Source organism: Nonomuraea helvata (assembly GCF_039535785.1).
GTDB classification, from domain to species: domain Bacteria; phylum Actinomycetota; class Actinomycetes; order Streptosporangiales; family Streptosporangiaceae; genus Nonomuraea; species Nonomuraea helvata.
Genome location: NZ_BAAAXV010000009.1, coordinates 1959718 through 2070456, shown reverse-complemented (window position 1 = coordinate 2070456; position 110739 = coordinate 1959718). Strand labels below are relative to the sequence as shown.

Below are 110739 nucleotides of genomic sequence, written 5' to 3'. Positions count from 1 at the left end.
AACGAGGCCACCCATCGCTACCCGACGACCGTGCTCGGCGCCAAGGCGGCCGACCGGCTCGGCGTCGTCCAGGCCGGCCCGGACCAGCGCGTGTGGCTGGGCGGGCGGTGGTTCACCGTCGTGGGCGTGCTCGCACCCGCGCCACTCGCCCCCGAACTGGACACGGCCGCCCTGGTCGGCTGGCCGGTCGCCGAGGAGCGGCTCGGCTTCGACGGCTACCCGACCACGATCTACACCAGGGCACAGGAGGCGTCCGTCGTCGCCGTGCGCGACGTGCTCGCCGCGACCGCGAACCCCGAGAAGCCCAACGAGGTCGAGGTCTCCAGACCGTCGGACGTGCTGGCCGCCAAGCAGGCCACCGACGCCACGCTGAACGCGCTCCTGCTCGGCCTCGGCGGCGTCGCGCTGCTGGTGGGCGGCGTGGGCGTGGCCAACACGATGGTCATCTCGGTGCTCGAGCGGCGAGCGGAGATCGGCCTGCGCCGCTCGCTGGGGGCCACGCGCGGCCAGGTCAGGGTGCAGTTCCTGGCCGAGTCGCTGCTGCTGTCGGCCATCGGCGGCGTGGGCGGCGTGCTGCTCGGCATCGGCGTCACGGCGGCCTACGCGGGCTTGCAGGGCTGGCCCGCGACCGTGCCGCTCTGGGCGATGCTCGGCGGCGTCTTCGCCACGCTGATCATCGGCGGCGTCGCGGGCTTCTATCCGGCCGTACGCGCCGCGCGGATGTCACCGACGGAGGCGCTCGCTACTCCGTGACGACGATGACCCGGACGAGGTGCCCGTGCGACTTGAAGATCACCGGAGGGTCGTCGGGCAGCATTCGGCAGCGGCAGGCCGGGCGGCGATCCAGGCGCCGCCCGGCTGAGAGGCGGGCGCTGCGGGAATAGCATGGCTTGGTGGGGTCGTTGAGACCGGTGTGCTCGACCGGCGGCGAGCACCGTTCCCGGCGATCGTCTGTTCGGCTGCGACCGTGCGCCACTACGACACGCCCCGCCACCATCCCTTGATCCACCGCTGTGCCAGGAGTGTGCATGACCGACCGCCTCACCGCCAGGCTGATCAGCCAGGCGGCCGAACGGCTGCGGCCGGTGATACGCCACACCGCACTCGAGCCGAACCAGCGGCTGTCCGACCTACTTGGCGGTCAAGTGCTGCTCAAACGCGAGGACGCGCAGGTCTGCCGCTCCTACAAGGTACGCGGGGCGTTCAACCTGATCGCCTCGCTCACGGATGAGGAACGGCGGCGCGGCGTGGTCTGCGCGAGCGCGGGCAACCACGGGCAGGGCGTCGCGTTCGCCTGCGCCCGTCTGGGGATCAGTGGGCGGGTGTACGTCCCGTCCACCACGCCACGGCAGAAGCGCGAGCGCATCGCGGCGCTCGGCGGCGACCGGGTGGAGGTCGTGGTCGGCGGCGGCTCCTACGACGAGGCGAGCAGCGCCGCGCACGCCGACAGCGAACGCACCGGTGCCGTCTACGTGCATCCGTTCGACGACGTCAGGACGATGGCCGGGCAAGGGACGGTCGGCCTGGAGATCCTGGCGCAGTGCGGGGAGGCGCCGCACACCGTGGTCGTCCCGGTCGGTGGAGGCGGCCTGATCAGCGGGATCGCCGTCTGGCTGCGCGAGCACTCACCTGCCACCCGCATCGTGGGCGCCGAACCCGCAGGAGCGGCCAGCATGCGCGCGGCCCTCGATCACGGCGGGCCTCTCGCCCTGCCCGAGTTGGACACCTTCGTGGACGGCGCCGCCGTCGGAAGAGTGGGAGACGCCACGTTCCCCCTGGTCAAGGATCTGGTCGACGAGGTCATCGCGGTCGATGAGGGTGCTGTGTGCACCGAGATGCTGGATCTCTACCAGACCGACGGCATCATCGCAGAACCCGCCGGAGCTCTCGCGGGTGCCGCGGCCCGCGAGCTCTTGCCGTACGCCTCCGGCGGGCCGGTGGTGTGCGTGGTGTCGGGCGGCAACAACGACGTCAGCCGGTACAACGAGGTGCTGGAGCGCTCGCTTGTGCACATCGGGCTGCGGCACTACTTCCTGGTGACCTTCCCGCAGCGCCCGGGTGCCCTGCGGCACTTCCTGGACGAGGTTCTGGGAGAGGGCGAGGACATCATCGCCTTCGAGTACGTCAAGAAGAACAACCGCGAAACGGGCCCGGCGCTGGTCGGCATCGAGCTCGAGCGGGCCGGCGACCTCGACAGTCTCCTGTTCCGGATGAAGGCCGGCCCGCTCACGGTGGAGCGCATCCCCCCGGGCTCGCCACTGTTCACGTTCATTCTCTGAGGCCTCGCCGCTTCCCGGCCCGGAGTGGCTCACGCAGAGCGGCGAGGCGGGCGTCACGCGGGGAAGGGCTCAGCCCGTGTAGTCGGTGGTGTGGGTCTCACCGGTCGGCCACAGGTATCTGCCGTGGTCGGCCGTCGTGTAGTGCTTGTTGTCGTCGCCCGTACGGGCCTGGATGAGGTTGCCGCGCCAGGTGGAGCCACGCGCCGAACCGCCCCAGATGTTGCCGTACAGGAAGCCGTAAAGCTGCTCGAGTTCGGCCGAGAAGACGTTGCCGGTGACGGTGATGTTGGTGGCGTTGTTGACGTCGCCGATGTGCAAGGCGTAACCCCAGCCGGAGACGTAGTTGTCCGTGACCGAGATGTGGTCGTACACGCCGCTGCCCTGCAGGGCCAGGCCGTTGGTGTTGCCCAGGGAGGCCAGGGTGTTGTGGTGGACGATCATGGGGCCGCCGTTGCCTTCGCTCTGCGGGCCTATGCCGTCGTGGTGGTATTCGTCGTGCGACGTATCGGCCATGTCGTGGATGTAGTTGTTCGTCCAAGTCGACGGGCGGTCCGGGAAACCCGTCACCATGATCATGCCGGCGTTGCCCCAGATGTCGTTGTGGTCCATGACGGCCACGGCTTCCTTCATCGTCGTGGCGAGCTGCCAGGAATCTTCGAAGGGCGTGCCAGGCTTGGTGTGGGACGACGAGACGGTGCCGTCGTTGCCGGGCGGCATCGCGTACGAGCTCGGCTTGAACGTCGAGTAGAGGAACTTGATGTTGTTGTCCGAGTAGATCTGGACGAGGTTGTCGTTGGGGTCGGTGCCCTCGAACAGGCAGCCGACGAACGTGAGGTTGTCGCCGTAGATCAGCACCTTCAGGCCGAGGAAGCGCTTGTAGGAGATGACGCTGTTGTCCGGGAACTCGAGCCTCAGCGGTTTGTCGGCGCTCATGCCCGCCGCGTAGTCGGTGAGCTTGCCCGGGTACGCGCCCAGCCCCAGACCTCCGGCGTTGGCCGGCGTGTTGGCGTAGCCGGTGTTCGAGAAGTCCGGCCAGTAGCCGGAGCCGTCGTTGGGCCGGGCGTCGATGGCGCTCACCGCCTCCTCCGCACCGCGCGTACGCAAGTCGCCGCCGGCGACGCTCGTGGAAAGGGCGGCGGCGAGGGCGACGAGGGCGACGGCGGCGGAGAAGGAGCTCCGGACGAACGCGCGGATGAGGGGTAAGCGCCGGCGATTCCCGAGGTCTTGTGAGGTCTTGATGTCGTGCTCCGATCGGGTCGGTACGAGTGCCGCCCGTGCCGTCCAACGGCATAGGCGATATTTCGGCATCACGTAGTGTGCCGGGGAGCACCGGTGTTTCGGGCGATTTTTTATGACCACATGGCGCAGCCGAAAAGTGTCTCCGCGTGGTCACACACCCTCTGACTGGGTGAAAAGTTTGAAAATTGGACGAATCCGAGAGTTCAATCCCTCTCAGAGGCCGTACTCCTCGGGAATGTCGAGGATCCGCAGGACGGCGCAGGCCAAGGTCTTGCCGGCGCCCACCCCGATGAGCAGCACGTAGTCGCCGGGAGCCAGCGCCCCGGTGGCCAGCAGGTGGTCGAGAGCGACGAACTGGTCGCTGACCCCGAGGTGGCCGATGCCGGCGCCGTAGTCCCAGGTGGTGTCGGCCAGGGTCAGCCCTAGCCAGCTCACCCGCTCCTCCACGTTGTCCCAGCGCCCGTGCGGGAACGCCACGCGCGCCACCTCGTCGAGCGTGATCCCCGCCTCCTGGAGCGTGCGGTCGACCTGCTTCATCAGCGTCGACTGGATCGACAGCATGACGCCGGCACCGTCGCGGGCCAGCAGCCGCTTGCGGAACTCACGGTGACGGGAGGTGAAGTCGAGCGGCCGGCCGATGGTCGCGTCCGGCGGCCACATCGGCACGCCGCCGTCGTTGACCGCCTCGGCTTCCGGCAGCACGGTCACGTTGACCGACCGCAGCTCCGCGAAGCCCGTGCCCGTGGTGACCAGCAGCGCGCACCCGGCGTCGCCCACCACGTACCCCTCCATCATGCGCCACCGGTCGACCAGCGGGCTGCCGTGGTTGTCGGCGCCGACCAGCAGCGCGGCGCCGCCCCGCCGCAGGTAGCCGGCGGTGAGCTGCAGCGCGCTGAACAGCCCGCAGCAGCCGTGCCGCAGCTCGACCGCCAGGACGTCGCCGCCGACCAGGTGCTGCTGCAGGTAGAGCTGCGGCTGCCAGCCCTCCGGCCCCTGGTGCCAGACGTCGGTGTACAGCATGAGGTCCAGGTCGCGCGGTGACATCCCGCCGGAGCGCTCGAACGCGTGCCGGGCCGCACGGAGCGCGAGCTCCGGAGCCGGCACGTCGCCGGCCACCGCCGCACCGCGCAGGCGGAAGTACTCCACCTCGTCGGCCGGATAGCGGCCCTCGGCGACGGCTGTCTCGATGGTGACCACCGGTGGCAGATGCACGCCGATACTACGCAGGTACACGCCGGGTGTACGCAATCCGTCCTCCTTCAGCGCGGCATGCTGCGGCGCGGGGCGGGGTGGAACGAATAACCCTCTGCTGGGGAAAAGCGAGCCCTGAACGTTGACAAATATGTCCGGGGGGCGATCAGCGCCGATGTTAATCCAAGGGATTATCTATGACTAGTGGTGTCATTCTTCGCACGAACCATGCATAATCTTCACCGCTGAGGATCACACCCATGTCCCAGAACCAGGCTCCGGCCACCGGTCAGAAGCGCACCGGCCGGCTCATCCTCGTGCTCGCGGCCCTCACCGCAGTCGCTCCGCTGGCCATCGACATGTACGTGCCCGGCTTCCCCGGCCTGGCCAGATCCTTCGGCACCGCGGCCTCCTCGGTCCAGCTGTCGCTGACGGCCTTTCTCGTCGGGCTCGCCGCGGGGCAGCTCCTCCTGGGCCCGGTCAGCGACGCCGTGGGCCGCCGCCGCGTCCTGCTGGCCGGCGCCGTGCTGTTCACGGTGCTGTCGCTGGCCTGTGCCGCCTCCCCCAGCATCGAGATCTTCGACGCGGCGCGGCTGTTACAGGGGATCGCCGGGGCGGCGGGCATGGTGGTCGCCCGGGCCGTGCTGACCGACCACTTCCACGGCACCCCCGAGGCGGGTCGCCGCTTCGCGACCCTGTCCGCGATCGTGTTCATGGCCCCGGTGGCCGCGCCGGTGCTCGGCGGGGCCATCCTCGGCGTCGGCTCCTGGCGCCTCGTCTTCGCCGCGCTGGCGGGCTACGGCGTCCTGCTGATCGCGGGCCTCCTCGCCTGGGTGCCGGAGAGCCTGCCTGCCGCCCGCAGACGATCGGGTGGCGTGACCGGCGTGGTCAAGGCCATCGCGATGCTTGCCAGGCAGCGCGCCCTCGTCGGGTACGTGCTCGCCGCGTCCTGCACCGGGGCCGCGCTCTTCACCTACATCGCCGGCTCGACGTTCGTCTTCCAGAACGTCTACGGCCTCTCGGCCACGCGGTACAGCCTCGTCTTCGCCGTCAACGCCCTCGGCATGCTGGCCTCCAGCGTCCTCTTCGGCCGCCTGTCCGCCCGCGTCCGTGCGGAGACACTGTTCGTGGCCGGGCTGGCCGTGGCCGGCTCCGGTACGACGGCCCTGGTCGCGTCGCTGGTCACGACCGGCGGTTCCGTCGCCGCCACCTGGGCCTGCCTGTTCGTCACCGTGGCCGGCCTCGGCACGGCGCTGCCCGCCACCACGACCATCGTCCAGTCACTCGGCCACGACGCTCCCGGAGCGGCCTCCGGCATGCTCGGCGGCAGCCAGTTCATCCTCGGCGCGGCCGCCTCACCCCTGTCGGGTCTGCTCGGCGACGGCACGGTCTCCATGGCCGTCATCATGCTGGCCGCCTTCGGCCTCGCCGCGCTCTCCCTCGTCCTGGCGCGAGGGGCTGAACGGCATCCCTGAACCTCCACGGATCAAAGCCAATGCCAGGTGATCTGCGCTCGCGTGGCGGCGTCGGCCAGCCACTGGTCGAAGGCGGCCTGTCCCGCGGCCTCCAGTGTTTCCGCGTCCGCCGTGGCCTCCTGCCGTTCGGTGATCAAGCCCGTCAGAAAGCGACCGTCGTGGGAAACCGGTCCGACACCGCCTCCGACCGGCGTCTCGCGCAGGGGAGCGGGCAGACCGCCGGACCAGGTCCTGGCCCGGGTCAGCTGCAGGTCCCAGCGGTCCCCAAGTGAGCCGTGCAGGTCGGCGACGTCGACCGGCTCCTCCGAAAGCACCCAGACCGCCCATACCCGTGCGAACTGGTCACGATGACGGTCCAGATGCCCGGGACCGAGCTCCGCGCGCATCCGGGCCCGGAACTTGTGATCCCTCGCGCTCGCGGTCATGTGGTCATGGAACGCCTCGGCGCTCAGCCCCATCCGGTCCAGCCACTCCTTCATCGCGTCCCGGCTGGTCAGGCCGCGCCGCTTGCGAAAGCTGTCGGCGACCGCCTGGATCTCGTCCAGGCTGACCTGCTCCTTGGCGGCGGCGTTGCGCAGGAGGCAGAACCGCACCAGCTCGTCCTGCGGCGACAGTCCGGCGCGGGTGAGCGAGCGGAGCATGAGCATCGCCTCGGAGACCGAGACAGGTGTCCCGTCCACGGTCAGCAGCCGGCTGGCGGCCCAGTGTGTCGCGTGGTCGACAAGCCAGGACGCCCCGTCGTCGGCCTGGACGCCGAGCATGATGGTGCCGCCCGACGGGTCGTCGATCAGCAGGTCGTAATCGACCAGGGGTGATCCGGGGCGCGGGCTGGCCACGAGTTGGGCGGCGAACGAAGGGTGGGCCGTGGCCCAGGCGTCGGCGGTGCGGTGTGCCTCCGCCACCGCGGAGCGCCGCCGGGTCAGCCCGCGGAGCAGGTTCACGCCGCTTTCCAGGGCGGGGCCGAGGGAGGACTGAGTCATCGCGCGTCCGTTTCTTTGGCCGTGAGCCAGTCAGCGATGGCGGTGCTGATGGGCAGGCCGGTCAGATCTTCGATCCAGCCCCATTGACCGTTGGGGTTGATCTCCAGAAACACGTACTCCCCGTCGGGAGTCAGGATGAGGTCGATCGCCCCGAACGACACGCCGAGCGCCGCGACGAGATCCACGCACCGGCGAGCCACGTCATCGGGCAGGTGGTGCACGCTGTGCCGGGCGCGGTCGAAGTCGTAGTGACGCCAGTCCTCCCGCGTACGAGGCGAGTCCTGGGAGGCGATCTCGGCGGCGAAGACCTGGCGCCCGACCACCGTGACCCGCAGCTCCACCGCCTTGTCGACGTACGGCTGCAGGATGGTGGGCTCATGGGTGATCCGGCTCCGGCCCACGAGATCCCTCCGGTTCACCACGGTGGTGTACACGGTGTGCGCCTCGCCGTCGATCTGGAACGCGGTGTGCTCTATCGGTTTCGCGATCAGCCGCCCGCCCGCCCGCTCATAGGCAGGCACGAGCTCGGACGGATCGTTGGTGATCGTGGTCGGTGGTACGGCGAAGCCCAGTTGCCGGGCCAGGGCCAGGTGGGCCAGCTTGTTGTGCGCCCGGCGCAGCACCGGCTCCCTGCCGGGCAGCCATCGCGCGTCCAGCAGGTCCCAGAAGCCTTCGAGAAACCACTCCGAGAGCTCCCCGGCGCGATCCCGCAGATCGGCCGCCGTGACCTGCTCCGCGGCGCGCGGGGCACCGGGGCGTCGGTACCACACGGCCGTCGTCGCGGAGAGGTCGACGACATCCCCGCCTCTGGCGAGGGCGAGCCGGGCGCCGTCCGCGTCGAACCGGGCGGTCAGCCGGGCGTCGGCCGGATACTCGCCGGGATCCCACCACAGAACGTCCACTCCCCGGGCTTTCAGCTTGGGCAGGACCATGTGAACCGTGGCGTCGCCGGGTTCACTCAGAATGAGCAGCAACTCTCCCCCTCAGCCGCGTGGGAGGGAAGCGCGTCCCTCCCACGCGGCTCCATGAACGAGCCCTTAGGACTTAGTAGTCCGAGACCCAGCCGTCGGACGGCTGGCCGTTCTCGCCGGCCGTGTGGTAGCAGCGCTCCATCCGCTGGCCACCGGTGACGAGGCCGAGGTCGATCTCGTCGATCGCCGGCAGCTCTTCGCTCAGGTCGTCCAGACGAACGATCTTCTTGTCCACTGTTCGTTCCCTCCCTTTCGATGAGGCGCGAGCCCCCGTGGCGACGTGCACAGACGTCGTCGGCTCGCGGCTGAAGCTCACCACCGGCCATTTGGAAATCACTTGTAGGCGACTGGTACGGCTGCTCCGGCGCCGCACGGTAGCGGGACGGTGACGCGGAACGATGGAGCAGGCGCATTCTCCGGTGCGAGTCCAACAGTCATTGCGGTGATGACAGGACCGAGCAAGACGCCTTACCGGACGAGAATGGGCCGTGACGCCGAGAAGTCTGACCGTTCGAGGTCCGCGGGGTGAATCACGCCCCAACTGACGGGATACGGACCTGCTCGCGCCGCCATTGATTCCTTGACTTAAGATCGTTTCATGCCGCCCATATCGATGCGGAAAGCCGGAATTTCCGGTGCCCGGCGCCATCTCCCACTGAGTGGCGGGAGCTGGCATTTGAGACGCGCGTAATCTTCTTATTCCTTTGAAGTGAGTACCGCCTGAAGGTCGCTTCCGCCGATCATTGGCGGCAATCTAGATCCATGTGCATTTGTACGGTTCCTGTTTGGTGAACGCCGGGCACTACAGGGGTGTCGCATGCATTTCAAGATCCTCGGGCCGATCGAGGTCCGTACCTCTCATGGGAAGCCGATCGCGCTCGGACGACGAAAACAGCGGGTGCTGCTGGCCGCCCTGCTGCTCAACACGGGCAAGGCGATCCCGAGCCAACGGATGCTCGACTGGCTGTGGGGCGAACGGGCGCCCGCCACCGCGGAGTCGAACCTCTACACCTACATCTCCGCACTGCGTAAGGTGCTCGGCGTCCCGTCCCGCATCGAGGCGGGCTCCAACGGGTACGTGCTGCGTGTCGCGCCCGGCGAGATCGACGTCACGTTGTTCGAGGACCTCGCCGCGCAGGGCCAGCAGGCGCTGTCCGAGGGACGCCACGACGTCGCGCTCGAACGGCTGACCCGGGCCCTCGGCCTGTGGCGCGCCGAGTCCGTCCTGGAAGGGCTGCCCCTGCCGGCGCCGCTGCGCGGCGAGGCGGCGCGGCTGGAGCGGCTGAAGGCGACCGTCGTGAACGCCTCGCTGGAGGCGCGGCTGGCGCTCGGCCAGCACCGCGAGATGCTCGCCGACCTGGAGGCGCTGACCCGCAGGGACCCGCTGAACGAGCGGCTCCTCGCGCAGCTCATGCTGGCTCTGTACCGCTCCGGCCACCGGGCCGACGCGCTGGCCGTCTATCAGGGCGCGCGGACGACGCTGGCCGCCGAGCTCGGCATCGACCCCGGCCCGGACCTGAACCGCATGCACCAGCGGATCCTCGCCGACGACTCCACTCTGGCGCCACCACGGGCGCGCGCCGTCCGGAGGGCCTTCGCCCCGGCCGAGCTGCCCATGGACTCCTCCACCTTCACCGGCCGGGCCGCCGAGATCGCGCGCCTGCAAGCGGCGCTGACCTCAGCGGGCCCGCGCGCGACCGCCATCTCGGCGATCACGGGGGCGGCGGGGGTCGGCAAGTCCGCGCTGGCCGTGCACGTCGCCCACCAGGTCGCGCACCGGTTCCCGGACGGGCGGCTCTACGTGGACCTGCACGGGTCCACACCCGACGTCGCGCCGCTCGAACCGGCCGATGTCCTGGCCCGCCTGCTGCGCTCCCTCGGCGACGACACGGCCGGGCGGCTCGACGTGGACGAGGCGGCGGCACGGTTCCGCTCGCTGACCAACGGCAGGCACCTGCTGCTCCTGCTCGACAACGCCCGCGACGCCGCGCAGGTGCGCCCCCTCCTGCCCGCGAGTCCCACCTGCCGCGTGCTGGTCACCACGCGGAGGATGCTCACCTCGCTGGACGCCGTGTCGCACTTCCGCCTCGGCGTCATGGCCGAGGAGGAGACCTCCGCGCTGCTCGACCGGCTGATCGGGGACGAGCGTGCCGCCGCCGACCGGCTGGCGGCACGGGCGATCGTACGGTTGTGCGGTGGCCTGCCGCTCGCGATCAGGATCGCCGGCGCCCGGCTGATCGCCCGGCCGGGACTGTCGCTGCGCGCCCTGGCCGACCGTCTGGCGGTCGAGGACCGCCGCCTGTCCGAGCTCCAGGCCGACGACCAGGCCGTACGGGCGTGCTTCATGATGAGCTACCGGAGCCTGGACGCCGAGTCCTCCCGGATGTTCCGGCTGCTCAGCCTGCACGGCGACGCCGCCATCAGCGTCGCGGCGGCCGCGGCCCTGGGCGACCGTCCCGAGTCGCGCACCGCCGACCTGCTGGACCGCCTGACCGACGCCCAGCTCCTGGAGGCAGGCGACCATGACAGGTACCGCATGCACGACCTGCTCCGTCTGTTCGCCCGCGAGCGGGCCCGGGAGGAGGGCACCGAGGAGGACCAGGCGCAGGCCGTACGGCGGACGATTCCCGGCGCGGCCGGCTGCGCGACCGCGAGCGGCTGAAACCGGCGAGCCACCCGCCAAACACGGGAAATCATCCGCATTTACCGTGAGATCTTACTGGTAATCCTTCGCGTGCCGCGTTCCGACCGCTTTTTTCTTCTCCTCCGTCGCACGTCCCACCGTCGACCTACACAGCTTTGTATGGTGCGAGGTATAGCCACATTCGACAATATCGACGACATGTGTCTCCTTTCTCACCATCCGGGAGAAGGCCCCCACCCGCGCAATTCATACGAACACGTAAGGGATGGGCGGACGTGTCTGAGCTGATCGGCATCGACGAGTGTGAAAGTTTCACTGTGAAACAGGTCCAAGACCTGTACAGAAGGTATGTCAGCCGCAGTCAGGTCAATCTCATGACCTCTTTCGGTTTCGGCCGCGAACTCGTCGAGTACGCCGAGGGCGCCTGGATCCGGACGCGCGACGGCCGCAAGGTCCTCGACGTCACCGGCGGGGTCGGCGTGCTCAACCACGGCCACAACCACCCCCGCATCCTGGAGGCTCGGCGCCGCTTCGCCGAGCGGCGGCGCATGGAGGTGCACAAGGCCTTCTTCTCGCCGTACGTGGCCGCCCTCAGCCACAACATCGCCGAGCTGCTGCCGGGCGACCTGAACATCTCCTACTTCCCGAATTCGGGGGCGGAGGCGAACGAGGGCGCCGTCAAGATGGCGTACAAGTACCATGAGGGCCGCCGCAACACCATCCTGCGCTCCGACATCAGCTTCCACGGCAAGACCCTGGGCGCGGGGAGCCTGACCGGGTCGACCGAGAACTCCTTCCGCTTCCCCGGCCTTCCCGGCATCGTCGTGTACCCCTACGCCGACGTCGCGGCCGTTCGCCAGGCCGTCGAGAACGCGCGCACCCCCGACGGGAAGTGCGACGTCTACGCGATCATGGCGGAGCCGTTCAGCGCGTCGAGCATGCGCTGCTGGTCGGAGGCCGACCTGTACGAGCTGCGCCGGCTCTGCGACGCCAACGACATCATGCTGATCTTCGACGAGGTCTACACGGGATGGGGCAAGACGGGCAGCCTCTTCTACTTCATGCGCTACCCCGACCTGCTGCCCGACCTCCTCGTGTACTCCAAGTCACTCGGCGGCGGCAAGGCGTCGATCGCCGGCTACACGGCCCGCGAGCCCGTCTTCCGCAAGGCGTACGACCGGCTCTCCGACGTCATCCTGCACAGCACCACCTATTACGGGTTCGGCGAGGAGACCGTCACCGCCATCGAGGCCGTCAACATCGTCGTCGAGGACGACTACCCCGCGCGGGCGCGGCAGATCGAGCGCATCCTGCGGCCCGGCCTGGAGAACATCCAGAAGCGCTACCCCGACGTGGTCGGACGGGTGAGCGGGGTGGGCGCGTTGTGGGGCGTGTTCCTCGTCGGCGGCCCCAAGGTGCTCGACCTGGCCGCCAAGCTCGCGCCCGGCTTCTCCGGCGACACGCAGTTCCGCACCAAGCTGATCACGCTCTCGGTCATCGCCGAGCTCTACCGCGAACACGGGATCGTCTCCTACTACAGCCCGAACGCCGACAACCCGCTCGTCGTCGCGCCGACCCTCGCCATCGAGCCCGAGGACGTCGAGTACTTCCTGGACAGCCTCGACAAGACGCTGGCCAAGGGCCTGCCGCGGCTGCTCGGCCGGTTCGTACGAGAGAAGGTGGGGTCGCGATGGACCACCGGATCGTAGTCACCGGCAGCGCCGGGATGCTCGGCGGCAACCTGGCCCGCCGGCTCGTGCTCGACGGCCACGACGTGCTCGGGGTGGACCTGCGCCCGCAGGCCGACCCGCTGCTGGCGGCGCGGCACCGGGTCGGCGACGTGCGCGACCTGACGCTGATGACCGAGGCCATGACCGGGGCGGCCGCGGTCGTCCACTGCGCCGGCGCGCTGCCGAGCTACCCCGCGGAGCAGATCCACGACCTGATCGTCGGGGGCACCCGCACCGTCCTGGAGGCCGGGCGCCTGGCCGGCGTGGAGCGGGTGGTCCACATCTCCTCCACCGCCGTGTACGGCCTGCCGAAGCTCGTGCCCACGCCGGAGGACCATCCGCGCGAGCCGGTCGACCCCTACACCAGGGCCAAGGCCAGGGCGGAGGAGCTGGCCGAGGAGTACCGGGCCGGCGGCATGTGCGTGCCCATCCTGCGTCCCAAGACCTTCCTCGGACCGGGCCGCATGGGGCTGTTCGCGATGCTCTTCGAGTGGGCCGAGGAGGGCCGCAACTTCCCGGTGCTCGGGCGCGGGGACAAGCGCATCCAGATGTTCGCGATCGAGGACCTGGTGGACGCCGTGGTCGGCGTACTCGACGCGCCGGCGGACGTCGCGAACGACACCTACAACCTGGCGGCCGCCGAGTTCGGCACGCTGCGCGAGGACTTCCAGGCGGTGCTCGACGCGGCCGGCCATGGCAAGCGGGTCGTCTCGCTGCCCGCCGGCCCGGCCCTGACCGGGCTCCGGCTGCTGGAGCGCACCCGGCTGTCCCCGGTGTACGGGCGGCTGGCGCGCAAGCTGCTCGACGACTCCTACGTCAGCATCGACAAGGCCCGCGACCGGCTCGGCTTCCGTCCGCGGCTGTCCAACAAGGACGCGATCCTGCGCACGTACGCATGGTGGCGGGAGAACCGCGCGGCCGGCTCACCGCGCGGCGCCGGCCAGACGAGCCGCGACGCGTGGCGGCAGGGTGCGCTGTCGCTGGCGAAGGTCTTCTTCTGAGCTATCGGGGTAAAGCATGCACCTCGCCGAATCGGCAGACGTCCCAGAAAGCCCGCAGCGTCCGGAAACGGCGCCGGACCTGGCCGTGGAGACCCGGACGCGCCTGATCGCGGACCTCGCCGGCCTGATCCGCCCGTCCCACACGGCCAAGGCGATCCTTCTCGTGCCCGTGGCACTCATCGGCGCCCCCTCCTACAGCCTGACCGAGGTGGTGGGCATCATCTCGGCCACGGTGGCGTTCATGGTCGCCTCCGCCGCCGTCTACATCGGCAACGACATCGTGGACCGGCACCGCGACCGCCACCATCCCGTCAAGCGCAACCGCCCCATCGCGGCCGGCCGGGTGGGAGTGGTGACCGCGAGCGTCTGCTGCGCGGTCCTGCTGGCGGTGCTCGCGGCCATCGTCGCCCGGGGGCCGGCGTCGTACTGGCCGGTACTGGTGTACCTCGCGCTCAACGTCGCCTACAGCCGCTTCCTCAAGCACATCCCGCTGGTCGACGTGGGCACGGTGGCGGCCGGCTTCGTCCTGCGCGTCGTGCAGGGATATGAGGTGACCGGAGGCCAGGTGCCCGCCTGGCTGCTGATCACGGTGTTCTCGATGTCCCTGCTGCTGCTCCTCGGCAAGCGTCGCAGGGAACTGCTGGAGACCGGGGCCGTCCACCGGCCCGCGCTCCGCGGCTACTCGATGGAGCTGACGAACTGGCTGCTGCAGATCGCCTCCGTGCTCGCCCTGGTCGCGGGCCTGATGTACCTGCGTGACGAAGGGCCGTTCGGCCCTCAGCACGGGCAGACGGCGATGATGCTGTCCACTCCGTTCGCGCTCTTCGCCCTCTTCCGGTACCTGCAGATCCAGCTGGTGGAGAACGAGGGCGACGACCCGGTCCGCATCCTGCTGCGCGACCGCGTCATGGTCGCGAACTCCATGTTGTGGGCCGCCACCCTGGGTGTGACGCTCGTGCTCGTCCACCACCCGTCCCTGGCGGCCGCTGTCACGTTGTGAGAACGATACGGAAGGAAGGCGATGGACGTCCGCTTACTGGGACCGGTCGAGGTGACCTTCGGTGACCGCTACGTACCCCTGGGACCACCCCAGCGACGCGCGGTGCTGGCCGCCCTGGCGATCGACGCCGACCGCCCCGTGTCACTACGCACGCTGCTCGAGCGTGTCTGGGACGATCCGCCGGACCGGGCGACCGACTCGCTGTACGCCCACATCGCCCGCCTGCGGCAGGCGCTGACCGTGACCGGGGTCTCCATAGAGCGCCGTGGCGGCGGTTACGTGCTCGAGGTCGAACCCGAGCGGGTGGACGCCTACCGGTTACGCCGGCTGGCCAAGCAGGCGCAGAGCCGCGCCTGCGACGACCCCGCCCGTACCCGGCTGCTGTCCGAGGCGATGGAGCTGTGGCACGGCGCGCCGCTCACCGGCATCCCGGGAGACTGGGCCGCCCGCATGCGGTACAGCATCGAGCAGCAGTTCGTCGGCGCCGTCGTCACCTGGGCCCAGGCGCAGATGCGCCTGGGCCGCCCCGACATGGTGGTCACCGAGCTCACCCCGCTGGTGCCGCGTCACCCGCTCGCGGAGCCGCTGGCGAGCGTGCTGATGCGCGGCCTGTGCGCACTCGGACGCACGGCGGAGGCGGTGGCCCTCTACGCCCACCTGCGTGGGTACCTCGCCGACCACCTCGGCATCGAGCCGGGTCCTGAGTTGCGTGCGCTGCATCTCAGGATCCTGGACGGCAACAGGGAGCCGCTGAGGCGGGCCGGCGCGCGTGAGCTGCTGTACGCCCAGGTCACCGGCTCAGCGAGATGACCAGTCGCTGCCCGCTGTGGTCCGACAGGCCGTCAGAGCGGACCAGCCGGTAATCGTGGACGGTTATCTCCGGGGTCGTGAACGCCCAGTCGATCCGCCACCAGGGCCACCGGTCGTCCCAGGTGGCCGGGTAGAGCGACCCGAGCGCCGGAGTGGCGTCGGCCATCCGCTCCGGCAACAGGCGCAGGATGCCCATCGCCGGCGAGGCGTTGAAGTCACCGGCCAGGACGGCCGGCAGCGGGTTCGCCTGGATGTCGGCCGCGAGCGCGCGGAGGTTGGCCTTGCGCGCCTCGTGCTCCGTCCGGGTGAGGCGGCGCGGGTCGAGGCCGGTCGAGGACGGGTCGACGGGCGAGTTGATGTGGGCGTTGTAGAACGACAACGTCCTGCTCCCGACGCGCAGGTCCGTGCGGAGCGTCTTCACGGTGTAGAAGCCGGGCCAGTCGGAGCCGGGCGGCACGGGCGTGTCCGAGCCGTCCTCCGCCCACGGGCGCAGGTCGAGGCCGCGCTCCAGAACGATGGGAAAGCGCGACAGCGTCACCATCTCGCTAGCCGTGGCGATGTGGTAGCCGGGGAACTCCCGGCGCAGTCTGTCGAGGTCGTTCACGCGGATCGGGCGGGAGCCGGGGCTGAAGTAGACGTACTCCTGCAGCAGGAGCACGTCGGCGTCCTGGGCCCGTAGGTAGCGGTAGAAGTCGGCGGCGTCCCGCGGCGGTGTGCCGGTGGGCGGGGGCATCGGCTCCCCGCCCTCCGCCCGCTGGTCCCAGTACCAGGTGTTCCAGGAGAACACCCTGATCGCGTCCGGCGGGGCCGGGGCGGCGTGGTGCCACAGCGAGGCGAGGTTGATCCCGCTCACGCCTCCGCCCAGCGTCAATGACGCCAGCGCCACCACGACGGCCGTCCCGCGCCTGCGGCGAGCCGCCAGAGCCGCCGCGAGCAGCAGGACGGGAACGGCCGCGAACGCCAGCGGCGGGACGAGCTCGGGGAGCTGCCACCACCACACCCGGCCGGACAGGGCTCGGTGCAGCCCCACGAACACCAGCCAGGCGACGGCTGCCCACATCACCAACGGGATCCTCCGGCGCGCCCCGGAATCGCCGGGACGCGCCGTCGTGTGTGGCGGCCGCTCCGGGCCGAAGATCGCCCGCAGGGGAGCCGTCACGTGGCGGCCTCCCCGGCGGCCGAGGGGCGCATGGTCAGGTCGGCGTCGTAGAGCCGGCGGAACCTCGCCGAGACCAGCCACCGCGCGACCCCGGCCGCCACCCCGGCCGCGATGGTGACGTTCACCAGGAAGTGCACGGCGCCGAAATAGAGCAGGAACAGCGGGCCGCGCCTGCGCAGCACGAAGCGGTACATGCCGAGGTCGGCCAGCAGCGACACGGCCAGGGCGAGGGCCGGCAGCGCGGCGCCGACCGGGCCGAGGAGCACCGCCACCGGGAGCGCGGCCACCGCCGCCAGCGCGGCAAGGCTGCCGCCGGCCCGGTTGGAGGTCTCGAACCCGCGGGCGAAACGCCGCCGCCGCGCGTACAGCGGCACCCGGGCGCCGCCGCGCCGGTACAGCTTGCGCAGCAGCTTGAAGAGCTTGTCGTCGTGGTCGTGCCGCGAGCGCACCGCGGTCGTGAGCACCATCCCGTACCGCTGGGTGAGGCGGTGGCCGTAGTCGACCTCCTCGGTCTCGCGCAGCCGCGTGTTGAACGGCCCGATGTCGTCGAACACGCGGCGCGGCATCGCCATCATCGCCGGGAACAGGAACGAGATGGGCCCCTCGGAGCTGGCCGTCCAGTAGTGGTACTGCAGTGCGCGGTACTCCTCGACGAGGCTGTCGCGGATCAGCGGCTCGGGGTCGTGGATGCTGCACACCGCTCCGAGCCCCGGATCGGCGGCGAGCATGGCCACCGCCACCTCCACGGCGTCGGGGTAGGGGGCCACGTCGGAGTCCACGAACACCAGGATCTCACCACGCGCGTGCGCGGCCCCGAGATTCCGCGCACCGGCCACCCCCATGTTCTGCTCGGTGCGGACGACCCGCACGCCGAGCCGCCGCGCTACCTCGACCGAGTCGTCGGTGCTGCCGTCGTCCACGACGATCAGTTCGATCGGCCGGTAGGTCTGCGCCTGCATCGCGCGCAGGCACAGGTCCAGTGAGGCGGCGTAGTTGTAGTTGGGGACGATCGCCGACACCAGGGGCAGGTGCTCGGTCATCACTCACACCTCCGCCGACGTGGGGTAGGCCGGGATGTCGTACGTGTGCCTGAACCGGCTGGACAGCAGGCACTGGGCGGCGCCGGCGAACACCGCCACCGCGACGGTGACGTTCACCAGGAAGTGGACCGCGGTGAAGTAGAGGGTGAACCAGATGCCGGCGTAACGCCGGACGAAGCGGTACATGCCGAGGTCCGCCGCGATCGAGCCGGCCAGCAGCGCGACCGGCGCGACCAGCCAGGCCGGGCCGAGCAGCACCGGCAGCGGGGCGGTGAGCACGGCGAACAGGGCGGCGAGCGAGCCCCAGCCCCGGCTGCTGTTGGTCGGGCCGCCGTTGAAGTCCGGGCGGCGCAGGTACAGCGGGATGTGCAGGCGCGCGCGGTGGAAGAACTTCGACAGCACCACACCGAGGCGGTCGTCGTGGTCGTGCCTGCCCCTGATCCGGTTGTCCAGCACGATGCGGTACCGCTGCGTGACGCGGTGACCGTACTCGGCGTTCTCGCTGTGCCGCAGCGCGGGGTTCAGCGGGCCCACCTCGCGGAAGACCTCCGCCCGCATGGCGAACAGCGCGGAGTAGATCGTGGTGATCTCGCCCTCGTCACCGGAGATCCAGTAGTGCAGCTGGAGGCTGCGGTACCGCTCCACGAGGCTGTCCGGGATCAGCGGCTCCGGGTCGTAGGTTCCGCACACCACCCCGAGGGTGGGGTCGGAGGTGAGCAGCTCCACTGCGTACTCGACCACGTCCTCGGCCAGCGCCAGGTCCGAGTCGAGGAAGAACAGCACCTCCCCGCGCGCGTGCTCGACGCCCAGGTTGCGTGCCGCCGGGGCGCCGATGTTGGTGTCGGTGACCACGACCCGCACGCCGTGCCGGTGGGCGATCTCCACCGAGTCGTCGGTGCTGCGGTCGTCGACGACGATCACCTCGATGTGCGGGTACGTCTGCCGCTCCAGCGCGCTCAGGCACAGGTCGAGCGTGCGGGCGTAGTTGTAGTTCGGCACGATGACCGAGACCAGTGGCCGTACCTGCGGCGTCATCGGGGTCCTCCTTCTGACCTGCATCGCCGCTCAGTCCTGGGCCGTGAAGATCGGGGCGGGACTCTCCAGGCGGGAAAGCACGAAACGGTGCAGGACGCCCATCGCTCCGCCGAGGGCGCCGGTGAAGGTGACGGCGAGATGGACGCCGGAGAAGTAGACGCCGAACGGTATGCCCCGCTGGACGTAGGCGAAGCGGTGGGTGTCGGCGTCCAGGGCGATGGCGGCGGCGACGAGCGCCGCCGGGACGAGTGCGCCGCGGCGGCCCGCCACTATCGGCAGGGCGAGCGCCGGGGCCGCGGCGAGCAGCAGGACGCCGCCGATCGCGCGGGGCACGGAGTCCCCGGGTGTCTCTCCCTTGCGCCAGTCCATCGCGCTGATGCGTGCGCGGCGGAACACCTTGCGCAGGATCGTCCGCAGGGTGGCGTCGTGGTCCTTGCGGCCGCGGATCGCGTCGCTCAGCTTCACCCCGTAGGACCGCGTCACGCGGATGCGGTAGTCGGAGGAGACGGTCTCGCGCAAGCGCGGGTCGAAGGGGCCGACCTCGGCGAACACCTTGGCCGGTACGGCGAGCACGGCCGCGTGCAGCTCCAGGGTCGGCCGGTGGGCCGGCATCCACCAGCGGTGCATCTGCACGGCGCGGTACTGGGCGGCCAGGCTCTGGGACGCCAGCGACTCGGGCCGCAGGATGCCGCCCAGGGCGCCGATCTCCGGGTGGGCCCCCAGTATCCGCACCGCGTTCTCCACGGCGTCCGGATCGAGGGCGATGTCGGCGTCGAGAAAGAACAGGATCTCCCCTGCGGCGTGCTCGGCGCCGAGGTTGCGCGCGGGAGTCGGGCCGCCGTTGACCCTGGTGCGCACCACCTTGGCGCCCTTGGACGCGGCCACCAGCGCCGCGTCCTCGGTGCCGCAGTCATCCACCACGATGACCTCGATATGCGGATAAGTCTGTTCTTTCACCGCATCCAGGCAGAGTCGCAACACGTCGGACCGGTTGTAGCTGGGGATGATGACCGAGACTAGCGGGTGCTCCCGACTCATGATGTGCTCCATCAGCTAGAGCTCGTTGTTCCGAATGTTCGGTTCACGCTAGACACGGCGGCTTGTCCCATTCTTGTCGCGCCCGCCGAGCCGATCGCCTCTCCTGGCGGCGGCCGCTGACAAGGATGCGACAAGGACTCCTGAGTACGTTCGATGGCGGCCGACCCACCGAGGATGGTGTTGATGAGCGACCGGGACGCAGCGATCGAGGAACAGCTCACCAGCGCGCCGCCCCAGCCCGAGAGGGACTGGGCGACGCGCGTCCGGCGTTTCGTCCGCCCGCGGCGGCGCTGGTGCTGGGGCACCAAGCTGGTCGTGACCGCCTCGGTGGCATGGCTGCTCTTCGTCCTCTGCCACCTGCTGGCGAGCGGGCGCACCTCCCTGTGGGCGCCGCTCGAGCTGATCCCGCCGCTGATGTTCCTGGCGGTCCCCGCGCTGCTGATGGCCGTGGCGCCGCTGGCCCGGCCGGTCCGCTGGCGGATCATGTCGCTGCTGCTGGTCACCGCGGTGCTGGGCGCCGGGCGGAGCGGAGTCAACTACGCCACCCTCTGGTACACGCCGCCCCCCGCAGGCCCGGGGGCCATCACCGTGGCCGCCTGGAACACCGAGTTCTGGGACCAGGACTGGCGCACCGCCGAGGGCGACCGGTACTCGCCCGGGTTCTACGCCTACCTGCACAAGCTGAACGCCGACGTCTACCTGCTGATGGAGTACCTGTACGTGGACACCGGGGCGGGGAACATGCGCTCGCAGCGCTGGACGGCCGACCTGGCGCTGCGCATCGACAAGCTGGCGGAGCTGCGCCGCGAGTTCCCCGGCTACCACGTCGCGGTGTCCGGCGAGCAGATCACGCTCTCGCGGTTCCCGATCGTCGGGCACCGCGGCCTGGACATGCGCCCGTGGCTGCCGGCCGACCAGAAGCCGATCCCCGAGGCGCTGCGGGACTGGCCGGAGGGCTACACGGTCGAGACCCTGCGCACCGACATCGACGTGAACGGCAAGGTCGTCTCCTTCTACGACGGGCAGATCTCCCAGCCCCCGCTCGAATGGCGGCTGTACAGCGCCGAGTCCCGCGACATCAACTTCAGCCGGACCCTCCGGCGGGAGGCGAGTTACCGCGCCATCAGCGCGGACATCGCGGCCAACCCGAATCCCGCGGTGCTCGCCGGCGACCTGAACACCTCCCCGGCGATGGGCATCCGCCGCCTGCTCCCCGAGAGGCTGGTGGACCGGACGCCCGCGCTCTCGTCCCTCTATCCGGCGACGTACCTGGCCGGGACCGCCGAGCTGTGGCGGATCGACTGGCTGTACACCACCCCCGACGTGACGGTGCACAGCTACGAGCTGCCCGGCTCCGAGGGGCTGTCCGACCATCGGGCCCAGCGCATGGTCATGTCGGTGTCCTGACCGGCGCGGGCCAGACCTGATCGACGAAGGGAACCGACATGCCTGACGAGATGGCCTGGCGTGGTGATGTCGCGGTCATCGTGCCGAACTACAACAAGAGGAAGACCCTGCGGGCCTGCCTGGAGTCGGTGTACGCGCAGACCTACCGCCCGGCCGAGGTCATCGTGGTCGACGACGTCAGCACGGACGGCTCGCTCGAGATAGCGCGGGAGTTCCCCTGCACGATCGTCGAGTCGCCGCGCAACCAGGGGCCGGCGGGGGCCCGCAACCTCGGGGTGGCGAGCAGCTCGGCCCCGCTGCTGTTCTTCGTCGACTCCGACACGGCGCTCGCGCCGGACGCGATCCACAACGCGGTCAAGGCATACCGGGAGACGCCGGACTGCGGCATGGTTCAGGGCATCTACGACGCCGAGCCGCTGTACGACGACGGCCCGGTCGAACGCTACCGGGTGCTGTGCGAGCACTACGAGCGCAGCCAGACCACGGCGACGTTCCTGTCCTGCACCCTGATCCCGCGCCACGTCTTCGAGGAGACGGGACGGCTGGACGAACGGCTGCGCGACGGCGAGGACTTCGAGTTCGGCACGCGCGTCCCGGCCCGTTACCGGCTGGTGGTGACCACCTCCGTGGTCACCAAGGCGGACGACGAGGACCGGTTCTGGGGGTGCCTGGCGGAGCGCTTCGTCCGGTCCACCACGCTGCCGGTGATCATGGTCCGGGCGCGGCGGCTGCGTGGCGAGGGCAAGGTCGGCTTCCAGCTCAACATGATCGGGACAGGGCAGCACAAGCGTCGCAAACCACCACGGGTCTCCTCCGCTTCGGCGACGGCCACCTTCCTCACCCTGCCGCTCGCGCTCGTCAGCCCCTGGCTGCTGGCTGTGCCGGCGGCGACGCTCGGGGTGTTCCTCTGGATGAACCGCCGGTTCATCGGGTTCGCCCGCCGGTATCGAGGCGCCCGTTTCGCGCTGTGGGTCGGCTGGATGCAGCTCTGCTTCCACACGGCCTTCTTCCTCGGCGCCTGCGTGGGGCTGCTGCGTGTCGCCTACGAGCTGGGCCGCCGGCAGGGAGAACCGGTCAGGACCGGCCTGTCCCCGGTGCCGTCGGCTGGGACGCGCGAGTGAGAGCGATCAGGCTTCCCCGGCTGCCGCGCCCGGTGAGGCGGGCGCTGGTCGCCGCGTTCGCCCTCGCCGTCGTGGCCGCGATCGCGCTGACGCTGTCCCGGCTGGACTGGGGCGTGGTCGCCGTCCTGTTCACCCGGCGCGACGCCGGGCAGATCAGCCTCCTGCTGGGCGGCGCGCTGCTGGCGAGCATGGCGGGACTGTCGTTCGGGTTCCTCGCCTGGCGTGTCGTGCTGCTGGAGACCGGCCCCCCTGTCAGCGAGCCACGGGTGGTGCGGATCTTCTTCGTCGGCTTCCTGTCCAAGTACCTGCCGGGACGGGTGCCCGGCATGTTCGCCGCCACCAAGGTGGCCACGGCCAACGGCGTCACCTTCGGCAGGCTGATCAGCGTGGCGGCGCTCGTCATGAGCCTGGTGCTGCTGAGCGGGTTCACGGTGGGGCTGCTCGCGGGCGTGCAGATGCTGGGCGCCCGGGCGGTGTGGCTGGCCGGAGCCGCCGTGCTCATCGTCCTCGTCCTGGTGCATCCGCAGATCGTCAACCAGGGCTCCGCGCTGCTGCTGCGGCTGCTGCGCCGTCCTGCGGCGGCCAAGGCCGCGTCGGTCCGGGGAGTACGGCTCGCCGTCGCCTGGCAGAGCCTGTCGTGGGTGGTCACAGGGCTGCACCTGTGGCCCCTGGCCATCGCGATGGGGGCCTCCCCGTCACGCTCCCTCGCGCTGTGCGTCGGCGCGTTCACGCTCGCCACGTCGGTCGGCATCGCGAGCGTGTTCATCCCCGACGGCATCGGCGTCCGCGAGGCGGTGCTCACGGCCGCGCTGACCGTGGTGCTGCCCGCCCCGGCCGCCGCGGCGGTGGCCCTGGCCAGCCGCCTGATCTCCGTCATCAGCGAGGTCCTGCTCGGCGCGGCCGCCCTCGCGACCGCCGAATACCTCATCCGCCGCGGGCGGACGGCCGTGGGCGAGCCTCAGTGAGGTGGCGGGCTCATGTCGCCCCTGGGGGCACCGCCATGCGCCGGCTCACGTCCTGCCAGATCTCCCCCACGACCGGGTCGGCCTCCAGTGCTTCACGCTCCGGCGTCCGCAGGGTCAGCCAGCTCATGAAGGCACGCAGGCGGTTGCTCTCGCGGCACCGGAGCGCTCGTAGCCGACGGGGTCCCGCCATGCCTGCCTCGAGCAGCGGCGCGCGTCGGCCGTGGAGGAGCGCTGGGCGCTCGACATCGAACAGGGCGAATGTGGCGAGGCGATCGCCGAGCTGACGCTCGCGACGGCGGCGGAGCCCTGTCGCGAGCGGTTGTGGGAGTTGCTGATGTGGGCCCTCGACCGCGACGGCCGCCGCGCGGAGGCCCTGTCGGCCTACCGGCGGATCGCCCGGTTGCTGGACGACGATCTGGGCCTGGAGCCCGGTCCCGGTCTGCGCAGGATGTACGCCCGGATCAGGACGCCGGCCGACGCCTCACTCGGGCCGGTGATTCCTGGCTGATACATGGCCGATGTGTGGTGGATGCCCGCAGAGCGCATCCTTGTATGGTCTTGTGATTAGTACGTCAGCTTTTGGGGAGCAATGTCGGCTTCGGTGACCGTCCTGCTCGTCGAGGACGACGAGGTGATCCGCAAGTCGGTCGGGATGGTGCTGGAGCGCTACGGCTATCACGTGAGCACCGCCGGCGACGGCCTGACCGGTCTCGAACTGTTCAGGGAGCGGCGGCACGACGTGCTCCTGCTGGACGTGATGCTGCCGGGGCTGGACGGCATCGGGCTGTGCCGGCAGGTCAGGGAGTGGAGCCTGGTGCCGATCCTGATGATGTCCGCACGTGGTGACGCCCTGGACGTGGTGTCGGGGCTGGAGGCGGGGGCCGACGACTACGTCGTCAAGCCGGTCGACACCTCCGTGCTGGTGGCCAGGATCCGTTCCCTGCTGCGACGGGCCTCCTTCGCCCCGCGCCTCGGCCAGGTCGCCGGGCCGGCCGACGGCGGTGCCGGCGACCTGGTCTTCGGGGACCTGACCGTCGATCCCCAGGGCCTGGTGGTGCGCCGCGCCGGCGAGCCGGTCGCGCTCGCTCCCACCGAGCTGCGCCTGCTGCTGGAGTTCGCGGCGAATCCGGGGATCGTGCTGGACCGGCAGACACTGTTGCGCAACGTCTGGGATTACGGCTGGGACGGGGACAGCCGCGTCGTCGACCTGTGTGTGCAGCGGCTGCGCAAGAAGATCGGCGCCGACCGGATCGAGACGGTGCGCGGTTTCGGTTACAAGCTGCGGCGCTGACGTGGGACAGGCCATCGCCCGGGCGGCACGTGGGCCGCTCAACTGGAGGTCGCTGCGCTGGAAGATCGCCGCGCTCGTGGCCCTGGCGTGCTGCGCGGTCGCGCTGGCCGTCGGGGTGCTGGTCCACCAGCGCACCTTCGACAGTTCCATGCGTCTGGGCAGGGATCGGGCTTTCAGCGAGCTGCTGGTCGTGGTGGACACCTACCGGCGTACGGGTGCCGCACCGGCCGATCCGCCGCAGTCCGCCGAGGTCCCGCCCGCGCTGCTCCAGCGGGCCAGGAGCACAGGCCGATTCAGCACCTGGTATGACGACCGCCGTCCGGACATTCCCTGGATGTGGGCGGCTCAGCTGATCGACGGCCAGGTGCTGACCGTGCGGGTCGACATGGGCTCGGAGATACGCGGTCTGTGGGCCCTTGACCGGAACATGGTGAAGGCGTCGCTGGCCGTGCTCGCGGTCGTCGTACCTCTGGCCGCGTTGGCCGCCGAGGCGCCCAACCGGCGGCTGAGGCGGGTGGCCCGTACCGCGCGGCGGATCGCGGACGGCGATCTGGAGGCCAGGAGCATGATGGGCGGCAGGGGCGGCGACGAGATCACCGAGATCTCGGCCACCATCGACTCGATGGCCGACAGCCTGCGGGACCGGCTGTTGAGCGAGCAGCGCTTCACCGCCGACGTGGCCCACGAGTTGCGCACCCCGCTGATGGGACTGGTCGTCTCGGCGGAGCTGCTGCCGCCGGGCGAAGCCACCGACCTCGTACGTGACCGGGTGCGGGTGCTGCGCGCGCTGGTGGAGGACCTGCTGGAGATATCCCGGCTGGACGCGGGCGCGGAGCGGGCCGACCGCCGTCCGGTCCCCCTGGGCCGGGTCGTCGAGGAGTCCGTGGCCCGGACGAAGCTCCAGGTCCGGCTGACGGTGACCGGTGAGCCGGTCGTCGACACCGATCCGCGCCGCCTCGACCGGATCATCACGAACCTGGTCACCAACGCCCACCGCCACGGGCGCTCTCCGGTCGAGGTCGCCGTCAACGGCACGACGATCGTCGTACGCGACCACGGCCCCGGATTCCCGGACGGGCTGCTGGCAGAGGGGCCGCAGCGGTTCCGCACGGGTGGGGCCGAGCGCGGCCACGGCCTGGGCCTGGCCATCGCCGCCGGGCAGGCAGAGGTGATCGGCGCCGATCTCGCCTTCGCCAACGCCCCGGACGGCGGCGCGATGGCCACGCTCCGCCTACGGAGGTACGCCGACGCGTGGCGGCCGGAGTCCTGATACACACCTGATGCGCGGCCGAGCGGCCGGGGATACGCGACCGCGACCGGGTGAAGGCCTGAACCGCGCATTGTGGCTGACGTGCGCCGCTGCGGCGTACCGACCTCTCGGGACTCCCCCGTCCGATCACAGCCACGGAGAAGAGCCATGCCCAGCACACTCCACGTTCCTCGTACTCGCGTCGCGCTCGCGGCCTTCGCCTGCCTCGCGGGTCTGCTGACCGGTTGCGGCAGCGCGGCCGGGTCGAGCGGCGCCGCGAAGAACCCGCCGGCCTCCGCCGACACGGCCGGGCAGAAGTACACCGAGTGGGAGCTCAAGTTCCGGTCGTGTCTGAGCGACAAGGGCTTCGAGCTGCCGAAGGAGCCCGGCAAGATCGACTTCGGGGACCGGCAGGACGCGTACAAGGTGGCGGAGGACGCCTGTATCAAGCAGATCGGCAAGCCGCCGGTGGCCTCCGACGACCAGCCCGCCAAACCCGGCGCGGAGGCGGAGGAGCGGAAACTCAAGCAGCTCCAGTGCCTCCGCGACCACGGATACCGGGTCAAGGACCCTGGTGCCGGGCAGGCGCCCCAGATCGAGGTGCCCGAAGGCGTCTCGGAGGACGGTTTGACGAAGTGCCTCAGCCAATGATGCGCAAGTGGGCGCCGGGGATCGCGGTCGTCGCCCTGGGCGCGGCCGCGGCCGTGACACTGGCGCGGCCCAGGGACGATCCCGCCGCGAAGACCGAACGGAGGCACGTGCCGAACACCGCTGCCGTGGAACGGAAGACGCTCCAGGAGACCATCACCGCGCTCGGAACACTGCGCTACGACGCGTCGACCCGGCTCGACGCCGGCCGCGCCGGCACCCTCACCGGCCTGCCGCGCGAAGGTCGCAGGGTGAAGCGCGGCGGCGTGCTGCACTCGATCGACAACCAGCCCGTGGTGCTGTTGCGCGGCAGGCTCCCCATGTGGCGGTCCTTCGAGAGCGGCATGCGCGACGGGCCGGACGTACGGCAACTGGAGCGGAATCTCGACGCCCTCGGCCACTTCACCGGGACTCCCGACGCCCACTTCGACTGGTACACGAAGGTCGCGATCCTGCGCTGGCAGGACGCCATCGGCGTACGGGAGACCGGGTCGATCAAGCGCGGTCAGATCGTCTTCGCCCCGGGCGAAGTGCGCGTCGCGGAGACCGTGGCGCAGGTCGGCGACCAGGTGGCGGCCGGTACCACCGTCATGAAGCTGTCCGGGCTCGACAAAGTCGTCATCGCCGATCTCAGACCCGCTGACCAGGGCGTCGCCAAGGTGCGCGGCAAGGTCACCGTGAACCTGCCCGGCGGCAGGGCCACGACCGGCACCATCGCCAGGGTCGGCGCGCCCCGGCAGCGGGCGGACGGCGGCGAGAAGACGGTCGTCGTACCCGTGAGCATCACTCTCGACCGTCCCTCTGCGGCAGGCTCCCTCCAGGAGGTCTCCGTGTCGATCGACTTTCCCACCGCCCGCCGCGAAGACGTCCTCACCGTGCCTGTCGCCGCGCTCATCGCCCTCCCGGACGGCGGATACGGCGTCGAGGTGGTCGGCGACGCAACAACGACCCGGACTGTCACGGTGAGGACCGGACTGTTCGCCGGCGGCTCCGTGGAAGTGACCGGCGACGGACTCGCCGGTCAGGAAGTCGTGGTCCCGACACTATGAGCGACTCCGTCATCGAACTCGACGAGGTGGTCCGCGACCACGGAAGTCCGCCGGTGCGCGCGGTCGACCACGTGTCGCTGTCGGTGGCCCGCGGCGAGTTCGTCGCACTCGCCGGCCCCAGCGGCTCGGGAAAGTCGAGCCTGCTCAACATCATCGGCACCCTCGACCGGCCCACGAGTGGACGTGTGACCATCGACGGCCACGACGTCGGCCTGATGGACGACGCGGCGCTCTCGGCGCTGCGCGCGTACCGGATCGGGTTCGTCTTCCAGCAGTTCCATCTCGCGGACGGGGTCAGCGCGCTCGACAACGTCGCGGACGGCCTCATCTACACCGGGACACCCCGCGGGCAGCGGCGCCGCCGGGCGATGGCGAGCCTCGCCCGCGTCGGCCTGGCGCACCGCCTCGACCACAAGCCCCACCAGCTGTCCGGCGGTGAACGACAGCGCGTCGCCATCGCCCGGGCCACGGTGTGCGACCCGGCGCTCCTGCTCGCGGACGAGCCCACCGGCAACCTCGACCAGCGCTCCGGCGCGGGCGTGATGGAACTGCTCCACGAGCTCAACGCCACGGGCACCACCATCGTGGTGATCACGCATGATGTGCGGCTCGCCGAGCAGATGCCGAGGCGGATCACCATCAGGGACGGCCGCGTGGTCGAGGACCATCAGGCGGCGCCGGTATGAACAGCGGACCTCAGGCCGGGATACGCCGGTCACGCCTGCTCCGCTCGGACGTCTACCGGTTGGGCGCGTCGGGGCTGAGATCACGGCCCACCCGGGTCGTCCTCTCCGCGCTGGGCATCGCGATCGGCATCGCGGCGATGATCGCCGTCGTGGGCATCTCCACGTCGAGCCGGGCGAAGCTGGACGCACAGCTCGCGTCGCTGGGCACGAACCTGCTCACCGTCCGCCCCGGTACCTCGCTCACCGGCCGGGACACCACTCTGCCTGCCGAATCCGCCGGCAAGGCAGGGCTGATCCGGGGAGTCTCGATCGCCGGAGCGGTCGCCACGTTGCCGGACGTCAAGGTGTACCGGAGCCGGCTCATCAATCCGGACAAGTCCGGCGGCATCGACGTACAGGTCGCCGACCTCGCTCTCCTCAGGCTCCTCGACGGCACGCTGCGCCAGGGAACCTGGCTCACCAAGGCGACCGCGCGCTACCCCGCCGTGGTGCTCGGCGGCATCGCCGCCGACCGGCTCGGCATCGTGAGCCCCGGAAGCCAGATCTGGCTCGGCGGCACCCAGTTCACGGTCGTCGGGATCCTCGACGCCCTGCCACTCGCCCCGGAGCTGGACACCTCCGCGTTCATCGGCGCGGCGTTCGCCACCGCGCGGTTCGGCTGGGACGGCAGACCGACCACCGTCTTCGAGCGCTCCGCCGATGCCGAGGTGGAAACGGTGCGGAGGCTCCTGCCGCGCACGGTGAACCCGGAACATCCCGAAAGGGTGCGGGTCTCCCGGCCCTCCGACGCTCTGGCGGCGAAGAACGCCGCGGACCTCACCTTCACCGCCCTTCTGGTCGGGCTGGGGTCGGTCGCGCTGCTGGTCGGAGGCATCGGCGTCGCCAACACCATGGTGATCTCCGTACTCGAACGTCGCAGGGAGATCGGGCTACGGCGCGCGCTCGGCGCCACCCAGGGACACATCCGGACCCAGTTCCTGGCGGAGGCCCTCCTGCTGTCCGCACTCGGCGGGCTCGCCGGGACCGTCATCGGGTTCGGAGTCATCGCGGTGTTCGCCGGGACCAACGGCTGGCCCATCTCGGTGCCTCCCGCCGTGTTCGCCGGCGGCATCGGCGTGACCATGCTGATCGGGGCCGTCGCCGGCCTCTATCCGGCGATCCGCGCGTCGAAGACACCGCCGACAGCCGCCCTGAACAGCTGACCACGCCGTCACCTCGCGTGCCGCGCTGCGCGACGCTCTGGGCAGGGCCGGCGGCCTGTGATCACCTCGGTCACCAGCTTCTGCTCCCACCGGCCTGCCGGGTTGTCGGCGAGCAGGGCCCGTCGCAGCGTCTCGACGAAGGCGGCCAGCCGGTCGCCGAGCCGGGCGGGCGAGCTGTAGGAGTAGGAGAGCTGGAGCCCGATCAGCCCGTCCACGTCCCAGGTCAGCCGGCGCGTGAAAACCCGGGACTCCAGCTCGCTGAACGGCGAGGCGGCCAGCACGTCGTGGTGGTGCTCCCCGGTGGCGTGGAAGGAGTTGGCCGCCGTGTGGATGTCGAGGCCGAACGCCTCGCACACCCGCCGCTCGACCGGCTGCCACGGCTGCGCGTCCGGTTGCCACGGCTCCCCCGGGCGCCGCACCGGGCCGACCAGTGCGACCGCACCACCGGGCGGCAGCAGCTCGTCGAGCTGCGCCAGGACGGACCTGCGGTTCATCCAGTGGAACGACCGGCCCATCACCACGTGATCGAACGGCGGCAGAGCCCGCAGCGTGGTCGAATCGCCGCACAGCCAGACGATGTTGGGGAGGTCGCCGGCCAGGCGCCTGCCCTCGGCGAGCATCTCCAGCGCCGGGTCCACGGCGAGTACCGCCTGCACCCGCCGGGCCAGCGGGACGGCGATCGTTCCCGGGCCGCAACCGAGGTCCAGTACCCGGCTGTCCGCCCCGGACGTCTCCGCCAGGTGCTCGATCACCGCTGGGCCGTAGCCGGGGCGGTATCGGGCGTAATAGGACGCGGCGCCGCCGAACAGATCCTCCACAGATGGGACCATAAGCTCCCTCGACGTCCGAGCGTTCTGTTCAAGACCACGGAGCGCCGCGCGACCGAGACTGCGTACATGTCTCAACGAACCTTCACCCCGGCCCTCGGCCGCCTGGGACTCACCCGCCTGTTCGACCCGGTGATCGCCCTGACACGCGAGCGGCTGTGGCGCAGCCTGGTGGCCATGTACGTGGCGCCCCGCCCCGATGACACGGTCGTGGACGTCGGCTGCGGCACCGGCTCACTGGCGATGCTGCTCCACCGCCTCGAACCGCGGGCACGGATCATCGGCGTCGACCCCGACCCGGAAACGCTGGCACTGGCGCGGCGAAAGGCAGGGACCGGCGCGACGGCCCCGCAGTGGCGGCTCGGCATGGGCGACGCGCTGACCGAGCTCCTGGAGCCGGGCTCGGCCGACACGGCGGTGTCGAGCCTCGTCCTCCACCAGTGCCCGCTCCCGATGAAGCGGTCGATCCTGGCCTCGATGCACGCCGTACTGCGGCCGGGCGGCAAGCTCGTCATCGCCGATTACGGCCTGCAGCGGAGCACGCTGATGCGCCTGGCGTTCCGTACCGTGCAACTGGCCGACGGGGTGCGCGACACTCAGCCCAACGCGGACGGCGTGCTGCCCAGGCTGATGGCCGAGGCCGGGTTCGGCGACGTACGCGAGGCAGAGGTCGTGCCCACGGCGACCGGCTCAATCTCCGTCTACGTCGCCGCGCGAGGCTGACGAGCGCAGCATCGGCAGTACGGTCGCCGGCGTGAACCCGATCATCTCGCGCAGTTGCCGGTTGAAGTGCGCCTGATCGGCGAAGCCGCCCGTGACCGCCGCCTCGGCGATGGACTGCCCCTCGATCAGCGCCAGGGCCGCACGCGTCAGGCGCTGCCAGATGCGCCACCGCGCGAGCGGCATACCGAGCTGCCGCCTGGCCAGAGCACGCAGGCGTTGCGGGGACAGCCCGGCCTCCGCGGCCGCCTGGGTGACCTGGATGTCCCGGCGGGCCAGCGCCTCCATGGCCGCCATCAGCCGCGGGTCGGGCGTGCCTGACGGCTCGGGCGCGCCGGCGAACCGGATGTCCTCGTCGCGCAGCCCGTACAGATCGGCGGCCGCGGTGATCCCGGCGCCGCAGCGTTCACGCAGCCCGGCCGCGAACGAACACTGCGGTTCGACGAACCACGTACGCAGGTACGGCGCGGCCGACATGCGATGGCGCACCATGGGCGGGACGATCAGCGCCACGCCGCGATGACACGCTCCCGACTCGTCCGTCACGACCACTTCGCCCTCCACGGCGACGGTCACCTGGAAGGCGGCATGACGGTGCTGGACGTTCTCCGTCGACGGCCCCCAGTACGACGCGAACCCGTCACCGATGACGAAGCGCCTTCTCATCGCGTGAGACGAGCCCGCCATCAGCGCGCGCCGGCCGCCTGGGCCTCCTTCTTGCGCGCCCGGTACGCCGCCGCCTTGATCTTGTTGCCGCACGACTCCATGCCGCACCACTCCCGGCGGACGCCCCGCGACCGGTCGATGAAGATCTTGGTGCACTCGGGGTTGGCGCACTCCTTCATCAGCGGCACCTCCGGCCCGCTGAGCAGCTCGACGGCGTGCCGGGCCACGGTGGACAGCGCCTGCGCCGGGGTCGCCTCGACCCATCGGCCCTCGGCCGTGAGCTGGGGCGCCGCCGGGGGCTTGCGCGCGGTCTCGTTGACCAGGGCGAGCGCGTCACCGTCGTATCCGTCACCGGCGAGCCGGGCGGTGACCAGCGCGTAGATGGCCTCACGCACCGCCACCGCCTGGGCCAGATCCGCCTCCTGGCTGGGGGAGACGGCATCGACGAGGCCGGACTCCACGTACCAGGCGTCGAGCCGGTCGGGGACGTCGAGCGTCTCGAAGCGGTCCGTGCGGCGCGCACGGAGCGTGCAGGCGAGGTCGAGGGCGGGGTTGCCGCACAGAAACACGTGCTTCACGTCACCAGTTTGGCAGGTGACTTGAGATCGATGCAACACCAACCGTCACCTGTTGAACCGGGTAGAGGGCTCCGTGGACATCGGCGGGGATCCGTACGATCATCGGACTGGTCCTGGCCGGCTCTCAGATGTGACCGGAGGACGCGATGGCCGAGGCGAGGGTGTGGCCCGAGCTCGTGGGGCGGGCTGGTGAAGTGTCCAGGATCGAGGCGGCGATCGCCGACGGCAACCGCCTCGTCCTCATCGACGGCGAACCGGGCGTGGGCAAGACCCGGCTGCTGGAGTATCTGGTCGAACACGCACAGGCGTCCGGGCGCACCGTGCTCGCCGGCGGCGATGGCGTACGTGGCCGTGGCCCGGGTCCGCCTGGCGGGCCGCGCCGAACTCGGTCACCCCCTGCCGTCGGTCCTCACCCGCGACACCGACGTCGAACGGCTCGCCGTGCAGTCGATCAGGGCCGGGGCGGACGGCGACGTCGGCGCCGCGCTCGCCCGGTCGGCCGCCGCGGTCGAGGCCGCCGGGGACCTTCCGTACCAGCTCGGCATCGCGTACGACGCCCGCGCCCGCGCGCTGAGCGGCCGGGACGACCTGGCCGGAGCCGTGGCCGCCGCGCAGATCGCCGCCGAACGGTTCGCCGAGAGCGGCGCGGTCGTCGAACGCGGCCTGGCCCATCAGTTCCTCGCCACCGTCCACAGCCGCATGGGGGACGTGGCGTCGTGCCGCGACGAGATCGGCCGGGCCAAGGCCGCGTACAAGGAGTCGGGGGCCGACTGGCTCGCCGGGCAGCTGGCCCGGGTGGAGCGCCGGCTCGCCGCCCAGGGGCCCCGGCAGGCGGCACGGGAGACGACGCTGACGGCGCGGGAGCGCCAGGTGGCCGAGCTCGTCAGCCAGGGGCTGACCAACCGGGAGGTGGCCGAGCGGCTCCAGGTCAGCCAGAAGACGGTGGAGACGCACGTGGCGCGCATCTTCAGCAAGTACGACGTGCGGTCCCGGGTGGCGCTGGCCCGGCGGCTGGCGAGCCCGTGATCAGCGGGGGCCGCCGCGCGGTGCGGCGGGCCCCACGGCATGCATCATCGGGTGACGCGAAGGACCGCCTCGCTGGAGCGGGCGACAACCGCGGTCTCGTCGTCGACCGTGATGATGGGACGCTGGATGAGGATCGGGTGCGCGGCCAGCGCCTGGATCCATCGGCCGCGGTCGGCGTGGGTGCGTGGCCACTCGGCCAGCCCCAGCTCGGCCGCGACCGGTTCGCCCAGCCTGGTGATGTCCCATGGCTCCAGCCGCAGCCGCCGCAGCACCTCCTCCAGCTCCAGGGCGCTCGGCGGGTCTTCCAGGTAGTGGCGCACCGTGTAGTCGGCCTGCTCGCCGTCCAGCACCGAAAGCGCCGACTGGCACTTGGAGCAGGCGGGGTTGATCCAGATCTCCACCAGGTCAGCCTACGATGGCCGTGAGCAGCACCAGGACCACGGTCACGACGGCGAGCACGCCATGGGCCACGACCACCGGCACCGGGAAGTTGCTCTCGGCCGGGGCCGACTGCTGTCCTGCGGGGACCGTGGCGCGTACACGCCGGGTGGGGATCCAGCGGGCCAGCATCGCGAAGCCGAGCGCGGCCACCGGCACCAGGAGGATCAGCGCGGTCCAGGCCAGGGCGTGGCTGTCGATGATCAGGTAGGCGACCCACACCACCAGGCCGATGGCGGCCAGTGCGAAGTGGCCGAAGATGACCGGGACCGGCAGGCGGCTGCCGCTCCCCTGCTTGGCGCCGCCTCTGGACAGCCAGCCGGCGAGCATGTAGAAGCCCCCCAGCGCGGTGATGACCCAGGTGACGAGTGCGGCGATTTCCATGGAACACCTCTTACTTCGGTTGAGAGAAACCTTCGGCCTGGGTGTCCTCGTCGACGACGCGGACGCCGTAGCGGAAGGCGAGCTTGCCGCCCAGATATCCGGCGACCCCGAGGACGACCAGGCTGACGGCGTTGAGCGCGAGCATCCCCGGCTCCGGCCGGTCGTCGGAGCGCCACAGGAAGTTGGCGGCGTAGGCGAGAGTCACCAGCAGGTTCAGGCTCATGTGGAGCACGGCGGTCCGGAAGGCACGGGTGCCGGTGGGGATGGCGAACAGGTCGAGCGCGCCCACGCACGCCGCGACCACCGCGCCGATCACCCCGATGGCGATCAACCAGCGCGCCCCCTGAACCAGGGACGCCGGATCGCGCACGAGTTGGGCGGCGATGTCGAACACCAGGCTGGACACCCAGGCGCCGATGGGCACGGTGACCAGGATCGGGTGGTACGGGTGCCCGTACGGTCCGGCCAGGGCCGGGCTCACCGGCTTCTTGGCAGCATCCACGACGACTGTCCCCTCCAGCGGAGTTTCGCTAATCAATGTTGGTCTTATTGAGGCTGAGCCGTCAAGCCAGCGGTTATCACCCGTGGAGATTGGAGGTACTTTGGCTGGGTGACCACCAACGACGTCGCGATCGTCAGCGTCCTGGGCGAGGAGTCGCGCCGGGAGATGTTCGACTTCATCCGCCGGGCAGGCCGTCCCGTCACCCGCGACGAGGCCGCGGCCAGTGTGGGCATCTCCCGCAAGCTGGCCGCGTTCCACCTGGACAAGCTGGTCGCGGCGGGTCTGCTGCGCGCCGACTACGCCGCTCCGGAGGGCGTGCGCAAGGTGGGCCGCCGGCCCAAGGTCTATCTGCCGGGCGACGCCGAGATCCGGGTCACCATCCCGGAGCGGCGGCACGCGTTCCTCGCCGATCTCTTCCTGGACGCCGTCCTGACCCAGCGCGACGGCGAGGCAGGCAGTGAGGCGGCGATCAGGACCGCCCGGCAGCGCGGGCACCGACTGGGCGGCGACGAGCGCGACCGGTCCCGCCCGGGCAGGCTCGGCGCCGAGCGCGCCCTGACCTTCTGCCAGCGCATGCTCGACCAGCACGGCTTCGAGCCTTACCGGACCGGTCCCACGGACATCCGCCTGCGCAACTGCCCTTTCCACCCGCTCGCCGCCAAGGCCCCCGACCTGGTCTGCGGCATGAACCACGGCTTCCTGGCCGGCTACCTCGACGGCCTCCAGGCCACCGGCGTCGAAGCGGTCCTGGACCCCCGGCCCGGAGAGTGCTGCGTCCGCCTGACGCGCCCCCCGGACGAGTAAGCCCCGCCCCCGGTCAGGCCGTCGGTGGGACGAGGAGCGCTTCTGCGCCGATCGGGACGTAGCCCGCGGCGAGGAACGCCCGCACGCTCGCGGCGTTGCCCGGGGCGATCTGGGCCCAGAGCGGGTGTGCGGTGAGATGCCGGGCCGCGCGGGCGAGGGTCCGGCCCAGCCCGCGTCCCTGGGCTCCCGGATCCACCTCGATCGCGGCCTCCCACCGCCCGGCCACGCCCCGCCCGATGACCAGAAGCCCTCCGGAGCAGGTCCAGACGCGTACGTCGTCCCGGTAGCGGCGGGCCCGCTCGACACGCGGATGAGCCGTGTCCGTGACCTCGATCAGCTCGATCGGCGGGCGACCGGCGCTGGGGACGGCAAGGGCGAGCATGTCGATGCTGCCGACCCGGCGTCCCAGACGCTCTTCCAGGTCTCTGAGGAACGGCGGGTTGAGCGGTGCCGACAGGTCGCCATCGGGGAGCCGGGATCGGATCCAGTCCTCGTCGAGGTCGGCGAAGATCACATTGTGGGCGGTGAAGGCGATCACTCCCGCGTCGCGCGCAGACGGCTGCGGGACGATGGTGGGACCGGCCCCCGGTGGTGGCACGTGCCCGGCGGCCGCGGCGGCGAGGACATCAGACAGGGTGATCACCGAGGAACGGTAGTCACCCGTGGACCCGCTTCTCAAGTGCGAGCTCGTACGCTGGTCGCGAGTCCAGCGCAGGGAGGGCGGCGGGAGTCATGAGATACCGGCGAGCGGTGGAGCGGCTGCGGCAGCTCGCCCAGGCGTGCGAGCAGACCCGGCGGGTGCCGGCCGACGAGCCGTTCCTGCGCGAGGCCCACGTGTTCGGCGACCTGCTGTCCGGAGCCGACCCGATCGATCATCTCGAGATCGTCCTGGTGCTGAACCTCCCGCCGGAGGAGGTGAGCTGGGGCACGCATCCGCCGGGCACCGCGTGGCTGGTCGACTTCCTGCGGCTGGACCAGGGCGGGATCGCCTACTGGTGGCGCTCCCATCAGGACCCGGTGTCGAACCACCGCATCCATGACCCGGTCCGGTTCTGGTCTCTCGACGGCCCGGACAAGGAGGTGCTCGACGCGCTCGCCGAGCGCCGCTTCGACCAGCTGGGCGCGGCGGCGCCCCCGCCGCAGCAGCGCGCACCGGCCGCAGGCGAGCTGGAGGCGGCGCTGGAGCATCTGCGGGCCGTGCGCGACTCGTACTGGGACCGCCAGTGGCGCAGGCGGCATCGCAGCCTGAGCCGGTATCCCGAGCATCACCTGTGGGAGGCCGTGCAGGGCTACCTGGACCTGCTCGACGCCCGCGACGAGTGATCGATCAGCTCGCCGGCGTTTGAGACGGGCCGATGGGAGCAGAACACCTCATATGAATACCTCTTCAGGTGAGCGGGTCGTGTCGGTGGACGGCTGCGCCGTGCGGGTGGTCGACGCCGAGCGGGTCACCGCCGTGTGCGAGCGGATGCCGGCGGCCGAGGATCTGGCCGACACCGCCGACGTCTTCGGCCTGCTGTCCGATCCGAACCGGCTGCGGCTGCTGGTGGCGCTCCTGGACGGCGAACTGTGCGTGTGCGACCTGGCCGCCGTGACCGGCCAGAGCGAGTCCGCCGTGTCCCATGCCCTGCGGCTGCTGCGCGCCCACCGCATCGTCGTCGCCAGGCGCGCCGGGCGGATGGCGTACTACCGGCTGGCCGACCCGCACGTACGGATGCTGCTCGACCTCGCGCTCGCCCACACCGAGCACACCGAGGCGGTCCATCCCGAACGCGACGGGAACACCTGATGGGCGCCGGGCACGGGCACGCCGGGAGCCGTCACCGGTGGCGGCTGGGGGTCTCCTTCGTCCTGATCGGCTCGTTCTTCGTCGTGGAGCTGGCGTACGCGCTGATCTCGGGCTCGCTGGCGCTGATGTCCGACGCCGGCCACATGGCCGCCGACGTCGTCACCCTGGGGGCCGCGCTGGTGGCCACCCGCATCGCCACCCGGCCGGACTCGACGGGCAGGCGGAGCTACGGCTCGTACCGGGCCGAGGTGTTCGCGTCCCTGCTGGCCGTGGTCATGATGCTCGGCGTCGCACTGTACGTGGTCACCGAGGCCGTCGTCCGCATCGGCGGAGGCGCCGAGGTCTCCTCCGGCCCGATGCTCGTGGTCGGCGCCCTCGGTCTGGTGGTCAACCTCGTCGCGCTGCTGATGCTGCGTGCCGGCGCCGGCGAGAGCCTCAACGTCAAGGGCGCCTACCTGGAGGTCGTGGCCGACACCGCAGGGTCGGTCGGCGTCATCGTGGCCGGCTGGCTGGTGTCCGCGACCGGGCAGCCGTACTGGGACACGCTGGTCGCGCTGGCCATCGGCGTCTTCGTCGCCGTGCGGGCGATCTGGCTCGGCCGCCAGGTCTTCGCGGTGCTGGGGCAGCACGTGCCCGAGGGCATGAACGCGGCCGCGGTGGGCGCGGACCTCGCGGCGCTCGACGGCGTACGCGGCGTCCACGACCTGCACCTGTGGACCCTCACCTCCGGCATGAACGTCGCCACCGCGCACCTGGTCACCGCCGACCCGGCCGACAACCACGCGGTCCTCGACCAGGCCCGTGACCTGCTGCGCCGGCGCCACGGCGTGGCGCACGCCACCCTGCAGGTCGAGCCCGCGGACCACAAGGGCTGCGACGAGCTGGGGTGGTGACCCTGGGGATGCCCTCAGGGTCCGCTCAGGGGCTTCCCCGACGCCCGGGTACGCCCGGATGGCCCAGACTTGGGGGCCATGGGGATGAAGAGAGCGGGCATGATCGCGGGGGTTCTCGGGTTCGGCGCGCTGTTGACCGGGTGCGGCCTCGCCGGTCCGCCTAACGAGGACACCGCGTCGTACGACGTGACCGACAAGGTCGCGGGAGTGCGGGTCGAAGCCGACTCCGGCACCGTCGAGGTGGTGGAGTCGGACCGCACGGGCATCCATGTGACCGAGCAGCTCAGCTGGCGCAAGAACAAGCCGGCGACCAGCCACAAGGTGCAGGGCGACACGCTGGCGCTGGCCTTCAAGTGCACCACCACCTGGGGGCTGGGCAGCGCCGCCACCTCCTGCGACGTGAGCTACAAGGTGGAGGTGCCCAAGGGGCTCCGCGTCGATGTCAGCTCCGACTCCGGGGACCTGACGCTGAAGGGACTGTCCGGCCAGCTCAAGGCCCGTACCGACTCCGGGGCGATCGAGGCCGGCGATCTGGCGGCCAAGCAGGTCGAGGCGGAGACCGACTCGGGCAATGTCGAGCTGGCCTTCGGCGGGCAGCCCGACAAGGTCGTGACCTCCTCCGACTCCGGCAGCATCTCGATCCACGTGCCGCAGGGGCCGTACAACATCGTCACCAAGACCGACTCGGGCGGCAAGCGCATCACGGCGGCCAACGATCCCTCGGCCGCCCGGCAGATCCAGCTGACCAGCGACTCCGGCGATCTGGAGGTCGTCACCCCATGATGTCGGGATGACTTTCCCGCGGGCTGCCCGGCACGTCGCCTCTCGGGAAGAGAGCCCGCGGCCCGGGGGTTGGGAAAGATGGATCTCCTGGGAGGGCTGATGAGCAAGCGGGCACTGGTGCTGGGCGGCGGCGGGGTCGCCGGGATCGCGTGGATGACGGGCGTGCTGGCGGCGCTCGCCGACGGCGGTGTGGACGTCACGGGGGCCGACCGCGTCGTCGGCACGTCGGCGGGCTCGGCGGTGGCCGCGCAGGTCACCAGTGGGGTGCCGCTCCCCACGCTGCTCGAGCGGCAGATCGACCCCGCGCGGCAGACGCTCGAGCTGCCCAGCGGGACGCGGATCGACGAGCTGTGGGCGAAGCTCCAGGAGATCTACGAGGGCACGTCCGACCCGGCCGAGATGCGGCGGAAGATCGGCACGCTGGCGCTCGGCGCCGACACGATCAGCGAGGCCAGGCGGCGGGAGGTGATCGAGGCCCGGCTTCCGGTGCACGAGTGGCCGGACCGCGATCTGGTGATCGTGGCGGTGGAGGCGGTCAGCGGCGAGCCCAGGCTGTTCGGCCCCGGGTCCGGGGTGGGGCTGGTGGACGCGGTGGCGGCCAGCTGCGCGGTGCCCGGCGTATGGCCCTGCGTGACCATCGACGGGGTCCGGTACACGGACGGCGGCGTGCGTACGAGCACCAACGCCGACCTCGCGGCCGGGTTCGACCGGGTGCTGGTGCTGGCGCCGATGGCCGACATCGGCGAGCCGGCCTGGGCCAAGCTGGACGGCAGGGTCGAGGTGATCGAGCCGGACGAGGACTCGCTGGCCGCGTTCGGCACCGACCCGCTCGACCCGGAGGTCCGCACACCCGGCGGCAAGGCCGGTTACGCCCAGGGCCGAGCCGCCGTCTCCCGCGTCGCGGCTCTCTGGGCTTGAACCTCCCGTGGCGGGAGGTCCTACGGTCGGAGCGTGACCGCAGACAAGCGTCGATGGACCATCGGAGAACTGGCCAAGGCCACGGGGGTCACGGTCAGGACGCTCTACCACTACGACGAGATCGGCCTGGTCAGGGCCGGTGAGCGCACGGCCTCGGGGCACCGCCGCTACACCGAGGCCGACCTGCGCAGGCTCTACCGCGTACGCGCGCTGCGCGGCCTCGGCCTGTCCCTGGACGAGGTCGCCGAGGTCTTGAGCGGGTCGGAGGACGACCTGACGACCCTGCGCGGCCTGCTCGACGCGCAGCTGATCGAGATCGAGACCCAGGCCGCCCGCCTGACCCAGCTCAAGGAGCAGGTCAGCGGCCTCCTGTGGCTGCTGGACAAGTCGGTCATGCCGGACCCTGAGCAGTTCATGGCCACGCTGGAAATGGTCTCGGTGTACGAGACGTACTTCGCGCAGGACCTACGCGACCACCTGGCCAGGCGGCGGGTGGAGCTGGGCGAGGAGCGGCTGGAGGGCATCCGGGCCGAATGGCTCGACCTCCTGCGCGAGATCCGCGGGCACATGCTGGCGGGCACGCCCGTCGACGACCCCAGGGTGCAGGCCGTCTCCCTCCGCTGGGAGGCCATGGCCGCTCCGCTGCGACCCGGCGACGAGCAGGTCGGCCGGCAGCTGAGCACCGCGGGCATGGCGCTGTGGCGCGACGCCGCCCCGGAGATCAGCGAGGGGATCAGCCGCCAGATCGATTGGCTGGAGCCGGACGAGCTGCCCGCCGTCATCGACTACCTCCAGCGTGCCATGAACGCACGCGGGACCGGAGAGTGACGCATGCGTTATCCCGACACACCGGTACGCCCCGAGCACAACGAGATCGGCGGCCTGGTGTTCGACGACCCGTACCAGTGGCTGGAGGACGGCGGGCAGGACGTGCTCGCCTGGCAGGAGGCCCAGGACGAGCTGGCCAGGTCCTACATCCACGGCTGGCCGGACCACGAGAGGCTTGCGGCCAGGGTCGGCGAGCTGGTCGAGCAGATGGACGCGCGCAACCTGGTCGTCCCCGTGCGGTACGGGCCCCGGTGGTTCAGGGGCCGCATCCCGGAGGGTCGCGAGCTGATGGTCTACGAGGTGAGCGACGCGCCGACCGGCCCGTGGCGCACCGTGATCGACCTGAACGAGCTGTCCGACGGCACGCCGCTGCGGATCGGCCCGCAGCCGTCGCCGGACGGGAGCCTGCTGGCGTACTCGCTGGACGCGGCGGGGCGCGAGCTGCCCGACCTCAAGGTGATCGAGATCGACACCGGGAAGGTGCTGCTCGGCGGCGTGCCCCAGCAGCGACCCGGCCTGGTGGCCTGGCTCCCCGACGGCGACGGCTTCTTCTACATGGCCGACGACACGCCAGGGGCGGGGCCCCTGCGCCGGCGGCTGTTCTTCCACCGGCTCGGGGAGACGCCGCCGGCCGAACCTGAGCCGCTGGACATCCCGCACATGTTCGCCGTCCCCAGGATCTCCCGCGACGGGCGCTGGGCGGTGCTCCAGGTCGACCATCTCCGGCCCAGGCCGCACTTCCTGGCCCGCCTGGACGGCTCCGGGCAGGAGGGGCAGGAGGGGCCGGAGTGGCGGGAGTTCGTCACGGACGCCGAGCACCTCTACAAGGGCGTGATCGTCGGCGACGCGTACGTGGCCGTCACCACCGCCGGCGCCCCGCGCGGCCGCCTGGTCCGCATCCCCCTGGACCGCCCCGATGACCGGGACGCCTGGACGGAGCTGGTGCCCGGCGGCGACGCGGTGCTGACCGGCGTGACCCTGGCCGGTGACCGGCTGGTGCTCGGCGAGCTGGTGGACACGGTATCCCGCGTCAGGATCCTCGACCTGGACGGCAAGGAGCTCGGCGAGGTCCCCCTGCCCGGCCAGGGTTCGGTGAGCTCGATCGCCCAGGGAGTCGTCGCGCTCGGCGTGATGGACCAGGTCGTGGGCTGTGAGGACGCCATCACCTTCGGCTACACCTCCTACACGCAGTCGCCCACCGTCTACCACTACGAGCTGGAGTCGGGAGCGCTGACTGTCCTGCAGGGCGGCAGGAACACCCTTCCCGGCCTGGTCACGTCCCGTGTGTGGGCCACCTCCGAAGACGGCACGCGCGTCCCCTGCACCCTGGTCCACCGGGCCGACCTGGACCGGACGGAGCCGCGGCCGACGCTGATCCACGCGTACGGCGGCTTCAACATCGCCGAGCTGGCCTCGTACCTTGGGCCGCTGGCGGCGTTCGTCGAGGCGGGCGGCGTCTACGCGCACGCCCACGTGCGCGGCGGCGGCGAGTTCGGCCTGGAGTGGTGGGAGGCCGGGCGGCTCCACGCCAAGCAGAACACCTTCGACGACCTGTACGCCGTCGCCGAGCGCCTGATCGCCAGCGGGGTCACCGCGCCGGACCGGCTGGCCTTCCAGGGCGCGTCGAACGGCGGGATGCTCGCGGGCGTGGCCGCGACCCAGCGCCCCGACCTGTGGCGGGCGGTGGTCTGCGGCGCGCCCAAGCTGGACCTGATGCGGGTGGCCCGCGATCCCGTCGGCGCCGCCGCCACCATCCCCGAGTACGGCAACCCGGCCGACCCCGCCGACGCGCCCGTGCTCATGGCCTACTCGCCGTACCACAACGTGCGATCAGGTACGGCTTACCCGGCGATCCTGCTGGACGCGGGCGCCAACGACCCCCGCTGCCCGGCCTGGCACTCCCGCAAGTTCGCCGCCAGGACGCAGGCCGCCACCACCGGGCCCCATCCGGTCCTGCTCCGCGTCTGGTCCGACGCCGGGCACGGGGGGACGAGCTGGAGCACGGTCGTCGCGCAGCAGACGGACTGGCTGGCGTTCGTCATGCGGGAGCTGGGCCTTCGCCAAACCGTGTCCTGACATGACCGCCATCAAGGAGTTCACTGGCGAAAGGGGCGATTCATCAGGAGATCGGGCGATGGGCCGCGCACCACCGACCCGCCGAGGAACGCGAGGTCGTGCAGATGACGAAGATTCACCCCAAGGTCGAGGAAGCGGTCGACACTCTCAACCTCACTCAGGTCGCCAGGCGGCGACTGCTCACCGGCGCCGGGCTGGCCAGCGCGTCCGCCGCCGCCGCCGCGCTGCTGGCGGCATGCACGCCCGGCGCGGACAAGCCCGCCGCCTCGAGCGGCGCGGTAGGCGGCGCGGCCGGGGACTTCCCCGCCACGCCCAAGTGGAAGTTCGTGCTGGTCTGCCATGTCACCACGAACCCGTTCTTCACCCCCACCCAGTACGGCGCCCAGGACGCGTGCGCGCTACTGGGCACCGAGTTCCAGTGGACGGGCTCGAAGGACTCGATCGTGGCCGAGATGGTCAACGCGTGCAACACCGCCATCTCCGGCAAGGCCGACGGATTAGCGGTGGCCGTCGTGGACAAGGCGGCCTTCCGCGACCCGGTCAACCGGGCACTGGACGCGGGCATCCCCGTGGTGTCGTACAACGCGGACGGCTCCCGCGACGACAAGGGCACGGCGCGGCTGGCGTACGTCGGCCAGGGCCTGTACGAGTCCGGCTACGCTCTGGGGCAGCGCGCGCTCCAGCAGGTGGACTCGGGCGAGGTCGTCGGCTTCATCGCCACGCCCGGGGCGCTGAACATCCAGCCCAGGATCGACGGCGCCCAGCAGGCGATCAAGGACTCGGGCAAGCCCGTCAAGTTCACCCCCGTCGGTACGAACGCCGACGTCACCAAGGGCCTGTCCATCATCGACGCCTACGCCCAGGGCCACGCGAACCTGGCCGGGATGCTGGCCGTGGACGCGGGCTCGACCCAGTCGATCGGGCAGACGGTCAAGAAGTACAACATGCGGAGCAAGGGCCTGAAGGTGGCCGGGGGCTTCGACCTCGTGCCGGAGACGCTGGCCGCGATCAAGGCCGGCGACCTCGACTACACCATCGACCAGCAGCCCTACCTGCAGGGCTTCCTGCCGGTGCTCTATCTCTACCTCTACAAGCTCTCCGGCGGGCTGCTCTTCCCCTCCGAGACGAACACGGGCCTGCTGTTCGTGACGAAGGACAACGTGGGGCCGTACCAGACCGCCAAGACCCGCTTCGAGGGCTCCGACACCGCGCAGAAGCTGGTGGAACGTTCAGGCGCCATCGCCCATGCGTAGGCTCCGCGAACAGTTCCTCAGGCACCGGGAGGCCGGCGTCCTGGTGGTGGCGGTCGCTCTGGGGCTGTACTTCGTGTCGGTCACGGACGTCTTCCTGACCAGGGACAACCTGGTCAACATCACCCAGGCCGCCGCGCCCACGGCGATCGTCGCGTGCGGGACCGTGCTGCTGCTGGTCAGCGGGGAGATCGACCTGTCGGTCGGCGTGGTGGCGGCACTGGCGCCGTTCATGATGCACTACGCGATCGACTTCTGGGGGGTGCCGGCGGTCCCCGCGATCGTGCTGGCGCTGCTGACCGGGACCGCGATCGGCTTCGGGAACGGGTTCGTGACGGTGGTGCTGCGGGTGCCGTCCTTCGTGACGACGCTGGGCACCTTCTACGGCGTGACCGGGATCGTGCTCACCACGTCGCACGCCTATCCGGCCGAGATCCCCAAGCCTGTGGACGGGGCGATCGGGTCGTGGCTGGGGGCCGCGCCGTGGGCCCATCTCGCGTGGGCCGCGGTGATCGTGGCCTTCGTGCACGTGCTGCTGACGCGTACCAGGTGGGGGTTGCACACGATCGCGGCCGGGGGCAACCCGCTGGGCGCGTCGGAGGCGGGCGTACGAACCGGACGCATCAAGATAGGAAATTTCATGATCGGGGGGACGCTGGGGGCGTTCGCCGGGTTGATCGAGGCGTTCCGGATCCACACCATCGACCCGAACATCGGCGGTGGCACCGGCCTGATGTTCACCGCGGTGTCGGCCGCGGTGATCGGCGGCACGGCGCTGGCCGGCGGCTCGGGCACGATCGTCGGCGGCGCGATCGGCGCCCTCGTCCTGGCCGTGCTCCAGAACGGCATGAACCTCATCGGCATCTCCGCCAACCCCTACTTCCTCATCCTGGGCGGCGCGATCCTGCTCTCCATGATCGCGAACGTCACCCTGACCCGGCTGCGAAGGGCGGGACGGACATGACCGAGGTCCTCCGTACCGAGTCGTTGTCCAAGCGGTTCGGCGCGGTCACGGCGCTGCGGGACGTCAGCCTCCGGCTCGCGCAGGGCGAGGTGCTCGGGCTCATCGGCGACAACGGCGCGGGCAAGTCCACGCTGGTCAAGCTCCTGTGCGGGTTCCACCAGCCGGACTCGGGGCGGATCCTGCTGGACGGCGAGGAGGTGGCGCTGAGATCGGTGCGGCAGGCCAGGTCGCTGGGGATCGACATCGTCTACCAGGACCTCGCGCTGATCAACGAGCTCAGCGTCTACCACAACATGTTCCTGGGACGGGAGCACGTCGGGTTCGCGCGGCTGCTCAGCAACGGGCGCATGCGCAGGCTGGCCGCCGAGCACCTGGAGGCCATGGGGGTGCGCGTCCCGTCGGTGGACGTCGAGGTGGCCAAGTTGTCCGGCGGGCAGCGGCAGGCCATCGCGGTCGCCCGCTCGGTCTACTCGCGCTCGCGCATCCTGCTGCTCGACGAGCCGCTGGCGGCGATGGGGGCCAAGGAGGGCGCGCTGATCCTCGATCTGGTCAGCGACCTGAAGGCGCGCGGCGAGGTGTCCATCGTGATCATCGCGCACAACTACGCGCAGATCCTGGAGGTGTGCGACCGGGTCAATCTGCTGCAGCACGGCACGATCACGTACGACAAGCCGACCGCGGAGACCTCGCTCGGGGAGCTGACCGATCTGGTGGTGCAGGAGTATCGGAGGGCGCGTACGGGAGGAAATCCGGAGTGACGCGGTAATCGGGGGGCGTTCGGAGGGACTACTGGGTGTGGACGATCCCGAAGAACGATTCACCGAGCTCTACGACCGGCATTACCGCAGCGTACTGGGCTATGCCCTGCTGCGGGCCGAGCGCGACACGGCCGAGGACGTCTCCAGCGAGACGTTCCTCGTGGCCTGGCGGCGGCTCGACCAGCTGCCCGAGCCGCCGCTGCCGTGGCTGCTCGGCGTGGCCAGGAACATGCTGGCCAAGCAGCGCGACTCGCACCATCGGCGCCAGGCGCTGGTCGATCGGATAGCCGCGCTCAGCGGGGATCAGGTGGGCGGGGACGTCGCCGAGCACGTCATCGACAGGGAGACGGCCCTGGCCGCGCTGTCGGGCCTGCCGGAGCAGGACGTGGAGGCGATGGTGTTCGCCACCTGGTACGGCCTGCCGCCCGAGCAGGCGGCCGCCGTCATGGGGTGTTCGGTCCGCACGTACAACGTCAGGCTGCACCGCGCCCGCAAACGCCTGAACCAGGCGCTTCGCCTCGAGGTCCGCAGCACCCGATGGGGAGGATGAGATGACCGACCGCATGTTCGCCGACCTCAGGCCGGCGAAGCTCGACGAGCTCACGGAGGACGCCTACCGGCGGCGCCGCTCGGCCGACCTGGCCCGCGCCTTGGCCACGCCCCGGCGACCGCGTCACTCGCGGCGGCCGTTCCTGCTGATGGCGGGGACCCTGGCAGCGGGGCTCGCCGCGGCCGTCACCGTGGTGGCCGGCTCCGGTGAGAGCACCGCACCCGTGAAGGCCCCACAGCCGCCGGTCGTCGCCCAGCCTGTCAGCGCCCGCTCGTTCCTGCTGGCGGCGGCCACGACCGCGATGCGGGAGCCGGCCGGGTCCGGCCGCTACTGGTACGTCCGCGAACGCACCTTCCAGAAGGTGCACAACGTGCCGAGCGAGTACATGGCGCAGATTCAGCGCCTGATCAAGGAGCAGCAGCGGAGGGAGAAGGAGCTCAAGGGCGATCTCAAGCGGCTCGAAGCCGCCAAGGACGACTTCGAGCAGAAGGTGGGGAAACTGAAGACGGCGGAGCTGCCGTACGTGGCGTACGCGGCCGACACGCGCGAGACCTGGCGGGCGATGAAGAAGGGCGAGCCCGGCAGCTCGGTGGGCAGCCAGGACGTACGCGTCACGTTCGGCTCGCCCGACGACGAGGCGGCCTGGCGGGCGGCGGGCTCGCCCGAGCTGGTGGACCCCAAGACCCCGGCGCCGGTCCGCAGCGCCGACCGGATCCTGTCCATCGACAACCCGAGCCTGACCCTGCAGAACGTGCGCGACCTGCCCACCGGCGAGGACGGGCTGCGGCAGGAGCTGGACGCGCTCTGGAAGCGCAGCCCGCGCATGGCGCACGCCGACAAGCCCACTTACCTGTGGCAGACCGGAGTGGATCTGATGACCGCGCCGATCCGGCCGGGCACCCGGTCCGCGCTGTTCAGGATCCTGGCCGACCAGCCGGGCATCACGTCGCAGGGAGAGTCTTCGGACGCGCTGGGGCGCACAGGGGTCGCCCTGTCCGCGCCCTCGGCCGACGGCTTCGACTTCCGGCTGATCATCGACGGCGACACGGCCGAGCTGCTGCAGTACGAGGTCGTGGAGAAGGGGCAGCCGCTGCTGCGGGTGGCGCTGGAGCAGCTCGGCTGGAGCGACTCGCCAGACCAGCGGCCGAAGGGGTGACGCTCAGCCGAGCCGCACGGTGACGGTCCTCGAGGCGCCCTCCTGACCGCTCAGCCCGCCGAACGTGAGCGTGGAGCCGGTCAGTCGGGCGCCGCCGCCGATCAGCCCGGCCACCGGCCGCGCCCACGTCACGGCCAGCTCGTCGAGGTCGCATCGGGGGTCCGACACGGTCACCGTGGCCGTGCCGCCGCCGTCGCGCACCAGCACCGCGCAGGGCGCGGAGGCGCTCAGGCCGCCGACGGCCACGGGCTGCCAGAAGTTGGCCGCGATGATCCCCAGTGAGGGCACGTGGACGGCTTGCACGCGCGCGGTGTTGGCGAGCACGCGCACCCAGCCGGGGTCGGCGGCCCTGCGGCCGGTCTCCTCCTGGCTCGCGCCGGGCAGGAGCAGGTAGACGTATCCGGCCGCGCGGGGATCGACGCCGTGATCGAGCCAGAGCGTCACGTAGTCGCGGGTCACGCCGCCGCCGGTGCGGCGCTCGCGCAGCGTGCGGAACGGCCGGCGCACGACATAGCCGCCGTGGCCGTCCAGGTGGGCCCAGCCTTCCTGAACCGTCAGAGAAGCGCTGGTCCTGCGGTTGTCCATGACCGTCTCGACGGGCACGCCGTCCTCCGCGGTGATGCCCGCGCCGAGGCACACGATCGCGTCGTCGAGGAAGAACCAGGACTTGACCGCCTCCAGCGTGCTCTCCAGCCCGTTCAGGTGCTGGCCGACGGTCGCGTACGTGCCATCGGTGGCCCCGCCGACCCAGCGCCCCGGCGGGCACGTGTCGCCCCATGCCTCGCCCGCGCCGTCGGGCAGCCTGCGTGTGGAGACGGTCGTGCCGGGCAGCCGGTAGGGGTCCACGGTGGGCCAGAAGGAGTCGGAGTACTGGTCGCCGTGGCCCTCGGCCCACCAGTAGAGCATTCCCGAGCCGGTGTGCCAGCCGCGTAGGTTCTCGCCATTGCCGTGCTCGTAGTGGCCGATCCTGGCCGAGGCCATGCTGAGCGCCGCGCACCAGCCCGGCCTGCGGTGCACGGCCCTGGCGCTCATCGGCAGCAGCCGGTGCCCGACGGGCTCCGCCGCCGCGGGCACGGCGTCGTCGTCCATGATCGCGGCCAGCCGGGCGTGGAAGGCGGGCTCGGGATGCGCCGGCATCGGCCGGTACGTGTCGCGTGCCGCCCAGCCCTTGACCATGGCCTGCCAGCGGGCCCGCTCGGCGGCCGGGGCGCTCTCCCCCAGCAGCAGGACCGCCGCGGCGATCTCCCGCCCCTTCTCGTGGTCGCCGAACGGCCTCCTGCCGACTCCCCTGCCGCGGACCAGGTCCATGCAGGCGCCGTCCAGGACGAAGGGCGCGAACGACCGCTCGACCATGTCGAACACGTTCTGGTCGGAGACCTCCCAGGGCGAGCCCCTGAGCACCGCGAACAGCGTCGCCAGCCCCGACAGCAGCGTCACTCCGTAGGCGCCCTGGTACGGCACGTACGTGTGCTGGATGAACGACCCGTCCCGGTAGAACCCATCGCCGTCCCCGACGAGCCGGAACACCGGCGCGAGCGCGGAGACCGCCAGCTCGGCCCTGCCGTAGTCGGACCCGAGCATGGCCCGCAGCAGCATCACCACGCACAGGTCCACGCGGTTGGCCCCGGTACTGGTGCCGCTGTAGTCGCCGAGCCGGCTTTCGGGGACGAAGTGATCGACCGCCTCCCGCAACGCCGCGCCCTGCGGTTCGGGCAGCTCGACCAGCACGGCCGTGTCGAGCAGCGACTTCGGCACGCCGATCTGCCAGTGCCACCAGTTGCCCACCGCGTCGGCGCCCGCCGCGTACACGTGCCGCCGGTAGTGGTCCACGCCTGCCACGACGGCAGCCGCCAGGCCCGGATCGCCGGTCAGGCCGGTGCCCTCCAGCACGTACGCGTGCGCCATGTCACGCAGCCGCCGCGGCGTCGCCACGAAGGACGGGAACGCCTGGTCCGGCCAGAGCGAGGCCCGGCCGGGGGCCATGGTGTCACGGTAGCGGGCGGCGCGCCTGCCCAGCCGGGCCAGCCAGGTCCGGTACGGCTCCGCCGCCGGGTCGTACCCGGCCCCCGCCGCCACCTCCCGCCAGCGGCGGCGTAATCGTACGAACGAGTCGTCGGGCGTGTGCGCCGCCTCGGCGGGCACCAGCGCACCGACCGCCCCGGCCGCGGTCACGCCGCCGAGCCGCAGGAACGAGCGCCTGGTTGGCCGGTGCACGCCTCGATTATCGGGCCGCTCGGCGCAGGGCGGTGAATCCCGGCAGAACCTCAGAGGGGGAGCACGGCCCCGAACCGCTTGATGGTCCTGATGATCGGCGCGGTCTCGATGTGCCCGATCGCGGGCAGCGCGCCCAGGCTCTCGGTCAGGTAGCGGTAGAACGCCGTGTCGTCGTCGCACACGACGTTGGCGATCAGGTTGGCGGGGCCCGTCGTCGCGCCCACGAACGCGACCTCCGGATGCCCGGCCAGCGCCCGCCCGGTCGCGTCCAGCTCGGCCGGCGGCACCGACATCCACAGCTGTGCTTCCACCCGTTTGCCCAGCAGCGCGGGGAGCACGTCGAGGTGGAAGAAGATCGAGCCCGCCGCGCAGAGCTGCTCCATGCGGCGCCTGACCGTCGACTCCGACCAGCCTGTCGCCGCGGCCAGGTCGGCGTAGCCCGCGCGGCCGTCCCGCGACAGCGCCTCCAGCAGCGCGTCGTCGCCGGGCCCAGGAGTGATCGGCTCCTCCCCGCCATGACGGGCGAACCCGCGTCCCGCCATCAGCGCCGCCTCCTGCTCGGGCGACAGCACGGCCTTCCCCATCCAGCCGGACCAGCCGCCGGCGAACATGTGGATGCTCCTGTGCGCCGTGACCGACAGCACGCGATCCGTCCGCGCCAGCCTGCCCAGCAGCAGCGACTGGCGCTCCTTCGCCGTGCGCTGGATCGTGGTGCAGGAGATCTCGGTACCGCCGGACAGCAGGTGCACCCAGAACGTGTCGGGGCGCCGTCCGAGCGCCTCGGCGATCGAGACCGCCGCGTCAGGCGTGCACCGCAGCCGTATCGACCATGACTCGTATCCGACCCGCCGCCCGTCCACGACGCCGACCACCCGGACCGTGCCGCTGGAACGCAGCCGCCGGTAGCGGCGGGCCACCCGCTGGTCGGACACGCCGAGCACCTCTCCGATGTGGCTGAACGAGGCCCGCCCGTCCACCTGCAACGCGTGCAGCAGCCCCCGGTCCACCTCGTCCAGCTCGATGATTTCCACCAGCACAGGCTATCCCGCGCGGGAAAACGCCAAGATCCGCGCATTAGCTGGCGAATATCAGCAGGCAGGCCCGAACGTAGTCGCCATGACCCAGACTTCCGAGGCGACGACGACCAGCTGGTGGCCCCTGGTGGCCGCCTGTCTCGGCGCCTTCATGCTTCTCGTCGACGTGACCATCGTCATGGTCGCGCTGCCCCACATCACCGCCGATCTCGGCATGACGTTCACCGGCATCCAGTGGTTACTGGACGGCTACGCGCTGGCCCTGGCCGCTCTGCTGCTCGCCGCCGGCTCCTTCGCCGACCACGCCGGGCGGCGGAAGGTGCTCCTGGGGGCGCTGGCCGTGTTCGCGCTGGCCTCCCTGGCCTGCGGCCTGGCTCCCAGCGGCGGCGTGCTGCTGGCGGCGCGCGTGGTCCAGGGCGTGGGCGGGGCCGCCATGATGGCCACGACCCTGGCCGTCATCAGCGCCACCTACCACGGCAGGCAGCGCGGCATCGCGTTCGGCGTGTGGGGCGGCGTCAACGGCGCCGCCGCGGCCGTCGCACCCGTGCTCGGCGGCCTGCTCACCGAGCACCTGCACTGGCGGGCCATCTTCCTGGTGAACCTGCCCATCAGCCTGGCCGCCGGCTGGCTCACCCTGCGCACGGTCGAGGAGTCGCGCCTGCCCGGGAAGGGCCGGCTCGACTGGCCGGGCATGGTCACGTTCACGGTCGCCGCGGGCGCCCTCACGTACGGGCTCATCGAGGCCGGGCAGCACGGCTGGACGGCGAAGCAGGCGCTCGTGCCGCTGTCCGGGGCGGCGGTGGCGCTCGCGGCCTTCGTCGTCATCGAGACGCGCGGCACCCACCCCATGCTGGACCTGCGGCTGTTCGCCAACCGGTCGTACAGCGGGATCATGGCGGGGGCCATGCTGCTGATGCCGGCCGCGTTCGCCTGCCTGGCCTTCACCTCGATCTGGCTGCAGGGGGCCCTCAGGCTCGGCCCGGTGGACGCGGGGCTGGCGCTGACGCCGATGGCCGCCACCTCCCTGGTGGTCTCGGTGGCCGTCTCGCGCCTGTTCCCCCGGCTGCCCGCCCGCGCCGGGATCGGCTGCGGGCTGCTGCTGATCGGCGTGGGCGCGTTGCTCCAGGGCATGCTCGACCAGGACTCGACCTCGATCGCGCTGGCGCCGGGACTGGTCGTGACGGGCCTCGGCGTGGGGCTGGCCCTCCCCCCGCTCAACTCCGCTGTCATGCTGTACGTGCCGCCGCAGCGCGCGGGCATGGCCGCGGGCACGGTCAACACGGTCAGGCAGCTCGGCTACGCGCTCGGCATCGCCGTGCTCGGCATCCTGTACCAGGGTGACCAGGCCCCGTACGCCGCGCTGAACGACGTCTACCGGGCGAGCGCCGCCACGGGCCTCGTCGCGGGCCTGCTGGTGCTGGCGGTGGTCCGTCCGGGCAGACGCGGGTGAAGTCTCAGACCAGCCGCCGGATCTCCCCGTACGCGCGGTAGAACCCGCCGCGCCCGGCCGAGCGCAGGCCGTCGACGAGGTAGCGGGCTCCCGGCTCGCGGATGTCCTTGGGGAACTGCACGTTCCAGGACTCGTAGCCGGGGCTGACCACGCGGATCCGCAGCCGCTGGCCCTCCTGGAAGCACTCCACCACCACGCCGTCGCCCGCGTCGGTGGTGGTCTCCAGCGTGACCGATGGCTCGACCGCCTGCAGCGAGGCCGCCGCCTTGACGTCCAGCGGCTGCGGCACGCTGCCCGAGCGGGCCGCGGCGATGGCCGCCTCGCTGGCGTCGATGCAGGCCAGCGTGCCGTCAGTGGTGACGATGTAGAGCCGGTCGTCCAGGAACTGCATGGAGAACGCGGAGCCACAACCGGTGTCGAGCTTCCACAGCCGCTCGCCCGAGGCGTCGAAGCAGTAGACCGATGACTCGTTGTCGCCCGCGAAGACGTGGCGGCCGCCGGGCGAGGTGGCGCAGGAGTAGACGGAGCCGTCGCACCGGTAGACGGCTTCGATCCGGCCGTCGCCCTTGGCCAGGCGGATCACGCTGCCCACGGAGCCGCGCGCGGTGCCCGCGTAGACGGAGTGCGCCTCCTGCCAGCCGAACAGCACCTGCTCGTTGAGGGACGTCTGCCAGATGGGCATCCCGTCCTGCGCGTCGTAGCGAGCGACACCTTTCGAGTGCCCGTGGTAGACGGAGTCGTCGTCGCACCTGACCATCCAGGCGGAGTCGCCGCTGCCCTTGCGCGACCACTGGAACTCGTCCTCGTAGTCGATCATGGTGGCCCCGCCCGCACGGTCCGAGACGCCGAGCATGCCGTCGTGGATGTCCAGCCATTGAACTCCTCTCCACCGGGTTAACGGTGGAGATTCTTCCCGTCACCCTTAGGTGCGGGGGTTCGCGCTTCACCGACTCGTGCAACCTCGAGTCTCCACGCGCTGTCACCGCCGTTCCAGCGGCCTAGCTGTACCGACAAGGACACGATCTCCCGATGGGCTTGGCTATCGCCTTCCTGTTCGATCGCTCAAACCATACCCAAAGTCGCCAAGCGAGTGCAAGGAGTTATGATGGAGCGAGTGCTGGCGATGTCCTGTGGGTGATGGCCCGGCGCTGGCGCACCCCGCGCACCGCCGGCGCCTACCCCTTGCGGGTCTTCTCGCCGATCTTCTTGTCCGCCGCCGCCTGGGCCTTGGCCTCGGTGGGGAAGTTGGTGACCTTGGTCTGGCCGGCCTCGCCGATGCGCCCGTAGGTGATGGTGACGCTGGTGCCCGCCACGGTCACCTCGTAGAACTTGTGCGATCCGCCGCCGTCCTCCGACAGCTCCAGGTAGGTCATGTCCGTACTTCTCCCGTCTTGATCAACTGATCGGGAGAGTAGAGGACGGCGGCGACAAATCGCAGGTTTTACTTGTCGTACTCGTAGGCTCCCGCGTCGACGGCGCCGTCGCTGCCGTCGATCGCCCGCCCGGTCACGTCCATGTCGTTGAACTTCTTGATGCCGAGGTCGATGGCCGGGCTGCCGGCTCGCAGGCTCAGCGGGTGGTCCGGGTCCGTGAGGTTGAACCGCGGGTCGGCCGTGACGTTGTTCGTGCCGCCCATCTGGTGCTGGCGGGCGCCGAAGAACACGTTGTGGTGGCTGTCGGTGACGTTCGGGCCGTAGGCGGTCTTCCACACGGCCTGGATGATGTTCTGCGACATCGACAGGTGGGCGTTGGTGCAGCCGGCGTCGCAGACCACGCCCTGGGACTCGGCCTGGGTCAGGTACACGGTGTTGTTGCGGAACACGGTGCCGAACACGGGTCCGTTCGGGTCGGGGTCCTGGCCGGGCTCCTGCGGGCCGCGGGTCACCAGGGCCGCGCCGGTCTTGGGGCCGGTGATCACGTTGTACTCGAAGACGTTGCCCGAGGTGCCGTCGGGGTCGGCGGGGCTGCCGTCCGGGTTGACCTCCCTGCTGGTGCCGAGCTCCGTGAAGGTCTCGTTGTCCACCGCGATGTTGTGGTGGATGTAGTTGTCGGAGCCGAGGAAGATCTCCACGGCCGCGCCGTCCATCCCGTAGTCGTAGCTGGACGCGATCGAGCCGCGGATCTCGTTCCAGCCGATGTTGGAGCTGTCGCCCTGGACGAGGATCGCGAACGCACCCGAGTCGTCGTTGCGCGGCTCCTCGGTGTTCTTGCTCATGTGGTTGTTGTCCACGAACTCGTTGGCCGTCACCGCGGTGTTGGCCGCCTTGGGCGCGATGTAGACGCCGGCCGCGGCGCCGGTGATGTAGTTGCGCTCGACGACGTTGTCGTTGCCCCGCACCTTGATCCCGGCCCACGAGCAGCGACCGTCGTCCTGCGGCAGGCCGATCTGCAGGTTGTAGACCTGGTTCTCGGAGCCCCCCAGGTCCACGCAGGCCTCGGTGTTCCCGGCGACGATCGGTCTGGCGGCACTCGTGCCGTACGCGTCAACGGTGATGCCCGATTCGGTGATACTGAGCTGCTGCCCTTTCCACCTGCTGCCGCGCTTCAGCAGCAGTTGGGAGCCGGGCTCCAGGTTCGCCGCCGACGCCCTGGTGAGGGTCTTCCACGCGGTGGCCTCCGTTTTGCCGTCGGCGGAGTCGTTGCCGTTGACGGAGTCCACGTAGTGGGCGTTGGCGGCCGCCGATGCGGTGCCCGTGGCCACTGTCGTGGCGAGCGTGGTTGCGGCGAGCGTGAGTGCCGCCGCCGTCGCGCCGGTCCGCAGGTTCCAGCCTGACATTCAGCCTCCAGAACTGGCCGGGGCTCCGTCCTCGACGAAGATCATCCCCAGCTTGCGGCTGACACCTTAACCGGCTTCTGTCCGAAAGTCCCTATTTTTCCTGACATTTAATCCCGCCTCTTTACGTCCCCGCTCTCAGCGGCACCACGTTCCCGGTCGCCCCGCTCCGCGGCAGCGCGAACCAGGTCGCCTTGCCGACCAGGTCGGGATGCGTGACGTAGCGCTGAGGGTGGCAGCCGTAGAAGCCGTCGGAGAGCCGGGCGATGATCCGCAGCCCGCGCCCGTGCTCGGCTCCCACGTCCGGTGGCGACGGCTGCGGCAGCAGCGGACTGCTGTCCACGACCAGGCACATGATCTCCCTGGCATCGACGTGCAGGGCCAGTTCGTACGGGCCGTCGCCGTACATGAGGGCATTGGTGATCAGTTCGCTCACCATGAGGACGGCGTCGTCAACGAGATCCGAACAAAGGGAGAGTGCCGACAATTCATCGCGGATGATCGCTCTTGCGTGACCAACCGTCCGGGCGTCGTCGTGCAGCGGCCAGGCGTACTGCATCCGGCTCCGACGAGCTGATCGCAGCATGGTCATGGCATCTCTTTCCTGTGTTTCCCGGGCTTCCCGGACCGAGGGGCAGCGAATACGCGTTTCGCTCAACAAGAGGACCTGCCTATGAGTTGACGTACACGGCTGTCGAAACGTGTACGCACGAAGAAGGCTTTTGGGTCGAATCTTCGGCGAGAAATCGCAATTCTTTTTATCCGCCGCCCGAAACGACGGGTATAGGCAGTGCCATGAGCAGTGCTGAAGAGAACACGCGCAAGGACGACACCCAGCCGGCCCCCGACGCGGCCCCCGACACCGCCCGCCGGCGAGGCCGGCGCGGGGAGCCGCCTCCGAAGCCCAAGCCCGCCGGGATGAAGGCGCTGGAGCAGGCGCTGTCCAAGGCGGGCAAGGAGCTGAAGGACCTCACCTGAGCCTCAGCGGGGCGGTGAGGGCACGTCCGCGAGCAGGGACCAGAGGCGGGACGGGGTCAGGGGGACGCCGGTGATCCGGTCGGCGATCTCCGGGAGGGCGGCGGCGACCGCGTTGGCGATGGCGGCCGGCGGGCCGATCGTGCCCGCCTCCCCGACGCCCTTCATGCCGCCGGGGGTTATCGGCGAGGGGGTCTCCAGCATCACGACCTCGATGTCCGGCACCTCGCGCGTCGTCGGCAGCAGGTAGTCGGTGATGGGCTGGCCTTCGGGGGTGTAGACGATCTCCTCGGTCAGCGCCATGCCGATGCTCTGCGCCACTCCGCCGCGCAGCTGGCCCTCCACCACGGCCGGGTTGACCAGGACGCCCGCGTCGTTGACGACCCAGTAGCGCTCCACCTCGACGGCTCCGGTCTCCGGATCCACGGCCACGGCGGCCGCGTGCGCGCCGTAGGCGAACGTGTAGCCGGCCGGGTCGTAGCTGACCCGTTCCTCCAGGCCGGGTGCGGCTCCGTCGGGGAGGTCCCAGCCGCGCCACGCCGACGTGGCGAGCTCACGCAGGGTGACCGACGCCGCGGGGTCGCCCTTCACCCGTACCGAGCCGTCGGCGATCTCCAGGTCGTCGGGTGCGGCCTCCAGCCGGTGTGCGGCGAGGGCCAGGAGCTTGCCGCGGAGCTGTTCGGCGGCCCGGGTGAGCGCCCCGCCGCCGACCGCCAGTGAGCGGCTCGCGATCGCCCCGATCGACGAGTACGGCGTGGTCGCCGTGTCCCCCAGCACCACCCGGACCCGCTCGATCGGCACCCCCACCCGGTCGGCCGCCAGCTGGGCCAGCGCCGTCTCGATGCCCTGCCCGATCGAGACCACCCCGGACGACACGACCACGGACGCGTCCTGCTCCATCCGCAGGACCACCGTCTCGTAGCCGCCCGCCTGGATCGCGGTGGCCTTGAGATCCATCGAGGGGCCCATGCCGGTGCTCTCCACGTGGCAGGAGTAGCCGATGCCGCGCCTGCGGCCGTCGGCCTTCTCGACGGGCGTGACCAGGTCCCGGAGGGTCCGCAGGGCGAGCGGGTAGTCGCCGGAGTCGTAGCGCTGGTAGACCCGCGTGGTGTACGGCAGCTCGTCGGGCCCCAGCATGTTCCGCAGCCGCAGCTCGATCCGGTCGATCCCCAGCCTGCGTGCCGCCTCGTCGATCAGCCGCTCCCTCGTCAGGGCCGCCTCCGGCTGGCCGAAGCCCCGGTAGGAGCCGGTCGGCGTGGTGTTGGTGACGACGCCGCGCACGCGTACCGCCACCCGGTCGAACCGGTACGGCCCGGGCAGCAGCGTGGCCGTCACCGTGAAGGTCGAGATTCCGACGTTGGAGGGATGGGCGCCCACGTCACCGACCACGTCGGCGTGCAGCGCCAGGAACCGCCCGTCCTCGGCGAGCGCCAGCCGCGCCCGGTGCACGGCCGCCCGCGCCGGCAGCGTGGCGAACAGCCGGTCGCCCGGCGACTCCGACCAGCTCACCGGCCGGCCCAGGCGCATCGCGGCCAGGCAGATGAGGGCCTCGTCGGGATAGACGTGCTCCTTGGCGCCGAACCCGCCGCCCGTGTCGCCGCTGATCACGCGTACCCGGTCGTGGGAGAGCCCCAACGCGTCCGCCAGGTGCTCGCGCACGTGGTGGGGCGCCTGCGAGGAGATGTGCACGGTCAGCTCGTCGTCGGCGTACGAGGCCACCACGCCGCGCGGCTCAAGGGGGTACGGCGAGACCCGCCCCATCGTGAACGTCATCTCGACCACGTGCGCGGCCTGCTCGGCGAAGGAGGCCCAGTCCGCGTCGCCCAGCGTGAAGTCGGTGAGCACGTTCGTGCCCCACTCGGGGTACAGCAGCGGCGCCCCCTCCTCCATCGCCCGATCCGTCCCGACCGCCGCGGGCAGCTCGTCCAGCGAGAGATCGACGAGCTCGGCGGCGTCCCTGGCGGCCTCGGGCGTGCGGGCGACGACGACGGCGAGGGGCTGGCCCACGTACCTGATGGCGTCGTCCAGCACCGGGAACGACGTCATGCGCTGGCCGGGCGCCAGGCTCACGCAGGGCAGGCTCAGGCCGGCGGCGTCGGCCGGGGTGATGACGTCGAGCACGCCCTCGACCGCCCAGGCCGCCTTGGCGTCGCAGCCGACCAGCCGCCCGTGGGCGATGGGGCTGCGCACCACGTACGCGTGGAGCGTGCCAGGCAGGCGCACCGCGCCGACGTACCTGCCTTTTCCGGTCAACAGCCTGGCGTCTTCCCGTCGCGGCGTCCTGGCGCCGACATAAGGCTCACCCATGGTCCCGATACTGAGCGCCCCCCGCCGACCTGTCGAGGACCACCCGCCCGCCGTGGGGCGTCAGACGACCTCGAAGGCCGCCATCATGGCCATGTCCTCATGCTCCAGGTTGTGGCAGTGCAGGACGTACCGCCCGCGATAGTCGGTGAAGCGGGTGACGATCTCGACGGTCTGCGCGTCGCGCAGCTCGACGGTGTCCTTCCACTCGGGCGGCCCCTTCGGGCGCTCGCCGTTGACCGTCAGCACCTGGAAGTGGTCGAGGTGCAGGTGGACCGGGTGGGCGACGTCGCTGGTCAGCCGCCAGACCTCGATGTCGCCGAGCCGGGGCCTGGCCTCCATCCGCTTCGCGTCGAACGGCTTGCCGTTGATCAGCCAGCCCATGCCCCCGTTGCTGAACTCGAAGTCCCGCGTCACCTTCGCCCTGCCGGGGTCGAGCGGCTCGACCGTGGACAGCCGCGCGGGCACCGACGACTCGTCGGTCTCGTCCCGGTCCACGGCGAACCGCATGACCTTGCCCTGCGCCCCCTCCCCCGCCAGGTTCCGCAGCTCGACCTGCTGACCCAGGCGGTACGCGGAGAAGTCGATCACCACGTCGGCCCGCTCGCCGGGGGCCAGCCGGAGCTGCCGCACCGTGCGCGGCTGGGCCAGCAGCCCGCCGTCGGTGCCGATCTGGATCATCGGCCCGCCCGTCGCCAGCTCGTACGCCCGGGCGTTGGAGGCGTTGCACAGCCGCAGCCGGTACCGCGTCCTGGAGACCCGCAGCTCCGGCCACGGCGCCCCGTTGACCAGGATCACGTCCCCGAGCAGGCCCCCCATGTACGCCTCCCGCACCCCGGGCCGGCCCTCCAGCCCCGGGTACAGCATCGTCCCGTCGGCCTCGAACGACCGGTCGCAGATCAGCAGCGGCAGGTCGCGCTCACCCGCGGGCAGCGGCAGCGCCTCTTCCTCGGCGTCCCGTACGAGGAACATCCCGGCAAGGCCGCGCCAGACCTGCGGCCCCGTGTAGTCCATGCGATGGTCGTGGTACCAGAGCGTGGCGGCCCGCTGCTCCAGCGGGAACACGTACTCGCGGGACGCCCCCGGCGCCACCAGGTCGGTGGGGAAGCCGTCGGACTCCGGCGGAGTGTGCCCGCCGTGCAGGTGCAGGACGGTCGGCTCGCTGAGCTGGTTGACCAGCTTGACGACGGTTCGCCGCCCGCTGCGTGCCTGGATGGTCGGGCCGGGGAAGGTGCCCCCGTACCCCCATACGCGGGTACGCAGGCCGGGCAGCACCTCGACCTCGGCCGCCCGCTCGGTCAGCTCGTAGAAGTCGGCCCCGCCCGCGCTGCGCACCGGCCTGGCCACCTCGGGGACCGGCAGCGGCACCGCGAACGGCTTGGGCAGCGGCGCCCGGCTGGTCAGGAGCTGCGGCTGCGGGGTTCCGGCGAGCAGCGAGCAGCCGGGCACCCCGGCCACCGCCACCGCGCCCAGTCCCAGCAGCCGCAGCACGTCACGTCGTGTGGGGGTCATGACCGCGACATGACCCGGTTGAACTGCTCGACGCCTCCGTGGAACATCAGCACCCCCAACGGCACGTGCAGGACCTTCAGCCCGGCGACACCGAGAATCGCCTGCACCACCGTGGCCACCAGGAGGATCACTGCCGGAAGGATGAACTTGCTCTTCCCACCGCCGGGCCAGCGGACCAGGACCGCCGCCACGACATGGACGACCCCTATGACGAGCAGGGCGACGGCCGTGGCCATGTGCAGCGACCGGCCGCCGGGCGTGGAGAGCAGCAGGCCCGCCGCCACCGCCTGGAACAGCAGCGCGACGGCGTGCAGGGGTGCCACGACCTTGAGCGCCCACATGGGCCAGGTCACGGGCCGGGTGGCAAGGGTGTGTTGCGCGGTCATGATCGATCTCCTGTGAGTGCTGAGGCGGTGATGAAGGTCTCCATGCGTTCCATGGCCGAGGCGGCGCCGAACGCGCAGAGCCGTACCAGGTCCTCGTCCGTCCTGGAGCCGCGCCAGGCGGCCACGTCGGCGTCGGTCACCCGGTACGGCGCGAGAGCGACGAGCAGGGCCAGCCGGGCCCCGGGCCGCTCCCCGGCGGGCACGTCCGCGAGCGGCCCGTCCAGCCAGGCTCCGCCCATCGGCGGGTGCTCCCCGTCCCAGGCCGCGACCGCGTCGGTCACGGCGGCACGGGCGGACTCTCCGAGCAGCTCGCCGCCCGTCCCCGCCACGGCCCGGAGCGCGGCGTAGGCGGCGCCCACGGACGTGCCCGCGCCCCAGGCGGGCTCCGGCAGCGCGGGCAGGTCCGCGACCAGCGGCAGGCTCGCGCCCGACAGCAGCCGCGTGCGCACGGCGCGCGACATCGCCCGGCCGCCCACGCTCCTGACCAGGCGCGACTTCTGGAGGTTCGCGGGGAGCAGGTTCTCGGTGAGCAGCGCCGAGGCGATGCGATTGATGAAGTGGAAGGTCAGCGCCGTGCCGACGATCTGCGGCCCGGTCTCCGGCGCCCGCCGCCGGGACCCGGCCCAGGCCAGCAGCTCGGCGTGCCGGGGATCGTCGGGCGTGCCGCCGGCGGCGATGGTCTCGGCCAGCCGGTGGTCGCCGGTCGCGTGCAGCAGCGTCGTGTGCGCGGCCACGCAGAACGGGCAGCGGTTGGCCATCGACACGCCCAGCGCCACGACCTCCCTGGCGGTTCTGGACTCGTCACCGGCCAGCAGCGACTCGCGCAGCATGGCCCAGGTCGCGGCGAGCACCTCCGGGGCGGGCGACAGGGTCAGGAAGACAGGCATGCGCGCCATGCGGAAGTCCTCCGCGAGCTGCGCGTAGACCCGGGCCACCCGCCCGGTCGCGGCCCGCGGCTCGACCGGGGTGACGTAACGGAACTGGCCGGCCATTACCGGTCCTTCTCTTGGATCGTCTCCATAGCCGGACATCGTGGTCTTCTCCCGGCGCCAGGTCGTCGGCCCCGAGGAGGCTCCTCCGCCTACCGCCCCGGGCGCAGGATCGTGCGACGTACTTCGCCGGGAGTAGTGCCGAATTACGACCGGCCGCCGAGGACCGTGTCCGGGTAGAGGATCTAATGTGCAGGAATGACCTTTCGGAGCGAATGGCGGCCGCTCGCCCTGGACGGCGCGCTCGCCGCCGTCGTGGCCGTCATGCTCTCGGCGACCCTGCTGGTCACGCCGAAGGCGGGCGCCCTCGACCTGGCCGCCGTACTCGTCGGCTCGCTCGCCGTGATCGCCTGGCGGCGGGCGCCCCTGGTGGCGCTGCTGGTCAGCACCGTCTGCATGCTCGTCTACTCGGTGCACGCCGAGCCGGGCCCGCCCGCCATGTTCCCCGTCCTGGTGGCGATCTTCGGATCGGTACGGGCCGGCCACCGGCTCGCGCCGGCGCTGGCGGCAGCGGTGTTCCTGGGCTCCGGCCTGACGGCGAACCTGGCCAACGCCGAGGGGCAGGACCTCAAGGACGTCGTCCAGCAGACGGTGCTGCTGATCGGCTGGTTCCTGACCGCGGGCGTGACGGCGACGGTCGCGCGGCACCGGCAGGCGTACGTGGAGCAGGCCGAGCAGCGGGCCGTCGAGGCCGAGCGCACCCGCGAGGAGGTCGCACGCCGCCGCGCGGGCGAGGAGCGGCTCAGGATCGCCAGGGAGCTGCACGACTCGCTCACCCACAGCATCTCGATCATCAAGGTGCAGGCGGGCGTGGCCGTCCATCTGGCACGCAAGCGCGGCGAGGAGGTGCCCGGCGCGCTGCTGGCCATCCAGGAGGCCAGCGGCGACGCCATGCGCGAGCTACGCGCCACGCTGGAGGTGCTGCGCGACTCCGACGCTCACGAGGGCGAGGGCGAGGGCGAGGGCGAGGGCGACGAGACGCGGGCCAGCGGCCTCGACCGGCTCGACGACCTGGTGGAGCGGGCCCGCTCGACCGGTCTGCCCGCCACGGTGACGATCTCGGGGGTACGCCGGGAGCTGCCGTCCGAGGTGGACCGGGCCGCGTACCGGATCGTGCAGGAGGCCCTCACCAACGTCTCCAGGCACTCGGGCGGGGCGGCGGCGTCGGTGCGTATCGACTACGGCGGTGAGGAGCTGGTCGTGCAGGTGGACGACGACGGTCAGGCGCGCAGGGACGCGCCGCCCGTGCCAGGCGTGGGCCTGCTCGGCATGCGCGAGCGCGTCACGGCGCTCGGCGGACGGCTGCTGACCGAGCCCCGCCCGGAGGGCGGCTTCACCGTACGCGCGGAGCTGCCATTGGGGGAACCGGCGTGATCCGCGTACTGCTCGTGGACGACCAGGCACTCATCCGCGGCGGCTTCCGCGCGCTGCTGGAGGCCGAGGACGACATCGAGGTCGTGGCCGAGGCCGCGAACGGCGAGCAGGCCGTCGCGCTCGCCCTCGAGCACCTGCCGGACGTGGCGCTCGTCGACGTGCAGATGCCGGTGATGGACGGCATCGAGGCGACCAGGCGCATCGCGGCCGACGAGCGGCTGAGCGCGGTCCACGTCGTGATCCTCACCAACTACGGCCTCGACGAGTACGTCTTCAACGCGCTCAGGGCGGGCGCGGGCGGATTCCTGGTCAAGGACACCGAGCCCGCCGACCTGCTGCAGGGCGTCAGGGTCGCGGCCCGCGGCGACGCGCTGCTCTCGCCCGCGATCACCCGCCGCCTGATCGGCGAGTACGTGGCCCGCCGCCCGTCGCCGGAACCGCAGGGCCTCGACGTGCTCACCAACCGCGAACGCGAGGTGGCCGCCCTGGTCGCCCGCGGCATGTCCAACGACGAGATCGCCGCCCACATGGTGATCAGCCCGACCACCGCGAAGACACACGTCAGCAGGGCGATGACCAAGCTGGGGGCGCGCGACCGCGCGCAGCTGGTGGTCTTCGCCTACGAATCGGGGCTGGTCACTCCGCGTAAGAGCTGACGGGAGGCGTGTGATGAAATGAGCGCGTGAGCATCATTTCGCGCGGCTTCCACGGGCGGCGCAGACCTGACAGCGACCGGCTGCCGCCCGGGCAGTACCTGGTGGACGACTTCCCCGTGCTGTCCGCGGGGCCGACGCCGCAGGTGCCGCTCGACCGGTGGGAGTTCGCCATCGACACGGAGGCGGAGCAGACGCACCGGTGGTCGTGGGAGGAGTTCCAGGCGCTGCCCATGGAGACGCCCACGGCCGACATCCACTGCGTGACCAAGTGGTCCAAGCTGGACACCACCTGGGAGGGCGTCTCGCTGGACGTGCTCTTCGAGGACGTCGAGACCGCCGCCGAGTACGCGCTGATCCACTCGTACGGCGGCTACACCACCAACCTGCCGTTGGAGGACCTGCTCGACGGCAAGGCGTGGCTCGTGCACCGCTTCGACGGCGAGGACCTGGAGCCCCGGCACGGCGGCCCGGCCCGGCTGATCGTGCCGCACCTGTACTTCTGGAAGTCGGCCAAGTGGGTACGCGGCATCCGCCTGCTGAACGAGGACTGGCCCGGCTTCTGGGAGACGGCCGGCTACCACAACTACGGCGACCCGTGGCGCGAGCAGCGCTACGAGGGCGACTGACGTGCCGCCGCGCCTGGCCTGGCGGGCGGCCGAGCTCGTCGAGATCGCCGGGGAGAGCGCGACCGCGCGCACGCTCTGCTTCCGGGTGCCCGGCTGGCCGGGACACCTGCCGGGGCAGCACGTGGACGTCCGGCTGACGGCCGACGACGGCTACACCGCGCAGCGCAGCTACTCGCTGGCCGGGCCCGCCGACGGCGACCTCGTCGAGCTGACCGTCGAGAACTTCCCCGACGGCGAGGTGTCGCCGTACCTGACCGAGGTGATCGAGGTCGGCGACCAGGTCGAGGTCCGCGGCCCGGTGGGCGGCTGGTTCGTCTGGCGGCCGGAGAGCAAGGCGCCGGTGCTGCTGGTGGCCGGTGGGTCCGGCATCGTGCCGCTGATGGCGATGATCAGGGCGCGCAGGCAGGCGGGCAGCCGGGTGCCGTTCCGGCTGATCTACTCGCTGCGCGACCAGGACCGCCGCTTCTACGCCGAGGAGCTGCGCCGTCCCGACCCCGGGCTCGACGTCACCTACCTCTACACGAGGTCCGCGCCTGCCGGGGCGTCCCGTCCGCCGGGGCGGCTCCTGCTGGACGACCTGGCTGAAGGCGGCTGGCCCGCGAACTTCGAGCCCGACTGCTACGTGTGCGGGCCGACGGGGTTCGTGGAGGCGGCGGCCGACCTGCTGGTCGCGCTGGGCCACGCCCCTGAGCGCATCCGTACCGAACGTTTCGGCCCCACCGGGGGCAGCTGACATTGTGGGGACTGACATGACCGCAGAGCACCTCGACGGCAACGCGCTGGCCGGCCCGCTCGGCGAGATCTTCGCCGTGGACGTCACCGCCGCCACCGGCCGCTGCGCCGGCTGCGGCCTGACGGGCCCGGTCGCCTCGCTCCGCGTGTACGGCCCGGACCCCGGCCTGGTGGCCCGCTGCCCCGGCTGCGACGAGGTGATCCTGAGGCTGGTACGCGGCCCCGGCACGGCCTGGCTCGACCTGCGCGGCACGGTGTCGCTCCGCGTTAACCTGCCCGACTGACCACGTTTCTCCGTACGGGTGTGCCCGGGTGGGTACACTCGGGCACGTTCAACCGGCCGAGATCTGTACGGCGAGGCTCTTGGCCATGGGCGGCGGCCCTCGGCCCCGTCCCTCTGGAGTCACGTGAGCAGCGGGCTTGTCGACGCGCCGCCTTCCGAGCCGAGCGCGCCACCCCGGCGTCGCCGCCGCTGGCTGCGCTGGGTGATCGCGGTCACCGTGACCGTCGTCCTCCTGGTCGCAGGCGTCGCCGTGGGCGTGCTGGCGAAGCTGAACGGCAACGTCAAACACGTCGACGTCACCGACGACGACCTCGGCGCGACCCGGCCGCCCAAGGTCGCGGGCACCGCCATGAACATCCTGGTGGTCGGCTCCGACCAGCGCGACGGCAAGAACGCCAAGTACGGTCACCACGTCGCGGGCGAGCGCACCGACACGATCATGATGGTCCACGTGTCGTCCAAGCGTGACGGCGCGATGGTCGTCAGCTTCCCGCGCGACTCGCTCGTCCAGCTGCCCGCCTGCCGCGCCACCGGCAACCTGCCGGGCCAGCGGCCGCACCTCGGCATGATCAACGAGTCGTTCAACTCCGGGGGCATCGCCTGCACCTGGAAGACGATCGAGTCGCTCACCCACATCCGCATCGACCACTTCGTGAAGGTCGACTTCACCGGCTTCAAGAGCATGGTGAACGCCGTCGGCGGCGTCGAGGTCTGCCTGCCCGAGCCGGTGAACGACAAGAAGGCCCTGCTGCACCTGCCCGCCGGGCGGCAGACGCTCAACGGCGAGCAGGCGCTGGGCTACGTACGCGCCCGCTACAGCATGGGTGACGGCTCGGACATCGGGCGCATCCAGCGGCAGCAGATGTTCATCGCGTCGATGGTCAAGAAGGCGATGAGCGGCGAGACGCTCACCGACCCGGCCAAGCTGCTCGGCATCCTGGACGCGGGCACCAAGGCGGTGACCACCGACCGCGGCCTGACCTTCGGCGTCATGAAGGACCTCGCGACGAGCCTCCAGGGCCTCGACGCCGGCCACATCCGCTTCATCACCACGCCGTGGCACTACTCGCTCACCCAGCCGGGCCGGGTCGAGTGGGTGCAGCCGCAGGCGGGTCGGCTGTTCCAGATCGTGGCCAAGGACGAGAGCGTCCAGGGCGTCAAGGGCGGACAGGCCAAGGTCGGCCGTACGAAGATCCAGATCGAGCTGCGCAACGGCACCTGGCGCAGCGGCCTCGGCACCCAGGTGGCGGCCTTCCTGGAGCAGCGCGGCTACCACATCTCCAAGATCGGCGACTCGGCCCGCAAGCCGCAGCCCAAGACCACCGTCCTGTACGGGCCCAACGGCGAGACGCGCGTGCCCACGCTCACCAACGACCTGCTCTCGGCTGTCACGCGCAAGGTCGAGGGAGCGCAGACCAACCGGCTCGTGCTGGTGATCGGCGACGACTGGAAGGGCCTGAAGCCCCTGCGCGCGGACGACACGGAAGCCCTCAAGGGCTTCGACGCCACCCACGACACCTGCGCCACCTGACCCCGTCGCCCTGTGCGCGGCGTGGAACTACGCGAAGAGCACCGAGAGCGCGGCGAGGGCGTCCACGACCTGGCGGGCGTCCGGTGTGGCGTCCGGGTCGAGCAGCCACTGCAGCAGCAGCCCGTCCGAGACGGCCACCAGCACCGACACGATGACCTCAGGCGCCATCGGCAGCTCGACGCCCAGCTGGGCGACCGCCCGGCGCACCATGTCGGCGCCCACTTCGCGGCAGCGCGCGTAGGAGTCGGCGAGTTTCTCCCGCAGCGCGGCCTCGCGCAGCGCCGCCGGATAGGACTCGACGTAGAGCACGAGCTGCGGCCGCAGCTCCTCGAACACGTCGACCAGCTCCGTCATGGCCCGCTCCAGCATCTCCCTGGGGCTGCTCGGCTCCGTGGAGAACATCGACCGCTCCACCCGGGCGATCCACTGGTCGAAGAACCCGGCGATGGCCTCGTGGAGCAGCGCCTCCTTGCTGCCGAAGTGGTAGCCGATGGAGGCCAGGTTGGTGCCTGAGGCGGCGACCAGGTCGCGGGCCGTCGTGCGGGCGTAGCCCTTCTCCTGCAGGCAGGCCATCGCTCCCGCCAGCAATCTCTCCCGGTATCCACCGGCCTCTGTTCGTGCCACGCGATCCATGCTACTGATGTATACAAACGTCTATGACGTACGTACATCTACAAGGAGGCACAAAGATGCTCCCTCCAGGACCGAGACTGCCCTCAGCGGTGCAGACCGCGTGGTTCATGCGCGACGCTCCCGGCATGCTGGAGAGCTTTCAGCGCAAGTACGGCCCGATCTTCACCGTGCGCTACACCGGCTTCGCGCCGGAGGTCTACGTGACCACGGGAGAGCTCGCCGAGCAGGTCTACCGGACCGACCAGGGCGGCGGGCGCGCGGGTGAGGCGCGGCGCGACTTCCTGGAGCACATGGTGGGCGCGCACTCCGTGCTCACCCTGGACGGCGATCCGTGGTGGCAGCACCGCAAGCTGCTCAACCCGCCGCTCCGCGCCAAGCAGGTCGCGGGCTACCGGGACGACATCGCGGCCATCGCCGCAGAGAAGATCGCGACGTGGCCGCTGGACAGGCCGTTCGCGCTGCGGGAACGCATGCAGGACATCACGCTGGAGATCATCATCCGGCTGATCTTCGGCATTCAGGACAGCGGCCGCATCGGCCGGCTACGCGCGCTGCTTCCCGACCTGATCGAGACCGGCGGCTCCATGCCGGTCGTCATGCTCCCGGACAAGCTCCGCAGACTGCCGTACGGCCCCCACGCCCGGTTCGCGCGGCTGCGCACCGAGGTGGACGCGATCCTGTTCGACGAGATCCGCCGCCGCCGGGCCGCGCCAGGAGGCACCGACGTGCTCGGCCGCCTGCTGGACACCGACCTGGCCGACCAGGAGATCCGCGACGAGCTGATCACCATGCTCGTCGCCGGGCACGAGACCACCGCCACCGGACTGGCCTGGGCGTTCGAGCGCCTCCTCCGCATGCCCGAGGTCCTCGAACGGCTGCCGGACGACGAGGCCTACCTCGACGCGGTGGTCAAGGAGGTCTTGCGGATCAGGCCCGTCGTCTATGAGGCGCCGAGACTGCTCGACGCCCCGCTCGAACTGGGTGGGTACGAGATCCCCGCGGGATGGTACGCCGGACCGTACATCCCGCTCGTGCACCGCGACCCGGCCGCCTTCGCCGAGCCCGATGAGTTCCGCCCAGAGCGCTTCCTGGACGACCCCCAGAACCGGGCCCAGAATCGGGCCCAGAATCGGGCATGGATGCCGTTCGGCGGCGGCCGGCGCTTCTGCGTCGGCGCGCAGCTGGCCCTGCTGGAGATGCGCATCATCATCCGCGAGGTGCTGCACCGCCTGGAGCTCACGGCGCCCGATCAGGCGCCGGAGGCCAGGCGGCTGAAGAACGTCACTCTCGCACCCGCGAAGCTGACCCGCGTCACTGCGCGCGCTCGGACTCCTGCTCGGACGAGGTAGGCGGGTAGATGTCCTCAGCCCTCCGCGTGTCGGCGCCGAGCTCCTCGCGAAGCCGGTCGTAGTCGATGTTGTGGTTGGTGTACTTCAGCTGGCGAGCGACCTTCGTCTGCTTCGCCTTGGCTCTTCCTCGGCCCATGGCTACTCCCTAGTCCCCGCTGTCATGCTATCCAACAACGTTACGACTTGAAGAATTATGCAACTGCGCTGGATTAGTCTGGGCTATATGCACGTGGAGGTCCACCAGGCCAAGGCCGACTTCTTCCGAACTCTCGGCCACCCCGCTCGCATCCGAGTGTTGGAGCTACTCCAGGAAGGGCCGCTCCCCGTCAGGGATCTGCTGGCCCAGATCGACATCGAGGCCTCGAGCCTCTCCCAGCAGCTCGCGGTCCTGCGCAGGGCCGGGATCGTGAGCGCGATCCGCGAGGGCAGCACCGTCGTCTACACGCTGGCCACCCCCGAGCTGGCCGATCTGCTCGGGGCTGCCCGCCGCATCCTCACCGACATGCTCGCCGATCAGGGCGAACTGCTCGCCGAGCTGCGAGCGGAGGTCACTTAGCGAGCGCCCGCCGCACGTGCTTGGGGTACCAGGCGGTGAAGACGGCGGGCAGGGCGAACGTGAGCACCTTGATGGCGATGATCAGCGTCGTCGCGTGAGGTGCGGCGTTGAGCACGAGCGTCAGGGAGACCGCGGCGACGGTGAAGGCCGCCGCCCAGACCGTGGTGATGATCGCGTTCACGCGGTAGAACCGCGGGCTCTCCCAGACCTCCTGCGACGTCATCGTGCGCGCGATGCCCAGCGTGAACGGCTTGCGGATGGCCAGCGAGCCCCACGCGGTGCCGGCCAGCCAGACGTTGACCAGCGCGGGCCCGTACGGCGTGAGCGGCGAGTGCGGGTCCACCAGCGAGAGCACCGTGAGGCAGGCGAAGAACACGGCCGCGCTGCTCTCGATCACCATCTCGTCCCAGGCCTTGCCCGCCCGGCGGTCGCGTACGACGAGGACGAGGGCGATGACCAGGCCGGTGATGGCGCCCCAGCGCCACTCGTCGCTGGTGGCGATGATCGCGTAGACGATCCAGGGGAGGAAGCCAATCAGACCGGGCATGGCGGGTATCCCTTCACGTTCCATTTGTGACATGTCGAAGGTAGAACTTCCTCTGGCGATATGTCAACATAGGAATATGAGCCTTCGACACGCCGTACTGGGACTGCTCTCCGAGGGGCCCGCCAGCGGATACGACCTGCTGAAGATGTTCGACATCTCGCTGTCGAACGTGTGGCCCGCCACGCAGAGCCAGCTCTATGCGGAGCTGGGCAAACTGGCCGACGCGGGCCTCGTGGACGTGTCGGCGGAGGGCCCGCGCGGCCGCAAGGAGTACGCGATCACCGAGGAGGGCCTGGCCGAGCTCCGCCGCTGGATCACCGAGGTGGAGCCGACCAGGGTCCTGCGCAGCGACATGCTGCTCCGCGTGTTCTTCCTGGCCCAGGTCTCGCCCGAGCAGGCCCGCGCGTACCTCGGCCACCAGGCCGACCGGGTCCGCAAGCAGTTGGAGCACCTGGAGGGCATCCGCGAGTTCCTCGAGAACCGCCACGACAACCTCTCGGAGTACGGGCGGATGACCCTCGAATACGGCCTTCGCCTGGGCAAAGCGCAAGTGGAGTGGGCCGAATGGGCCGAAGGTCAGATCCGTTAGGCTCTGGCCCATGGTCTCCGAGCTGTTCGATCCCAAGGCGTGGCAGGCGGTCGAGGGATTCGACTTCACCGACATCACCTACCACCGGGCGGTCGACCAGGGCACGGTGCGGATCGCGTTCAACCGGCCGGAGGTGCGCAACGCGTTCCGCCCGCAGACCGTCGACGAGCTCTACCGCGCGCTCGACCACGCCCGGCAGACGACGGACGTCGGCTGCGTGCTGCTCACCGGCAACGGCCCCTCTCCCAAGGACGGCGGCTGGGCCTTCTGCTCGGGTGGTGACCAGCGCATCAGGGGCAAGGACGGCTACCAGTACGCCGACGGCACGGCCGCGACCGGCCGTCTGCACATCCTGGAGGTGCAGCGGCTCATCCGGTTCATGCCCAAGATCGTGATCTGCGTGGTGCCCGGCTGGGCCGCGGGCGGCGGCCACAGCCTGCACGTCGTGGCGGATCTCACACTGGCCAGCGCCGAGCACGCCCGCTTCAAGCAGACCGACGCCGACGTGGCCAGCTTCGACGGCGGCTTCGGCTCGGCCTATCTCGCGCGGCAGGTCGGGCAGAAGTTCGCCCGCGAGATCTTCTTCCTCGGCGACACCTACACGGCGGCCGACGCCCACCGCATGGGCATGGTCAACGCCGTGGTCCCGCACGAGGAGCTGGAGCGGACCGCCCTGGAGTGGGCCCGCAAGATCAACGGCAAGTCGCCGACGGCGCAGCGGATGCTCAAGTTCGCCTTCAACGCGATCGACGACGGGCTGGTCGGGCAGCAGGTGTTCGCGGGAGAGGCGACGCGGCTGGCGTACATGACGGAGGAGGCGGCCGAGGGGCGCGACTCCTTCCTGGAGAAGCGCGAGCCCGACTGGTCGCCGTTCCCCTGGCACTTCTGACGCCCGGAAAACGGGCGGCGCCTGACCCGCGGCCCGGGGCAGACTGGGGGCATGAGGATCAAGGTGCCTGCGGCGTTGACCGAGTCTCACGTGAAGTACGACGGGGAGGCCGGGCGCGAGTGGTCCGCCGGGCTGCCCGCGCTGGGCGAGCGTTACCTGGAGGAGTGGGGGCTGCGGCTCGACGGTGAGCCCAGGCACGGGGTGGTCTCCCTGGTGCTGCCCGTCGTACGCGAGGACGGGACGAAGGCCGCGCTCAAGCTCCAGCCGGTCACCGACGAGAACGCCACCGAGGCCCACGGGCTGCGGACCTGGGCGGGCGACGGCTCGGTGCTCCTGCTCGACTCCGACCCCGGCACCGGCACCCTGCTGCTCGAGCGGCTGGAGGCGGACCGGTCGCTGTCGAACGTGCCGGACGACATGGAGGCGCTGGGCATCCTCACCGAGCTGCTGGCCCGCCTGGTCGCCTATCCGGCGCCGGAGGGGCTGCGCCGGTTGGGCGACATCGCGCAGGCCATGCTGGACGACGTGGACCGGGCGCTGAAGAACCTGCCGCGCGAGCGGGACCGCCACTGGATGAAGGTGTGCGCCTCGGCCGTCGCCGAGCTCGTCTCCGAGCCCGGCGACCGGCTGCTCCACTGGGACCTGCACTACGACAACGTGCTGGCCGCCGACCGCGAGCCGTGGCTGAGCATCGACCCGAAGCCGCTGGCGGGCGATCCGTGCTTCGACCTCTGGCCCGCCCTGCACAACCGCTGGGAGGCCGTTCTCGCGACCGGCGACGTGACGCGCGGGGTGCTGCGGCGTTTCGACTTCATGGTGGACCGGCTCGGCCTCGACCCCCAGCGGGCCGCCGGATGGACGCTCGGCCGCATCCTGCAGAACGCCCTGTGGGACGTGGAGGACGGCGAGAGCGAGCTCAAGGAGATCGACCTCGCCATCGCCGAGGCCGTGCGGATCAGATCGTAAGGACGACCTTCCCCCGGCCGTGCCCGGCCTCGATCTCCCTGTGCGCCTCCGCCGCCTCCTCCAGCCGGTACGTCCGCCGCACCGCGAACCTGAATGCCCCCTCCGCGATCAGGGCGGCGTAGCGCCCGAGCCGCTCGGCGGAGCGCTCACCCTGGACGAGCCGGACGCCCAGCTCGGCCGCCTTGCCGTGCTCGACCAGCGTGACGATCCGGTCCCGGTCCTCGACCAGCTCGAGCGAGACCTCCAGCGCGTGGCCCCCGGCCCCGTCCAGTGCCGCGTCCACGCCGCCGGGCGCGAGCGCGCGCACCCGCTCCGCCAGCCCTTCGCCGTAGGCCACCGGCACGGCGCCGAGGTCACGCAGGTACTCGTGGTTGACCTCGCGGGCCGTGCCGATCACGGTGGCCCCGCGCCGCCGGGCGATCTGCACCGCGGCCGTGCCCACGGACCCGGCCGCGCCGTGCACGAGCAGCGTCTCGCCCGCCGCCAGGCCGAGCCCGTCGATCGCCAGCTCGGCGGTCTGCACGCCCGAGGTAAGCCCGCCGGCCACCTCCCAGGGCACCTCGGCGGGCTTGGGCGCCACGTTCGCCACCGGGACCACGACGTACTCGGCGTAGGAGCGCAGGGCCGAGAAGCCGAGCACCTCGTCCCCCGCCGACACCCCGGTGACCCCCTCGCCCACCTGGTCCACCACGCCCGCGAACTCATTGCCGGGAATGCGCGGGTAGGGCATCGAGGAGATGAACGCCGGCAGCCACCCCTGCCGCACGGACGCGTCGAACGGCTGCACCCCGGCCGCCCGCACCCGCACGCGCACCTCTCCCGGACCCGCCTGCGGGGCGGGCAGCTCCATCACCTTCAGCACCTCAGGACCGCCCGGCTCGGCGAAGGCGGCCGCTCTCATCACTTCAGTCATGAGCGCCAGCATGCAACCTCAACCGAAGTTGAGGTCAACTGGCCAGACTTATCGGGAACTTTCCTCTTTAGTCGCGCTTTATCTGTATAGAGTCCGTCAGGACGTCAACGGGGGATCGCAAACCGAGGCGGGATGACCGAGTTCTTAGAGACCGTACTGAGCTTTCCGACTGTCATTTTCACTTTCCTTCTCGTGGTGGTCGTCGGTTATTGGCTGACCGTGATCACCGGGCTGTTCGAGCTGGAGGACGACGCCGCCTGGATGGGCCTCGGGGGAGTCCCCGCCGGGATCGCGCTCTCGCTGTTGATCGCACTGGCCTGGCTGCTCTGCCTGATCGGCAGCGTGGCGGTGGCGAGTGGCGGCCTGCTGTTCGCCGTCCCTTTCGTCGCACTGGCCGTTGCCTGGCTCACCACCCGTGGCCTGCTGGTTCCGCTGCGCCGGCTGTTCCCTGACGGGGACCGTCACTCGCGCGGCGACTTCGTCGGCCAGATGTGCGTGATCCGCACCGGCGCGGCCACGCCCGACTTCGGGCAGGCCGAGGTCACCGCCGCCGACGGCTCGTCCGCGGTCGTGCAGGTACGTACGACCGGCCGGGACCGGCTGGCCCGCGGCGACAACGCCCTCATCTTCGAATACGACAAAGACGGCGAATTCTTCTGGGTCATGCCCTACGAAAGTGAGCACTGATGGACATCATCTCCACCGGCTTCGGCGTATTTCTCGCCGTCATCCTGGTCATCGTGATTGGCCTGCTCGCCGTCATAGGCCGCCTTTTCCGCAAGGTGGAGCAAGGTAAGGCGCTGATCGTCTCCAAAGTCAACAAGGTGGATGTGACGTTCACCGGCGCCGTGGTCCTGCCCGTCGTCCACAAGGCCGAGATCATGGATATCTCGGTCAAGACCATCGAGATCGAGCGGACCGGCCGCGAGGGCCTGATCTGCCGGGACAACATCAGGGCCGACATCAAGATCACGTTCTTCGTCCGCGTGAACAAGACCGCCGAGGACGTCATCAAGGTCGCCCAGGCCATCGGCACCGCCAGGGCCAGCGACGAGGCGACGCTGCAGGAGCTGTTCAACGCGAAGTTCTCCGAGGCGCTCAAGACCGCCGGCAAGCAGCTCGACTTCGTGGACCTCTACACCAAGCGCGACGAGTTCAGAGATGAGATCGTCCGGCTCATCGGCACCGACCTGAACGGCTACAGCCTCGAGGACGCCGCCATCGACTACCTCGAGCAGACCTCGCTGATGCAGCTCGACAAGAGCAACATCCTCGACGCCCAGGGCATCCGCAAGATCACCGAGCTGACGGCGATCGAGCACGTGCGGACGAACGAGTTCCAGCGCAACGAGGAGAAGGAGATCACCCGCCAGAACGTCGACGCCCGCGAGGCCATCCTGGAACTGCAGCGCCGCCAGGCCGACGCCGAGCTCAAGCAGCGGCGGGAGATCGAGACCGTCAAGGCCCGCGAGGAGGCGGAGATCGCCCGCGTGCAGGCCGAGGAGCGGCTGCGCGCCCAGAGCGCGAACCTCAAGGCGGACGAGCAGCTCGGCGTGCAGAACGAGAACCGCGCCCGCGAGGTGGCGGTCGCCGAGAAGAACCGCGAGCGCGTGATCGCGATCGAGTCCGAGCGGATCGAGAAGGACCGCCTGCTGGAGGTCATCGCCCGCGAGCGGGAGACCGAGCTGTCGCGCATCGCCAAGGACAAGGAGGTCGAGACCGAGAAGCGCTCGATCGCCGAGGTCATCCGCGAGCGCATCGCGGTCGACAAGACCGTGGCCGAGCAGGAGGAGAGCATCAAGCGGCTGCGCGTGGTCGAGGAGGCCGAGCGCACCCGTCAGACAGTGATCATCGCCGCCGAGGCCGAGGCCCAGGAGAACCTGGTCAAGGACATCAAGGCGGCCGAGGCCGCGGAGGCCGCGTCCAAGTTCAAGGCGCGCGAGGAGCTGGTGCTCGCCGAGGCCAGGCAGCAGGCCGCCGAGCTGGAGGCCCGCGCCAAGATCCGGCTGGCCGAGGGCGTCCAGGCCGAGTCGGCCGCGGCGGGGCTGGCGCAGGTGCAGGTCAAGGAGCGCGACGCCGAGGCCATCGAGAAGGTGGGCCGCGCGGAGGCTCTCGTGCTGAAGGAGAAGCTGGCCGCCGAGGCCGAGGGCGCCAAGGCCATGGCCCTGGTCGAGGGCGACCGGATCAAGGCGCAGGCCGAGGGCGAGCAGGCGATGGCGCTGGCCGGCGCGGCCGCGGTGGGCGAGAAGCTCAAGGCCGAGGCCGAAGGCCTCACGGCCAAGGCGGCCGCGATGGCGGCGCTGGACGAGGCCAGCAGGGAGCACGAGGAGTACCGCCTGCGCCTGGAGGCCGACAAGGAGATCAAGCTCAAGCACATCGACGTGTCTCGGCAGGTGGCGGAGTCGCAGGCGACCGTGCTGGCCGCGGGGCTGGCCAAGGCGAACATCGACATCGTCGGCGGCGACACGATGTTCTTCGACAAGATGGTCGGGTCCATCACCGCGGGCAAGGTGGTCGACGGCTTCGTGGACCACTCCGAGGTCGCCGGGGCGCTGGTCTCGCCGTACGTCAACGGCTCGGCGAGCCTGGCGGCCGACCTGGCGAACGTGATCGGCGGCGTGCGTACCGAGGACATCAAGAACCTGACCGTCTCCGCCCTGCTCCTGCGGCTCATCCAGGACGGCGGCCCGCAGGCCACGGCGCTCGGCGAGCTGCTGGAGACGGCCCGCAGGCTGGGCGTGGCCGACTCCCCGGTGGCCGCGCTGGCCGGGGTGAAGGGCTGACGTGGGCGAGCTGGAGGCGGGGACGTACGAGGTCCTCAGGAACCGGCTCCAGGCCCAGGCCAAGGCCCTGACGGCGGCGGCCGGAAGGCTCAACGGCGAGCGGCTGGAGGTCTTCGGCGGCGCGGAGCTGCGCCTGCTGGGCACCGAGCGGATCCGTACGGAGAACAACTGCGTCCCCAGGGACATCGTCTCCCTGGGCGACGTGATGCTCTTCGGCTACAACGTGTTCATCGGGCTCAAGCCGGAGACGGCGGTGGCGGACGTGTTCGCCGTGCACCGGTTCTCCAGGGAGGGCGACGCGTTCAGGTTCGACGCCGGCAAGCTGGAGACGCTGGACGATCCGGCGTTCAAGAAGGACTTCGCCGAGCTGTACCGGTACTACAAGGAGACCCGGCTGCAGCAGCTCAGGCGGGTCGAGGGCAAGCTGCTGGCGGTGTTCCAGACGGGTCCGGCTGACCTGCGGGTGCTGCGGTGGGCGGTCAGTAACGGCGGGGTCCCGAAATATCTGGACAACAGGGGGGAGCGGGATCACGTCTTCCCCCCGTCCCACGACTTCGAGTGGACGCCGACCACCCGCGACGACCACGTCCTCGGCCGGCACCCGCACATCTCGATCGAGGACGAGGTGTTCGTCGAGACGGTCGGCGGCGACCTCACCATCAAGATCGAGAACAACACGGAGACCGGCGCCGGCATCTACGCCGAGCCGGTCGCCGAGCCGCTGCAGAGCCTGGCGGACGCCGACGTCGAGTACGCCAGGGTGGGGCCGCTCATCCTCATGCGGATCAGGCCGTACAAGGAGACCGACCGGCGCCACCTGGTCTTCAACCTCCGCACCAAGGCCGTGATCAGGCTCGACGGCATCGGCCAGGCCTGTCAGCGGCTGCCCGAGGACCAAGGGCTGATCTTCCCCGGCGGCTACTACCTGGCGACCGGGGTCAGCAAGACGTTCGACACGGACGTGACGGACCTGGAGTTCGAGCGGATGGTCCGCTCGCCCAACGGCGAGGACGTCCTGTACGTCTTCCACGCCAGGGGCGACGGACGCTCGCTGCTGCTGCCGTACAACGTGATCAGGAAGGAGGTCGCCAACCCCATCGTCTGCCACGGCTACTCGCTGTTCGACGACGGCACGATGGTGGTCTTCCGCGCGACCTCCGACGAGCCCACCCGGGTCCACCCGATGCAGGTCTGGCAGACGCCGTACGTCTCCGACACCTACGCCGCCGCCCAGCCCGCCGGGACCGGACCGCTGGGGCGCATCGGCAACGCGGAGCTGGTGCGCGGCATCTCCGACTGCCTGTCCGTGTCCCGGATGGTCGAGGAGATGGCGCCCTCGACAAGGACGTTCGAAGGGCTGATCGCCGCCTGCACGCGGGCGTTCGACTCCTACCACTGGCTCGCGGAGCACGGCCTGCGCGAGCCGCTCGCCGACGTGCGGGCCACGGCCGAGCAGGTGCTCGACGAGTACGAGAACGTCGAGCAGCTCACCCGCCAGGCCGCCGGCGCGCTCGCCGCGGCGTCCGAGGAGACCACCCATCTGGTACGCCAGGCGCGGGCCGACAATCCGGCCACCGCGGACGCCTGGGTCACCATGCTGGCCACGCTCCGCCGGGCCCAGGGCCGCCTGGTGACGTTGCGCGAGACCCGCTACATCGACCTGGCCGCCCTGGACGCGCTGTCCTCGTCCGTGACGGAGGAGCTGGCGTCGGCCGGGAAGCGGGCGGTCGCGTTCCTGCAGGGCGCGGAGGCGTTCACCGCCTATCACGCGGCGGTCGAGGAGCTCGCCGACTCCGCCTCCGCGATCGCGACGGTGGCGGAGGCCGCCCCCGTCGCGGACCGGCTGGCCGCGCAGGCGGAGGGGCTGGAGGTGGTGACGGAGGTCGTCGGCTCGCTGGACATCGCCGACGCCACCGTACGCACGTCCATCCTGGGCCGGATCGCCGAGGTCCTCGGTGGGGTGAACCGGGCGCGCGCCCTCCTGGACGGGCGCCGGCGTGAGCTGCTCGGTGCGGAGGGTCGGGCCGCGTTCGCCGCCGAGTTCGCGCTGCTCGGCCAGGCCGTCACGGGCGCGCTGGCCATGGCGGACACCCCGGCCGCCTGCGACGATCAGCTCGGGCGGCTGATGCTGCAGCTGGAGACCCTGGAGTCGCGCTTCGGCGAGTTCGACGACTTCGCGGCGCAGCTGTCGGCCAAGCGGGAGGACGTCTACGAGGCCTTCTCGGCGCGCAAGCAGACCCAGCTCGACGGCCTCGCCCGGCGCGCCGACCGCGTGTTCGCCTCCGCCGAACGCATCCTGGGCAGCATCACGCGCCGCCTCGGCTCTCTCGCCTCCTTGGACGAGGTCAACACCTACTTCGCCACCGACCCGATGGTGGCCAAGGTCCGCTCGGCCGCCGCCGAGCTGCGTTCGCTCGGGGACGCCGTACGGGCCGAGGAGCTGGACGGGCGCGTCAAGTCCGCCCAGCAGGAGGCGCTGCGTGCCCTCCGGGACCGGCTCGACCTCTTCTCGGACGGCGGCGAGACGCTGCGGCTCGGCCGCCACCGCTTCGCCGTCAACACCCAGCCCATCGACCTGACGCTGGTCCCGCATGACAGGTCCATGTACTTCGCGATCACAGGGACCGACTACCGGTCGCCGGTGCCCGCCTCCTTCGCCGACACCCAGCCCTTCTGGGACCAGCTGCTGGTGTCGGAGACGCCCGAGGTCTACCGGGGCGAGCACCTGGCGGCGTCCCTCCTGGACTCCCTGCCGCCCGGCGCTTCCCTGCCGGACGTGGTGCGGCAGGCCCTGGAATCCCGCTACGACGAGGGATACGAGCGGGGCGTCCACGACCATGACGCCGTGGCCATCCTGGACGTGCTGGTGCGGCTGCGGTCCGGGGCGGGGCTGCTGCGGTATCCGGCCGAGGTCCGGGCGGCGGCCCAGCTGTTCTGGACCTTCGGGTTGGACGAGGTTTCACGTAAAACATTCACCACCCGGGCCGTGTCGCTGGTCCGTGCCCGTGCCGTCTTCGGGCCCACGCCAGCCCTGGACGCGCTGGCCGCCGAACTGGGGATGCTGATCACGCGCTTCATGGCGGGCCTCCGCACGAGTGCGCCGGGGCCCGGCGCCGCGCCCATCGGGGCCGGGTCGGCGGCCGGCACGGCAGGGGCGGAGGGAGGGGGCACGGGAGCGGCGCTCGCCGGCGAGTACCTCGTCGAGGAGCTCGGCGGCAGCCCGTTCGGGTTCGTGACGAGCAAGGCCGCCCGCGACGTCCTCGACGGGTTCAGGAGGACCCTCGGCCCGGCGAAGGGGCGGGAGTTCGAGGAGGAGCTCAAAAGCGTGCCACTCCCCGAGCGGCTGCAGCTGGCCCACGCCTGGATGTCCGCCTACCACCAGGGTCCCGAGGCGGCGGAGGCCATCGCCGTGCAGCTGTGCGACGTGCCCCGGCACGACTCCAGCGCCGCCACCCAGGAAACCGTGGACGGCCTCCTGGGCACCCACCCCCGTATCAAGGACCGCAGACTCGACCTCCGGCTGGACGAGCTCCTCACGAGGACGCGCCGCTTCCGGCAGGAGCGGATCCCGGCGTACCGGGCCTACCAGCGGCGCAGGAGCGAGCTGGTCGAGGCCGAACGCCACCGCCTGCGCCTGGACGAGTACCGGCCCAAGGTCATGAGCGCGTTCGTGCGCAACCGCCTCCTCGACGAGGTGTACCTGCCGCTGATCGGCGACAACCTGGCCAAGCAGCTCGGCGCGGCGGGCGCGGGCAAGCGCACCGACCAGATGGGCCTCCTCCTGCTCATCTCACCGCCCGGCTACGGCAAGACGACCCTGATGGAGTACGTGGCCAGCCGCCTGGGCCTGGTGTTCGTCAAGGTGAACGGCCCGGCCCTGGGCCACGAGGTGACCTCACTCGACCCGGCGGACGCGCCCGACGCGACAGCCAGGCAGGAGGTGGAGAAGATCTCGTTCGCGCTGGAGACGGGCAACAACACACTGCTCTATCTCGACGACATCCAGCACACCTCACCGGAGCTGCTGCAGAAGTTCATCTCGCTCTGTGACGCCCAGCGGCGCATCGAGGGCGTGTGGAACGGCCGCACCCGCACGTACGACCTGCGCGGGAAGCGGTTCGCCGTGTGCATGGCGGGCAACCCGTACACCGAGTCCGGGCGGCGCTTCCGCATCCCCGACATGCTGGCCAACCGCGCCGACGTGTGGAACCTGGGCGACGTGCTCTCGGGCAAGGACGACCTGTTCGCGCTGAGCTACATCGACAACGCCCTCACCTCGAACCCCGTGCTCGCACCGCTCTCCGGCCGCGACCGCGAGGACGTGGAGCTCCTCGTACGGCTCGCCAAGGGCGACACCGCCGTCAGGCCGGACCAGCTCCGGCACCCGTACAGCAAGCCCGAGCTGGAGCAGATCCTCAGCGTGCTGGCCAAGCTGGTGCGCGTCCAGGAGGTCGTGCTGGCCAACAACCAGGCCTACATCGCCTCGGCCGCCCAGTCCGACGCCGCCCGCACCGAGCCTCCGTACCGGCTGCAGGGGTCGTACCGGAACATGAACAAGCTGGCGGAGCACATCGTCCCCGCCATGAACGACGCCGAGCTGGAGGCGGTGATCGACGACCACTACCTCGGCGAGGCCCAGACCCTGACCACGGACGCCGAGGCCAACCTGCTCAAGCTGGCCGAGCTCCGCGGCCGCCTCACCCCGGCCCAGGCCGAACGCTGGGCGGAGATCAAGACCGCCTACCTCAAGGCCAAGGCCCTGGGCGGCGCCGACGACGACCCGATGGCCCGGGCCGTGGGCGCCCTCGGCCTGCTGGCCGACCGCGTGGGTGAGGTCGGCACGGCCATCCGCGAAACCGACCACTAGGGCCACCGGCCCGGTGCGCCCCGCGCATCGGGCCGTGCCGTGCCGGTCTACGCCGTCAGGTCACGGGTGGCCGCGCGTTGGAGGGCCGTGGCGCGGGTGAGGTAGTCGAGGATCAGCTCCAGCTCCTCGTCCGTGTACTGCCCGTACAGCTCCCCCAACGCCGCCACGAACGGTTCGAACAGCTCACCGAACCCGGCCAGCCGCTCATGGTTGATCTCCACGATGACCCGCCGCCGGTCCCGCGTGTCCCGCACCCGCCGCACCAGCCACTTCGACTCCAGCCGGTCGATCAGCCCGCTGACGGTGGCCGGCGCCATCCCCGCATGCTGGCCGATCTCCCCCGCTGTCAGCGGCCCCATGCGTTGGAGCAGGTCGAGCGTCTTCTCCTCCGTCATGCCGAGCCCCAGCCGCTCGCCCATGGCGGTGTGGTACATCACGGCGGCGTTGCTGCTGTCGCGCCCCGCCATGGCGAGGGCCTCCAGCAAATTATTTCGACGCTCCGAAATATCTCTGGACATGGGTAAAGCCTCCGCATATATTTCGTTCGGCCGAACGAAAGGTTATCATCATGAAGGCTCTTATCATAGGCTGCGGCATCGCCGGACCCGTCACGGCGATGGCCCTGCGCGAGGTGGGTGTGGACGCCGAGATCTTCGAGGCGTACGGGCAGGGCGCGGAGGACGTGGGCTCGTTCCTGAACGTCGCCTCCAACGGCCTGGCCGCGCTCCGCGTGCTGGGGGCGCACCACAAGGTCCTGTCACAGGCCATCCCCACCCCGCGCATGGTCATGTGGAGCGGCTCTGGCAAGCGGCTGGGCGACGTGGCCAACGGGCTGCGGCTCGACGACGGCACGGTGAGCCACACCGTCCTCCGGTCCGACCTCTACGGGGCCATGCGCGACGAGGCCACCCGGCGCGGCATCCGGGTCACGTACGGCAAGCGCCTGGTCTCGTACGACGAAAGCGCGGACCGGGTGACGGCCAGGTTCGAGGACGGCACGGAGGCGACGGGCGACCTGCTGATCGCCTGCGACGGCGTGCACTCGCGCACCCGCACGATCCTCGACCCGCAGGCCCCCGCCGCCAGCTACAGCGGCCTCTACAGCTGCGGCGGGATCGTCAAGGACGCCGGTTTCACCGGCGAGCCGGGCGTGTACAACATGGTCTTCGGCAAGCGCGCGTTCTTCGGTTACACGGTGGCCGAGTCGGGCGAGACCTGGTGGTTCGCGAACGTGCCCAGGCGGCTCGGGGACGTCCCGGAGGACTGGAAGCCGGTGCTGGTCAGAGCGTTCGAGGACGACGCGAACTTCTCCGCCGAGCTCATCCGGCGCAGTGACATCCACCCGCCCCTCCCGATCCACGACCTGCCGACCGTGCCCGTGTGGCACCGCGGCCGGGTCCTGCTGACCGGGGACGCCGCGCACGCCACCTCCCCCAGCTCCGGCCAGGGCGCCTCGCTGGCCATCGAGGACGCGGTCGTCCTGGCCAGGTGCCTACGTGACAGCGGGAGCCACACGGAGGCGTTCGAGCGGTTCGAGGCCGAGCGGCGACCCAGGGCGGAGCGGGTGGTGGCGTACTCGAGGACGATCAGCAACAGCAAGGCCGCGGGCCCGGTCGCCCGGGTCTTCCGCGATCTGATGCTGCCGCTCTTCCTGAAGAAGAGCGCGAGCCAGGAGTCACTCGCCTGGATGTACCGCTATCAGGCGAGCCTGTGAAACCGCCTCCTCGCCGGCTGGAACCAGCGGCAACCGCACGTCCGGGGTCGGGATCAGGCCCTCGGCGTGCAGGACCCCCTTGATCACGGTGGGGTTGGGCTCGGCGAAGAGCGCCGCGGAGAGCCGGGCCAGCCGGTGCCCGAGCGCCCGCGCGCGGGTCACGTCGCCCATCTGCCAGGCGTCCGCCAGCTCGACGAAGCTCGCGGTCTCCAGGTGCGCGGAGGCGAGGATCCCGCCCGCGGCCCCCAGCGCGAGCAGCGGCGAGATGAACGCGTCGTCGCCGCCCACCACCTCGAACCCCTCGGGCAGGTCGCCCAGCAGGTCCACCGCGTCCTGGTCGATGCCGCCCGCCGCGTACTTGGTGCCCGCGATCATCGGGTGGGCGCCGAGGTGCCGGAGCGTCGCGCCGCTGACCGCCTGCCCAGTCCGGTACGGGATGTGGTAGATCACCAGCGGCACCGGCGACTCCTCCGCCAGCGCCTCGAAGTGGGCGATCACGCCGCGCTCGCCGGGCCGCAGGAAGTACGGCACCGTCACCAGCGCGGCGCCGACCCCCTCGGGCAGGCTCTGCAGCGCCCGGGCCGTCGAGCGCGTGTCGTTCCCCGTCACCCCCACCGTGAGCAGCGCCTGCCGCTCCGCACAGACCCGCGCGCACGTCTCGATCACCCGCGCCCGCTCGTCGGGGTCGAGCGCGGCCACCTCGCCCGTGGTCCCCAGCGCGACCAGCCCGGCGGCGCCTTGATCGAGCATGTGGAAGGCGAGCTTCTCGATCGCGTCCACGGCCACCTCTCCCGACGGGGTGAACGGGGTGACCAGCGGTACGTGGATTCCTCTCAGCATGCTTCGAGCCTGCCCTGACCCGATACGTTAGGTCCAGCGCGGATATCTTGGCTTCAGATTAAGCTCAACTTATGCTCGACCCGCGCAAGCTCCACCTCCTCCGCGAACTCGCCAGGCGCGGCACCATCGCCGCCGTCGCCGAGGCGGCCACGTTCACGCCTTCGGCGGTCTCGCAGCAGCTCAGCGCTCTGGAGCGGGAGGCGGGCGTGCCGCTGCTCGAGCGCACGGGCCGTACGGTGACGTTGACGCCCGCGGGCCACCTTCTGGTCGAGCACGCGCACGCCGTGCTGGAGCAGCTCGAACGCGCGTCGGCGGCGCTCGCCGCCGCGCGCGGCGGGCCCTCGGGGCCGCTGCGGATCGGCGCGTTCCCCACGGCGACCCGCGTGCTCCTGCCCCCGGCCCTCGTCGGCCTGACCGGCGCGCATCCCGGACTGGTGCCGATGGTCTCCGAGATCGACCCCGCCCATGTCTCGGCCGCGCTGCGGGCGGGAGAGCTGGACGTGGCGCTCGTGCACGAGTACGACTTCGTGCCGCCGGTGACCGACGCGTCCATCGAGACGGAGCCGCTGTTCAGCGAGCCGATGTACCTCACCGACCGGGCCTCGATCGCCGACGCCCGCGCCGACGCGTGGATCACCGACAGACCGGGCACCCTCTGCCACACCATGGCGATCAGGGCGTGCCAGGCGGCCGGGTTCGAGCCGCTCGTACGGCACCACATCGACGACTTCGACACCGTGCTCGCCTTCGTCGCCGCCGGTCAGGGGGTCGCGCTCGTACCCCATCTGGCGGCGATCGCCCCACCCGAGGGCGTCACGCTCACGCGCCTGCCGTTGAGCCGCCGCACACTGGCGGCGTTCAGGCGGGGGAACGGCGAGCACCCGGCGATCAGGGCGGCCATCGCCGCCTTCCACGCGGCGATCACCCACCTCCCCCTCTGAGCAGCCCGTCGACCAGGTCGGCGAAGGCGGCGGCCAGCCGCTCGTGCTCCCCGGCCCGCAACTGGGTGGCGATCGGCTCCATGTGCAGGGTGCCGAGCAGCATGTGGGCGATCTGCTCGGCGTCCACGTCGGGCCGTTCCTCGGCGATCAGCCCCGACACGTGCCGGTGCCAGGCCAGGTAGACCGGGTTGGCCTCCCTGGGCTGCTCGCCATGGCTCTTCCTGGTGACCATGGCGTGCTCGATGGCGCTCAGGAGGTTTCCGTTGCGCGCCGCCAGCTCCGCCACCGACGCGAAGAACGCGACCAGCCGCACGGCCGGCTCCGCGCCCGGGCCCAGGGGCGGCGGTCCCTCGGTGAAGGCCTGCTCGAAGTCGCGCGCCCGCTCGCTCATCAGCTCGAGCATGAGCCCTGTACGACTCCTGAACCGGTGGAAGACCGTCCCCTTGCCCACGCCGGCGGCGGCCGCGACCCGTTCGACGGAGACCTGCTCGGGCGGGTGCCGCCGCAGCAGCTCCTCGGCCGCCCGCAGGATGGCCTGCCTGTTGCGCGCGGCGTCGGCCCGCTCTCGACGTTCCATCCGGGCATTCTTTCCCATGGACAAACTTGACCAGTGGTCCATATATTAACTGGACCATCGGTTCAGATTTTGGGGAGAAATATGCGCGCAATCGTCCTGTCCGAGAAGGGCGGCCCGGAGCGGCTCGAAGTGGCCGACGTGCCGCGCCCGACGCCCGGCGAGGGCCAGGTCCTCGTCCGCACGCAGGCCGTCGGCGTCAGCTACGCCGAGACGCAGATCCGGGCGGGCACACTGCCGTTCCCGCTGCCGCTGCCTGCCGTGATCGGCGCGGAGGCGGCCGGCGAGGTGGTCGAGGTGGGAGAGGGGGTGGACGCCAAGCTGCTCGGCAGCACGGTCGTGGGAGTGACCGGCGGGCTCGGCTCGTACGCCGAGTACGCCCTGCTCCCGGCCGCCATGACGGTCGCGGTGCCGGACGGCCTGAGCCCGGTGGACGCGCTCGCCGCGGCGGCGCCCGGCGCGATAGCCCTCGCCCTGCTGCACAAGGCGCGCCTCGAGGGCGGCGAGACCGTGCTGGTGGAGGCGGGCGCCAGCTCGGTGGGCACCTACCTCGTGGAGCACGCCGAGGAGTTCGGGGCCGGCCGGGTGATCGCCACCGCCGGCTCGGCCGCCAAGCGGGACCGGGCCGCTCGCATGGGCGCGGACCTGGTGATCGACCACGGCTCGCCCGACTGGCCCGGCGAGCTGCCGGACGTGGACGTGGTCTTCGAATCCGTCGGCGGCACGGTGGCCAGGCGGGTGCTCGACCACCTCACCCCGGGCACCGGCCGGATGCTCTACTACGGGCTGCTGAGCGGGGAGCCCGCCGCCATCTCGGCCGCCGATCTGATGGAACGCGGGGTGACGGTGACCGCCTGCAGCGGGCCCGGGTGGGCCGGGGAAGTGTTCACGACGCACCTCCCGGCGCTGCTCAACCGGCTCGTCGCCGGGACGAGCAGAGCCTACGTCGACCGTACGCTGCCGCTGGAGGAGGCGGCGGAGGCCCACCGCCTCCTGGAGAGCCGCGCGATCACTGGGCGCATCCTGCTCCTCCCCTGAGCGTCAGGCGTCTCCCCTGAGCGTCAGGCGTCGAGAACCGCTTCGAGCACGGCCACGGCACTGGCCTGGCCCTGGTCGTACTCGCCGGCCGTCACCGCCACGACCAGCTCGTCCTCCGCCCGGACGAGCAGCCGCTGCCCGCCGTTCCCGATGGCCCCGGCCCAGCGGCTCTCCCCGGTGCTCACGTACCACTGGTAGCCGTACTCGAAGCCCTGGTCGATCACCACCCGGGGCCGCAGCAGCTCCTGGAGCCACGCACCGGGCACGATGTCCCGGCCGCCGTCGAGCACCAGTTGCCCGATGGCGGCCAGGTCCATCGGCCGCAGCCGCAGCCCGGCCGCCGCGCTCACCGTCCCGTGGCCGCCCCTGGACCACTCGACGGCATTGATCCCAAGAGGTGCGAAGAGCGCGGTCGCGGCGTACTCCTCCAGCGGCTTCCCCACGCCGCGCGCGATGATCCCGCCGAGCAGAGCGCTCGCCCCGCCGCAGTAGAGCCAGCGCTTCCCCGCCTTCTCGATGACCGGGCGCTCCAGCACGTAGCGGTACCTGTCGGGCGCCTGCTCCATCGCAAGCTCGCTGTTGGCGGGGCTGGTGTAGGGGGCGTCCTCGTTCCATTCGAGGCCGAGCGTCATGGTCAGCGCGTGCTCGACGGTGAGGTGCGCCCGCGCGGGATCCGCCACCAGGTCCTGATATTCCGGGAACTGGGCCACCAGCCCCGCCCCCGGCTCCGGCACCAGGCCCTCGCCGAGCGCGATGCCGTACAGCAGCGCCACCACGCTCTTGGACACGGACCTGAGGTCGTGCAGCGTGTCCCGGTCGAACTCGACGTGCCCCAGTGAGTCGCCCAGCCGGTAGTCAGGCCCGGAGCCGTACCGCTCGAGGACCACCTTTCCGCCCCGCATCACCACGAGACCGTGGAAGTACGGAGCCTTGCCCGCACGCAGGATCTCGTCCACCTGTTCCGCCATTGCCACGATGTTCCTCCCGAAGTCGCTGCATCCCGGCATACAGCCTCACACGGTGTCAGGCTCAACCATCGAGCTCCGCCAGCGCACGCGCCCACGGGAAGCGATCAGCGTCGGCCTCGTCCGAGGCGAACTGCCCCGGCCCCAGGACGACGTCGACGCCCTCGGCGCGCAGCAGGTCGATGCTGCGCAGGAACGGCCGGCGGGCGGCCAGGGCGTTGTTGACGAAGGGGAGCACGACGACGGGGATGCCGAGCCCCGGAGCCTCCGCCAGCAGGCCCAGGGCATAGGTGTCGGCGATGCCCTGGGCGAACTTGTTGACCGTGTTGTAGGTGGCGGGCGCGACGACGATCGCGCCCGCCCGGGGCGGTTTCGGCTCGTGCGGCTTGCGGTACCGGCTGCGGACCGGGCGGCCGGTCTGTCGTTCCAGCGCGGGCACGTCGATGAAGTCCAGGGCGGACGGAGTGGCGACGACCTGGACGAGCCACCCTCGATCCTGAGCCATGGCGACGAGCCGGCCGACCTCCGAAGCCGGTCCCGCGGCGCACACGATGATGTAGAGCTCCTTGCTCGGCGATTCCGTCACGCGGCCCAAAGCTACACGTCGACGCTCATGTCGCCGCGGTGAGCGGCTTCGCGATGGCCTCCAGGCTCTGGCGTTCGGCCTTGACCCCGAACAGCAGCTCGACCAGCCCGCCCGCGATCATCACGAAGCCGCCGATGGCGAACGCGAGCGCCGTGTCCCCGGGCACCCCGCTCTCCACCAGCGAGGCGAAGACGAGCGGCCCGGCGATGCCGCCGGCGGCCGTGCCGATCGCGAAGAAGAACGCGATGGCGAGGGCCCTGGTCTCCATGGGGAAGATCTCGCTGACGGTCAGGTACGCCGAACTGGCCCCCGCCGAGGCCACGAACAGCACCACGGACCAGCACGCGGTCAGCGTGACGGCGGTCAGCATGCCCTGGTTGAACATCCAGGCCGTGCCCAGCAGGAGCAGCCCGGACCCGGTGTACGTGGCCGAGATCATCGGGACCCGGCCCACGGTGTCGAAGAGGTGGCCGAGCAGCAGCGGGCCGAGGAAGTTGCCGACCGCGATCACGGCGAAGTAGTAGCCGGTGTGCGTGTCGATCTTGTAGAAGGTGGTCAGGATCTGCGCGTACCCGAAGGTGATCGCGTTGTAGAGGAACGCCTGACCGATGAAGAGCGACAGGCCCAGGACCGTACGCTTGGGGTAGAGCGCGACCATGGTGTGCGCGATCCGGACGAACCCGATGGACTTGCGCTGGTGCACGGTGATCGACTCCGACGGCTCCGGCATGTCCACGCCGATCTGCCGCTCGATGTCGCCGACGATCTCCTCGGCCTTCTCCTCCTTGCCGTGGATGAACAGCCAGCGCGGGCTCTCCGGCACGTTCCGCCGTACCAGCAGGATCGCCAGGCCCAGCACCACGCCCAGGCCGAACGCGATGCGCCAGCCGATGTTCACGGGCAGGTCGTTCAGCAGCGGCACGGTCAGCAGCGCCCCGCCGGCGGCGCCGAGCCAGTAGCTGCCGTTGATGATGATGTCGATGCGCCCCCGATGGCGGCTCGGGATGAGCTCGTCGATGGCGGAGTTGATGGCCGCGTACTCGCCGCCGATCCCGAACCCCGTCATGAACCTGAACAGGAAGAACCACCACGCGTGGAAGGAGAAGGCGGTCATCAGGGTCGCCGCCAGATAGACGATCAACGTGATGAGGAACAGCTTCTTCCTGCCGAACCTGTCGGTCAGCCAGCCGAAGAACAGCGCCCCCGCGCAGGCCCCCGCGACGTAGAGCGCGGCGGCCAGGCCCGCGACCTGCGCCTGAGTGATCTCAATGCCGCTGCCGGGCTTGGCGAGCTGGGCGGAGAGATTTCCGACGATGGTCACCTCGAGCCCGTCGAGTATCCAGACGGTGCCGAGTCCTATGACGATCATCCAGTGCCAGCGGGACCAGGGGAGCCGATCAAGACGCGCTGGCACTTTTGTGGTTATGGTACCGGTTTCCACGTCGCTCATAAGCTCCTGTGGCTACCCGGCTCATCGCTGGATAGGCTTCCTGGCTTCCAGGATGCGCGTGCCGAACCACGGCCCTCCGTACCAGAATCGCCAGCCCGCGTCGCGTCGCCGCACGTCAACCACGTCGAGCGAGCGCAGCGTGTCCTCGTACGCGTCCGTGTGCTGGAAGTCGGCGATCAGCATCAGCCCGCCGGGCCGCAGCACCCGGTGCGCCTCGCGCACGGCCTGCGCGCGCCCGTCGGCGTCGGGGATGTTGTGGATGGCCAGGCTCGACACGATCACGTCGAACGCGTCGTCGCCGAACGGCAGGTCGCGCATGTCGCCCGTCACCAGCTCGACCCGGTCGGAGACGCCCTCGGCCTCGGCGTTCGCCCTGGCCGTCGACTCGGCGTTGCCTGACTGGTCCTTGGAACGCCACAGGTCGATGCCGGTCGCCCTGCCGTGCTCGAGCCGTTCCGCCGCCATCAGCAGCACCGCGCCACGGCCGCAGCCGAGGTCGAGCAGCCGCTCGTCGCCCTTCAGCCGCTTGAGCTCCTCGGCCCAGACCACGAACTTGCCCCGGCGCGTCGTGTAGAGGTAGCTGACCGCGCTGGCCAGCGTGTAGAGCCCGCCGAGCAGGAACGCGATGCCCGCCGGGGAGACGTCGAGCAAGAAGGAGATCACCGAGAGGGCCAGCAGCACGATCGCGCCTAAGAGCAGACCGACCAGCGGCCAGGGTGCGTCAAATCCATAACTCCCGTGTCGCTTGCGCATAGACACGTTATATCTCAAGGTGGTCTTGACGGGGAATTGACCGAACCCGTCGCCTTCCTACCGTCTTTCCCGCACAGCGCATTACTACGGTGACCTGGATGAGCGCACGATGGGGGTTTGACCGGGCATGACAGAGAACCGGCGGGGATTCGGCCTGGGGGCGAGCATGGCACTGACGCTCGCCTCGGCTCTGCTGTGGGGCGTGGCGCACCTCGCCGCCGAACGCCTCAAGACAGGCCTGGCGCTCATGTTCGGATATGTGGTGATGCTCGCCGGCATCCTCACCATGGTCACCGCGTACAGTGCCCACCTGCTGTCGCTCGCGGTGCAGCCCCGCTGGCTCGTCGGGCTCACCGTGGTGCTGGTGGTGGTCGCGCTCGCCTGGACCGGCGTGATCGTCTGGTCCTTCCTCCTGGTACGCCCGCCGAGCGCGGACACCGTGGGCCGCTTCCTGACCACGACGCTGACCGCCGCCCTGTGCGCGCTGGTCCTGGCCCCGACCGTGTACGCCGCCCGGCTCACGTACCTGTCGCGAGACGTCGTGAACACCGTGTTCGCCCCCGCCGCCAGCACGCCGGTCATGGCCCAGGACCCGTGGCACGGCGCCCGCCGGGTCAACTTCCTGCTCCTGGGCGGGGACGCGGCGCCGAGCCGCCCCGGCGTGCGTACCGACAGCATGACCGTGGCCAGCGTGGACATCGAGACCGGCGCCACCGTCCTGTTCGGGCTGCCGCGGAACCTCCAGCGCATCGAGTTCCCCGACGGGCCGGCCAGGGCGCGCTTCCCCTTCGGCTTCACCGGCAGCGGCCCGGAAACCCCCGGCCTGCTCAACGAGGTCTACCAGTTCGCCGAGGACAACCCGGACATGGTGCCGGGCGTGCCCAAGGGCAAGCGCGGCTCGACCCTGCTCAAGCAGACGATCGGCAGCATCCTCGGCATCGACGTGGACTACTACGCGCTCGTGGACATGAAGGGGTTCGCGGAGATCATCGACGCCATGGGTGGCGTGAAGGTCACCATCAAGGAGCCCATCGTGTACGGCAAGTACCGCGAGGGCCTCCTGCCGGCCGGCACCCGCAGGCTGTCCGGCGAGGAGGCCCTCTGGTACGGCCGCTCGCGTACCGACAGCGACGACTACGTCCGCATGGGCCGCCAGAAGTGCCTGCTCAACGCGGTCGCCAAGCAGGCCGAGCCGATGACCGTGCTCAACAGCTTCGAGCGGCTGGCCATAGCCACCAAGCGGGCCATCTCCACCGATCTCCCGCAGGAGGTGCTGCCGGCCGTCGTGGACCTGTCACAGAAGGTCAAGGACGCGAAGGTCCGCAGCCTCAGCTTCGTGCCGCCACTGATCAACACGGCGTACCCCGACTGGTCCCTGATCCGCCGCAAGGTCGCCGACGCCCTGGAGGAGCGCCCCTCGGCCGGTCACCCGGCACGGACCCCGAGCCTGGACAGCCCGGTCAACCTCGACGCGACCTGCGCCTAGAACGTCTCATCCAGGCGGTCCGCGTAGTACTCGACAGCCCGCCGGTAACCGCCGACCTGGCCCGACTCGGCGACCACCTTGAGCAACGTCGAGACCGCGTCGCGGGAGCGGCCGAGGTTGTAGAGCGTCATCGCCATGAACGTGCGCAACGCCGCGTCGCCGGGGAACTCCTCCAGCGCCTTGACGAACGTCTCCAGCGCCTGGTCATACCGCCCGAGCCCGCGCAACGTGCTGCCGTAGCCGGTGTACGCCCCCAGCCGATCACTCAGCTCCTTGCCCGCCAGGGCCCTCTCGTAGTACGGCACCGCCTCGGTCTCCAGGCCGAGGACGTCGTGCACCCACGCCGCCTGGTAGGCCACCTCAGCGTCGTCCGGATGCCGGCGCGCCAGCTCGACCAGCACCTCCCTGGCCTCCTCCGGCTTGCCCTCCTCCCGTAGACGCACGCCCCGGGCCAATTCGTCATCGCGCATGCGCACAGTGTGGCATGATGGTGCCGACCTGAAATGGAAACGGTTTTCATACTCGCATGGAGGGGCCGTGAGAGTGGCGTTCGTCGGAAAGGGCGGCAGCGGCAAGACGACGATGTCCGCGCTGTTCGCCCGGCACGTGGCGCGGCAGGGCGGGCCGGTGGTGGCCATCGACGCCGACATCAACCAGCACCTGGCCATGGTGCTCGGCCTCGACCGGCAGCCGGAGCCGCTCGGGGCCCACCTCACCGAGATCAAGGAGCGGCTGCGCGGCGACAACCCGCTCATCCCCTCCGCCGACGCCATGCTCAAGACGACCCCGCCCGGCCGCGGCTCGCGGCTGCTGAGCTTCGACGACCTGGCCGCCGACCCGTACGCGCTGACCACGCCCGAGGGCCTGCGCCTGCTGGCGACGGGCCCGTTCAGCGAGGACGACCTGGGCGTGGCCTGCTACCACTCGAAGGTGGGCGCGGTGGAGCTGCTGCTCAACCACCTGGTCGACGGTCCCGGCGAGTACGTCGTGGTCGACATGACCGCGGGCGCCGACTCCTTCGCCTCCGGGCTCTTCACCCGGTTCGACCTGACGTTCCTCGTCGCCGAGCCGACCAGGCAGGGCGTGGGCGTCTACCGGCAGTACCGCGACCACGCCGCCTCGTACGGCGTCGCGCTCGCCGTGGTCGGCAACAAGGTCCACAGCCAGTCCGACGTCGACTTCCTGCGCGGGCACGCGGGCGACGACCTGATCACCTGGATGGAGCACTCGGCCGCCGTGCGCGCCATGGAGCAGGGCCGCCACTTCACCCTCGACGACCTGGAGCCGGCCAACGCCGACGCGCTGGCCGTGCTGCACAAGGCCGTCGACGAGCAGGACAAGGACTGGGAGCGCTTCGGCCGGCAGACCGTGGAGTTCCACCTGCGCAACGCCCGCGCGTGGGGCAACGAGCGGACCGGCCTCGACCTGGCCTCGCAGATAGACCCGGATTTCGTGTACGGCCCCTGACTGCCCCCCTCAAGCCATCTGGAGCAAGAGCATGTCCCCGCATAGCGTCACATTTGATCCCTTTCGAGAGGAGACAGCATGTCGCTGACCGTTCCGAACGATCTGCTCGACCAGGCCAGAGCCGGTGACGTGGACGACGCGGCATTCCTCGCGTGCGTCCGCGACTCGCTCCCGTACGCGTGGTCGCTGATCAGCGAGCTGGTCGAGCAGCGCGAGCAGACCGGAGCAGAGTTCGCCGACAACCAGGTGCCACCGCCGTCGGAGGAGGCCCGAGGCCAGCTCCTGCGCTGCCTGGCCAGCGACGCGATGCGCGGCGCGCTGGAGCGCCACTACGGGGTCCGCCTGGCCTTCCAGAACTGCCACCGGGTCGCCGTCTTCGACCCGGCGGCCACCAAGGCCCTGGGCGACTTCGTCACCGCGCGGGCTCAGATCCTCAACCAGCAGCCGGAGCTGGTGGACTGCTGACCCGCGCGCGCCGGTGGCCCCTTTTGAGCACAGCCGGGGTCACCGGCGCAGCATCGGCAGCACCTCGGCCCCCAACCGCCGCACGTTCTCCAACGTCCGCCGGTGCTCCCCCAGCCCCTCGACCAGCAGGATGAACCGGTCGATCCCGGTGACCTCAGCGGTACGCAGGATCGACTCGGCGCAGTGCTCGGCCGACCCGACGGGATGGATCCTGGTCAGCAAGTCCACATATTCCGGGATATGGCGTGAAGGTCTGGGCCGGCCGTCCACCGGCACGTACCCGGCCAGCCCCGGCCCCAGCCACCGGGGCAATGACTCCTTGATCTCGCGTACCGCCTCCGCCGTGGAGTCGGCCACGTACGCGACCCCGGCGGCGAGGTGGTCGCGGGCCGTACCGCCACGCGCCCCGTACTCGGCGACCAGCGCGGCCTTCTCCGCGTCCCCGATGTGCATCCCCAGCAGCATCGGCAGCCCCCGCTCGGCCGCGATCCCCACGGTCGCCTCCGAGATGCACGCGACCACGGGCCGCATCCGCGCGCCGGGCCCGCCACGGCATGCTGCGTGGACAGCACGCTGACGGCCGTGCCGAGCCCGATCCGCGAGGTCCTGCCGAGCGCGCCCGCCGCCAGGGTGGCGGCGCGGCGCACGCCGTAGGACATGAAGTGACTCCTCCGCTCCCTGAGGTGAGCGGCTTCTCGCTTCCCTCACTTGAGGTAGGCGACGGACAAGCCCTGCCCGTTTCGAACACACAAACCATATCAGGGAAGCGATTCCTCTGCCGGGTAAACCCAGCGGCCCCCTAGCCAGACCTAATGGTGTTCGGCGTCCACGCGTCGTCGAACCCCGCCGCCGCGATCAGCTCGACGGCGTCCGCCAGCACGTGACCGGGTTCCTGGCCGGGAAATCGCGCCGCGACGACGAAGACGCCGATCCGCATGTCAGCCGAACAGCGTTTCCTGGCCCTCGCACACCAGCGGGTCCCGATGGTGCTTGAGGTGCCGCCACTGGGGGAGATCGTCCAGGTATGACCACGAGAGCCGATGATGGGCGGTCGGCCCCAGCCGGGCGAGGGCCTCCTGGTGCAGGGGTGACGGGTAGCCGGCGTTCTCGGCGAAGCCGTACTCGTCGCAGCCGATCGTCCCCATGTACGTGTCGCGGCGGACCTTCGCCAGGACCGAAGCGGCCGCGACCGAGATGCTCGCGGCGTCCCCCTTGATCTCCAGGCGCACCGGCCACGGCGGGCCGATGTAGTCGTGCTTGCCGTCGAGGATCACCGCGTCCGGGCGTACCGGCAGCGCCTCCAGCGCCCTGCGGGCCGCCCTGCGCAGGGCCTCGGTCATGCCCAGCACGTCGATCTCCGTGTGGGTGGCCTCGCCGTAGCCGATGCCGATCGCCCAGGTCGCCAGCTCGCCGGCGAGCGGCCCGCGCCTGGCGGCCGAGAGCTGCTTGGAGTCCGTCAGCCCCGGCGGCGGCTCCGACAGGTCGGTGACCACCGCGCACACCGTGACGGGCCCCGCCCAGGCGCCGCGGCCCACCTCGTCGATGCCCGCGACCGTCCGGATGCTCGGCTGGGAGAGCAGGAGGTGCTCGATGTCGTACGTCGGCGCCATAACCGCAAACGCTACTAGTCCAGGGCATCCTCCGGTGGGCGGCGTTCCGCGGCGCGTACCGGATCGAGGTCGGCCGCGATGTAACGGGCGGCCACGTGGATGGCTCGGAGCGTCACCGACACCGAGGGCCGGTGGACGCTGGACCGGCGGGCGACCGCGTGCACGTCGCGGCCCACCGGGTTGCCGGGGAACTGGCGTACGGCCAGGCCCCGCACCCCGGCCGCCAGCGCGAGAGCGGGCACGGCCGCGATGCCGATCCCCTTGGCCACGAGCGAGAGGATCGTCCCCAGTCCCTCGAACTCCCACGGCGTGCGCCGGGCGCCGCCCACGTCCACGAAGAGCCGGTCCACCGCCAGCCGCGACGGCTCACCGTCGGGCGTCGCCATCCACGGCTCGTCCCGCAGCTCCCGCAGGTCCAACGGCACGTCGGGGTCGGCGAGGCGGTGCTTGCGCGGCACCACGAGCACCATCGGGTCGTGCAGCAGCGGGAACACCCGCAGGCTCTCGCTGTCGCGCACGTGCCCGTACCAGTCGTCCACGAGCGCGATGTCCACCTCCCCCGACTGCACCTCGCGCATGCCCCGCCCCGACCTGCTCTGCCCGAGCCGGAGCGTCAGCTCCGTGTGGCGGCGCAGCGAGCGCGCCAGCGCCGGCGCGAACGCCACCGCCGCCGTCGGGAAGGCGGTGACCACCACCCGTCCCGCGGGCGTGCCCGCTTGGGCGGACAGGTCCGACTCGGCCTCCTCGACCATGGACAGGATGCGCTCCGCGTGCGCGACCAGCCGCCGCCCCGCGTCGGTGAGCTCGGCGCTGCGCGCGGTCCTGTCGATGAGGGCCGTGCCGGTCTCGCGTTCGAGCGCCACGAGTTGCTGCGAAACCGCTGACGGACTATAGCCGAGCGAGGCCGCAGCCGCAGCGATGCTGCCGCGACGAGCAAACTCGCAGATCAGCACCAAACGCCGCAATTCGAGCATCAGTCTTCCTTATGCCTACCCACGAAAAGCCTCGCTTGTCGTGATGCCTTCATCCAACCACCCTGGGAACGTGACAAACATGAGCGTTACCCTCTCCGCCACCTTGGCGGCAAACGAAGACATCGACCGAAGACGGCGCGCCGGGGAACGCGTGCTCCACCTCGCCTTCGGCGAGGCAGGGCTGCCCGTCCACCCGGCGCTGCGCGACAGGCTGGCCGCCGCATCAGAACGCAACGGCTACGGGCCGGTGGCGGGGGCGTCCGAGCTCAGGACGGCGGCGGCGGGCTACTGGACACGACGGGGGCTCATCACCGATCCCGAACTGGTCGTCTGCGGGCCCGGCAGCAAGTCGCTGCTGTACGGCCTGCTCCTGGCGATCGGCGGGGACATCGTCCTGCCCATGCCCAGCTGGGTCAGCTACGCCGCGCAGGCCGATCTGGTGGGCTCGCGCCCCATCCTGGTGCCCGCACCGCCAGGAGAGGGCGGAGCGCCCGACCCCGACCTCGTGGCCGCCGAGGTGCTCCGCGCCAGGGCCCAGGGCAGGACCGTGAGCTCGCTGCTGGTCACGCTGCCCGACAACCCGACGGGCCGCCTGGCCAGGCCGGAGACCATCGGCCGCCTGGTGGAGATCGCCCGTGAGCTCGACCTGATGATCATCTCGGACGAGATCTACCGGGACATCATCCACGACCCGGACGTGCCGTACACCTCGCCTGCCGATCTCGCGCCGGAGCGCACGATCATCACCACCGGGCTGAGCAAGAGCCTGGCGCTGGGCGGCTGGCGGATCGGCGTGGCCAGGCTGCCCGCGGGCGCCCACACGCTGCGCAGGAGCCTGCTCGCGGTGGCCAGCGAGATCTGGTCCGCCCCTGCGGCTCCCGTGCAGGAGGCGGCGGCGTACGCCTTCGGTGAGCCGCCGGAGCTGGCCGACCGCATCACGCGCAGCCGCAGGCTGCACGGCGCGGTCGCGAGGGCCGTGCACGAGAGGTTCGCCGAGATCGGGGCCGTCGCGCCCCCGCCTCAAGGCGGCTTCTACCTCTACCCCGACCTGAGCCACCTGCGGCTCGGCGGCTCCGCCGAGATCACCAAGCTCCTGCTGGAGGAGCACGGCATCGGCGTCCTGCCGGGACACGCCTTCGGCGACGATCCGGCGGCGGCCAGGGTGCGGGTCGCGGTGAGCCTGCTCTACGGGGACACCCCCGAAGAGCGGCTGACCGCGCTGAACAGCGCAGATCCCCTCAAACTCCCCTGGATCGCCGACAATCTGGACTATCTGTCGAGGGGCCTGAAGGGGCTGGCCCTCGTGCGGCACGGCGCGGTGCGTGAACGGCATCCCGCGTTCGTGCCGACGCCATGTCACAGTTAGGCGAATCTTTCCCCAAGAGCGGGTTGACCATCCCCCAAAAGGGGCCTCTGACCTGCAGAAACACCCTATCTGCAGAAACCTGCAAAAGATCTTCCTGAGAGCATGGTTACGTGCGCGCCTCGTTCCCCTCATCATGTGCACATGCCCGCTCTTGTCACCTTGTCCGGGCGCTCCGTGCGCCTGGAACCTCTCAGCCTCGCGGTGATCGACGATCTCGTCGCCGCGGCGAGTGAAGACCGCTCCACTTACGCCTTCACTCGTGTCCCGGATGGCCGGGACGAGATGGTCTCCTATGTGGAGGCCGCCATGGCTGAGCAGGCGGAGGGCCGCTGTTTGCCCTTCGCCATCCGGTGGCTGAACACCGACCGTGTGGTCGGTGCCACCCGTCTCATGCACCTGGAGTACTGGCAGGGCCCGATGCCCTGGCCACCGGGTACACGCGGTGCGGTGGGCGACATCCCGTCCGTGGCGGACATCGGTTACACCTGGCTGGGCGCGAGCTCCCAGGGCACGGGTGTCAACCGCGAGAGCAAGTTCCTGATGCTCTCGCTCGCCTTCGAGACATGGAACGTCCACCGCATCACCCTCAAAGCAGACGTACGCAACACCAGGTCCCGGGCCGCCATCGAGGCCCTCGGCGCACACTTCGACGGGGTGCGACGAGCGGATAGCCGAGGCGCCGACAACACGGTCCGAGATACCGCGTTCTACTCGATCCTGAGCTCCGAATGGCCGCTCGTGCGCGAGCGGCTGGCCCTGCGCCTCGGACTGGTCGAGGCAGCCTGAGAACCCGTCCACCCCGGCCCCGCCCCAGAAACTTTGGGCGGGGCCGTATTTTTTCCTGCCTGCAGTTGCTCTACATGACACGCCCCCGCGGTGTGAGTCATGCCTAGCCGACCCTCAGCATCCAGGGGCGCGTTCAACACCAGATCAAAGACGGATCAACGGAACATTTGTGGTCAGTTCGGAATCTAGGTGGGCAAACGAGTTGGATCTATCATTTGGTCAGAAAACGATCCATTGGCTGGGAGACAGACGGCATGGCTGGTCAGAGCGTTGAGGGCGGGCTGAGGTTCGCCGTGCTCGGTCCTGTCCGCGCGTGGCGTGACGGCCAGGAGCTCGATCTGGGCACCCCGCTGCAGCGTTCCATTCTCGGCATGCTGCTCCTGCGTGAGGGCCATGCGGTCACCCCCAACGAGATGATCGACGCGGTGTGGGGCGAGGAGGCGCCGCCGCGGGCCCTCGGCGCGCTGCGCACCTACGTCTCCAGGCTCCGCACGGTACTCGAGCCCGACAGGCCCGCCCGGTCCCGCCCGGAGCTGCTGACGTCCATCGGCAGGGGCTACGCGCTGCGGCTGCCCGACGGCTCGCTCGACCTGGTCCGCTTCGAACGCGGTGTCCGGGAGGCCGAGGGCGCGCGCAAGGCCGGGCGGCTGTCCGAGGCCGCCCAGGCGCTGCGGGCCGCGCTGTCGCTGTTCGAGGGCGAGCCGCTGGCCGGGACCGTCGGACCGTACGCCGAGCACCAGCGCGACCGGCTGATCGAGCGCCGCATCAGCGTCGTCGAGACGCTCATGGACGTGGACCTCGAGCTGGGCAACCACGCCAAGATCGTGTCGGAGCTGATCGCGCTGACCGCCGACCACCCGCTGCGCGAGAAGCTGCGCGCCCAGCTCATGCTGGCCTACTACCGGTGCGGGCGGCAGGGCGACGCACTCAACGTCTTCACGGAGACGCGCGAGGCCCTGATCGACGAGCTGGGCATCGAGCCGGGCCCCGAGCTGGCCGCGCTGCACCAGCGCATCCTGGCCGCCGACCCCACGCTGGCCGCCCCTGCGCCGGTCGGCTCCGAGGCGGCCGAGGAGGAGCCCGCCGATGCCGAGGAAGCGCGGCCGGCGCCCCAGCTGCCGCGACCCGCGCAGCTCCCCGCCGCGGTCAACGACTTCACCGGCCGCCAGGAGATCGCCGTACGGCTGCGCAGGCTGCTGTCCGGGGAGCCCGGGTCGCAGTCGTCACCCGAGGGCGTGCCGCTGGTGGCGATCTCCGGCATCGGCGGCGTCGGCAAGACCGCGCTCGCCGTGCACGTCGCCCACCTGGCCGGCGACCTGTACCCCGACGGGCAGCTCTACACCGACCTGCGCGGCTACACCGACGAGCCGACCGCGCCCGAGTCGGCGCTCGGCGGGTTCCTGCGCGCGCTCGGCATCCCGCCTGACGTCATCCCCGCGGGACTGCAGGAGCGCTCCGCCCTCTACCGGTCGATCCTGGCCGAGCGCCGCATCCTCGTCCTGCTGGACAACGCCCGCGACGCCGAGCAGGTCGGCCCGCTGCTGCCGGGCTCGCCCGGGTGCGCGACGATCGTGACGAGCCGCGGCAAGCTGGCCGATCTGCCCTCCGCCAGGCTGATCGATCTCGACGTGATGGAGCCGGGTGAGGCGCTGTCGCTGTTCGCGTCGGTCGCCGGGGCGGAGCGCGTCTCGGCCGAGCACGGCGCTGCCATGGACGTGGTGGCGGCCTGCGGGTTCCTGCCGCTGGCGGTGCGCATCGTGGCCTCCAGGCTGGCCGCCCGCCCCTACTGGACGATCTCCTCTCTGGTGCCCAGGCTGGCCGACGAGCAGCGCCGCCTCGACGAGCTCCGCGTGGGCCACCTGGCCGTCGAGGCCACTTTCGCGCTCGGCTACGGGCATCTGGCCCCCGCGCAGGCACGCGCGTTCCGCCTGCTCTCGCTGCCCAACGGACCCGACGTCTCCACGGGCGCGGCGGCCGCCGTGCTGGCGGTGAGCGAGTTCGAGGCGGAGTCCGTCCTGGAGTCCCTGGTGGACGCGAGCCTGCTGGAGGCGCCCGCACCCGGCCGCTACCGCTTCCACAACCTGCTCAGGCTGTTCGCCAGGCGCGAGCTGGACAAGACCGAGCGGCCCCAGGCCAGGACGCTGGCGCTGCGCCGGCTGCTCGGCTTCTACCTGGCCTCGGCCAGGTCCGCGCACCGGCTGGCCTACGAGGGCAGCATGATCCCCGGCAATCTCGTGGTGATCGGCAGCGGGCGCGCCTTCGGCTCCGCCGAAGAGGCCGTGGCCTGGCTGATCTCCGAGGGCGACTCGCTGTTCGCCACCATCAACCAGGCCGCCGCCGCGGCCCGCACCGCCGAGCAGCTCCTGCCCGCCGCCGACCTCCTGCTGGCGATGGAGCCGCTGCTGGAGTCGGGCACGCACACACGCGAGTTCGGCCACGCCACCCGTGCCGTGCTGGCCGCCGCGCAGGAGCTCGGCGACGCGGCGAGCGAGCTGCGCGTCCGGTACGTGCTGGGCCGGGTCCTGTTCGCCGGCAACCGGCTGAAGGAGGCCGAAGAGCACTTCAGGCTCGTGTACGAGCTGTCCGCGGACCGCGGCGAGAAGATCGTCACCGGCGAGGTGCTCAACGCCCTGGCCGTCGTCGTCGGCCGGCAGCGCCGCCACATGGAGGCGCTCGAGCTGTTCGAGTCCGCGAAGCGGTTCTACCGGGAGAACGGCGTGCCCGCCGGCGAAGCCCTCGTGCTCAGCTACTCCGCCCGCGACCACCTGGGCCTGGGCCGTCCCGAGGACGCGATCGCCGCGGCCGAGAAGGGCCTGGCCATCTTCACCGAGATCGGCAGCGGCGCCGGCACCGCCCGCGCCCGCTACCACCTCGGCATCGTGCTGTCCCGGGTGGGCCGGCTCACCGAGGCCGTCCACCACCACGCCGAGTGCCTGGCCTTCTTCCGGGCCGGCAAGCAGCGGGTCTGGGAGCAGCGGGTCTGCTCCAGGCTGGCGGAGACGTTCATCGCCGCCGAGCGCTACCCCGACGCCGTGCGCCACGCCGAGCAGGCCCTGGTGGTCTCCCGCGAGATCGGCCACCCCTATGGCGAGGCGCTGTCGCTCACCGTGCTCGGCAAGGCGCTGCACGGTCTGGGCAGCGCCGCGAGGAGCCTGGACTGCCTACGGCAGGCGTACGACATCTTCTCCCGGCTCGGCGCTCCCGAAGCCGGGGATCTCAAGGTCCTGATCGACGGCATCCCCATAGCCGGCACCGTCGCCGAACCCGCCGTCGTCGAGTCCTGAGTACAGCTCGTCGTCCAGTCGTGTCATCCACACATGGTTGATCAAGGCTGTCCTTCGCTGAATGCGTGGTGATGCAGCCCGGCCGGTCATCTTGACCGCCACACGTCGCTAGGGGGCCCGGTCATCCGGATGCTCCGCGTAGCGGTCAGCCGCCTCACACCAGACGACCGGCCGGACCTGACACGGCCCTCGAACCCCCCGGGTCCGTGTCTGGTCCTGAGCCTCCACCCCCGGCGTCAACGTCGAATCAACGGCGGATTAAAGCAGGAAATAACCCTCGGCTATGAGGGGCCTGACCGCGTCGGCGTCGGGGATCTCGCCGTCGCCGACCAGCTCGGCGATCACGTTGAGCAGGGGGCCGAGCGCCAGCTCGCCGTCGCACACGCCGGCCAGCGCGGCCTCCACCGTGCCGACCTCCCGGCTGCGGCGCAGCCTCTGCGTCTGGCGCAGCACGATGCGCATGGGGTCCTCCGCGCCAGGCAGTCCGATGCGCTCGTCCAGCAGGTCGTCGGCGGTGCGCAGGCGCGCCTTCCCCAGCTCCTTGGTCCGGTGGGCGACGGTGATGGCGTCGATCACGGAGTCCACGTAGTCGCCGGCCGGGAGCGCGACCTGGTGGTCCAGGTGCTCGACGCGTACGACCGGGTCGAGCGTGCCGGAGTTGCGCATGGTGATCCAGCCGAACCCGACGCCCTCGACCTTGCGCTCCTCGAACCAGGCCAGCCAGCGGTCATAGTGCTCGGCGTAGCCCTTGGTGCCCTGCTCGGCGGCGTCCCTGAGCCAGAGCTCGACGTACTCGGCCGGGTCCTGCACGTCGCGCTGGACCACCCACGCGTCGCAGCCGGTCTCGCGCAGCCAGCCGCCCACGCGGTCGCGCCAGTCCTCGCCCTCGACGTGCAGCCAGTTGGCCAGGAAGTGGGCCTGGCCGCCGGGGTTGAGGTGGCGGGGCGTGCGGCGTACGAGGTCGCGGCAGAAGCCGTCGCCGCCCGCCTCGCGATAGGTCAGCTCGCCTGTGGGCCCGATGACGAACGGCGGGTTGCTCACGACCAGGTCGAACAGCTCGTCCTCGACCGGCTCGAACATCGACCCCGTACGCGCGTCCACGCCGGAGACGCCGGACAGCTCCCAGCTCAGCCTGGCCAGCTCCACGGCCCGCGGGTTGACGTCGGTGGCCACGATCTGCTCGGCCCGTCCCGCCAGGTGCAGCACCTGCACCCCGCACCCGGTGCCCAGGTCGAGCGCGCGGCCCACCGGGCGGCGGGTCACGAGCTGGGCCAGGTTGGCCGAGGCGCCGCCCGCGCCGACGACGTGGTCGGGCCGCAGCGCCGGGTCGCCGGGGCGCACCTTGCGGTCGGAGACCACGTAGCCGCCGGTCTCCCAGGGCTGGAGGTGCACGGTCGCGCTCACCTGGTCGCCGTCGGCGCTGACCAGGCCGGAGTCGAGGACCTCCGGCGCGACGGACCTGGCCGGGACGGGAACGCCGAGCCACCACAGCCTGATCAGGGTGGCCAGGGGATCGCCGTCAGCGGTCGCCCGCAGGGCCGGGACCAGCTCCTCCCGGGCCAGCGCCGTGGCGGCCACGTCGCCCAGCCGATCGCGTACGCCGTCGATGGTGTATCCGGTCTCCAAGAGGTGATGGCGTAGTCGTTCCACAGGTCCATCTTTTCACTGCGGGCCCGTACGCATGATCTTGTCACCCAACGTGCTCATACTGTTACGCAAATGACCAAGCGTTCTGCAAGCGGCGGACAAGCGGATAGCGGTATCTCTAGGGAAGTAACCACGTCGTCCCGAGGAGCGGACCATGATGATCCCCTGCTTGGCTTGTGAGTCCCGGTTCGGGCCCGACGAATACTTCAGCGCCTGCTCCGACTACAACCGCGGCCTGGACCTCGTGTCCTGGACGTGCCCGCGCTGCGGCAACCGCGACGACCTCCGCGTGCTCCCGGACGAGCTCGGGTTCGGCTATCCGCACCGGGGCCGGTTCGACGTGCACGCCCGGGTGCGCGTGCCCGGCCTGCGCCGGCACCGCGGCGACCTGCGGCTGGACATCTCGCTCGACCGGGCGAGCTGGCACGTCTCCACCCCGCTCAGGCCGGCCGGCGTGCCGGTGCGCCTCACTGCTGGCGGAGGCTCTGCCAGGCGGCGGCGCCCAGCCCTTTGATCTCCTCTTCCGTGGGCGTGTGCGCGCCCGCGAACCACAGGCGGCACATCTCCTGCGCCGGACCCAGCCACAGCACGTAGCACATGGTCGGGTGGACGGGCTGGAGCAGGCCGTTCTTCATGTGCGGCCGCCACCAGTCGGACACCTGGCGGAAGAACGCGCGCCTGGCCTCGGCCACCTCCGCGCCGCCCGGCTCCTGCTTGCGCGGCGGCCGCTCGCTGACCAGCAGCCGGGCCCTCTCCGGGTGCTCGCCGGCCCAGCGCATGTGGAAGGCCACGACGGCCTCGATGCCGTCGCGAGCCTCCTTGTGGCCGACGAGCTCGGCGAGGAAGGCGTCCTGGTAGGCGGTGAGGATCTCGGCGTAGAGCACACCGAAGACGTGCTCTTTGCTGGCGAAGTGGTGGTAGAAGCTGCCGACGCTGACGCCGCTCTCCTCGCGGAGGCTGGCCAGCGTGGTGGCCGACACCCCGTCCTGGCTGAAGCGGCGGAGGGCGCCCTCGATGATGCGGGTCCGGCCGTCGCGTCCGTTCTTGGCACTCTTCACGCTGTCAATGGTGTGCCACCAGAACCTTGTTCCGCAAATAGACCGGCTGTATCGATCATAGCGGTCACCTCCACCGTTCCGGAGCAGACCGTCATCCGGGCGTCCGGCCAGAGCCTGCGGACGAGCCTGAGCACGCGCCGGTTCTCGCCCAGCACGTCCATGCCCACGGTCCTCGCGCCGCGCACGGAGGCCCGCAGCAGCAGCGTGTCGATCAGCCGGGGCCCGATCCCCTGCCCCTGCCACTGGTCCGCCACGACCACGGCGATCTCGACGTCAGCGCAGTCGCCCTTGAAGCTCATCGCGTGGCCGACGATCTCACCGTCCCCCAGAGTGGCGACGAGCGCGTCGCGGTGCTCGTCCATCGTGAGCAGCGCGCGCACCAGTCCGGGGGCCGGGCTGCTGATGCCCGTGAAGAACCGGAGCGTCTGCGTGTGCAGCGACAGCCCGGCCAGGAAGCGCCTGATCCGCTCCTCGTCGCCGGCGCGTGCGGGGCGGATCTGAGTTCGCTGCATAGACCCAGATTCTCAGTCGCAGCCTGAGTCTGTCAATTGAACTCAGATATACTGCAAAGATGAACGTTCCCTTCCGGGTGGACTTCCAGGTGGACAACTGCTCGATCGAGCGCACCCTGGACATCGTCGGGGAGAAGTGGACCTTCCTGGTGCTGCGTGAGGCGTTCAGCGGCGTACGGAGGTTCGCCGACATGCAGGCGATCACCGGCGCCCCCCGCCAGGTGCTCAGCGCCCGGCTGGCCCGGCTGGTCGACGAGGGCCTGCTGCGCAAGGAGCCCTACCGCGAGCCGGGTCAGCGGCAGCGCGACGAATACCGGCTCACCGAGAAGGGCCGCGACCTCTATCCGCTGCTGGTCGCGCTCATGCACTGGGGCGACAGATACCTGGCAGGCGAGGAGGGACCGCCGGTGGTGCTCACCCACCGCGACTGTGGCGCCCCCATCGAGCAGTACTTCCGGTGCGCCGACGGCCACGAGGTGGGCGGACCCCGCGAGGTGACCCCGGTGCCGGGGTCAGGAGCCGAGCTCAGCAGCGCATAGGCGCGTGCGGGGGCACCCCACCCGGTGCCTAGTCTTGAGAGCGTGTACCGGTTCCTGCTGACGCCCAGATGGCTCGCGCTCCATGTGGTGGTGCTGCTGGTCATCCCCGCCTTCGTGTTCCTCGGGCGGTGGCAGTTCGGGCGCTTCGAGGAGCGATCGGCCAACAGCGAGCGGGTCACCGCCAACCTCGAGGCCGCGCCCGTGCCGCTGGAGAAGCTGGTGCTCCCCGGGCAGCGCGTCCGCGAGGCGGACCGGTTCAGAAAGGTCCAGCTCACCGGCACGTACGACCCGGCCCACGCCCTGCTCGTACGCCGCCGCCCCCAGGAGGGGCTGAACGGCTTCTACGTCCTGACGCCCCTCGTCACCGGCGGCGGCACGGCGGTGATCGTGAACCGGGGCTGGGTCAAGGCAGGCGCCACCGCCGACGCCGCCCCCGAGGTGCCCCCTCCGTCCACCGGGCAGGTAACTGTCACCGGACGGCTACGGCTCAGCGAGACCGAGGAGTCCAGCGGTATCAGGGAGCGCTCCGGGCTGCCGCCGGGCCAGGTGCTGCTGATCAACGCCGACAAGATCGGGCAGGGGCTGCCGTACCGGCTCGTGGGCGGCTACGTGGAGCTGACCGAGCAGTCGCCCGAGCCCGCCACGGCCCCGGCGCCGGTGCCCGAGCCGGACGTGGGCGCCGGAGGCGGGCTCAACCTGGCGTACGGGATCCAGTGGTGGCTGTTCATCGGCATCGCCGTGGCCGGCTGGATCCTGCTGATCCGGCGCGAGGTGGCCGAGCGGAAGGCCGGGGAGCAGTCCAAGGAGTCCGTGACCACCGCCAATTAAGGTATTGAGGGTGATCCGCCACATTGAGTTCGCCAGTATCCGGAATTTTCGCGACGTAGGTGGATATGCCACCCAGGACGGGCGCACCGTCAGGTGGCAGCGCCTCTACCGGGCCGACTCGCTCGGCTGGCTGACCGGCGACGACCTCACGACCTACCGCGGGCTACGCGTCCGCATGGTCATCGACCTGCGCCATCCGTTCGAGATCGAGAAGGCGGGACGAGCCCCGGAGAACGAGGGGCAGCTCTACCAGAACCTCCCCATCGAGGGACGCCGCTGGGACACTTCGGTGTACAGCGAGGAGCTCGGCGTGGCGAGATATCTCGCCGACCGCTATCTGGAGATGACCGAGGACCGCGTCGACAACCTCAGGACCGCGCTGGAGGCGATCGCGCGGGCCGAGAACGCCCCCGTGGTGATCCACTGCGCCGCGGGCAAGGACCGCACCGGCGTGCTCACCGCCCTGGTCCTCTCGCTGGCGGGCGTCAGCGAGGACGACATCGTGGCGGACTACGCGCTCACCGGGCTGGCCACCGAGGCGTTCATCGCCGATTGGCGCAGGAGGCACCCTGACGCGCCGCGGTGGCCGGGGTTCGGGCTGGCGCCCGCCGAGACCATGCGCTTCTTCCTCACCGATCTGACGGCGCGGCACGGCTCGATCGAGAGGTACGTCACACAGGTCCTGAACGTTCCCCCCGCCACCATCGCCGAATTGCGCGACCATCTGCTGACTGAACCGGGCTCGGACGGGTAGTGGCAGCCCGGGTCGCGCCTGCTGCGTCCAGGCGAGCGGCCCAACCCGGGCCTGGGACCGCCCGCCATCCCCCTCCCGGCGGTCCCGGGTCAACAATCTTGGAGACCCAACGGATACGTCGCAGCTTGTTCGACGTTATCCGCTCGTCGTACGGTTACCTGCGTGACTACGCCGCTGCTCCCCGACCCTGACCCGAGGCGGCGCGACTACGTGATCATCTCCGCCGACGATCATCTGATCGAGCCTCCCGACCTGTTCGAAGGCCGGTTGCCGGAGAAGTATGCCGAGGTCGCGCCCAAGGTCGTGGAGACGGAGGCGGGGCACCAGGTCTGGCGCTACGGCGGGGCCACCTACCCGTGCGCCGGCATCGACGTGGGCGCCGGGCTGCCCCGCGAGCAGCGCACGCTCGACCCCATCAGGTTCGAGCACATGCGCCCCGGCTGCCACGACATCGAGGCCCGCATCCAGGACATGGACGTCGCGGGCATCTGGGCCGCGCTGTGCTTCCCCGGCATGCTGGCCGGGCAGTCCGGCATGCCGTTCGCCAGGACCCGCGACCAGGAGCTCGGGCTCGCCCTGGTCAAGGCGTGGAACGACTGGCACATCGACGTCTGGGCGGGCACCTATCCCGAGCGCATCATCGGCCTGCAGCTCCCGTGGCTGCCCGATCCCGACGTGGCCGCCAAGGAGATCCGCGCCAACGCCGCCCGCGGCTTCAAGGCCGTCGTCTTCCCCGAGTTCCCGACCCGGCTCCGGCTGCCGTCGATCCACACCGGCCACTGGGACCCGTTCTTCGCCGCCTGCGAGGAGACCGGCACGGTCGTCGCCCTGCACGCGGGCGACTCGTCGTGGTCGCCCGTGCCCTCACCCGACACGCCCATCGAGGCCATCACCACGCTGATGCCGACCACCGCCATGTTCGCCTGCGCCGACTGGCTCTGGTCCGGGGTGCCGCTGCGCTTCCCCTCGCTGCGCATCCTCATCGTCGAGGGCGGCGTGGGCTGGCTCCCGATGCTGGCCGAGCGCGCCGACTACGCCCTCGACCACCCGGTCGCCGGCGAGGCGTCGTGGGAGGGCGGGCTCAAGCCGAGCGAGGTGCTGCGCCGCAACTTCTTCTTCGGCACGCTCGACGACCACGCGCTGTCGGGCGTGCGGCTCGCGGTCGGCCTCGACCACGTGGTCCAGGAGAGCGGCTACCCGCACTCCGACTCGACCTGGCCGGACACGCAGAAGTCCGTGGCCCGCAACCTGGGCTCGCTCCCGCCCGCCGACATCGCCAGGGTCGCCTACGGCAACGCGGCCCGTCTGTTCGGCCACCCGCTGCCCTCACGTGCCTGGCTGCGGATGGAGGAGATCTAAGCCTCCTCTTCCAGGAGCCGCGCCTGGATGACGCGCCGCTCGTGCTCGACGTAGCGCCCGCTCTCGCCGAGCAGCGCGGCGGCGAGCCACAGGAACACGCCGAAGTCGTCGGCCACGCCGATCAACATCAGGAAGTCGGGCACCACGTCGACGGGCGACAGGATGTAGACCACCCCGAGCCCGAGCAGGGCCAGCCTGCCCTTGCCCATGCCGTCGTACTGCCCGCGCATGACCGCGCCGACCATCCGTGGAATCGCCCTGACCCTGGTCATCAAGCTGGGCGAGCCTGGCTTGGTCACCTCGCGGTACGTACGCCACGCCGCCGCTGCCCGTGCTGCCTTCGCCATCATGAGAACCCCCCTACCCCCGACCTCTCACGACATAACGCGTCGGCACGGCCACGAGTTCCTGGCGGTCAGCGCATCGCCCCGTGCTCGAACGGCCTGACCAGCTCGATCTGCGCGGCCACCCTGATCAGCAGGTCCTCCCTCCCCGCCGCCGCCACGAGCTGCACGCCCACCGGCAGGCCCGCCTCGGTCGTGTGCAGGGGCAGCGAGATGGCCGGCTGCCCGGTCGCGTTGATCGGCGAGGTGTACGCCACGGCGTGCCCGGTCCTGCCGAACGCGGTGCTGAGGTCGTCCGGCGGGATCCAGCCCACCGGGAACGGCGCGACGCCCAGCGAGGGCATCAGCAGCAGGTCGTTGCCCTCGCCCCACCACGCGGCCATGCGGCGTCGGAAGCCGTCCACCCACTGGGTGGCCAGGATGTGGTCGGCCGCGGTGTGCTTGTGCGCCGCGGCGAGCATGGCGGCGTTGCGCGGCTCCAGCTCCTCCGGCTGGACGGGCTTGCCGCGCAGCTCGCCCAGGCTCGCCACGTGCGCGGCCAGGTTGTTGGCCACGACGGCGCCGAACTGCTGGGCGAAGCCGGGCTCGCCGAGCGCCCTGGGGCCGTCGGGCGCGACGTCGTGACCGAGCGACTCCAGCAGCGCGGCCACCCTGGTGACGGCCTCGGTCAGCTCGGGCGACCCGGGCACGGCCCCGTTGGGATGCCTGGCGACGAACCCGATCCGGAGCCGCCCCGGCTCCCTGCCCACCTCGGCGGCCAGCGGCCCCGGCAGGGCGGGAGCGTCGTACGGGTCGCCCGGGTACAGGCCGGACACGACGTCGAGAGCCGCCGCCGTGTCACGCACGCTCCTGCTCACGAACCCCGCGCACGAGAACCCGCTCCACCCCTCGCCCATGGCCGGCCCGGCGCTCACCCGCCCGCGCGTCGGCTTGAGGCCCACCAGACCGCACAGGGACGCCGGGATGCGGATCGAGCCGCCCCCGTCGCTCGCGGTGGCCAGCGCCACCATCCCCGCCGCCACCGCCGCCGCCGACCCCCCGCTCGAACCGCCCGGCGAGTACGCGGGGTCGTACGGATTGCGCGTGGGCCCGAACGCCACCGGCTCCGTGGTGATCGTGCTGCCGAACTCGGGGGTGTTCGTCCGCCCGAGCATGACGAACCCGGCCTCGCGCAGCCGCACGACGCCGTAGCCGTCCACGCCGGGCTCGATGCCGTCGCGCACGTTCGAGCCCGCGCTGTACGGCTCGCCCGCCTGCCGCCAGCCGAGGTCCTTGAGCAGGATCGGCACGCCGCGGAACGGCGCGTCCTCCGGGATGGAGTCGATCTCGGCCAGCGCCCGCTCGAACCGGCGGTGGATGACCGCGTTCAGCGCGCCGTCGTGGGCCTCGATGTGCGCGATGGCGGCCTCGGCCAGCTCCCGCGCCGACACCTGCCCGTCCCTGACCGCCTGGGCCTGACCGACCGCGTCCAGCCTGAGTACGTCGTCCATGCCACGCTCCTACGCCTTCGGGGCCAGCTCCCGCACGGCCTGCTCGATGGAGACCTCCCCGCCCGGGATGGGCGCGAGAACAGGGGTGTCGAGCCCGCTGTCCACGTACTGCCGGATCCGTGCCCGGCAGGTGGCCGCGTCGCCGTGCACGATCAGGGCGTCGACCACCTCGTCGGGGATGGCCTTGAGCGCCGCCTGCCGGTCGCCGGCCCGCCACGCCTCGTGCATGGGACGCAGCACCTCGCCGCGGCCCAGCCAGTCGTGGAAGGCGGCGTACACCGGGACGGTCAGGTAACTGGCCAGCATCCACCTGGCCATCTCGCGCACCCGGTCGGCGTCCTCGCTCACGCAGACGAACAGGCGGGCGATCAGCTCCGTGCCCTCGCCGATCTCGGCGCGCACCTTGCGTACGTCGTCGGGCGAGAGCCAGTTCGTGATCGCGCCGTCGGCCTCCTCGGCGGCCAGCCTGAGCATCCTGGGCCGGAGCGCGGCCAGCACGATCCTGGGCGGGACCTCCGGGGCCCGCTCCAGCTTGAACCCCTTGACCTCGAACGTCTCGTACGCCTCCGAGACCTTCTCCCCCGCCAGGGCCTTCTTCAGGAAGCGCAGCGTGTCACGCGTGCGCGCGTACGGCCGCTCGAACCGCCCCGCGTTCCACCGCTCCACGATCGCCGGCGAGGACGCGCCGATGCCCAGCACGAACCGCCCGGGCGCCAGGTCGGCCAGCGTGGCCGCGGACATCGCCAGCAGCCCAGGACCGCGTGTCGAGACGGGCACGATGGCGCTGCCCAGCCTGAGCCCCGGCGCCCACTGCGCGGCCATGGCCAGCGGGACGAACCCGTCGGCCCCGTTGACCTCGGCGGACCACGCGTCGGTGTAACCGAGCCCGGGCAGCTCCTCGATCAGCTCCCGCGACCTGGACAGCGGGCGATCGGAGAACGGGATGGTCATGCCCCAGTTCTGACTCATTCACGCACCGTACCAACCGACCGGTATGTGATTCTAGGCGCGCAACTCGTGGACCGCCGCGATGAAGTCCTTCGTAATTCCCCTCAAACCAGGCAGATGCGACAGCCCGACCAGCCGGTCCACGAGCGGCACCGTCACCTCGATCAGGCGGTACGTACGCGCGCACCCCGGCGAGGTGTCGTGCACCCAGAACAGCACCATGCCCATGGACAGCAGCCAGAGCAGCTCGGGCAGCTCCTCGCGGAGCTCGGCGTTCATGCGGTCGCGCGACCCCTCGACGACCTGGCGGTAGATCGCGATGGAGGCCTCGCGGGCGGGCGACGACTGCTTGCTGAACGGGCTCAGCGGGTTGGTCGGCTCCGCCGCGTGCTTGTAGAACTTGACGGCGAACTCGTGGTAGGGCTCGGACACGCGTACCCACTCGCGTAGCACGCCGCTCAGCCTGGCCGCGAACGATCTCTCGGTGGCCAGGAACTCCTTGCAGGCCGCCTCGTGCTCGGCCTGGGCGCGGTCGTAGTACGCCTGGATCAACGCCTCCTTGCTCTCGAAGTAGTAGTAGGCGTTGCCCACGGACACCCCGGCCTCGGCGGCGATGGCACGCATTGTGGTCGCGTCGAAGCCGCGCTCCCTGAACAACCGCAATGCCGTCTCGACGATGACCTCTCGGGTGCTCTCCGATCCTCGGTTTCGGGCTTCGGACACGTTCGTCACTTTACGTCGTGATGGGGCACCGAGCAGAAAACCTGCTCATCTGCCTGCCGCCCCTCCGTTGTGTCGGGCCAGGGCCATAGCGGCAGCCCAATTTAGCAGGTTTCCCGGTCCAAGGTCATGGAGCCGCACGGTGATCGCCGCCACAAGGCAAAGTTGCGACCGCGGCATGAGTTATCTC

Annotated in this window: 111 protein-coding genes and 1 pseudogene (1 of these 112 only partly in view); 63 read left to right on the top strand and 49 right to left on the bottom strand. The window is 70.9% G+C overall.

The window, feature by feature from the left end:
• Both ABD830_RS43035 and ilvA read left to right on the top strand, forming a co-directional pair.
• A protein-coding gene (locus ABD830_RS43035; RefSeq protein WP_378521122.1) for an ABC transporter permease crosses the window boundary here: on the top strand, positions 1-753 show its 3' portion. 444 nt of this gene lie to the left of the window's left edge; only the last 753 of its 1197 coding nucleotides appear in the window; the start codon falls outside the window, past its left edge; it ends in the stop codon at positions 751-753.
• Positions 754-1028: 275 nt separating this feature from the next.
• The gene (gene ilvA, locus ABD830_RS43030; RefSeq protein WP_345000358.1) at positions 1029-2279 is read left to right on the top strand and encodes a threonine ammonia-lyase IlvA; all 1251 of its coding nucleotides are present in this window, start codon (positions 1029-1031) and stop codon (positions 2277-2279) included.
• A 69-nt stretch (positions 2280-2348) separates the two neighbouring features.
• On the opposite strand, the gene ABD830_RS43025 is transcribed toward ilvA, so the two are convergent.
• Both ABD830_RS43025 and ABD830_RS43020 read right to left on the bottom strand, forming a co-directional pair.
• A complete protein-coding gene (locus ABD830_RS43025; RefSeq protein WP_345000356.1) occupies positions 2349-3587 on the bottom strand; it encodes a hypothetical protein in 1239 nt (412 codons plus the stop codon).
• A 144-nt stretch (positions 3588-3731) separates the two neighbouring features.
• Positions 3732-4766 carry a ketoacyl-ACP synthase III family protein gene (locus ABD830_RS43020; protein WP_345000354.1) on the bottom strand — a complete coding sequence of 345 codons (1035 nt, stop codon included), beginning with the start codon at positions 4764-4766 and terminating at the stop codon, positions 3732-3734.
• 203 nt (positions 4767-4969) lie between these two features.
• Between ABD830_RS43020 and ABD830_RS43015 the strand changes: the two genes are divergently transcribed.
• Entirely contained in the window at positions 4970-6184 is a 1215-nt protein-coding gene (locus ABD830_RS43015) for a multidrug effflux MFS transporter (protein WP_345000352.1), read from the top strand.
• An 11-nt stretch (positions 6185-6195) separates the two neighbouring features.
• Here ABD830_RS43015 and ABD830_RS43010 read toward each other — a convergent pair whose 3' ends face one another.
• The 3 genes from ABD830_RS43010 to ABD830_RS43000 all read right to left on the bottom strand — a co-directional run bounded on the left by ABD830_RS43010 (position 6196) and on the right by ABD830_RS43000 (position 8370).
• Positions 6196-7164 (bottom strand): TIGR04500 family putative peptide maturation system protein, encoded by a 969-nt coding sequence (locus tag ABD830_RS43010; protein ID WP_345000350.1) that lies wholly within the window; start codon positions 7162-7164, stop codon positions 6196-6198.
• Positions 7161-8138, bottom strand: a complete 978-nt coding sequence (locus tag ABD830_RS43005) for an MvdC/MvdD family ATP grasp protein (RefSeq protein ID WP_345000347.1) — start codon at positions 8136-8138, stop codon at positions 7161-7163. The genes ABD830_RS43010 and ABD830_RS43005 overlap by 4 nt, the downstream gene beginning before the upstream one ends.
• A gap of 70 nt (positions 8139-8208) precedes the next feature.
• Positions 8209-8370, bottom strand: coding sequence for a hypothetical protein (locus ABD830_RS43000; RefSeq protein WP_345000345.1), 162 nt, complete (start codon positions 8368-8370; stop codon positions 8209-8211).
• 582 nt (positions 8371-8952) lie between these two features.
• On the opposite strand from ABD830_RS43000, the gene ABD830_RS42995 reads away from it, so the two are divergent.
• The 5 genes from ABD830_RS42995 (at position 8953) to ABD830_RS42975 (ending at position 15320) form a co-directional block, all read left to right on the top strand.
• Positions 8953-10797 (top strand): AfsR/SARP family transcriptional regulator, encoded by a 1845-nt coding sequence (locus tag ABD830_RS42995; RefSeq protein ID WP_345000343.1) that lies wholly within the window; start codon positions 8953-8955, stop codon positions 10795-10797.
• Between the two features lie 356 nt (positions 10798-11153).
• Entirely contained in the window at positions 11154-12488 is a 1335-nt protein-coding gene (locus ABD830_RS42990) for an aspartate aminotransferase family protein (RefSeq protein WP_345000341.1), read from the top strand.
• Positions 12470-13510 carry an NAD-dependent epimerase/dehydratase family protein gene (locus tag ABD830_RS42985; protein ID WP_345000339.1) on the top strand — a complete coding sequence of 347 codons (1041 nt, stop codon included), beginning with the start codon at positions 12470-12472 and terminating at the stop codon, positions 13508-13510. The genes ABD830_RS42990 and ABD830_RS42985 overlap by 19 nt, the downstream gene beginning before the upstream one ends.
• 16 nt (positions 13511-13526) lie before the next feature.
• Positions 13527-14510 carry a UbiA prenyltransferase family protein gene (locus ABD830_RS42980; protein ID WP_345000337.1) on the top strand — a complete coding sequence of 328 codons (984 nt, stop codon included), beginning with the start codon at positions 13527-13529 and terminating at the stop codon, positions 14508-14510.
• A 21-nt stretch (positions 14511-14531) separates the two neighbouring features.
• Positions 14532-15320, top strand: coding sequence for an AfsR/SARP family transcriptional regulator (locus ABD830_RS42975; RefSeq protein WP_345000335.1), 789 nt, complete (start codon positions 14532-14534; stop codon positions 15318-15320).
• On the opposite strand, the gene ABD830_RS42970 is transcribed toward ABD830_RS42975, so the two are convergent.
• The 4 genes from ABD830_RS42970 to ABD830_RS42955 are packed head-to-tail and all read right to left on the bottom strand — an operon-like array spanning position 15301 to position 19592.
• A complete protein-coding gene (locus tag ABD830_RS42970) occupies positions 15301-16479 on the bottom strand; it encodes an endonuclease/exonuclease/phosphatase family protein (protein ID WP_345000333.1) in 1179 nt (392 codons plus the stop codon). The genes ABD830_RS42975 and ABD830_RS42970 overlap by 20 nt on opposite strands.
• Positions 16476-17519 carry a glycosyltransferase family 2 protein gene (locus ABD830_RS42965; RefSeq protein WP_345000331.1) on the bottom strand — a complete coding sequence of 348 codons (1044 nt, stop codon included), beginning with the start codon at positions 17517-17519 and terminating at the stop codon, positions 16476-16478. The genes ABD830_RS42970 and ABD830_RS42965 overlap by 4 nt, the downstream gene beginning before the upstream one ends.
• Before the next feature lie 3 nt (positions 17520-17522).
• Positions 17523-18554, bottom strand: coding sequence for a glycosyltransferase (locus ABD830_RS42960; RefSeq protein WP_345000329.1), 1032 nt, complete (start codon positions 18552-18554; stop codon positions 17523-17525).
• 30 nt (positions 18555-18584) lie between these two features.
• Entirely contained in the window at positions 18585-19592 is a 1008-nt protein-coding gene (locus ABD830_RS42955) for a glycosyltransferase family A protein (protein WP_345000327.1), read from the bottom strand.
• Positions 19593-19775: 183 nt separating this feature from the next.
• Between ABD830_RS42955 and ABD830_RS42950 the strand changes: the two genes are divergently transcribed.
• The 10 genes and pseudogenes from ABD830_RS42950 to ABD830_RS42905 all read left to right on the top strand — a co-directional run bounded on the left by ABD830_RS42950 (position 19776) and on the right by ABD830_RS42905 (position 29210).
• A complete protein-coding gene (locus ABD830_RS42950) occupies positions 19776-20999 on the top strand; it encodes an endonuclease/exonuclease/phosphatase family protein (RefSeq protein WP_345000325.1) in 1224 nt (407 codons plus the stop codon).
• 38 nt (positions 21000-21037) lie between these two features.
• Complete coding sequence (locus ABD830_RS42945; RefSeq protein ID WP_345000323.1) at positions 21038-22120, top strand: glycosyltransferase; 1083 nt, start codon at positions 21038-21040, stop codon at positions 22118-22120.
• Positions 22117-23085, top strand: a complete 969-nt coding sequence (locus tag ABD830_RS42940; RefSeq protein ID WP_345000321.1) for a lysylphosphatidylglycerol synthase domain-containing protein — start codon at positions 22117-22119, stop codon at positions 23083-23085. Before ABD830_RS42945 ends, ABD830_RS42940 begins: the two co-directional genes overlap by 4 nt.
• Before the next feature lie 199 nt (positions 23086-23284).
• Positions 23285-23593 (top strand): annotated as a pseudogene (locus ABD830_RS42935) (AfsR/SARP family transcriptional regulator); the annotation flags it as partial.
• 81 nt (positions 23594-23674) lie between these two features.
• Positions 23675-24376, top strand: coding sequence for a two-component system response regulator CseB (gene cseB, locus ABD830_RS42930; protein ID WP_345000319.1), 702 nt, complete (start codon positions 23675-23677; stop codon positions 24374-24376).
• 1 nt (position 24377) lies between these two features.
• Positions 24378-25646, top strand: coding sequence for an ATP-binding protein (locus tag ABD830_RS42925; protein ID WP_345000317.1), 1269 nt, complete (start codon positions 24378-24380; stop codon positions 25644-25646).
• 147 nt (positions 25647-25793) lie between these two features.
• Positions 25794-26276: a hypothetical protein gene (locus ABD830_RS42920; protein ID WP_345000315.1), complete on the top strand. Its 483-nt coding sequence runs from the start codon at positions 25794-25796 to the stop codon at positions 26274-26276.
• Positions 26273-27322, top strand: coding sequence for a peptidoglycan-binding protein (locus ABD830_RS42915; protein WP_345000313.1), 1050 nt, complete (start codon positions 26273-26275; stop codon positions 27320-27322). The genes ABD830_RS42920 and ABD830_RS42915 overlap by 4 nt, the downstream gene beginning before the upstream one ends.
• Complete coding sequence (locus ABD830_RS42910) at positions 27319-28008, top strand: ABC transporter ATP-binding protein (RefSeq protein WP_345000311.1); 690 nt, start codon at positions 27319-27321, stop codon at positions 28006-28008. The genes ABD830_RS42915 and ABD830_RS42910 overlap by 4 nt, the downstream gene beginning before the upstream one ends.
• Entirely contained in the window at positions 28005-29210 is a 1206-nt protein-coding gene (locus tag ABD830_RS42905) for an ABC transporter permease (RefSeq protein ID WP_345000309.1), read from the top strand. The genes ABD830_RS42910 and ABD830_RS42905 overlap by 4 nt, the downstream gene beginning before the upstream one ends.
• 8 nt (positions 29211-29218) lie before the next feature.
• Here ABD830_RS42905 and ABD830_RS42900 read toward each other — a convergent pair whose 3' ends face one another.
• On the bottom strand, positions 29219-30028 hold the full coding sequence (locus ABD830_RS42900) for a class I SAM-dependent methyltransferase (RefSeq protein ID WP_345000307.1): 810 nt from the start codon (positions 30026-30028) through the stop codon (positions 29219-29221).
• Positions 30029-30106: 78 nt separating this feature from the next.
• Here ABD830_RS42900 and ABD830_RS42895 point away from each other — a divergent pair, with 78 nt between their 5' ends.
• Positions 30107-30760 (top strand): class I SAM-dependent methyltransferase, encoded by a 654-nt coding sequence (locus tag ABD830_RS42895; protein WP_345000305.1) that lies wholly within the window; start codon positions 30107-30109, stop codon positions 30758-30760.
• Here ABD830_RS42895 and ABD830_RS42890 read toward each other — a convergent pair.
• On the bottom strand, positions 30728-31423 hold the full coding sequence (locus tag ABD830_RS42890; RefSeq protein ID WP_345000303.1) for an AraC family transcriptional regulator: 696 nt from the start codon (positions 31421-31423) through the stop codon (positions 30728-30730). The genes ABD830_RS42895 and ABD830_RS42890 overlap by 33 nt on opposite strands.
• 20 nt (positions 31424-31443) lie before the next feature.
• Positions 31444-32001, bottom strand: coding sequence for a CGNR zinc finger domain-containing protein (locus tag ABD830_RS42885; RefSeq protein ID WP_345000301.1), 558 nt, complete (start codon positions 31999-32001; stop codon positions 31444-31446).
• Positions 32002-32337: 336 nt separating this feature from the next.
• Between ABD830_RS42885 and ABD830_RS42880 the strand changes: the two genes are divergently transcribed.
• Positions 32338-33027 carry a helix-turn-helix transcriptional regulator gene (locus ABD830_RS42880; RefSeq protein WP_345000298.1) on the top strand — a complete coding sequence of 230 codons (690 nt, stop codon included), beginning with the start codon at positions 32338-32340 and terminating at the stop codon, positions 33025-33027.
• 44 nt (positions 33028-33071) lie between these two features.
• On the opposite strand, the gene ABD830_RS42875 is transcribed toward ABD830_RS42880, so the two are convergent.
• From ABD830_RS42875 to ABD830_RS42865, 3 genes are read right to left on the bottom strand one after another with little or no spacing between them, the layout of a single operon-like run.
• A complete protein-coding gene (locus tag ABD830_RS42875) occupies positions 33072-33428 on the bottom strand; it encodes an ArsC/Spx/MgsR family protein (protein ID WP_345000296.1) in 357 nt (118 codons plus the stop codon).
• A gap of 4 nt (positions 33429-33432) precedes the next feature.
• The gene (locus ABD830_RS42870) at positions 33433-33849 is read right to left on the bottom strand and encodes a hypothetical protein (protein ID WP_345000294.1); all 417 of its coding nucleotides are present in this window, start codon (positions 33847-33849) and stop codon (positions 33433-33435) included.
• A gap of 10 nt (positions 33850-33859) precedes the next feature.
• A complete protein-coding gene (locus tag ABD830_RS42865) occupies positions 33860-34351 on the bottom strand; it encodes a DUF2231 domain-containing protein (RefSeq protein ID WP_345000292.1) in 492 nt (163 codons plus the stop codon).
• A gap of 108 nt (positions 34352-34459) precedes the next feature.
• Between ABD830_RS42865 and ABD830_RS42860 the strand changes: the two genes are divergently transcribed.
• On the top strand, positions 34460-35155 hold the full coding sequence (locus ABD830_RS42860; protein ID WP_345000290.1) for a helix-turn-helix transcriptional regulator: 696 nt from the start codon (positions 34460-34462) through the stop codon (positions 35153-35155).
• Between the two features lie 13 nt (positions 35156-35168).
• On the opposite strand, the gene ABD830_RS42855 is transcribed toward ABD830_RS42860, so the two are convergent.
• Entirely contained in the window at positions 35169-35798 is a 630-nt protein-coding gene (locus ABD830_RS42855) for a GNAT family N-acetyltransferase (protein ID WP_345000288.1), read from the bottom strand.
• A gap of 89 nt (positions 35799-35887) precedes the next feature.
• On the opposite strand from ABD830_RS42855, the gene ABD830_RS42850 reads away from it, so the two are divergent.
• The 12 genes from ABD830_RS42850 (at position 35888) to ABD830_RS42795 (ending at position 47120) form a co-directional block, all read left to right on the top strand.
• The gene (locus tag ABD830_RS42850; protein WP_345000286.1) at positions 35888-36478 is read left to right on the top strand and encodes a DUF7711 family protein; all 591 of its coding nucleotides are present in this window, start codon (positions 35888-35890) and stop codon (positions 36476-36478) included.
• Between the two features lie 52 nt (positions 36479-36530).
• On the top strand, positions 36531-36944 hold the full coding sequence (locus ABD830_RS42845) for an ArsR/SmtB family transcription factor (protein ID WP_345000284.1): 414 nt from the start codon (positions 36531-36533) through the stop codon (positions 36942-36944).
• Positions 36944-37837 (top strand): cation diffusion facilitator family transporter, encoded by an 894-nt coding sequence (locus ABD830_RS42840; RefSeq protein ID WP_345000282.1) that lies wholly within the window; start codon positions 36944-36946, stop codon positions 37835-37837. The genes ABD830_RS42845 and ABD830_RS42840 overlap by 1 nt, the downstream gene beginning before the upstream one ends.
• Positions 37838-37915: 78 nt before the next feature.
• On the top strand, positions 37916-38620 hold the full coding sequence (locus ABD830_RS42835; protein WP_345000280.1) for a DUF4097 family beta strand repeat-containing protein: 705 nt from the start codon (positions 37916-37918) through the stop codon (positions 38618-38620).
• A 99-nt stretch (positions 38621-38719) separates the two neighbouring features.
• Positions 38720-39538, top strand: coding sequence for a patatin-like phospholipase family protein (locus tag ABD830_RS42830; protein ID WP_345000278.1), 819 nt, complete (start codon positions 38720-38722; stop codon positions 39536-39538).
• Positions 39539-39571: 33 nt separating this feature from the next.
• On the top strand, positions 39572-40366 hold the full coding sequence (locus tag ABD830_RS42825; RefSeq protein WP_345000276.1) for a MerR family transcriptional regulator: 795 nt from the start codon (positions 39572-39574) through the stop codon (positions 40364-40366).
• Between the two features lie 3 nt (positions 40367-40369).
• On the top strand, positions 40370-42442 hold the full coding sequence (locus ABD830_RS42820; protein ID WP_345000274.1) for a prolyl oligopeptidase family serine peptidase: 2073 nt from the start codon (positions 40370-40372) through the stop codon (positions 42440-42442).
• Positions 42443-42546: 104 nt separating this feature from the next.
• Positions 42547-43695 carry a sugar ABC transporter substrate-binding protein gene (locus ABD830_RS42815; protein WP_345000272.1) on the top strand — a complete coding sequence of 383 codons (1149 nt, stop codon included), beginning with the start codon at positions 42547-42549 and terminating at the stop codon, positions 43693-43695.
• On the top strand, positions 43688-44656 hold the full coding sequence (locus tag ABD830_RS42810; RefSeq protein WP_345000270.1) for an ABC transporter permease: 969 nt from the start codon (positions 43688-43690) through the stop codon (positions 44654-44656). The genes ABD830_RS42815 and ABD830_RS42810 overlap by 8 nt, the downstream gene beginning before the upstream one ends.
• Complete coding sequence (locus ABD830_RS42805) at positions 44653-45414, top strand: ATP-binding cassette domain-containing protein (protein WP_345000268.1); 762 nt, start codon at positions 44653-44655, stop codon at positions 45412-45414. Before ABD830_RS42810 ends, ABD830_RS42805 begins: the two co-directional genes overlap by 4 nt.
• Before the next feature lie 37 nt (positions 45415-45451).
• Positions 45452-45964 carry an RNA polymerase sigma factor gene (locus tag ABD830_RS42800; protein WP_345000266.1) on the top strand — a complete coding sequence of 171 codons (513 nt, stop codon included), beginning with the start codon at positions 45452-45454 and terminating at the stop codon, positions 45962-45964.
• Between the two features lies 1 nt (position 45965).
• Positions 45966-47120 carry a CU044_5270 family protein gene (locus ABD830_RS42795; RefSeq protein WP_345000263.1) on the top strand — a complete coding sequence of 385 codons (1155 nt, stop codon included), beginning with the start codon at positions 45966-45968 and terminating at the stop codon, positions 47118-47120.
• A 3-nt stretch (positions 47121-47123) separates the two neighbouring features.
• Here the strand turns inward: ABD830_RS42795 and ABD830_RS42790 are convergent, their stop codons facing one another.
• Together ABD830_RS42790 and ABD830_RS42785 are read right to left on the bottom strand one after the other, a co-directional pair.
• Positions 47124-49334 carry a polysaccharide lyase 8 family protein gene (locus tag ABD830_RS42790; protein WP_345000261.1) on the bottom strand — a complete coding sequence of 737 codons (2211 nt, stop codon included), beginning with the start codon at positions 49332-49334 and terminating at the stop codon, positions 47124-47126.
• 50 nt (positions 49335-49384) lie between these two features.
• A complete protein-coding gene (locus ABD830_RS42785; protein ID WP_345000259.1) occupies positions 49385-50365 on the bottom strand; it encodes an Lrp/AsnC family transcriptional regulator in 981 nt (326 codons plus the stop codon).
• An 85-nt stretch (positions 50366-50450) separates the two neighbouring features.
• Here ABD830_RS42785 and ABD830_RS42780 point away from each other — a divergent pair, with 85 nt between their 5' ends.
• On the top strand, positions 50451-51818 hold the full coding sequence (locus tag ABD830_RS42780; protein ID WP_345000257.1) for an MFS transporter: 1368 nt from the start codon (positions 50451-50453) through the stop codon (positions 51816-51818).
• Positions 51819-51822: 4 nt separating this feature from the next.
• On the opposite strand, the gene ABD830_RS42775 is transcribed toward ABD830_RS42780, so the two are convergent.
• From ABD830_RS42775 to ABD830_RS42760, 4 genes are all read right to left on the bottom strand, one after another.
• Complete coding sequence (locus ABD830_RS42775; protein ID WP_345000255.1) at positions 51823-52671, bottom strand: outer membrane protein assembly factor BamB family protein; 849 nt, start codon at positions 52669-52671, stop codon at positions 51823-51825.
• A 322-nt stretch (positions 52672-52993) separates the two neighbouring features.
• Positions 52994-53191: a WGR domain-containing protein gene (locus ABD830_RS42770; RefSeq protein WP_345000253.1), complete on the bottom strand. Its 198-nt coding sequence runs from the start codon at positions 53189-53191 to the stop codon at positions 52994-52996.
• 68 nt (positions 53192-53259) lie between these two features.
• Positions 53260-54594: a hypothetical protein gene (locus ABD830_RS42765; RefSeq protein WP_345000251.1), complete on the bottom strand. Its 1335-nt coding sequence runs from the start codon at positions 54592-54594 to the stop codon at positions 53260-53262.
• A gap of 121 nt (positions 54595-54715) precedes the next feature.
• Complete coding sequence (locus ABD830_RS42760; RefSeq protein WP_345002239.1) at positions 54716-55150, bottom strand: ATP-binding protein; 435 nt, start codon at positions 55148-55150, stop codon at positions 54716-54718.
• A gap of 236 nt (positions 55151-55386) precedes the next feature.
• Between ABD830_RS42760 and ABD830_RS42755 the strand changes: the two genes are divergently transcribed.
• Entirely contained in the window at positions 55387-55569 is a 183-nt protein-coding gene (locus ABD830_RS42755; protein ID WP_345000249.1) for a hypothetical protein, read from the top strand.
• A 3-nt stretch (positions 55570-55572) separates the two neighbouring features.
• Here ABD830_RS42755 and ABD830_RS42750 read toward each other — a convergent pair whose 3' ends face one another.
• Genes ABD830_RS42750 through ABD830_RS42735 form a run of 4 tightly spaced genes read right to left on the bottom strand, consistent with a single transcriptional unit; the run spans position 55573 to position 60760 of the window.
• Entirely contained in the window at positions 55573-57873 is a 2301-nt protein-coding gene (locus ABD830_RS42750) for a xanthine dehydrogenase family protein molybdopterin-binding subunit (RefSeq protein ID WP_345000247.1), read from the bottom strand.
• 60 nt (positions 57874-57933) lie between these two features.
• Positions 57934-59382: a multicopper oxidase family protein gene (locus ABD830_RS42745; protein ID WP_345000245.1), complete on the bottom strand. Its 1449-nt coding sequence runs from the start codon at positions 59380-59382 to the stop codon at positions 57934-57936.
• Entirely contained in the window at positions 59379-59768 is a 390-nt protein-coding gene (locus ABD830_RS42740) for a hypothetical protein (protein WP_345000244.1), read from the bottom strand. Before ABD830_RS42740 ends, ABD830_RS42745 begins: the two co-directional genes overlap by 4 nt.
• Positions 59765-60760, bottom strand: a complete 996-nt coding sequence (locus tag ABD830_RS42735; RefSeq protein ID WP_345000242.1) for a carboxymuconolactone decarboxylase family protein — start codon at positions 60758-60760, stop codon at positions 59765-59767. The genes ABD830_RS42740 and ABD830_RS42735 overlap by 4 nt, the downstream gene beginning before the upstream one ends.
• A gap of 195 nt (positions 60761-60955) precedes the next feature.
• Between ABD830_RS42735 and ABD830_RS42730 the strand changes: the two genes are divergently transcribed.
• The 6 genes from ABD830_RS42730 (at position 60956) to ABD830_RS42705 (ending at position 65959) form a co-directional block, all read left to right on the top strand.
• Positions 60956-62131 (top strand): sensor histidine kinase, encoded by a 1176-nt coding sequence (locus ABD830_RS42730; protein WP_345000240.1) that lies wholly within the window; start codon positions 60956-60958, stop codon positions 62129-62131.
• The gene (locus ABD830_RS42725) at positions 62128-62787 is read left to right on the top strand and encodes a response regulator (RefSeq protein WP_345000238.1); all 660 of its coding nucleotides are present in this window, start codon (positions 62128-62130) and stop codon (positions 62785-62787) included. Before ABD830_RS42730 ends, ABD830_RS42725 begins: the two co-directional genes overlap by 4 nt.
• 26 nt (positions 62788-62813) lie before the next feature.
• Positions 62814-63413, top strand: coding sequence for a sulfite oxidase-like oxidoreductase (locus ABD830_RS42720; RefSeq protein WP_345000235.1), 600 nt, complete (start codon positions 62814-62816; stop codon positions 63411-63413).
• 1 nt (position 63414) lies between these two features.
• Positions 63415-64146: a ferredoxin reductase gene (locus ABD830_RS42715; protein ID WP_345000232.1), complete on the top strand. Its 732-nt coding sequence runs from the start codon at positions 63415-63417 to the stop codon at positions 64144-64146.
• A gap of 16 nt (positions 64147-64162) precedes the next feature.
• Positions 64163-64429 carry a DUF6510 family protein gene (locus ABD830_RS42710; RefSeq protein ID WP_345000230.1) on the top strand — a complete coding sequence of 89 codons (267 nt, stop codon included), beginning with the start codon at positions 64163-64165 and terminating at the stop codon, positions 64427-64429.
• Between the two features lie 123 nt (positions 64430-64552).
• Positions 64553-65959 (top strand): LCP family protein, encoded by a 1407-nt coding sequence (locus ABD830_RS42705; protein ID WP_345000228.1) that lies wholly within the window; start codon positions 64553-64555, stop codon positions 65957-65959.
• A 27-nt stretch (positions 65960-65986) separates the two neighbouring features.
• Here ABD830_RS42705 and ABD830_RS42700 read toward each other — a convergent pair whose 3' ends face one another.
• The gene (locus ABD830_RS42700) at positions 65987-66532 is read right to left on the bottom strand and encodes a TetR/AcrR family transcriptional regulator (RefSeq protein ID WP_425567254.1); all 546 of its coding nucleotides are present in this window, start codon (positions 66530-66532) and stop codon (positions 65987-65989) included.
• A gap of 116 nt (positions 66533-66648) precedes the next feature.
• On the opposite strand from ABD830_RS42700, the gene ABD830_RS42695 reads away from it, so the two are divergent.
• Positions 66649-67941 (top strand): cytochrome P450, encoded by a 1293-nt coding sequence (locus tag ABD830_RS42695; protein WP_345000224.1) that lies wholly within the window; start codon positions 66649-66651, stop codon positions 67939-67941.
• Here the strand turns inward: ABD830_RS42695 and ABD830_RS42690 are convergent.
• A complete protein-coding gene (locus tag ABD830_RS42690; protein WP_345000222.1) occupies positions 67904-68077 on the bottom strand; it encodes a DUF3073 domain-containing protein in 174 nt (57 codons plus the stop codon). The genes ABD830_RS42695 and ABD830_RS42690 overlap by 38 nt on opposite strands.
• An 87-nt stretch (positions 68078-68164) precedes the next feature.
• Here ABD830_RS42690 and ABD830_RS42685 point away from each other — a divergent pair, with 87 nt between their 5' ends.
• Positions 68165-68497 carry an ArsR/SmtB family transcription factor gene (locus tag ABD830_RS42685; RefSeq protein WP_090938046.1) on the top strand — a complete coding sequence of 111 codons (333 nt, stop codon included), beginning with the start codon at positions 68165-68167 and terminating at the stop codon, positions 68495-68497.
• Here the strand turns inward: ABD830_RS42685 and ABD830_RS42680 are convergent.
• On the bottom strand, positions 68490-69044 hold the full coding sequence (locus tag ABD830_RS42680; RefSeq protein WP_345000216.1) for a hypothetical protein: 555 nt from the start codon (positions 69042-69044) through the stop codon (positions 68490-68492). The two genes, ABD830_RS42685 and ABD830_RS42680, sit on opposite strands and share 8 nt — an antisense overlap.
• A 76-nt stretch (positions 69045-69120) precedes the next feature.
• Between ABD830_RS42680 and ABD830_RS42675 the strand changes: the two genes are divergently transcribed.
• Genes ABD830_RS42675 through ABD830_RS42665 form a run of 3 tightly spaced genes read left to right on the top strand, consistent with a single transcriptional unit; the run spans position 69121 to position 71488 of the window.
• Positions 69121-69633 carry a PadR family transcriptional regulator gene (locus ABD830_RS42675; RefSeq protein ID WP_345000214.1) on the top strand — a complete coding sequence of 171 codons (513 nt, stop codon included), beginning with the start codon at positions 69121-69123 and terminating at the stop codon, positions 69631-69633.
• A 10-nt stretch (positions 69634-69643) separates the two neighbouring features.
• A complete protein-coding gene (locus ABD830_RS42670; protein WP_345000212.1) occupies positions 69644-70522 on the top strand; it encodes a 1,4-dihydroxy-2-naphthoyl-CoA synthase in 879 nt (292 codons plus the stop codon).
• A gap of 51 nt (positions 70523-70573) precedes the next feature.
• On the top strand, positions 70574-71488 hold the full coding sequence (locus ABD830_RS42665; protein ID WP_345000210.1) for an aminoglycoside phosphotransferase family protein: 915 nt from the start codon (positions 70574-70576) through the stop codon (positions 71486-71488).
• On the opposite strand, the gene ABD830_RS42660 is transcribed toward ABD830_RS42665, so the two are convergent.
• Positions 71478-72389, bottom strand: coding sequence for an NADP-dependent oxidoreductase (locus tag ABD830_RS42660; RefSeq protein ID WP_378521127.1), 912 nt, complete (start codon positions 72387-72389; stop codon positions 71478-71480). The genes ABD830_RS42665 and ABD830_RS42660 overlap by 11 nt on opposite strands.
• A 207-nt stretch (positions 72390-72596) precedes the next feature.
• Between ABD830_RS42660 and ABD830_RS42655 the strand changes: the two genes are divergently transcribed.
• Genes ABD830_RS42655 through ABD830_RS42645 form a run of 3 tightly spaced genes read left to right on the top strand, consistent with a single transcriptional unit; the run spans position 72597 to position 80051 of the window.
• Positions 72597-73088 carry a hypothetical protein gene (locus ABD830_RS42655; protein ID WP_345000206.1) on the top strand — a complete coding sequence of 164 codons (492 nt, stop codon included), beginning with the start codon at positions 72597-72599 and terminating at the stop codon, positions 73086-73088.
• Positions 73088-75184 (top strand): flotillin family protein, encoded by a 2097-nt coding sequence (locus ABD830_RS42650; RefSeq protein ID WP_345000204.1) that lies wholly within the window; start codon positions 73088-73090, stop codon positions 75182-75184. The genes ABD830_RS42655 and ABD830_RS42650 overlap by 1 nt, the downstream gene beginning before the upstream one ends.
• A 1-nt stretch (position 75185) precedes the next feature.
• Positions 75186-80051, top strand: a complete 4866-nt coding sequence (locus tag ABD830_RS42645) for a DNA repair ATPase (RefSeq protein ID WP_345000202.1) — start codon at positions 75186-75188, stop codon at positions 80049-80051.
• Between the two features lie 47 nt (positions 80052-80098).
• Here the strand turns inward: ABD830_RS42645 and ABD830_RS42640 are convergent, their stop codons facing one another.
• Complete coding sequence (locus ABD830_RS42640) at positions 80099-80569, bottom strand: MarR family winged helix-turn-helix transcriptional regulator (RefSeq protein ID WP_345000200.1); 471 nt, start codon at positions 80567-80569, stop codon at positions 80099-80101.
• Positions 80570-80619: 50 nt separating this feature from the next.
• On the opposite strand from ABD830_RS42640, the gene ABD830_RS42635 reads away from it, so the two are divergent.
• Positions 80620-81765 carry an FAD-dependent oxidoreductase gene (locus ABD830_RS42635; RefSeq protein ID WP_345000198.1) on the top strand — a complete coding sequence of 382 codons (1146 nt, stop codon included), beginning with the start codon at positions 80620-80622 and terminating at the stop codon, positions 81763-81765.
• Here ABD830_RS42635 and ABD830_RS42630 read toward each other — a convergent pair.
• Complete coding sequence (locus ABD830_RS42630; protein WP_345000196.1) at positions 81727-82605, bottom strand: 4-hydroxy-tetrahydrodipicolinate synthase family protein; 879 nt, start codon at positions 82603-82605, stop codon at positions 81727-81729. The two genes, ABD830_RS42635 and ABD830_RS42630, sit on opposite strands and share 39 nt — an antisense overlap.
• Positions 82606-82676: 71 nt before the next feature.
• On the opposite strand from ABD830_RS42630, the gene ABD830_RS42625 reads away from it, so the two are divergent.
• Positions 82677-83546, top strand: a complete 870-nt coding sequence (locus ABD830_RS42625; protein WP_345000194.1) for a LysR family transcriptional regulator — start codon at positions 82677-82679, stop codon at positions 83544-83546.
• Here the strand turns inward: ABD830_RS42625 and ABD830_RS42620 are convergent.
• Positions 83527-84123 (bottom strand): TetR/AcrR family transcriptional regulator, encoded by a 597-nt coding sequence (locus tag ABD830_RS42620; RefSeq protein ID WP_345000192.1) that lies wholly within the window; start codon positions 84121-84123, stop codon positions 83527-83529. The two genes, ABD830_RS42625 and ABD830_RS42620, sit on opposite strands and share 20 nt — an antisense overlap.
• A gap of 81 nt (positions 84124-84204) precedes the next feature.
• On the opposite strand from ABD830_RS42620, the gene ABD830_RS42615 reads away from it, so the two are divergent.
• Positions 84205-85158 (top strand): quinone oxidoreductase family protein, encoded by a 954-nt coding sequence (locus tag ABD830_RS42615; RefSeq protein ID WP_345000190.1) that lies wholly within the window; start codon positions 84205-84207, stop codon positions 85156-85158.
• A 23-nt stretch (positions 85159-85181) separates the two neighbouring features.
• Here the strand turns inward: ABD830_RS42615 and ABD830_RS42610 are convergent, their stop codons facing one another.
• The 4 genes from ABD830_RS42610 to ABD830_RS42595 form a co-directional block, all read right to left on the bottom strand.
• Positions 85182-86126 carry a serine hydrolase domain-containing protein gene (locus tag ABD830_RS42610; RefSeq protein WP_345000188.1) on the bottom strand — a complete coding sequence of 315 codons (945 nt, stop codon included), beginning with the start codon at positions 86124-86126 and terminating at the stop codon, positions 85182-85184.
• A gap of 61 nt (positions 86127-86187) precedes the next feature.
• Complete coding sequence (locus tag ABD830_RS42605; RefSeq protein ID WP_345000186.1) at positions 86188-86709, bottom strand: flavoprotein; 522 nt, start codon at positions 86707-86709, stop codon at positions 86188-86190.
• Between the two features lie 25 nt (positions 86710-86734).
• A complete protein-coding gene (locus tag ABD830_RS42600) occupies positions 86735-88078 on the bottom strand; it encodes an MFS transporter (RefSeq protein ID WP_345000184.1) in 1344 nt (447 codons plus the stop codon).
• 102 nt (positions 88079-88180) lie between these two features.
• Positions 88181-88912, bottom strand: coding sequence for a class I SAM-dependent methyltransferase (locus ABD830_RS42595; RefSeq protein ID WP_345000181.1), 732 nt, complete (start codon positions 88910-88912; stop codon positions 88181-88183).
• A 127-nt stretch (positions 88913-89039) separates the two neighbouring features.
• On the opposite strand from ABD830_RS42595, the gene ABD830_RS42590 reads away from it, so the two are divergent.
• Entirely contained in the window at positions 89040-90398 is a 1359-nt protein-coding gene (locus ABD830_RS42590; protein WP_345000179.1) for an LCP family protein, read from the top strand.
• Here ABD830_RS42590 and ABD830_RS42585 read toward each other — a convergent pair.
• Entirely contained in the window at positions 90395-90868 is a 474-nt protein-coding gene (locus ABD830_RS42585; RefSeq protein WP_345000177.1) for a tetratricopeptide repeat protein, read from the bottom strand. The genes ABD830_RS42590 and ABD830_RS42585 overlap by 4 nt on opposite strands.
• A gap of 67 nt (positions 90869-90935) precedes the next feature.
• On the opposite strand from ABD830_RS42585, the gene ABD830_RS42580 reads away from it, so the two are divergent.
• Both ABD830_RS42580 and ABD830_RS42575 read left to right on the top strand, forming a co-directional pair.
• A complete protein-coding gene (locus tag ABD830_RS42580) occupies positions 90936-91865 on the top strand; it encodes an ATP-binding protein (protein WP_345000175.1) in 930 nt (309 codons plus the stop codon).
• 78 nt (positions 91866-91943) lie between these two features.
• On the top strand, positions 91944-92330 hold the full coding sequence (locus tag ABD830_RS42575) for an SCO5389 family protein (RefSeq protein ID WP_345000173.1): 387 nt from the start codon (positions 91944-91946) through the stop codon (positions 92328-92330).
• A 39-nt stretch (positions 92331-92369) separates the two neighbouring features.
• Here the strand turns inward: ABD830_RS42575 and ABD830_RS42570 are convergent, their stop codons facing one another.
• The 4 genes from ABD830_RS42570 to ABD830_RS42555 form a co-directional block, all read right to left on the bottom strand.
• Positions 92370-93038, bottom strand: a complete 669-nt coding sequence (locus ABD830_RS42570) for an LLM class flavin-dependent oxidoreductase (RefSeq protein WP_345000171.1) — start codon at positions 93036-93038, stop codon at positions 92370-92372.
• A gap of 91 nt (positions 93039-93129) precedes the next feature.
• Entirely contained in the window at positions 93130-93267 is a 138-nt protein-coding gene (locus tag ABD830_RS42565; protein WP_345000169.1) for a hypothetical protein, read from the bottom strand.
• Between the two features lies 1 nt (position 93268).
• The gene (locus ABD830_RS42560; protein ID WP_345000167.1) at positions 93269-93940 is read right to left on the bottom strand and encodes a ribonuclease HII; all 672 of its coding nucleotides are present in this window, start codon (positions 93938-93940) and stop codon (positions 93269-93271) included.
• 14 nt (positions 93941-93954) lie between these two features.
• Positions 93955-94914: a LysR family transcriptional regulator gene (locus ABD830_RS42555; RefSeq protein ID WP_345000165.1), complete on the bottom strand. Its 960-nt coding sequence runs from the start codon at positions 94912-94914 to the stop codon at positions 93955-93957.
• Between the two features lie 79 nt (positions 94915-94993).
• Here ABD830_RS42555 and ABD830_RS42550 point away from each other — a divergent pair, with 79 nt between their 5' ends.
• The 3 genes from ABD830_RS42550 (at position 94994) to ABD830_RS42540 (ending at position 100350) form a co-directional block, all read left to right on the top strand.
• Positions 94994-96280, top strand: a complete 1287-nt coding sequence (locus ABD830_RS42550) for a pyridoxal phosphate-dependent aminotransferase (RefSeq protein WP_345000163.1) — start codon at positions 94994-94996, stop codon at positions 96278-96280.
• Between the two features lie 141 nt (positions 96281-96421).
• The gene (locus ABD830_RS42545; RefSeq protein ID WP_345000161.1) at positions 96422-97066 is read left to right on the top strand and encodes a GNAT family N-acetyltransferase; all 645 of its coding nucleotides are present in this window, start codon (positions 96422-96424) and stop codon (positions 97064-97066) included.
• A 254-nt stretch (positions 97067-97320) separates the two neighbouring features.
• The gene (locus ABD830_RS42540) at positions 97321-100350 is read left to right on the top strand and encodes an AfsR/SARP family transcriptional regulator (RefSeq protein WP_345000159.1); all 3030 of its coding nucleotides are present in this window, start codon (positions 97321-97323) and stop codon (positions 100348-100350) included.
• A gap of 258 nt (positions 100351-100608) precedes the next feature.
• Here the strand turns inward: ABD830_RS42540 and ABD830_RS42535 are convergent, their stop codons facing one another.
• Positions 100609-102000: a DUF7059 domain-containing protein gene (locus tag ABD830_RS42535; RefSeq protein WP_345000157.1), complete on the bottom strand. Its 1392-nt coding sequence runs from the start codon at positions 101998-102000 to the stop codon at positions 100609-100611.
• 151 nt (positions 102001-102151) lie between these two features.
• On the opposite strand from ABD830_RS42535, the gene ABD830_RS42530 reads away from it, so the two are divergent.
• Complete coding sequence (locus tag ABD830_RS42530; RefSeq protein WP_345000155.1) at positions 102152-102511, top strand: hypothetical protein; 360 nt, start codon at positions 102152-102154, stop codon at positions 102509-102511.
• Here the strand turns inward: ABD830_RS42530 and ABD830_RS42525 are convergent.
• Together ABD830_RS42525 and ABD830_RS42520 are read right to left on the bottom strand one after the other, a co-directional pair.
• Entirely contained in the window at positions 102465-103055 is a 591-nt protein-coding gene (locus ABD830_RS42525) for a TetR/AcrR family transcriptional regulator (protein ID WP_345000153.1), read from the bottom strand. The two genes, ABD830_RS42530 and ABD830_RS42525, sit on opposite strands and share 47 nt — an antisense overlap.
• Positions 103052-103567 (bottom strand): GNAT family N-acetyltransferase, encoded by a 516-nt coding sequence (locus ABD830_RS42520; protein WP_345000151.1) that lies wholly within the window; start codon positions 103565-103567, stop codon positions 103052-103054. Before ABD830_RS42520 ends, ABD830_RS42525 begins: the two co-directional genes overlap by 4 nt.
• A gap of 59 nt (positions 103568-103626) precedes the next feature.
• Between ABD830_RS42520 and ABD830_RS42515 the strand changes: the two genes are divergently transcribed.
• The 4 genes from ABD830_RS42515 to ABD830_RS42500 all read left to right on the top strand — a co-directional run bounded on the left by ABD830_RS42515 (position 103627) and on the right by ABD830_RS42500 (position 107047).
• Positions 103627-104106 carry a winged helix-turn-helix transcriptional regulator gene (locus tag ABD830_RS42515; protein WP_345000149.1) on the top strand — a complete coding sequence of 160 codons (480 nt, stop codon included), beginning with the start codon at positions 103627-103629 and terminating at the stop codon, positions 104104-104106.
• 42 nt (positions 104107-104148) lie between these two features.
• The gene (locus ABD830_RS42510; protein ID WP_345000146.1) at positions 104149-104934 is read left to right on the top strand and encodes an SURF1 family cytochrome oxidase biogenesis protein; all 786 of its coding nucleotides are present in this window, start codon (positions 104149-104151) and stop codon (positions 104932-104934) included.
• Positions 104935-104944: 10 nt separating this feature from the next.
• Positions 104945-105688, top strand: coding sequence for a tyrosine-protein phosphatase (locus tag ABD830_RS42505; protein ID WP_345000144.1), 744 nt, complete (start codon positions 104945-104947; stop codon positions 105686-105688).
• A 162-nt stretch (positions 105689-105850) separates the two neighbouring features.
• On the top strand, positions 105851-107047 hold the full coding sequence (locus tag ABD830_RS42500) for an amidohydrolase family protein (protein ID WP_345000142.1): 1197 nt from the start codon (positions 105851-105853) through the stop codon (positions 107045-107047).
• Here the strand turns inward: ABD830_RS42500 and ABD830_RS42495 are convergent.
• The 4 genes from ABD830_RS42495 to ABD830_RS42480 form a co-directional block, all read right to left on the bottom strand.
• Positions 107044-107397: a YkvA family protein gene (locus ABD830_RS42495; RefSeq protein WP_345000140.1), complete on the bottom strand. Its 354-nt coding sequence runs from the start codon at positions 107395-107397 to the stop codon at positions 107044-107046. The two genes, ABD830_RS42500 and ABD830_RS42495, sit on opposite strands and share 4 nt — an antisense overlap.
• A 65-nt stretch (positions 107398-107462) precedes the next feature.
• Positions 107463-108881, bottom strand: coding sequence for an amidase (locus tag ABD830_RS42490; RefSeq protein WP_345000138.1), 1419 nt, complete (start codon positions 108879-108881; stop codon positions 107463-107465).
• 9 nt (positions 108882-108890) lie between these two features.
• Positions 108891-109850, bottom strand: coding sequence for an LLM class F420-dependent oxidoreductase (locus ABD830_RS42485; RefSeq protein WP_345000136.1), 960 nt, complete (start codon positions 109848-109850; stop codon positions 108891-108893).
• Positions 109851-109883: 33 nt separating this feature from the next.
• Entirely contained in the window at positions 109884-110552 is a 669-nt protein-coding gene (locus ABD830_RS42480) for a TetR/AcrR family transcriptional regulator (protein WP_345000134.1), read from the bottom strand.
• Positions 110553-110739: the final 187 nt, after the last annotated feature.

What these genes read in the sequence shown, in the direction of transcription:
- ilvA (WP_345000358.1), top strand. Translation starts at nt 1,029, where the DNA reads ATGACCGACCGCCTCACCGCCAGGCTGATCAGCCAGGCGGCCGAACGG.
- ABD830_RS43025 (WP_345000356.1), bottom strand. Translation starts at nt 3,587, where the DNA reads ATGCCGAAATATCGCCTATGCCGTTGGACGGCACGGGCGGCACTCGTA.
- ABD830_RS43015 (WP_345000352.1), top strand. Translation starts at nt 4,970, where the DNA reads ATGTCCCAGAACCAGGCTCCGGCCACCGGTCAGAAGCGCACCGGCCGG.
- ABD830_RS43010 (WP_345000350.1), bottom strand. Translation starts at nt 7,164, where the DNA reads ATGACTCAGTCCTCCCTCGGCCCCGCCCTGGAAAGCGGCGTGAACCTG.
- ABD830_RS42995 (WP_345000343.1), top strand. Translation starts at nt 8,953, where the DNA reads ATGCATTTCAAGATCCTCGGGCCGATCGAGGTCCGTACCTCTCATGGG.
- ABD830_RS42990 (WP_345000341.1), top strand. Translation starts at nt 11,154, where the DNA reads ATGACCTCTTTCGGTTTCGGCCGCGAACTCGTCGAGTACGCCGAGGGC.
- ABD830_RS42985 (WP_345000339.1), top strand. Translation starts at nt 12,470, where the DNA reads ATGGACCACCGGATCGTAGTCACCGGCAGCGCCGGGATGCTCGGCGGC.
- ABD830_RS42980 (WP_345000337.1), top strand. Translation starts at nt 13,527, where the DNA reads ATGCACCTCGCCGAATCGGCAGACGTCCCAGAAAGCCCGCAGCGTCCG.
- ABD830_RS42975 (WP_345000335.1), top strand. Translation starts at nt 14,532, where the DNA reads ATGGACGTCCGCTTACTGGGACCGGTCGAGGTGACCTTCGGTGACCGC.
- ABD830_RS42965 (WP_345000331.1), bottom strand. Translation starts at nt 17,519, where the DNA reads ATGACCGAGCACCTGCCCCTGGTGTCGGCGATCGTCCCCAACTACAAC.
- ABD830_RS42960 (WP_345000329.1), bottom strand. Translation starts at nt 18,554, where the DNA reads ATGACGCCGCAGGTACGGCCACTGGTCTCGGTCATCGTGCCGAACTAC.
- ABD830_RS42955 (WP_345000327.1), bottom strand. Translation starts at nt 19,592, where the DNA reads ATGAGTCGGGAGCACCCGCTAGTCTCGGTCATCATCCCCAGCTACAAC.
- ABD830_RS42950 (WP_345000325.1), top strand. Translation starts at nt 19,776, where the DNA reads ATGAGCGACCGGGACGCAGCGATCGAGGAACAGCTCACCAGCGCGCCG.
- ABD830_RS42945 (WP_345000323.1), top strand. Translation starts at nt 21,038, where the DNA reads ATGCCTGACGAGATGGCCTGGCGTGGTGATGTCGCGGTCATCGTGCCG.
- cseB (WP_345000319.1), top strand. Translation starts at nt 23,675, where the DNA reads ATGTCGGCTTCGGTGACCGTCCTGCTCGTCGAGGACGACGAGGTGATC.
- ABD830_RS42920 (WP_345000315.1), top strand. Translation starts at nt 25,794, where the DNA reads ATGCCCAGCACACTCCACGTTCCTCGTACTCGCGTCGCGCTCGCGGCC.
- ABD830_RS42915 (WP_345000313.1), top strand. Translation starts at nt 26,273, where the DNA reads ATGATGCGCAAGTGGGCGCCGGGGATCGCGGTCGTCGCCCTGGGCGCG.
- ABD830_RS42910 (WP_345000311.1), top strand. Translation starts at nt 27,319, where the DNA reads ATGAGCGACTCCGTCATCGAACTCGACGAGGTGGTCCGCGACCACGGA.
- ABD830_RS42905 (WP_345000309.1), top strand. Translation starts at nt 28,005, where the DNA reads ATGAACAGCGGACCTCAGGCCGGGATACGCCGGTCACGCCTGCTCCGC.
- ABD830_RS42895 (WP_345000305.1), top strand. Translation starts at nt 30,107, where the DNA reads ATGTCTCAACGAACCTTCACCCCGGCCCTCGGCCGCCTGGGACTCACC.
- ABD830_RS42890 (WP_345000303.1), bottom strand. Translation starts at nt 31,423, where the DNA reads ATGAGAAGGCGCTTCGTCATCGGTGACGGGTTCGCGTCGTACTGGGGG.
- ABD830_RS42880 (WP_345000298.1), top strand. Translation starts at nt 32,338, where the DNA reads ATGGCGTACGTGGCCGTGGCCCGGGTCCGCCTGGCGGGCCGCGCCGAA.
- ABD830_RS42870 (WP_345000294.1), bottom strand. Translation starts at nt 33,849, where the DNA reads ATGGAAATCGCCGCACTCGTCACCTGGGTCATCACCGCGCTGGGGGGC.
- ABD830_RS42850 (WP_345000286.1), top strand. Translation starts at nt 35,888, where the DNA reads ATGAGATACCGGCGAGCGGTGGAGCGGCTGCGGCAGCTCGCCCAGGCG.
- ABD830_RS42845 (WP_345000284.1), top strand. Translation starts at nt 36,531, where the DNA reads ATGAATACCTCTTCAGGTGAGCGGGTCGTGTCGGTGGACGGCTGCGCC.
- ABD830_RS42840 (WP_345000282.1), top strand. Translation starts at nt 36,944, where the DNA reads ATGGGCGCCGGGCACGGGCACGCCGGGAGCCGTCACCGGTGGCGGCTG.
- ABD830_RS42835 (WP_345000280.1), top strand. Translation starts at nt 37,916, where the DNA reads ATGGGGATGAAGAGAGCGGGCATGATCGCGGGGGTTCTCGGGTTCGGC.
- ABD830_RS42830 (WP_345000278.1), top strand. Translation starts at nt 38,720, where the DNA reads ATGAGCAAGCGGGCACTGGTGCTGGGCGGCGGCGGGGTCGCCGGGATC.
- ABD830_RS42820 (WP_345000274.1), top strand. Translation starts at nt 40,370, where the DNA reads ATGCGTTATCCCGACACACCGGTACGCCCCGAGCACAACGAGATCGGC.
- ABD830_RS42815 (WP_345000272.1), top strand. Translation starts at nt 42,547, where the DNA reads ATGACGAAGATTCACCCCAAGGTCGAGGAAGCGGTCGACACTCTCAAC.
- ABD830_RS42810 (WP_345000270.1), top strand. Translation starts at nt 43,688, where the DNA reads ATGCGTAGGCTCCGCGAACAGTTCCTCAGGCACCGGGAGGCCGGCGTC.
- ABD830_RS42805 (WP_345000268.1), top strand. Translation starts at nt 44,653, where the DNA reads ATGACCGAGGTCCTCCGTACCGAGTCGTTGTCCAAGCGGTTCGGCGCG.
- ABD830_RS42795 (WP_345000263.1), top strand. Translation starts at nt 45,966, where the DNA reads ATGACCGACCGCATGTTCGCCGACCTCAGGCCGGCGAAGCTCGACGAG.
- ABD830_RS42780 (WP_345000257.1), top strand. Translation starts at nt 50,451, where the DNA reads ATGACCCAGACTTCCGAGGCGACGACGACCAGCTGGTGGCCCCTGGTG.
- ABD830_RS42775 (WP_345000255.1), bottom strand. Translation starts at nt 52,671, where the DNA reads ATGCTCGGCGTCTCGGACCGTGCGGGCGGGGCCACCATGATCGACTAC.
- ABD830_RS42770 (WP_345000253.1), bottom strand. Translation starts at nt 53,191, where the DNA reads ATGACCTACCTGGAGCTGTCGGAGGACGGCGGCGGATCGCACAAGTTC.
- ABD830_RS42765 (WP_345000251.1), bottom strand. Translation starts at nt 54,594, where the DNA reads ATGTCAGGCTGGAACCTGCGGACCGGCGCGACGGCGGCGGCACTCACG.
- ABD830_RS42760 (WP_345002239.1), bottom strand. Translation starts at nt 55,150, where the DNA reads ATGCAGTACGCCTGGCCGCTGCACGACGACGCCCGGACGGTTGGTCAC.
- ABD830_RS42755 (WP_345000249.1), top strand. Translation starts at nt 55,387, where the DNA reads ATGAGCAGTGCTGAAGAGAACACGCGCAAGGACGACACCCAGCCGGCC.
- ABD830_RS42750 (WP_345000247.1), bottom strand. Translation starts at nt 57,873, where the DNA reads ATGGGTGAGCCTTATGTCGGCGCCAGGACGCCGCGACGGGAAGACGCC.
- ABD830_RS42745 (WP_345000245.1), bottom strand. Translation starts at nt 59,382, where the DNA reads ATGACCCCCACACGACGTGACGTGCTGCGGCTGCTGGGACTGGGCGCG.
- ABD830_RS42740 (WP_345000244.1), bottom strand. Translation starts at nt 59,768, where the DNA reads ATGACCGCGCAACACACCCTTGCCACCCGGCCCGTGACCTGGCCCATG.
- ABD830_RS42735 (WP_345000242.1), bottom strand. Translation starts at nt 60,760, where the DNA reads ATGGCCGGCCAGTTCCGTTACGTCACCCCGGTCGAGCCGCGGGCCGCG.
- ABD830_RS42730 (WP_345000240.1), top strand. Translation starts at nt 60,956, where the DNA reads ATGACCTTTCGGAGCGAATGGCGGCCGCTCGCCCTGGACGGCGCGCTC.
- ABD830_RS42710 (WP_345000230.1), top strand. Translation starts at nt 64,163, where the DNA reads ATGACCGCAGAGCACCTCGACGGCAACGCGCTGGCCGGCCCGCTCGGC.
- ABD830_RS42700 (WP_425567254.1), bottom strand. Translation starts at nt 66,532, where the DNA reads ATGGCCTGCCTGCAGGAGAAGGGCTACGCCCGCACGACGGCCCGCGAC.
- ABD830_RS42695 (WP_345000224.1), top strand. Translation starts at nt 66,649, where the DNA reads ATGCTCCCTCCAGGACCGAGACTGCCCTCAGCGGTGCAGACCGCGTGG.
- ABD830_RS42690 (WP_345000222.1), bottom strand. Translation starts at nt 68,077, where the DNA reads ATGGGCCGAGGAAGAGCCAAGGCGAAGCAGACGAAGGTCGCTCGCCAG.
- ABD830_RS42685 (WP_090938046.1), top strand. Translation starts at nt 68,165, where the DNA reads ATGCACGTGGAGGTCCACCAGGCCAAGGCCGACTTCTTCCGAACTCTC.
- ABD830_RS42680 (WP_345000216.1), bottom strand. Translation starts at nt 69,044, where the DNA reads ATGCCCGGTCTGATTGGCTTCCTCCCCTGGATCGTCTACGCGATCATC.
- ABD830_RS42675 (WP_345000214.1), top strand. Translation starts at nt 69,121, where the DNA reads ATGAGCCTTCGACACGCCGTACTGGGACTGCTCTCCGAGGGGCCCGCC.
- ABD830_RS42670 (WP_345000212.1), top strand. Translation starts at nt 69,644, where the DNA reads ATGGTCTCCGAGCTGTTCGATCCCAAGGCGTGGCAGGCGGTCGAGGGA.
- ABD830_RS42665 (WP_345000210.1), top strand. Translation starts at nt 70,574, where the DNA reads ATGAGGATCAAGGTGCCTGCGGCGTTGACCGAGTCTCACGTGAAGTAC.
- ABD830_RS42660 (WP_378521127.1), bottom strand. Translation starts at nt 72,389, where the DNA reads ATGAGAGCGGCCGCCTTCGCCGAGCCGGGCGGTCCTGAGGTGCTGAAG.
- ABD830_RS42650 (WP_345000204.1), top strand. Translation starts at nt 73,088, where the DNA reads ATGGACATCATCTCCACCGGCTTCGGCGTATTTCTCGCCGTCATCCTG.
- ABD830_RS42640 (WP_345000200.1), bottom strand. Translation starts at nt 80,569, where the DNA reads ATGTCCAGAGATATTTCGGAGCGTCGAAATAATTTGCTGGAGGCCCTC.
- ABD830_RS42635 (WP_345000198.1), top strand. Translation starts at nt 80,620, where the DNA reads ATGAAGGCTCTTATCATAGGCTGCGGCATCGCCGGACCCGTCACGGCG.
- ABD830_RS42630 (WP_345000196.1), bottom strand. Translation starts at nt 82,605, where the DNA reads ATGCTGAGAGGAATCCACGTACCGCTGGTCACCCCGTTCACCCCGTCG.
- ABD830_RS42625 (WP_345000194.1), top strand. Translation starts at nt 82,677, where the DNA reads ATGCTCGACCCGCGCAAGCTCCACCTCCTCCGCGAACTCGCCAGGCGC.
- ABD830_RS42620 (WP_345000192.1), bottom strand. Translation starts at nt 84,123, where the DNA reads ATGGAACGTCGAGAGCGGGCCGACGCCGCGCGCAACAGGCAGGCCATC.
- ABD830_RS42615 (WP_345000190.1), top strand. Translation starts at nt 84,205, where the DNA reads ATGCGCGCAATCGTCCTGTCCGAGAAGGGCGGCCCGGAGCGGCTCGAA.
- ABD830_RS42610 (WP_345000188.1), bottom strand. Translation starts at nt 86,126, where the DNA reads ATGGCGGAACAGGTGGACGAGATCCTGCGTGCGGGCAAGGCTCCGTAC.
- ABD830_RS42600 (WP_345000184.1), bottom strand. Translation starts at nt 88,078, where the DNA reads ATGATCGTCATAGGACTCGGCACCGTCTGGATACTCGACGGGCTCGAG.
- ABD830_RS42595 (WP_345000181.1), bottom strand. Translation starts at nt 88,912, where the DNA reads ATGCGCAAGCGACACGGGAGTTATGGATTTGACGCACCCTGGCCGCTG.
- ABD830_RS42590 (WP_345000179.1), top strand. Translation starts at nt 89,040, where the DNA reads ATGACAGAGAACCGGCGGGGATTCGGCCTGGGGGCGAGCATGGCACTG.
- ABD830_RS42585 (WP_345000177.1), bottom strand. Translation starts at nt 90,868, where the DNA reads ATGCGCGATGACGAATTGGCCCGGGGCGTGCGTCTACGGGAGGAGGGC.
- ABD830_RS42575 (WP_345000173.1), top strand. Translation starts at nt 91,944, where the DNA reads ATGTCGCTGACCGTTCCGAACGATCTGCTCGACCAGGCCAGAGCCGGT.
- ABD830_RS42565 (WP_345000169.1), bottom strand. Translation starts at nt 93,267, where the DNA reads ATGCGGATCGGCGTCTTCGTCGTCGCGGCGCGATTTCCCGGCCAGGAA.
- ABD830_RS42560 (WP_345000167.1), bottom strand. Translation starts at nt 93,940, where the DNA reads ATGGCGCCGACGTACGACATCGAGCACCTCCTGCTCTCCCAGCCGAGC.
- ABD830_RS42555 (WP_345000165.1), bottom strand. Translation starts at nt 94,914, where the DNA reads ATGCTCGAATTGCGGCGTTTGGTGCTGATCTGCGAGTTTGCTCGTCGC.
- ABD830_RS42550 (WP_345000163.1), top strand. Translation starts at nt 94,994, where the DNA reads ATGAGCGTTACCCTCTCCGCCACCTTGGCGGCAAACGAAGACATCGAC.
- ABD830_RS42545 (WP_345000161.1), top strand. Translation starts at nt 96,422, where the DNA reads ATGCCCGCTCTTGTCACCTTGTCCGGGCGCTCCGTGCGCCTGGAACCT.
- ABD830_RS42540 (WP_345000159.1), top strand. Translation starts at nt 97,321, where the DNA reads ATGGCTGGTCAGAGCGTTGAGGGCGGGCTGAGGTTCGCCGTGCTCGGT.
- ABD830_RS42530 (WP_345000155.1), top strand. Translation starts at nt 102,152, where the DNA reads ATGATGATCCCCTGCTTGGCTTGTGAGTCCCGGTTCGGGCCCGACGAA.
- ABD830_RS42520 (WP_345000151.1), bottom strand. Translation starts at nt 103,567, where the DNA reads ATGCAGCGAACTCAGATCCGCCCCGCACGCGCCGGCGACGAGGAGCGG.
- ABD830_RS42515 (WP_345000149.1), top strand. Translation starts at nt 103,627, where the DNA reads ATGAACGTTCCCTTCCGGGTGGACTTCCAGGTGGACAACTGCTCGATC.
- ABD830_RS42495 (WP_345000140.1), bottom strand. Translation starts at nt 107,397, where the DNA reads ATGATGGCGAAGGCAGCACGGGCAGCGGCGGCGTGGCGTACGTACCGC.
- ABD830_RS42490 (WP_345000138.1), bottom strand. Translation starts at nt 108,881, where the DNA reads ATGGACGACGTACTCAGGCTGGACGCGGTCGGTCAGGCCCAGGCGGTC.
- ABD830_RS42485 (WP_345000136.1), bottom strand. Translation starts at nt 109,850, where the DNA reads ATGAGTCAGAACTGGGGCATGACCATCCCGTTCTCCGATCGCCCGCTG.